The organism is Paenibacillus sp. FSL H3-0302, assembly GCF_037982245.1.
In the GTDB taxonomy this organism is placed as follows: domain Bacteria; phylum Bacillota; class Bacilli; order Paenibacillales; family Paenibacillaceae; genus Paenibacillus_AQ; species Paenibacillus_AQ odorifer.
Window position 1 is genome coordinate 5,017,414 of record NZ_CP150284.1, and the last position, 115,343, is coordinate 5,132,756.

Below are 115,343 nucleotides of genomic sequence, written 5' to 3' on the forward strand. Positions count from 1 at the left end.
TTGGTCAACTCCAGTGTGGCACGCATAATCTTCTCTTTTGTTTCCAACTTTTTGTCTGTCTCCATACGCAACCTCCAAGTATATTTTCTTTGATTTAAATGACATTTAAAATAACGTTTAAATTTAGTATAGCAATCTTTTTCCTTTTTGCAACTTTTATTTATCCGGAATCAAACCAAGTTTAAATGAAAAAGCAGCCGGTTGTTTGAGCGGCTGCTTACATGTTTTTATTAAATTAACGTTTCCTGTTAGCTTAATTGATTACCTTTGAAAAGTAGTCTGTATTTGATATATATCCATAAATGAAAAATGTATTATTTTCTTCTCTATACGGAATTCTTAATTCATGTAAAATCGAAAGAAATTCTTTACTTATGTCAATTAATTCAGGAGGAAGCAGATTCCCCTTGTGCTTCTGATACCTTGGTCTAACCCGTATCCATTCTACAGAAAAAAAAGGTGAAAGTCCTTCTATCCAATCCCCTAAATACCAGACGTCGTTTTCGAAGTTCTCTGGATAAAGTATATCGTCTAAGACATACTTAGCTTGATATGGAGGGGTAAAAGGTAGTTTATTTAGTACATCACTTTGTAAGTTTCCCCACTTAGTGTCATTCATAACTGAACATAGTTGTTTCTGTTTAATAACTTCATGTACCCTTTTTTTAAAATCCTGTTCATAACCCACAATCAAAAATCCTCCTGAATAAACAACATAAATCCCACGCTGACCTGCCTGTGTGTCATTATTGAGTTATCGTTTCCCGGTAAATTAATTCAAAATTAGTCAAGTTTAATAATCTTATCAAAGCAGTATGAATCTTTGTCATAGCCATTATGCACATAGAAAGCATGGGCGTCGGTTCGCTTAAATCCGCTACATAAAATAATACTTGATATTCCCATTTCTTTAGCATAATTCTCAGTGTGTCTTAGTAGTTCTGTACCTATCCCACTATGCTGTAATTCCTTTTTAACGGCAAGCCCTTGAATATGTAGATAACCATTCGAAGACCCTACGGATAACGCCTGAACTATAGTGACAAAACCAACCACTTCATTTTCAAATAATGCAACGAATGTTTTATAATTCCCAGCCTTATTCATGTTTTCCATAGTAACTCGAAAATTTTCAATATTAACATTGCGAACACCAAGTACATCATTCCATAAAAAAACAACTTCAGCATAATCATTTGCTACAACTTCTCGTATCTTAATTTCCATCCCCTCCTTTATAGAAATATTCAAGCAAAGGATTCGACAGTGGATGAAGCAATCCTGCCCGTTACTTCAACAAATAAAAAAGGAGCATTGCCATGGCAATGCACCTCAGCTATCGTTTCCCGTAAGCTTTATAGATTGCCTCTTTTTCAGCCTGCAATCCCTAGAATCCAATCTCTCATTAGTTTGTTGATTTATAATATTCTGATAAAATGCCCTCTAAAACTTGCTTATAATCGTTTTTATTATAAGAAGAGTTATCAACTTTTATCTTGGTAATGTTTAATCTGTTAAAAATCTCTTCTTCTAATTCCCTTCTTACTTTAAGAACCTGCAGTGTTCCATCTAACCCTTTATAATTTTGTATTTTTCCATACCCCTGGTTCGTGTAATATTCAATAAATCCCTCTGACCATTCCTGAGATCTTTCCTTTACAGCCTTTCTGAAAGAATGATCAAGATCATTCTGCTGTACGTATATCAACAATGGATTCAGCCGCTCTACAATTGTTGCCAGTTCAATAACATAACTCATAACGTCTTCCTTCTTCGCACCATGTTTAATCATGCCTATAGTTACAGGGTTTTGTATAAAACAACAATCAAAAACAAAGGTGTCTACGCCATACAAAACACGATCCGCAAACTTCGTCCATCGTTCTGTTATCAGTTTCCTATTCTGATCTAGCGGCAATTCATAAATATCATGTTTAAAAACTGCGCGATGCAATTCATCTGGAAAACTTGACCAGACTTCACTTTTTATTTTCCGATATTCTAGGAAGTAATCGTTATCTTGTTGAATCATTAGATTACTCAACAAATCTTTAAACTTTTTATGGGTATTCAATAATTCATCCCATTCAGTTTTCTTAAAGAAAGCGACTCCATCATAATCAGCAGGATGTTCCAAATTACCTTCTAAAAATAGCTGGGATGTAATGTTCACTTCCGTAAAAATTTCATGAACGAGCTGAGCAGTTGTCGTTTTACCAGATCCTGGCATTCCCTCAATCAAGACTAATTTCGATCGCATAATAAAGTTCCTCCACTCGCTAGTAGAAGGATAAACAGGTAGGAATCAATAGAGATGCGTTTCCCACGAATAAAAGCGAATACCATCAGGTATCCGCAGGATGGGTATATGATACACTTTTCCCTGCACACCCTGTAAGATTAAAGAAAAGCACACCTAATAAAATAGTGTAGTCACTATTTCAGGCATTCCTTCAAATTGTTAATCTTTACAGAGTATTCCACATGATAAGGTTTATGCTCCTTTGTTAGCATCTCTATTGTTTAGATTAACAGTAAGCATAGGTAAATACAATCAGGGACTTTCTAAACAATCCTGCCCGTTAGCTTAACGGAACTTCGATATTATTAGCTCTAATTATGCACTTTCTCTGGTTTAGCCCCTCCATGCTGCTCCTTATTCCGAGAGGCTATAATCTGCAATATCTTGCTACATTGCTACATTAATAATATGAATCGGAAGTTCATATGAGAGCAATGCAAGAATTCTTATAAAATCTCACGAATATGCAGTGCTTCGCATATGCAAAAAACGCTCGAGGGCTGTCCCGCTATCATAGATAGCGAAACAGTCCTGAGCGTAATATCTGTGTTCGTTTAATTCATCATACTGGCAGCAATACGGATGACCTCATCCCTGGTCAACTCAGATTTCTCCTGGCGAACCGACACATTATAGATGATCTGCGCTTCCGGGTCAGACCAGACTAGTCTATACTTATACCCCAGGTCAATCTTTTCGTTGCTGGAAGGTTCGAGATAAATGAGCTGCTTGCCGCCAATATCAATATTCTCCACCTTTGTCGTTTTGGTCCACATCAGGCTTTCTACCGGTGTAGCTTTTTCATCAACACGTGAGGCACTGATTCTCACCTGAATCTTCCCCTTCTTGTACACAAGTGTAGAAGAATCATAGGCAATATTCTCCGCCTTCTCCCGTTTCCAAGTCATCCGGAAGTTGTCTCCTAGGTCTATCTCGCTTTCACCTTTAAACTGCTTGTCATCTTCGACCTTTATAAAAGAAGGCTTGATAAACGCCTCGTCCAAGGTATACCCGTCCGGCATATATCCCGGTTGCTTCACTTCGGGAGCGTGGTGCTTCTCAACACTAGTCTTATAAGTGGAATAGTCCTTGACTATGATCGGCGGGCAGTATAACCCAAGATGAGATTCTTCTTTCCCGTCTTCACGTTTGATAACATAGGTGGCATACTCTCCAGGAAGCAGCAACTTCTCAATGGCATTGTAGCCCTTTGCATATTTCATCTTGTAGAGTTCATCCTCTTTGCTCAGCTGCGCTTTGGTCGGCCAGGGAATCAAGGGTTCATTCGGCTTCTCTATCATTCCACCTGATTTCGTTGCCAGAAGTGGCTTATAGGGCAGCACCTTGTACTGAATTTGGGCCCCCTGCCGGAGTTCACCGGAATACTGGGTATAACCGCCGCCCAACAAGACCATTACAAGTAGTGCCGCCACCCAGCCCTGCACCGGAATCCGCAGGATTCTCCTCCGGCTCCGCCCCGTTCCGGCTTCTGTCTTTAGCCTGCGCATAACGTTAGGAGCCCCTTCGTTTGGCGGGAGTGTCTGCAGAGGGGTCTGCTCTTCTGCAGCAGGTAAGATCCCGCCAAGCCCGAGCGCTGTCATTACCTGTTCATGAACATCAACGGGGATGAAATTGGCGGACCGGTCTCCGTGCTTCAGAAACCGCTCCTCCGAGGTTAATTCACTCTTGTCCATAGTTGTTTCTCCTTTCTCTCCAACACCTTTTTAAGCTTGCCTTTGGTCCGTTCATATCTTTTGCGTACGGTAGCCGTACTGACACCCAGAATTTCGCCGATTTCCGCAAACGATTTATCTTCATAAATACGCAGAATCAACAAATTCCGGTCTTCCACATTCAGCTTCCCCAGGGCGGTCGAGACTGGCTCGCTGAACAGGCGGTCCTCGACCATTTGTTCGGCACTGTTCACCGCAACCTCCTGCCAGAGCAGCTTGCGCAATTGAAACTGAAATTTCTGCCGCCGCAACTGATTCAGACAATGGTGGTACGCGATCTTGTAGAGCCATGATACGAAATCCGCCTGCGGCTTGTATTGCCCGATATTCTGATAGGCCTTAATCAGGACATCCTGCACCGCATCCTCCGCCTCTTCCCTGCTGTTCAGCATCCGGAAGCAGTAGAGGTATATCCGCTGCTGGTACAGCTTGATTACATCTGAGAACAGGCGGGCATCTCCGGCCTGTATTCTCCTAATCTTCTCTTCCATAGAATCCACGTTGGTCTCCTTTCTTCTATTTCTTCTGTTTCTATAGATATAACACTTGAGTAGCCTCAGGCGTGACATTTATTTCTTCCGGCTGCACAGCAAATGAGACCTACAGATGAATCCCGGTTGGTGATCCGCTTGAACATTTGCATCACCTTCTCAGCCAGGTTTCTGTTTTTCCAGTATTGGACTGCATCGGCATGGACCTTAATCAGAATTACATCCGGGTCATCATAGCCGGTCTTCAGGAGCGCCCCGCAAATAAAGGCAGGGCCAACATTGGTGGGGGTTGGCGGCAGTGACTTTCTCTCGATGGACTTTCCTAGGGATCGGTAACGTAAATGGAGTTACACTTAGCTTAGCTGGCAGCTGACAGCAGCCTGACTCCACGATGTAGAATCCGGTACTTTTACTACAAGCTAGCCGCTCTGGGCACCCTTGAACCCCTCGCGGACAAGAACACCAAAATACTTTTGGCCGACAAACTTCTCGCCATGAACTATCCAATAGTAACGATAGCACGTATCGTGATCCATTTTTCTCGTCCTAAGTATGCCAATCTGGTCGTAATAACGCAGTGTCATCTCCTATCTACAACATAATGTGAGTATACAGTTTCCCGTGCTGAGAAACGTCAATGATGCTTTTATTCATTCGAGAAATTACTCTTAGATGAACAAAAGCAGCCGATCGTGTTGATCGGCTGCCTTCTTGTTTTTATTAAGATATCGTTTCACTCTAGCTTAAAGTTCAGGTAATGAATCGACATGTGATTCGACTTCAATAATAAATTCTTCGAGGTTATCGCTTCTAATATCTGACAGTAATCAAATAAACACTCAACATCAGCTCTGTCCATTAAATTGGAATGCTGATACTCAGTCCCAGATGGCTCTGGAAAAATTCGGCGATAAAGTTCTCTTTGTCGTTCTCCAATCCATTTCTTATTTAAACCATAGTAGTTTTAGTCCTACTGCTCATTTTTTTAAATAGTAAGCTAGCAAGAAGTAAAGCTATGCATACAGCGGCAAAACCCAGCCAATTCAAATATAGGACAGAGGTACGACTGATGACTAACCCGCCTAATCCAGATCCCAGTGCAAAGCCAAATTGGATGAACGAAGTATTTACACTAAGAGCAATGTCCGGATTTCGAGGCGCCAGAGTAACCAGATATAGTTGCTGGGCCGGGGAAATACTCCACGTTGCTAACATAAAAATCATTAAAACCAAGATTAAAACCAACAGATTGACTCCGGCTAGAGCGAATAAAAGCAGTGTCGTCCCTTGTAACAGGAGCCCGAGACAAATGGTGAATTTCGATCCCTTTGCATCTGCCAGTTGTCCGCCCAGCTTTGATCCGACAAAGCTGCAAATGCCTGCCAGGAACAGAACACCGCTAATTTCGGTCATGGAAAGAGAGGACGTGGCTTGCAAGAAAGGCGTAATATAAGTAAACAGTGTAGAATAGCCGCCGACATAAAATAACGTAATAACCAAGGCCATCAGAATGGTTGGATTTTTTAAAATAGAGAGCTGCATTCTGAGGGTAACCTTTTCCTCTTCTTTGATTGCCGGAACCTTTTTATAGATGATAAGTAATGGAAGAATACTTAATAATCCGATTAAAACAAATAGCACTCTCCATCCAAACATCTCACTAAAAAATGTGCCCACAGGAACACCAAGCACTAGTGAACTGCTAAGCCCCATCAAAATGATACCGATGGCATTGCCCCTTTTTTCTTTTTCAACGAGTCGGGTCGCTATTGCCATGGCTACAACGGTAGCGACTCCTCCGCTAGCCCCTTGGATAATACGTATCCATAGTACTGTTTCATAAGCAAGATCTACAAACATAAGTCCATTGCTGGAAATAAACACACCTAGGGTGATCATTAGTAGTTTCTTGCGATCTGCATTGATCGTTAATGCAATCAAAACCGGAGCGACAATGGCTGCAGAGAGGGCAAACACAGTCACCAATAATCCAACTTCAGAAGTAGATACTCCCAAGTCCACAGCAATCATCTCAATAACTCCTGTAATAATATATTCAATGGTTCCAATCAGAAAAACAGCCAGTGCCAGAATATAAATGATCCGTTTATTTTTCAATTTCCCCCACTCCACTTCTTCTGTTATCTATTTATAATGGGAATTTGTATTTCTATGAATTGTGCATCTTGTTCTGGAGATAACGGTAAATATAACTCCCTGCCCGGTTCGTTCTCCTTGATCTGATAGTTGTTTTTCTCAATCCATTTAGCTAAATGAACACAGGCCGCACAATCAAAACTAGTATTTGAATGAAAAGCCATTGTGGCCATCATCGGTTCAGGAGGAAGAGTCCGTAGCTGAAACGGTTCTGGAAATGATCGCAGCTCACAGGTTAAAAAATACCCGACTTCAAACTCAAACTCATCCTCTTTTCCTTCGACTTCTTTCCACAAAACAACCTGAGGGCCTTGAATGAATTGACGATTTTCCGTCGTTATAAACTGATCAAATTGACGAAGCAAATCCGGAATGTCCTCTTCTTTCCCGCATGCTTTCTGATAAAGAAACAATTGAGCACCCTCTGCTTTGACTCTGATTTCTTGACCCGTTTCGAATTGCCCCTCTTTTTCTATAAGCTGCATACGTTCCTCAATCCTGACGAGTTTAGCTTGTTCCGTATCGATGATATGCTGGATTTCGCTTCTTTTCAGCTTAAACATGCCTTGAATGTTTTCTAATGAAATATTTTCCTGAAGCAGCTGTTTAATTTGAGGCAATGTAAAACCCAATTCCTTATAGATTAAAATTCGGTTGAGCTCAAGGAGCTGATCTGCGGAATAGTAACGGTAGCACGTATCCTGATCCACTTTTTTCGGCCTTAGTATGCCAATCTGGTCGTAATAACGCAGTGTTTTTAAGGATACCTTGCTTAGCCTAGAAAATGCACTAATTTTGAACAAAATATCATCTCCAATCTATAACATAAGGTGAGTATACAGTTTCCCGTGCAGGGGAAAGTCAAGGATGCTTTTATTTATTTGAGAAATTACTCTTAGATGAACAAAAGCAGCTGATCGTGTTGATCGGCTGCCTTCTTGTTTATATTAAGCTTCTTTCCAAGGTTTAATTGGTGCGTTATAAGCCAATAAACGTTTTCACCTTTGCCCATCCTTCAATTATCGCACGGAGTAGCTAGCTTGAGCTATAGGTAGCTAATTCCACGCACGGTGTAGATAGCTTAAGCTGTAGGTAGCTAATTCCGCGAACGGTGCAGCTAGGTTGAGCTATAGGTAGCTAATTCCGCGCACAGTGTAGATAGCTCGAGCTGTAGGTAGCTAATTCCACGCACGGTGTAGATAGCTTGAGCTATAGACGGCTAGTTTAAACACTGGGTAGCACGTTTAGGAGCAAATTTGGCAGGCGGCGTTCTTTTCACCAACTGTTCGGACTCAGTTGCTCTTATTTCCACAATTCAGCTCGTTTTGCCACACTATCGGACTCAGTTGCAGCTATTCGCTCAAATGTACTTCTTTTCTACGCAAATCAAGGGCAATAAGAGCTATACAGTCCGAAACCTTCGCAATATGAACCCATATGCTGAAATAGCTGCAATACGGTCCGATACGATCAAGATCGCGCAAAGGGCAGCTAGTTTCGAGACATAGGCGGCTAGTTTGAGCAACAGGTAACAAATTCTGCGCACGGTGTAGATAGCTTGAGCTGTAGTTAGCTAATTCTGCGCACGGAGTAGCTAGGTTGGGCTATAGGTAGCTAATTCCGCGCACGGAGTAGCTAGCTTGAGCTATAGGTAGCTAATTCCACGCACGGTGTAGATAGCTTGAGCTATAGACGGCTAGTTTAAACACTGGGTAGCACGTTTAGGAGCAAATTTGGCAGGCGGCGTTCTTTTCACCAACTGTTCGGACTCAGTTGCTCTTATTTCCATAATTCAGCTCGTTTTGCCACAATATTGGACTCAGTTGCAGCTATTCGCTCAAATGTACTTCTTTTCTACGCAAATCAAGGGCAATAAGAGCTATACAGTCCGAAATCTTCGTAATATGAACCCATATGCTGAAATAGCTGCAATACAGTCCGATACGATCAAGATCGCGCAAAGGGCAGCTAGTTTCGAGACATAGGCGGCTAGTTTGAGCAACAGGTAACAAATTCTGCGCACGGAGTAGCTAGGTTGGGCTATAGGTAGCTAATTCCGCGCACGGTGTAGATAGCTTGAGCTATAGACGGCTAGTTTAAACACTGGGTAGCACGTTTAGGAGCAAATTTGGCAGGCGGCGTTCTTTTCACCAACTGTTCGGACTCAGTTGCTCTTATTTCCACAATTCAGCTCGTTTTGCCAAACTATCGGACTCAGTTGCAGCTATCCCCTCAAATGTACTTCTTTTCTACGCAAATCAAGGGCAATAAGAGCTATACAGTCCGAAACCTTCGCAATATGAACCCATATGCTGGAATAGCTGCGATACGGTCCGATACGATCAAGATCGCGCAAAGGGCAGCTGATCACGCAGCTGGCTAATCGTGATTTGAGCCAACGTTTCCCGTTAGTGGAACAAACTACTCCCAGTAAGGAGTCCCACTAAAAAGAAATTTTTCTTTATTTACATATAACTTAAATTCCCGACTTGATAATCTACTAATATGACTGGGTAACCACTCATTAGATTCAGGCAACCCAAGCCAAAAATTCATTGTTTCGAGTTGGGCAGCTACAAAGAAGCCTTCTAACTGTTGAACATAGTTATGAGGCAGGTCGAATTGTTTGGCGTATGATTCTAGCAACTGGCTTCTGAACGCTGGGTGGATATAAGAAAGTGCCCAACCTAAATCGAATAAATAATATCCGAACCCGCAAGCTCCAAAATCAATGGCTCTAGCTTCTTGTTTATGAAACACATAATTACTTGGAATCAAGTCTGCGTGAATTATCCCCCAGTTGCCAGGCGTTCTTTCTATATCGTTCATCATTAAAATTGCACGCTCACCGGCCAATTGCAGAATTCCCACATCATTTTTATTGAGCTCACCACCGTCGGCAAGCTGTTTGAGCTTTTCTAATGATTGCGAAATTCTAGTATTATCAAAGGATGGTCTAGTAAATGATTGCGGAACCTTCCAAATAGATGATTGTTTATGAAGCTTTCCGATCAATTCACCTACGCACTCGGCATCATTGACTGTTGGAACAAATTGTTTTTGTTCACCCTCTACCCATTTTACCAATGTACAGTTCATGTCAGCTATCTTAGTAACATATTCACCAATGTTATTTTTTATAGGTGACGGTAACACCAGATCAGTATCATTTATTAATGATTGCAGCCAAATCATTTCTGAATGAATGACTTTTTCCTCAGACCAAATACTTTCCATCGAATCATTTTTTGATAGATGTATCCGCAAACTATAGCAGTTACTTTCCTTATCTGTCACTTTATAGATGGTGTTTGCATTTTGGCCAATATGAGCTATTGATTGATAAGTAATCGAATAACAAGTTAATGCTTCTATTGCAACATCATGAGTATTTAACATGTTCTCCTCACTCCCCCTGAAACAACCGAATAAGGACATCGTACCATGACTTTTTCTAATAGTTCGGGAGAGAACTCTTATATTTATATTTTATCCACCACTTAGTTTATTAAGGTAACTTGCCCGTTAGTTGAATAAAGGCAGCCGATCACATTTACTGACGGGCTGCCTTTATCGTGTTTATGGAACTAGCGTTTCCCGTTAGCTTAATGCCATTGCCTATGCATCACCAATCTCCGATATACGTGTCTACTTTACTTTATTTAATAAGTTTGTCACCATTCTACTCAATGTCCCTTGATCGACGAAAGGAGCAAGGCTTGCCAGCAGATCTGGGCTAAGATGTTCAGCTTCGACTCCACTAATTAACTTCTCGAGATTTTCCCTGTCCAGAAAAGGTGCGAGGCTTATGATCCGGTTAGCATCAATAGTGCCATCTGCAACCCGGTCTACCAAGCGGCTTAACGTTTCTCTGCTAATAAAGGGTGCCAGCCCTTGAACGAAATGCCAGCTCAAGCTACCCTCTTCTGCTTGTTGAACCAACCGATCTACATGTTCTCTTTCAAGAAACGGGGCAATTCCAACAAGATTGTGCACTTCTAAGGAACCGTCAATCGATTTATCTACCAGTCGGCTTAATGTGTCGCTGCTGACGAACGGAGCGAGTCCAGTAATGGCATTCCACATAATTTCGCCCTCTTCTGCCTGACGAACCAGTTCATCCAATGTATCTGTTCCAAGGAACGGAGCCAGCCGCATGATCACGTCTAACTTAAGGACGCTGCTGTCTAATCGTTCTGTAACCTTATGCAGAGCGCTTGCTTTTACAAACGGTGCTACTTCTACAAGCTCTTCCACCTTCATCTCACCGGTATTGACCATCTCTGCAACTTGGTCCGGCCTGTTCTCTGCGATCTCCTCAACGATCGTTCCTAGGTGCTGGTGCTCCCGATTTTCTGAGTTGTCTCCTGCATTTAAAATGTCGTCTACCGTTTTGCCGAATAACCTCGCAAACTGCGGAAGCGTTCCGATATCCGGTAGCGAGTCGCCCCGTTCCCATTTCGATACCGCTTGATGACTTACATTCAGTTGATCGGCAAGTTCCAATTGGGTCAAATCCTGGTCTTTGCGAAGCTTCGAAATATAAGCTCCAATTTTACGCAAGTCGAGCATTGTATACCTCCAATAAAACAAAATGTACAGTGCGCACTGTCGAAAACAGCATAGCATTTCCTCAAACGCAATCCTATCAAGCGGTGGTTGAATTTTCATAGGCGCTTTATTCAACTGTCGGTAGAATTCTCCACTTTTGTCACTTTCATTTATAGGTTTTTTTCTACAGTTCATTTCCATTATCCTGCCTGCTAGTTGAATTACACCACGTACGTTCATAGGTCCATGCAAGCACAACTTCACTAATTGATCAACATGAAGTATCACACGAAACCTTTAATGGAGACGAGAAATGGATGGAGAACTTTTTTTATTTCCTATAGCCATTTGAACGATAATCTGAAGCACGATGATTACAGACAAACCATAGAATGCTTGAACGAAGCTGCCTGTTGCATCGTGGAGCCAGCCAATCGCTAGCGGCCCAAGCGCTCCGAGAATGTAGCCACCAGATTGGGTCATTGCGGACCAGCTACTAGCTTCTTGAGCATTACTTGTTTCATCAATGGGCAACATCAGTGCAATCGGGAACAGCCCACCCGCTCCAATACCGAGTGGAATCGCCGCAAGCCAGGGGCTAACGGATAGGTTCAGCATCAAGACACCCGTCAACTCTAATATTGCACACCCGACAAGCCAGAATACACGTCTTTGGTAACGATGTACAAGCATCGGAATGAACAAAGTAGAGGGCAGCGATATCAAGGTAAATAAAGTTTGGATTTTGCCGGCAGTCTCTTGGCTATACCCCTGGCTTTGGATTGCTGGCGCAAGCCAAGCGGTCAACGAATAGAAGATCGCTGCCATCAGCCCGAAGAATAATGTCAGCACCCAGGCACGTCTATTGTTCACCGGAAGTGGTGCATTAAGTACACTCGAGATTTTACCGGATTGTCGATCTGTGCGCGCAGACCAGGCTAATCTCAACCAAATCGGCAATGCAATGACTGCCAGTAATGCCCATACAGCCAACGAGCCTCTCCACGAACCACCCAATGTATACTGTAGCGGAACCGATAGTCCCACACTAATGCTGGCCCCCATCACCATCGCTGTAGAGTAAATACCCACCATGGATGCCACTCGGTCAGGGAAATACTGCTTAATGAAGCTGGACAACAGCGGCCCTGCCAATGCAATTCCTACACCGGAAAGAAAAGAAGTGAACATCATCAAAGGAGTTGTACCAACAAACCATCGTAATCCCGTACCTACCCCAATGAGGATTAAAGCCAGAACAATTGCGCCCTCATTTCCCCACCTTCTGCTTAATCGTACAGAGAACGGAGCAAATATGCCCATGCATAATACCGGAAGTGCGGTTAACAAACTGGCGGTAATCCCGCTTATACCCAAATCATTCTGAATGATGCTCATTAGAGGAGAAATGGATGTAATGGGTGGTCGTAAATTCAGTGAAGCCAGGATAAGCGCCAAGACGATATAAAAAAGTTTCATTATGAATCACCTCATGGTAGTAGTATCGATGCATTCTCCCATGATCCTATTTGTTAATAGCAGATCTTTGGGAGGGCACGATTAAGTATAGAATCATTAGAATGATTGAACAATACTATAGTTTCTATTAAAATGATTACTAAAACCAATGATTAGAGGTCATTCATATGGAGATTCGTCAGATGGAAAACTTCATTGCTGTGTGTGAGGAGCTTCATTTTACACGAGCAGCTGAGAAGCTTGGCATATCTCAGCCTACGTTGAGTCAACAAATACGCGCGCTTGAGGATGAACTCGGAGTTCCCTTATTTGACCGAGTCGGCAAAAAGATTGTGATGACTCAAGCAGGAAATCTGTTTTTGGAGCACTGTGTACAGATGATTCGGCATTTACAGAATACCCAGGATGCGTTAGCTGAATTACGCAATGATCAACGAGGTCGGTTGGTAATTGGTGTTCTCCCTTCCGATCTGGACTATCGGCTCACCCCATTGCTCGTAAATTTTCATACGCGATTCCCCAAGGTGCAGCTGAAGCTTATCTCTTCGATCTACGTCTTGAATCAAGTACTGGATAATGAAGTAGACATCGGGATCGAGATCACCTCTGCTCCAGATGATCGGCTTGTACGCATTCCCTTGTGCAGTGAAGAATATGTACTTGTCGTTTCTGAGAATCATGATTGGGCTGAACGAAGCACGATTGTAATCCAGGAACTGCGTAATATCCAAACTGTGATGTTCCCCGAAGGATTTACAGGCAGAGAATTGGTTGATGGCTATTGCCGAAAATATGGATTCAGCTTAAATACGATCATGGAGACCAGTTCGGCAACTTCCATTATTAGCTTGGTGAAAGCCAACGTCGGAGGAACATTGCTGCCTTACCGTTTGATCCAAGCAATGAATGAACCAACACTACGCTGCATCCGAATTACAGACGATCCGCCATATCGTCACTTTGAGATCATTCATCGGTCCGACCGTTTTCTGACAAAATCGGCCAAGGCATTTATTGAGAAAACTATCGAGTATTTCAACTAAAGGTGAGATGCGAAAGAGATCGCTTCTGCTGCCAGAAGTAGAGTATAGTAGGAATGAAAATATATTAGGAGGCTACAGCCATGTCACAGGAGATTTGGATTAACCTGCCAGTCAAAGATGTTGAGAGGTCAACTGCCTTTTTCAATGAGATTGGATTCCAAGCGGTGAGTGTTGGTAACGAGAGAGCTAAGCTTGTTATAGGTCAAACAACAATTCTGCTGTTCCCGGATGCGGCGTTTGAGAAATTTACTGGTTCAAAAACCGCAGATACTTCCCATAGCGCTGAAGTAATCTTCTCCATTGGTGCTGAAAGCAGAGAAGAAGTAGATGCCTTTGTCCAAAAAGTAGAGGCTGCTGGAGGAAACATCTTTGGCAAGCCAAGTGAGACTGACGGCTGGATGTACGGCGCAGGATTTGCCGACCTGGACGGTCACCGCTGGAATCTGCTGTACATGGATGAGAGCAAAATGCCAAAACGCGAAATTTGAAGCGAAAAGCCAACACCAACAAATCCAAGATATGGTGTAATGATTCGGGCTTATACGTGGATGAAAAGAGCTGGGGAACGGAATGAATAAAGAAAATAGGGACTTCGCTGAACAAGTTCTTAAACATCTTTGTATTGGGGCAAAAATTGATGGTCTTAGATTTGGAGTATCAAGTGGTGCTACTCAAGTTTATTTAACTAAGTATGAAGGCTTCGATGATTTAGCTGGTCAACTGTACCTGAACATTGAATCAAAGTGGACTATATTGGATTCAGTTCCCTCTCAATACCCTAGTAATGAAAGTCAAATTGCAGATGTTTCTGAGGAAGAAAAATACAGTCAGATCATAAAGATGAGACGTGAAAAGATTATAGATATACAATTGGGAGACAGCACTCCACATTTAATTATAAGCTTTGAATCAGGTAGCATACTATTTGTTATTGGTTTTCATGAGAAGTATGAATGTTGGCAGGTGGGAGTAGAATCTGATAACTGGCTAGTTGTTGCATGTCCAATGAATGGAATTGCTACATGGACTTCAAATAAATTTGAATAATAATAAAACACTCCATTGTCAGGAGTGTTTTTTCTTTTATATACAGATATACATTTAATGGTCAAACTGTACTTTGTGTTTGGAAGCATTGAGGTGAAGCGTATTATATATAATCAATGAATTCATTAGTTTTGTTATATCCATAAATTATGATGGAGTCGGTAGTTACTTCACCTGGAACATGTATTTTTTTCAAGATTTGAATTAAATCAGCATTTATCGAGTCATTTTCAGCATGAATTTCTAACCACTCAATAAATTTGTAACCACCATCTGAAAAATGGTAATACCAATCTCCATCCCAAAGGCTGATATAGCCAGTATCAATGTCTTTAATCCTCCATTTGGTTGGAAAGGCATAGTTGAGCATTGCTTGTCTTATTTCTTCCCATTTTGTGTTGTTCATTAAAGGTTTTAGTTCATTTGAATCCATATATTCACCTTTTTCATCCATCAGTACTGAACGTGTTTATTCCACTTCATCATTTTCTCTTGTACAAAACTTCCCGGTAGTTGAATGAAGGCAGCTGATCGCATTGACTGACGGGCTGCCTTATCATGTTTATTGAACTAACGTGTCCCGTTAGCGTAATGCAATCAGTAAAAAACTTACCCATACCTACGGTTCACCACTTTGGTTGAAGCGGTGAATTTTGGAGCCACTCTTATATCAACCGAGCACTCATTTTCGGCACGTGACAATTTTCCCAATTAGCTTTTATGAACGCCCGATGCATGAGCAAGCGTGTTGTACTTGAGATAATCATCATATTACTGATCGTCACTCTGCTGTGAATTGTTGTGTTGAGTTCACACCCTCCACAACTTGGCCGCTAGACAGATAGTAATCTCTTTGCACTGAACCGTCTGTTTTGGTGCTGTTGACCACAAAGACCTGGCCTACTTCTATCGGCATCAGATAGTTATCGTAAGGAAGATAATTGTCCACCAGTGGAAGGTCTTGGATATCTTCATAGGCGTCCTCCAATCGCCAAAATTCTCGATAGGCGTAATCCTTGAACCCGTTCAAATCCTGCTTACCAAAATAAGATGCTGCATATTCCTTGCCCTGTAAGGAGATGTAATCTACTCTGGATGGCTCAATATCTTTAGCAATCCAACTTAGGTTCTCAGAATAAATGTTATCGCCATAATGCTCCTGTAATTGATTGCCCATACAAGGGATGGATTGGGTCTTATAGTCCATTTCATCAAGCCCGGTATGCGCTGAGCCGTAAATGCCCATAACGCTCTCATTGCCCAACTTCTCAAATTCGCGAATAAAGTTTTCCGTCATCGTGTCTTCCCGATATACGCCGTCTTCTTTGCTGTAAAAAACACGGCCTTGCCGGATCGCTTCCATTGTTAAAGTATACTTCTCCGATTCTCCCAGATCGTTTGCCACAAGATAAGATAAATAGCGGCTCCCGGTAGTTTCATATTGATGCCCGATGTCTGTGCCGTGGAAAATCGTCTCCGGACACTCGCTCTTTATTTTTTTGTAGAACTCTTTGACATCAGGGTTGTGACTACGTGTCCGTTCCCAATCATCATAAATCTCCTCTAAAATATCATCATTGTCCGACTGCATCCATAGATTCAAGTATTCGGCGGTAAAATAGGGCAGCTCGACGAATAAGTGCCTCATGCCCTCGTTATGGTAGTATTGAGACCACAATTTATATTCCTTGTCCAATATCTTGGCTACGCCGTGTGCTTCACCGTACAGATAAATGCTGCCCGATGCTTGCGCTACCACAGGTGTCACTATAGTCGGCTGCGCAGATTTACTTGCTGTCTTGCCTGCGGTGGAATTATCGCAGGCAGTAAGGCTACTGACCACAAGTATAACGATCAGGGTAAGCAGCAGAGGTTGTACAAGCATCATTTTCGCTTTTGCTACGAAGATGAGATTACGGTCATTCATAAACTAAGATCAACCTTTCATATACATTTATAAATCCATAATTTGGTATTCCCTAGCTGTTGCAAGATTTCCTGCTATCTCATCTTCAATTCTATATAGATTAAGGGAAAATGTGTCCTTTAGCGCAACGAAGGTAGCCGTTCATATAGACCAGCTACCTTCGTTTTAGATTAAGCTATTGTTTCCCGTTAGTTCAATAGAATCAACAGTTTCAGTCCGATGGTATCCTCTTGTCTATGATTCAAGCCACCACTTTTAATCCCATGATAAAATACTTATAAATCCCACTATAGCCAAACGGCCAAAGCGGATATAATCTTACTCTAAATTACTGGAGGTAGCGCTCCATACTCGGCCCACTGCTCTTTTGTCGGGCCGTAAAGATCCGGCACACGAAGGCCTGCCTGACGCATCAGTACTGTCATCTGACCACGATGATGAATCTCATGCTTTACGAGAATTTCCAGCATTAAGCCGTTTGGCCATTGATCACCATACATATCGCTCATGATAAGCAGATTCTCATCTTTCCAACTGGACTGTATAGCATCAAGGAGCGCTTGTGAGGTCCTCTTATAGACTGACGCGATGTCTGCTGCCGAAGCTGGCACCGGCATATCTTCGCCCGGTCCTTCGAAAGACAGTCCCGTCCGAGATGGCATTTCGTGCAACGTCTGTACAAGGTGCCATGCAACACGTCCAAGCGTTCTATGATCGCTTGTTATCTGTTGGCCAAGAGACTCGTCCGTCAGCATCTCCAGTGTCCGCATTGTTGCTTCCGTTTCATTCTGCCAAGTTGCGGCAAAATCTTTAATGTGTTTATACATATCCAACATCTCCTTTTTGTAATGGAATCAAGTTTATTGTATCGAACATTAGTTCGCAAGTAAATATTTACATTTACTTGAACTACCCCCGTTAACCAAACGAAGCTGCCGAAAATCATTGTGCTAATCCCGAAATGTAATTAACTACGTATGGTTAATACTTTTGATCATTTTGTTTACGCTAGTCTGCCTATTAGCTTAATAAAAAGAGCAGGATACCGAAGCACTTGTTTATCAATGTAATGTATTATTCAACTATCGTATCCCGTTAGCTCAACCGTTATTTATGATACGGCTCACCGTAGTATATCTAAGCATAAATTAGAGTTTGACCAAACTTTACACATTCATGTATAAAGCGAAAACCACTCCTTTACTATGGAGTGGTTTCTTAGAACCTCGCTTTTTCGCACTATCATTCTCAATGGAGTCGACTACGCATTTGTATCCAACATTGCTGGAATATTTATTTCTTTTACACAAGAGGCTTTGGAAAGGTTCATTAAGCATTTAACTAAAGAAACAATATCTTGAAGAGGAATCTGTGTACCGCCATACGCAGACAAGACTTTCTCAATTCCATCTTCCAATGGAATTTGGGTTGCAATTTCACCAGGATTTATACAAGTCACACCGATCCCATACTTTTTTACATGCTCCCTTATAGAATTTCCAATACCACGCAAACCGAACTTAGAAGCTACAAATGAAACTTGCGTAAAATCATTATGTTCAAGACCTGCCGTAGAACCAATTAAGAAAATTTTTGCGTTATCTGACTTTTTTAGATTCGGTAAAAGCTTCTGTATGCAGGTAATAGCTGAAGTAACATTTACATTAATGATGTTGACGATTTCAGCTGGGTCATCTTTTTCAAAATCATAGTCATCCCTGAAGCCTTTGCTCTCCCATATCCCTACATTATATATTAATACGTCTATTGTAACGTCATTTACTGTATTCGCAATCAGCTTGCTTGCATCAGATTTCGCTAAATCAGCCTCAATCCAATATTTCTGTACACCATCTTCAAGATTTAAATTGTTAGGATAAGTTCTAGAAACCACCCAAACACGATCACCTTTTTCTGGCAATCCTTTGAAGAATGCCTCACCTAATCCTTTACTTGCTCCGAAGATAATAAAATTTCTCATAAGTTATCCTTTCGATATGATTTATCTCTGCATTTAATCATTAAATTCACAGTGAATGCTGAAAATCATTCAATATAAGAATCACCAAGAACATTGAATTTTTATATGACGCTTCCCTCACCAATGAATTTATACTTACTTATAATACGGTTATGCATGATTATGTTCAACTATCCTGCCCGTTAGTTGAATAAAGACAGCCGATCCACTGATCGGCTGCCTTATGTCATCATTTAGCTATCGCTATTCGATAGTTTAACAATCAAGATTTCTGCACGCTGTGACCACTCTTCTAATGTCTATGCTCAAGGATGTTGATAAGTTTGCCAAACGGGTCGCGGACATAGAATCGCCGAACACCCCAAGGCTCATCAACAAGCCCATATTCTATCGGAAATCCAGCTTTCTTCATGCTTTCAAATGTAGCATCGACATCATCGACTTCAATTGATAGATCAGGCGTAGGCGTTTCTGAGCCACCCTGTGAGGCAAAACTAATCTGAATGCTCATCTCCTCGTCTAAACCATAAGTTCTAATCCAACCATGATCCATCATTAAATCAAGACCGAGCACATCCTCGTAGAAGCATTTAGCTGCCGTGAGATCCTTCGTGTTTATATTGGCGACGATTCGTTTGACCTTCATTTCAAACCTCCCAGACAGAAGTAGATTATCCTTGAATATAGAATGCATTCAACATATAACAGTTAATTCTAGCCTCGACGTTCCTGACCTTTATTTATCCATATTTAGCTGCGGAGGCTCACCGAGCAGAAAACACCCGAAGAACTGGCATTAAGTCTGGTTACGAAATCTCCGTACTAACCACCTCAACACAAGAAGCACCACGATTCCGCAAATGGTATAACTGATTGGGCGAATAAATTGCTCAACGATACCCCAGTTGTCACCTAAGCGGTATCCCAGATAGATCAAAGCTAAGTTCCACGGGATACAGCCGAGTGCTGTAAATGTTATGAATCTCCAAGCTTTCATTCCAGCAACCCCTGCGGGCAGTGAGATAAAAGTACGAATAAAGGGCAACATACGAGTAAAAAATACGGTACTCTCGCCATAACGCTCGAACCAACGCTCCGATTGCTCCAAATGATGCTCATTCAGGAGAATATATTTTCCGTATTTCTCTAATAACCGGCGTCCACCAGCCTTACCAATATAATAGGCAATGATGGAACCCAGTAGGTTTCCGAATATCCCAGCAACAGCAACTTCCATAAAAGTAAGCGAGCCTTGCGCAATCAGCCAGCCACCGCTGAGCATAATCACCTCACTGGGAATGGGGATACAGGCACTCTCTAGAATCATCCCTAACCAGATGCCCCAAATACCCATAGAATTAACAAGGTGAAGCGCGGATTCAGATATCCACGTAAATAGTTGATGCATGAGTGTTCACTCCGCTTCATAAATTTTACTATTCCTTAAGAAAGTCTCGTTATAATTGAACAAAAAACGGGGGGAAAACAAAATAATGATGAAATTCAATATACACAAATTTTTGTATGGCATATTCGTTATAGCCGCTATCTTGCTGATGTTCCCTAAATTTTCTTACAATGATCCCGATACCTTCTGGCATATAGAGCTAGGACAATATATGATCGGGCACGGACAAGTTCTACATCATGCCATACATACTTTTTACGGAGATAAGCTGCCCTACGTCCCTCATGAATTCGGATTCCAGCTGCTCGTTGCCCCGCTTTATGCAGCTTTTGGATGGCCGGGTGTGTATATTTTGACCGCTGTATGCTTGTTCTTTTTAGTGCTCGGATTGCTTCGGCTGGGTAAGGTTTCACGCAAAGAACTGGGACTTCAAGAAGACCATGTACTCCTGCTCCCTTTTGTGCTGCTAATTTCTTGCTGGATTTATTATAATTATTTCAAAGGCCGTCCACAGATGATCTCTTCGTTTATGATTGTCTGGTTTTTCGTATATTTACGTGAATATCAAATGAGTTCTCAAAAGAAATATGCCGCTGCGATGATTGCTCTTTCTATTGCCATTGCCAATTTCCATGCAGGAGTATGGCTTGTAATTGCTGTATTTACAGGGATGGCTCTGCTTGAATCCTTGATCCAAAAAACGCTGAATGGGCGTAAAATCATAGTCTTCAGTCTCGTCTGGTTCGTTGGCATTCTAAATCCAGGCGGCGTAAAAAGTCTCTTGTTTATTTTGACAGTTACGAAAAAGAACTTTAACCTGCTGATCAATGAATGGCAGCCGATTCGGTTCAATAGCTTGGAGAACTTGCCCATCTTACTATTGCTTTTGTTCTTTGCCTGCACACTTCCTTTTGCACTCCAGCGTAAACCGTTCCGTTTTTTTCTTATGCTTGGGATTCTATACCTCGGTGTATCAAACTTCAAGCAAAACCTGTTTATGTGGCTGTTCATCCCCTATTTTGCGGCTGTATTTTTTGATGCGCTTCCTGAGTTCACCAAAACAGGTATTCTAGTCCGACAAAGTACATTACGAGGGTTACTGGCAGTTGGCCTGCTGCTAAACATTGCTTATCTATTCCTTGTACCACCAGTTATTGACGCCAAAAAATATCCTATAGATGAAATGGACTATATTCTGCAGCATACATCTGAAGGTACACGTCCGAAAGTTCTCGCACACTACGGTTCATCCGGCTATGTCATGTTTCGAGGGGGAGATGTGTTATGTGATGGCAGACAAGATCCCTTCGTGACAAAAGATTCTCTTGGCGTATTGGGTTGGACTGCTTTTGAACGCTCGATGCACGGATTCTCTGAATACCTTCCCGAGATCGTTAATTACGATCAGCCCGATTATGTAATTACGAGCAAAAAGGTCTCCTATAAACTACTCAAGGAATGGACACAAAAATTCGGTCAGCCCGTATTTACAGGGACCTATGGCAGTGTCTTCTCGTTTATCCCAGAGTGATGATCCGGCTCGTTAATTCCTCACTCTGTAGAACGCAAAAAAACGCTGACCTGAGGCAATCTAGCCAATAGTCACCATCCGCAATTAAGTATTCTGATTAATAACATCCGTATGGTAAGGATATACATAATTACGACAAATAAGAAAAATAAGTTAGTAAAATATCAAATCTAGCGTTGATTGTTCCTAAATTGTATAGTATTTTATGGAAGAAAGGTAATTTAAAAGAAGGGAGGAATTAAAAATGGACAAGATGTGTATGGAAATGATGATGAACATGTGTATGGATGATATGATGTCTAAGATGAACTGTATGAAGATGGGCATGGAAAAAATGTCTGAAATGGGCATGATGGATATGAACATGGATATGATGATGAAAAAAATGCAGGACTGCGATGAAATGATGACTATGTGTATGACAATGATGCGCGAAGGAATGCAAATGTCTAAGTAGCCTATAGACCATCGTAAGTTTGGCAGAGCAGACTAACTGCATGCCTTTTTTTATTTTCTATTTATTATTACAATGTGAGCTTAAATTATATCCTGATATATCTACTCTGAATCTTCTTCGATAGATTAATCCGTTCCTGCTTTAACTCCCAGATTTTCTCTTTCCACCGGTACTGCTCTACTGGATCCCCACTTTCCCTCAGCTTATTAAATAAATCCATTAATATTGCATTTATATCGTCGAATTGAATCCACAGCTCTTTCACACTTTGTTCTGTTGTCTCAGCATGAGAAGCCTTGCTCAGCTTATTCAAACGGTCTATGATGTCAGCTTGCCACTGTCCATCGTTAATTGCTTTGGCGTAGTTTAAAAGATCCAGATAATCATCGACAGACATTTTCACCGACTCCTTATTCTGTGTATACCCAGTATTATACTCGGCATTATAGAAATTGCAATAGTCTATCTGTAGAAAAGGCATCTTCTCAGATGCCCCCGCAATGTTATTCCCAATCCGTTACTGGATTTTCCCGCCTTCAACGACAAGCTCATCAGTATATCCTTCACCGTAAATTTCATTTAAGGTTTCTTTGTAGGCTTGATGGATAAATTGTTCTTTACCAAGGGTATCAAGTTCTGTATTAATCCAGTCCAGCAATTCCTTATTCCCCTTTGCCACTGCTGGAGCTATTGTATCCTGACCCCCGAAAGCAGGAATGCTGACCGTAAATCCAGGATTTGATTTAGCCCAAGCAATGAGTTCTGTATTATCGTTAGCGATTGCCGCCCCCCGACCATCTTTAAGCGCTGCAAAAATCTCGGTGTACTGATCGAATTTGAGCAATTCAATATCCGGATATTCTTTGGTAAAATAGGTTTCCGCTGTCGTACCTTTAGCTACAATGAGCTTTTGCTTGTTCCCTTTTAATTGATCAATGGAAGTGATTGGAGCACTGTCTGGGGATACGATCCCAAAGGATAATTTCATGTACGGATTAGCAAAATCCACTTTTTCTTTTCTTTCCTCGGTGACCGTAAAGTTAGCCATAATGATATCAACCTTACCGGATTCAAGATAAGCCACGCGGCTGGCAGCATCAACTAACACAAATTCAACCTTCGAGTCATCCCCTAGCAGATCCTTGGCAAAGCGTTTGGCAATATACACATCAAATCCTTGGTTTTTACCCTCAGCGTCCACATAACCAAAAGGTGGTTTGTCTGCAAATACACCGATCTTAATCTTCCCTTTCTTCTTTAGCTGTTCAATAGAAGTGAATTTAGAAGATGCTGAGTTTCCGTTGTTATCCGAACTATTTCCGCAAGCAGCCAATCCCATCAATAATATACTTACACCTACCAGCATCGTTAGCCATTTCAAACTTTTCTTCATTTCTCTTCCTCTCCTATTTCTATAATTTTTCGTACTGAAATATATCCAGAAAATGCTGGGCACGTTCTGTCGCAGGGTGGGTAAAAAATTGTTGCGGGGCAGCGATCTCACATATCTTGCCTTGATCCATAAACACGATCCGATCCCCAACCGATTTGGCAAACCCCATTTCATGAGTCACGATGATCATCGTCATTCCTTGCTGAGCAAGCCCTAAGATCACATCAAGCACTTCCCGAACCATTTCCGGATCCAAGGATGCTGTCACTTCATCAAATAACATAATCTCCGGATTCATACATAAAGCTCTTACTATAGCTATTCTCTGCTTTTGTCCACCGGAAAGCTGGCGTGGATAGTCCAGTTTACGCTCAAGCAGCCCTACCCGCTCTAAGAGCTGTTCCGCTTGCTGCGTTGCTTCTTTAAGCTCTCTCTTTTGTACTTTCAGAGGGCCTAGAAGAATGTTATCCATAACCGTCATATGCGGGAATAACTCATAATTTTGAAAGACCATTCCGATATGCTGCCTAACTTCACGCCAATCTACAGCAGCCCCCGCGAGGTTCTGCCCACGATATTGTATCGCCCCTTCCTGAACCGGTTCCAAACCGTTAAGACAACGCAGGAACGTACTTTTTCCACAGCCAGAGGGACCGAGAATAACGATTACTTCTCCTTTTTCGACCTGCAATTCAATGCTGTCCAGAACCTTTCGCTCTCCAAAATATTTGTGTAATTGTGTAACCTCCAGCAGGAGTTCTCCGGAATCTGCCATTACAACCGTTCCTTCCTAAGCCTTAATTTTGCCATCTGCTTTCAACTTTTTTCGAAAGTCTGGATAACGGAAAACATACAGAAAAATATAATATAAAGATAAAGCCGTATACCCAGAATGAAGCGGTGGGCGCTTTTATCACGCCGAGTTCAATGATCTGCTGCCCGATCTTTACCACCTCAATCACTCCAATCAGCACCACCAGTGATGTTGTCTTGATCATTCGTGTGGCAAGATTAATCATTCCCGGCAGCATTCTGCGTACAGCCTGCGGGATCAAAATATGCCGATAAAGTTGACTGCTGCTCAGACCTAGCGCCCTGGCAGATTCCACCTGATGTTTTGGCATAGATTGCAAAGCTCCACGAACAAGATCCCCAATCTCCGCAGCTCCCCATAAGCTGAACACCAATATAGAGGTAACCTCCCCGCTGATATCGATATGAAGTAATGGAGAGAAACTGAAATGTACTACATACAGCCACACTAGAATCGGAATAATTCTAAAGGTCTCCAAATAAAGACGTAATATAAACCTTAATGGCCTCGATCCCAGCGTCCGGAGCAATCCCATAACGATCCCTAATAACGTACCGATTCCAATAGAGAGAAATGAAATTTCAATCGTTACAAGTAAGCCCCCTAATAATCGTTCGAAATTAGAACCTTCAAAAAGCACCTCAATCCCCGAATTCTGCATATCTCACCTTCCTTTCCACCCAAGTCAATAAAAGCGATAAGGGCAGGACTAACACCAAATAGGCGAGTACCAGAAGGAGCAGAGACTCCGCTGTTTTGTAATGCATGCCGATCAAGTCTTTTGCCACATTCATCAAATCCATTAAAGCAATGGCACCTACAATAGAGGTCTCCTTCAGCAGAAAGATCGCATTTGCCCCTAAAGAAGGAATACTTATCGCAAAGGCTTGGGGAAAAATAACATATCTGACCAGCTGCAGCTTAGACAGTCCAATGCTCTGACCTGATTCAATCTGCGATTGGCTAACTGCCTCGAACCCACTTCGAAAAGCCTCCGTCATATAGCTCCCGCCCAAAAATGTCATGCCTACAATCGCACAGGTCATTTCACTAAAGTGAATTCCGATCTTAGGTAAGCCATAGTAAAGAAAAAAGAGCTGCACAAGTAAAGGGGTGTTCCGTGAAAGCTCAATGTAGATCTTAATAACATCACTGACGATTTTGACCTTATAGTACAAGACGATACTGAACAGTAATCCAATAAGGAGTGAGAATACAATAGCTAACAACGCTAGCTTCACTGTCAGCCACATCGCCTCACCATAAAGCGGCAAACTCTCGTAGATAAACTCCCAGTCTAAATTCATATCTGAGTAACCCGATCCCCTTTTCTTAATTTCTAATAATTATCAAAATCTTACATTAAACCTTACGCGTGGTGATATGATTTTATTCATACTATTCCAAGTAAATAACTACGTTTTAAAACTCTTGTATAATAGTCCACACAAAAAAAACCGCTAAGAGATTAGTCTTAGCAGTTTCCTTCTTCTATAGGATAAACCTTGCCCCACCCTAACATCCCACTACCAATAGCCTCGGATGCCGGTCTGCAAGCGGATCAGCGCTTCCATATAATAATAATCTCCCCAAATCATATGACCATCAGGCACACGTCCACCTCTCACATGATAAGAACCATGCTTTAGAAGTCCCTCTGCTTCCGGATTTCCAGATGTCGCATAATCTTCCACTAGGGATTTCATACTACGGTGTAAAGCAACTTCATAAATGGCCCGGTCCGGATCGTCTACGCCTAGGTGATCGAGCAGTTCCAAAAGACCGGCTGCAGCAATCGCCGAAGCCGAGCTGTCGCGAGGGGTATCCGCTCCCACTGGCACATCGAAATCCCAATAAGCCACACTATCCTCCGGTAGATGGCTGATAAAATAATCCGCTAGGCTCTTAGAAGTCTTAAGAAAATCCTCATTCTGCGTATAGCGATACGCCAGAGCAAAACCGTATATTCCCCAAGCTTGACCACGTGTCCAGGTCGATCCGTCCTCATAACCTTGATGTGTTCCTCCACGAATTGCATTTCCGGTAGCCGGATCAAAATAAAAAGTATGGTAAGAGGAGGCATCCCCACGCACAAGAAATTTCCGGCTCTTAAACGCATGTTCGAGCGCTATTTCATAATAGCGCTTATCTCCTGTTTCCTCCGCTGCCCAGAATAATAGAGGTAAATTCATCAAGCAGTCAATAATGATACGTCCCGCATTCTCCGGGTCACACTCCAGTCCCCAGGCCTGAAGAATCCCTGCTGGTTCACGCCAGCGCTTGCACAGCGTGTCCGCAGCTTGCAGACCGACAGCTCGCGCCGCTTCGCTGCCCGTTATTTTCCACTCCGCTACTGCGGTCAGTGTATACAAGAAACCAATGTCATGATGGTCCAGGGCGATGTGCTGATCCAGACGATGCTTGAAGTCCCCTAACCAAGAGGCTGCCGCCTCCTTATAGCATGAATCCTTACTATATTCATAAGCAAGCCACATCATCCCAACATAGAAACCTTCTATCCAGTCGTCGTTGTCTCCCCATTCGTACTGTTGCCCCTCAGCGATATGAGGCAGTTTGCCCGGATGGTTAGCCATATTGCTCCCAACTTTGTGAATCGCATCCTCAATAGCCTTATTCCACATCTTTGTTTCTCCCTTCCCTTAAATCAACAGTATGCAAAAGTGTATCGTTACTAGGTTCGTATACAGCAACCCTTCCGTCCGAGTGCCATTGAATAAGCGGCGGTGAAGCAAGACTTGCCTGGTTCTCCGGAGTATTCGTCGCTCCGAAGACAGCAGATATCAATACTTGATCTCCCGGTTCCAGTCTGGAGTACAAGCTCGGAAGAAGTGTCCGCGGCTTCAGCAGATTGGTATTTGGCTCGGGATATACGCACTCTCCCCGATCAAAGCCGCTTAGCCTATGTATGGCACTGATTCCCCAGGGCAGCTGCACCGAAACAGCAGTGTTCGATACCTTAATGATTTCCCGTTCACTGTGCGAGAAGCCAGCTGACTGGCCAATGGCAAATCCACCCTCCGCTACATCCAGCCGCCGGGCAGTATGAATGCTGTGAACACGAACATGCCATAGACCTGCCGGAATAATCCATGTCTCCACATGTACATCACTCCAGGGATGCCAGCGGGAATATACATAGCTGTCCCCGATTTCCCAGGTCTCGCAGAATCTGCGTACCCGATAGTGTTCATCACATTCGCATAGTGCGAGTGTAGAATCGTAAGCGCCTTGAACCAACCCGTAACCCGCTTTCGGGACACTAAAACCAAACAGAGTGGAATATGCAAATTTAGAATATTTGGCTGCACTATGGGCCATATCAAAGTTAGCCATCTGGCCAGAGGTATAGGCAATAACATGCCTGTTTCCTTCCGGACGACTCACAAGCATTCGCGCCTCTTGGAGAGCCCGTACCTCTTTCAAAATAGGCAACGGCTCTTCCTCCGCCTGCCAAAAAGGATGATCATCTGGCAAGGCAAGAATAAGCATAGCTTTAAAGGCCCAATACGGAGATCCGGGGGCGTTGTAGTTCTCTGTCATGACTAGATTCGGATAAGCATATCCGATGCTAAGCAGTCCGTCTAATCCCATAATAGGTTGTTCAAACCACCAACGAAAATGGCGCATAATGATTCCTTTAAGAACGCCATATGAAAAAGGAACCATATCTGCATACACCAGCGCACTCCAGAATGAAACCTGTGCAAAACGATAGGTCAGGCTACGACCAAAAGGAAGTGCGCTTCCGTCCTCAGCGAACCAATAAATGAAATCCTCGGCAAATCGTGCGGATCTTTCCCGATAAACAGCAGCTCTCTGAGGATCATCATCCGCCATCAGCTTAGCGTATATCAGCGTATAATAATGCATAGCAAAAGCAATATAATAGTCCCTCTGATCGGTCAATCCATCGGAATACCAACCGTCACCAAGATAGTAATTATCGATCTGCGCTAGATAATCATCCATTATGCTCTGATCATAAGGTAATCCGACTTTCTTGAAGCCCACATTCACAAGAACCGTGAACATCAGCCAGTTATTCGGATTGGAACGATCCACATGATTAATCTGATTTAGCCAGTTATATACATTTATTTTCTGCGTGTCACTCAGCGGCTCCCACATTTTATGTGGTGCAAGAGCAAGCCCCAGTCCCAACACGGCCTGCTCTACCATACGCTGATCTTTGGTAGTAAATTGCCCCCAATATTCTTCATGCTCCGGGTCTGTTCCGTTGATGATCCCTTCCAGAAACATCGGCCAGAGTGCACTTTCCCCTCCACCGCTGGCATGGGGAACAAGGCCCCATAGAGGACGGGCGAAAGCTTCCATAAGCGCTGTAGCTTCATTGTATATCGATCCTGTAGCGCCCATATTAATTCCTGCACAACCAGAGGTAAATCTGCGCTCCAGTGGAGTATATAGTTCATTTAGGAACATCTGTAATTCATTTTTAGTGCCCTTTATTCCCACAGCAATGTTTCCTCCTGTCCACACTCAATGCCAAGTGGCATATTCACTAGGCCTCATGCCCATTTCCCGTTTAAACAGCTTGATGAAATAACTTTTGTTGGCATATCCCAGATACTCGGAGATCTCTTCCACTGTCTTTTCAGATTGGTTAAGCAGCTCCTTTGCCTTCTGAAGCTTTAGCATATTTACATATTCGATGAAGTTCTGGTTTGTTTCCCGTTTGAATAAGCGGCTGAAATAACTGGCATTTAAGTTAAGGCGGCCTGCCATGTCCTCCAGCGTTATTTTCTCCGTCACATGACTAATCACGAACTGCTGGGCTTTGATGACCTCACTCCGTTTAGACTTGATGGAGAACATACTTATTTTCCGCGCTAATTCCTCCAAGTACTGCACCAGCCATTGTTCCAAATGCTCCAGAGTTTCAATGTCACCAACCACGCTAAATAGCTTTTCTTCGGTTATAGGCAATGGAGATTGCAGAAGCTGTTTCGTCTTCATCTGCAAGTCCATCAGCAAGCGAAGCACACATTCCTTGACTTCATTCGGATGGAATTTTTGCGAGGCCACCCATTCCCTCCATTCCTTTACATGAACGCGAAGCTCCGTGTTCCTGTTCAAGGCAATATCATCATTGATAACAGCGTACAAGGTTCCATATTCAGCATAAATATCTTCTCCGGAAAAGCAGACTTCTTCAAAACGGTGGATTCCCGCCGCAGGGAGATAAAAGCGCTGTATTTTCTCCCTCAGCATCCGCTGCAATGTTCCGCGAATTTCCTCAGGACTGCGCGCCTCAGCGCCAAATAAGCAAGAGACAGAGAGTTTAAGATATTTTTGAACCGCAGAGGCTGCATTTTGAATGGAGTGATAGATAGCCTGGTGATCTTTGGAAGGCTGGTCGCTGCAAAAAAGAATGACAATCTCCTTATGGCTGTATCTCGAAATAAACAGACTGTGATCAGCCTCAAGCACTTCCTGCATAATATTCTCAACCGCAAAAGAAATCGTATATTCACTCATCCGGCGCACCCTTGAAGCTTCCTCTGGACGATCAATTACAATAACCAGCGGGATATAGTTTTTGGCATGGATCATAATTCCGTTTGATCGGGCCTGCTCGATCCAAGCCCCCTTATCCCAGGATTGATACAAGGTATCTTTTAGAAACTTTTCCTTCAGCGCGGCGCGATTTTGAGACTGCTTTTGCTTATAAACCAGCATCTCTGTATGCTGCTGCCTATTCAGTCCCACTTCCGCCACAAGGGTGCTAATCGCTTGCTGTAACTGCTCAATATCCAGTGATTCTTTTAAAATATATTCTCCTACGTTTAATTTCAGCGCTTGCTGGGCGTATTTGAATTCGTTGTGGCAGGAGAGAATAATCGCACGGATTCCGGGCTGCACAGCTCTGAATAGCTCCAGCATCTCCAGCCCGTTCATCTTGGGCATGCCAATATCGGTAATAATAAGATCTGGTGGACTCTGCTGTGCTTTTTCCCAAGCCTCGAGACCGCTATAATAACATCCGATGAGTTCAATACCGAGCTCACTCCAAGGTACGGCCTGCGACAAATAACGGATAACCGGATAGTCATCATCCACCAATATTGCCGTCAGCATTCTCCACACCCACCTTTCCGTAATCCAGAGGAAACTCCAGACAAATCTCTGTGCCCACATCAGGTTCACTTTGAATATTCAGCTTAAAAGAAGCGCCATAAATCATACTGAGGCGTTGGGCCACATTGCGTAAACCTATGCCAGAGAACCCTTTTCTGTCCTCCTCTGTAATTTTTTCGCTGCTGTATGCGGTTTCACGAAGTCTTGTTAAAGTTTCCGGCGACATCCCGATCCCATTATCCTTAATGGTGATAACCAAGCTTCCCGTAGTTGCAACAATACGAGCTTCAATAAAAATCTCGCCACCAAACTGCTCGAAGCCATGGATGATGGCATTCTCGATCATGGGTTGAATCATAAATCGAGGCACCAGTGCTTCAGCGCTACCGTCCGCTAAATTCATTTCCAGCCTGACCTGATTGGCATGGCGGAAATTCATTAAAGTGACATAATGCGATATCGTATCTGTCTCCTCACGAAGCGGGATAAACTCATTGTCTCTGTTAAAGGTCATCCGGAGCAAAGACGACAGTGAACCAATCAACTCAGCATTCTCCCGATCGCCTTGCATCAGGATATTTAAGCGAATCGAATTCAGCAGATTAAACATAAAATGTGGATTGATCTGCGCTTGCAGCATCTCTAGTTCGGCTTTTCTTTTTCCCGTCTGTTCATAAGTGATTTGTTCAATCATAGACTCGATCCGATCCAGCATCTGGTCAATGGTGCGGGCGAGCTGTGCTGCCTCATTATTCCCTCGAATGAACGAACGTTCATCCAACTGACCACGACCTATTCGCTTTACAAAAGCGCTTAATTTTACGATTGGCTGAGTCAGCTTTGAGATTAGAACAGTTAAGAGAACGGAAAACAAGGTAAAAAAAAGAATCTGCACCGCCAGGCTGATGAATAAAATCTGCTTATTTTTGGACAAGGCTGCCTTCAGCGGGATAATGCTGACCATCCGCCATTTGTTACTGCTCAGCTCCTGATCAACATATAAAAACTTCTCTCCGTCGATTTCCACAGTGTCAAGCTCGCCATCCATTTTCAACCACGTCATCGTCTCTCCGATTCGGGTCTTGTCAGCATGGGAAACTACAGTTCCCTTGTCATCCAAAAGCATCATCTCTTTATCATTATCGTTATTTAGATAAGGACGGAGCTTACGCTCATTGATATTAATAATTAAATATCCGATGGTACTGCTGGAGGTCGATTGAATCGGCCTCGCAATGGTTACCCAATCAGCTGAGCCTTTATCAGAATAATTGTAGTACGTATCGTGCTCCGCTCTCCAATAAGTCGAAATGGGTTGAATTTGTTTCAGCAACGATGTCCAATTTTTGTTGTAGAAATTTTTCGGGTTAAAGTCACTGTAAGGATAGCTGGTATAAATCAAACCATTTTTTCCGATTAACGTCACCTTCAAATATTCTGTTAAAACAAACATATCATCCAGCATCCGCGACATACGGTTATACTGAATGATCTGCTTTGGTGCACGGAGCGACTCTGAATCGGCAGACATCATCTGCCTGATCTCGCTGTTCTGGAGCACAAAGTTGGACTGTTCCAGTGTCTGTTCAAATATGGCATTCATATTGGCGCTGGCTGCATTTAAAGATTCTCTTGCGCTACCAACCGCTTTCTCCAGAATGAGATCCCGGGTCAAATAATCAGTAACCATGTAAATGCAGACAAGCGGGATCAGCACGCAGATCAGCGATGACCAGACAAGTTTCTTACGGAGGGATTGATGCTTTCTAAACACGGATTACAGGCCCCACATCTGTTTGAATTTGGAGCAGGAGGCAGAAATGCTTTCCTGCCCCCACATTATAAGCCCCCTTTTAAAAGCGTACAATCAGCCTCCGCTTACTTTCCGCTATTGTTCTGAACAACTTCCGTTATTTTTTTATCGATATTGGCAATTGTGACATCCAGATCCTGTTGGCCAAGGAGATACATCTCCGCTTCTGGAATAACGTTGTTCTTAGCTTCATCCGCATATTTAGCCGGAACCTGCGTTGCACCAGGTGTCGAGTTCTCCATCGTATATTTCAGAGAATCTACATCAATCTTAGAGGAATCCTTAGAACCACTCACAATTGTATCCACTAATTTATTCGTATCCGATTTGGCCCAGCCAGAGAAAACGCGTCCACCGATTTCCAGTCCTTCTGAGGTATACCAGCGCACAAAGGTATAGGCAGCCTCCTTATGCTTGGATTTAGCGGCTATTCCCATGTAGGTCGGCTGTACGGGTGAGTAATGTTTGCTCTCACTGTCAAGACGGGGGATTGGCGCAAACGCGGTAACAAAGGTTGCCGGAATGGCATCCGTTCCACCCGATTCCGCAACCATCCAGTCGCCCATCGGAAGCATCGCTGCTAAACCGTTAAAATACTGATTCCGGTAGGCTAGTTTTTGCGAAATAATATCCTCATAAGGAGTGGCACTCTTATCTTCGTACATCATTTTCTTCATCATCTGCAGGTTAGCCTTAAATTGCGGGTCAAGTGCATTGGAGGTTCCATCAGCTTTTAGAAAAGTATTATCCGTAGACTTGCTCATCAGCTGGAGCTGGAAATAATCCGGCCAATTATGCAAATACGCACCAAAACGTTTCGTTGCGCCCTCACCCTTGGTCAATTTCTTGGCATACTCTTCGAAATCCGCCCATGTCCAGTCGGTCGGAACCGGAAGGCCCGCCTCATCTAACATTTCTTTGTTAAGGAGCACGAACCAGCGCTGCATGGAAGACGGTAATGCATAGATTTTGCCATTGACCGTAGTGTCCACCAGATATTCATCTGCGAGTTTATAACCTTCCTTCTGAATATAGTCATCCATCGGTTCCAACAAACCGATATCTGCACGCTGTGAATAGTTGGTATAAGGCAGTTCGACAATATCCAGCGGATCGCTCGCAGCCGCCATCAAATCCAGCTTCTGCATAGAGGCAACCGAATCACCTTTTTCGTTCAGCAAATCTACTTCCACATGAATACCGGGATGCGTCTTCTCAAACTCCGCGATAATCGTGCTCCATTTCGCTTTGGCTTCTGTCTGCCAGGTGCTCAGCTTCAGGGTAACCTTCTCTGCTGCAGGCTTTGAATTTCCACCAGCATCGGGTGCATTAGTCGCTCCTGCATTATTGGTTTTCGCATTTCCGCCGCAAGCGGCCAATGATAACGCCATCGATGTGATGATGAATGCAGATAATAATTTCTTTTTCATATAGACCCTCCTATAAATGTGTTGGGCATCACTTGCTTAACAACCAGTGACTATGTAACTGCTTACAAGAACATCCTAACATGCAGGATTGACGAGGAAAGTTCTCATATTCTACCGAAGAGAAACTATTTTGACTTTTATTATCCTTTCACACCTCCGAGGGCAATTCCCTCAATAACCTGCTTCTGTCCGAGTGCAAAAATGATCAGCAACGGCAGAATTGCAGATACCGCACCAGCCATCATGAGTGAATAGACATCACCGTATTGGTCCCCGAACAACCGGATCCCCAGCTGAATCGTAAACAGCTCCTTGGATTTCAAAAAAATGAGTGGATATTGATAGTCGTTCCAGGTCCAAATAAAGCGCAAAATAGCATAAGTAGCTACAGCGGGACGGATCAGCGGAAAGGCAATCTGTAGAAAAGAGCGAAAATGCCCTGCTCCATCCATCCGCGCCGATTCAAGATACTCGTTGTTTACCCCCATAAAAAATTGCTTGAGCATAAACGCTCCAATAATACTAAAGCTGTTAATCAGGATTAATCCCAAATGTGTGTCAATCAAATTCAGCCAGTTAAACAGTAGAAACTGTGGAACCAACGATGCCTGCGGAGGAACCATATAAAGTGCCAATACAACTATAAACATCGCATCCCTGCCCGGAAAACGTAGCTTGGAGAACCCATAAGCAGCAAGTGCGCATATCAGCACATTAATTATAGTCGTAGCCAGCGTAATATAAATGGAATTTCCATAATAGCGAGCAAAGTCACCCGACCACACCTGTTTATAATTTTCAATGAGGTTCCACTGCTGTGGCAACCATTGAATCGGAAAGTTAAACACATCTTTCTCCAGCTTAAAGGAAGTGGATAACATCCATAGGAACGGTAAAAGAAATGCGATACCTAGCAGTCCCATGGCAATGGTCCAGAAGGTTCTGGATAAAAGCTCTTTTTTCACTGTAATTTCTCCTTTCCGCCTTTAATAGTTGACCCATTTTTTTTGCGCCAACATCTGCAAGGCTGTAATGATCAGGCAAATAAGGAACAGAACGAGTGCCATGCTAGAGGCGTAACCCGTCTTCAGCTGATTGAAGGCTGTATCATATAACTCGTAGACGATAACGGTCGTGGAGTTAGCCGGTCCACCCTGGGTCAATACTTGTATCAGATCAAAGATTTTAAATGAGCCGATAACCCCTGTTACCAGCAGGAAAAAGGTAGTTGGCGAAATGCAGGGAACCGTGATGTTGCGGAATTTGCGCCAGACGTTGGCACCATCAATATCAGCCGCTTCATAAAGATCCTTAGGAATACTCTGTAAACCTGCAATAAAAATAATAATGTTGTAACCGAGCTGAATCCAGACTTGAATCAACATCAGCGACGGCAGAGCATAATGGATATCCGCTAACCATTTGGGTGGGTTGTTCCACCCCAGTGACATCAGGAATTGATTGACGGGTCCCAGTGAAGGGTGAAACATAACCTGCCAAACCATAGCGATGGCAACTACACTGGAAATGTACGGAAGGAAATAAATCACTTTAAACAAATCCTTCAGAAAAACCTGTTTATCAATCAGGATAGCCAGCAGCAGGGCAACGATGATCGTAACCGGTACTGTGATAATAAAGAGCAAATTGTTCAGCAAGCTTTTCATAAAAGCATCATCATGAAACAGTCTGATGAAATTATCTACGCCCGCGAACTTAATCCCCCCTAACCCAGCCACAAAGTTCCAGTCCGTGAAGCTTAACAGCAGTGAGCCCAGCACCGGGATCAACGTCAAGATGATCAGCCCAAGCATAAGCGGAGCAACGAATAAATATCCCGCCATCGCTTCGCGTGTGTCCATGTTAAGATGAAGCCTTTTTTTGCGTATCATAGTTCTCCTCCTTTACTTATCCATAATTGTAGAAAAAGTAAGCAGTCTTCATAAGAACTAGAATTGTTCATTTTGGAACGAATTTTACCGATCCAGCAGTTTTATATTCCTTTTGCACAACGCAAAAAAAGCGCGAGCCAAGCTCCCGCAGTAAACAAAATCCATATTGAGTTTTACATAAAGCAATCGCGTTATACCGGCGTAACCTCTACAGCACCTTTTCCATCAACGCCCGCACTATTCAGCTTTTTCCGAAAAATCATAAACAAAACCATACCCATCACACTCGTTATTACCTCAGTCACAGTCATCGACCAAATCACACCATGCAGGCCAAAAATAGAATGCAATACGATAATCATCGGTATAAATAATACACCTTGGCTTATCGCCATAATAGTAGTGGGTGTGCCTTGCCCTGTTGCTTGAAAAATGCTCATAAATAATCCGGTAAATCCATTAAATAAAGCGGAGATCAGCATCGCTGCCAAAATATAAGTTCCCATGCTTAACACAGAAGGATCGCCTGAGAACCAATGAAGAATCGTTCCTCTAAACACATATACTAGACTTACAAAAACAACTGCAATGCTGCCTATATATGCAAAAGCGTATTTGATGCTGGATTTAAGTCTCTCCGTATTTTTACTAGCAAAGTTAAAAGCAAATAGCGGAATCAATCCCAAAAATAAACCCATCGATAAAAATTCTGGAATCTGCACAATTCTTAAAGCCACACCAAATCCGGCGACCACACTCTCCCCATATTGAATGGAATAGTTATTTAACAAAAGCGTGCTGACAATTAAAAAACTGGCTTGCAATAGCTCGGCTGTACCTATTTTATAAACCTCAAGCTGATCTCGTACAGATATCTTGAAATGCTTCAAAAATCCTCTTAAATGCTCACTTTTCGTTTCCAAAAAGTAAATATAATAAATGGCAGAGCCCAAATTTGCTAAAACCATAGCCAAAGCAGCTCCGGCAACATGCCAATTCAGCACGAGAATAAATAAAGGATCAAAAATCAAACTTAAAGCCGTACTGATAAAAATACCATACATCGATTCCTTCGAGGCACCTTCCGAACGGACCAGTTGTTCCAAAGCAAAATTAAGCACAACAGCAAATCCGCCTGCAAAAAGAGTGAGCACATAAGACTTCGTAAAGTCTAAGGTAGCAGCATCTGCACCAAGCATTCGCGTGATCGGATTAATAGCTAACCAAGCGATGAGCGCGATAAGAAGCCCCACTACAATACTCCCGTAAAAAGTATATCCGGCAACCTTTTTCCCTTTTTCCGTCTCTTTTTGCCCCGCCAAGCGAGTTATAAATGTTCCTCCGCCTACCCCCAGCACATTTCCAAAAGCCATTAAAACGGTGAAAATAGGCAGGCCCAGCGTGATTGCGGTCAGCATACTGGTATTGTGTAATAAGCCGATGAAGTAAGCATTGATTACATTATAAATAGTACCCACAGACATCCCAATCATCATGGGAATCGATAAATGAGCGATCGCTTTTTTCATGGGCGCCGACTCTAAATAATATTGATTTGAGAACTCATTTGTCATAAGTGAACCTCCGAACGTTTATAAACTTGAACTAACTTTTTGAAGTAACGACTTTAGGGTTGCAGTTTCTTCCGGACTAAGCGCCTTAGTAATGCTTGCTTCTACCTCAGAGAAAATCTCATTGAACTCTTCCACTAAAAGAGCACCTTTTTCCAATACAAAAATACTCTTTTGACGTTCATCATTTTCAGGAGTGACACGCTGGATATACCCTTTCTTCTCCAACCCCTGAAGCATACTGGTAATGCTCGCCCCCTTCCTGTTAAAGACCTCCGCTAAATCCTTCTGAATAACCCCTTCTGCTTGATTCTCAAAAATATAGCCGATCATGCGGCCTTGTTGTGAGTTCAGACCTAACTCATTTAACCTGGTGTCAGCTGTACCTTTTATTTTTATCCCAATCTCTCGTATTAAATTAGAAAATGGTGTGTCTACCACGGGTTTGTTCATTGTTATTTCCTCCTCTTGCGGATTAGTTAGAACTCTAAGTAACATCATTATCATAATAGATAGAACTCTAACTGTCAAGATTCTAACTAAATACAAAAAACTCCTCTCCAGCACTTGTCGAGTAGACAGGTACAAAAGAGGAGTTTATAGAGAGAATTACATCACAAGTTCTTCTAGGTTTCCAAATAAGACTTTTGTTGATTTCAGCTTGGATTCATTGCCGACAACTGTGAAATAATTTTGTTCCGTCACAGCCTTAAGCAAATCGGCATACTGTCTGATGTCTTCCGGTGTGGTCGACAAGATTTCATCCCGTTCCTGCTGCAGCTCGGCACCGGTCACCTGTTCAAAATAATGCCGGTCCGCCCGCCGTCCCTGAGCGCTTGGGCTCAGCGGCTGGTCCAACATGGACAGGGTGCCGATAATTGCTTTGGTCATCTCGTCGGCATCCGCTTCATATCCTTCGGTGAATCGGTACGCCTGATCATAAACCTCCAGCGTCTCCTGCAAATTGGGATCACGGTAGGAAGTGAACATCAATATCCCATCTCTGCGCAGCATCAGGCTGCCGCCATAAGCTCCGCCCTTCACGCGCACGGCATTCCACAGATAGGTGAGGCTCATGATTTTTTTGAGCACCTGCATTTTGCCGGAATACGTAAATCCTAGCTTGTTGAAGTCGTAGCCTTTAACCACATATTGCACCTGGCTGGAAGACATAAAACCTTCATTATCCGCATGCCCCTGCGCCGTAATCTTAGGTTTATTCACCACTGGCCGATCCTGAATATCCAGCTTCGCTACATTAGCGGCGAATTCTTCATACAAATCAGGGGTACCCGTCACGCTGATGATTAAATTCTGTTTATTGAATAAAACCGTACAGATATCCTTCAGCGTGTCTGCCACCTCAGCTCCCTGCTGATCGATCTTCTCGGCAAGCTCACGGATAAAGCGGTAATAGGCCACGCCACCCTGTTGTTCCTGATACGCTCCCATGTCCGAAAAATAAGACATCAGGCGGCTGGCCGCGATTTCATTACCTTTTTGATTCAGGACGGATTCCATCTGTGAGGCTTCCCGCCGGACGATTTCCTGTAGCTTCGTCAAGCTATCGAGCGCGCTGGTATAGAGCATCTCACGCAGCAGATCCAGCGATTCGCCAATATGCCCCGCCATCACCTTAACCTGCGCAGTGAATTTAGGCTGATAACTGGCCCCAGTATCTTTTGCAGCGCCAAAGATCTCATTTTTGAAATGAATGCCTCCGGTTTTGATCCCAATTTCACTAGTGAGCTCTTCAATGCTGTAAGAAGCTGTCTCCATTTGGCCCAATACCTCTGCCAGCAGCACAAGATAAGGAATTTGCTCAGGAGCCACAACACTCGTATCCCAATAAAACTTGCAGTACGCAATCTTTTGAGTAGATACGTCATGGTGGATCAGCTTTAGACCCTCAAGGTTATATTCATGGGATGGCACCTGAGGTTCAGCACTGCGGTTAATGTCCTGTAGAGATAAACTTGGCAGCTTCTGCAAATCCTCGGCTGCATCTGCACGACCTTGCCGCGCCAGAAGATGCTGTGTACTCTGCACAAGCTGCTCCAGCTGGTCTGGTTGCTGTGATGATTTGTATTCACTTAATTGACGCTGGGTGCTCGCTTCCTTGTCGGCTGCAATCGTCTTGGACGGGTTCAGCACCACCAGACTGCAATGATCACTGTTCAGTAAGTAGACCTCAATCAGCTTCTCAAAATAACGATCCGTTATCTTTTCCCGAATGGTAGTGAATACCTCTTCATAAAGCATATGAGTAGACGGCTGACCGTCATAGAGCCAGGACTTCATCACTTCGATATTGTAAGTAAGTCCCTTTGGATATCGGCTAAAGTCCGCTTCCCGCAGCTCAAATTCTTTGCTGTTGACCGCCGCCAGCACCAGCTTCTCATCCAGCCCGTTCTTAACCAAACTGCTTAATGTGGTCTTCACCAGCTCCACGAAGGCATCTTTGGCGGAAGCGTTCGAATGTGTCAGAGTAATGCCAAGCAGCGGCTGAACCATACTGTCGGAATAAAAAGCAAAGGCATCTTTGCCCAGACCGCTTTCCAGCAGGGCTTGCTTAAGCGGAGCTGCATTGCTGTCCATCAGCATGCTTTTCAAAATATCAAAAGCCAGATTCAGTTCCCGATCCGTAGAGGTTCCAATTACATAGTTCAGACTCAAATAAGTTTTGTCGTCGGCCGTTTCTGCTTCCAGAATCGGATAATCCGCTACCAGCTCCGTCATTCCGGTAGGCTGTTGTAGGGGAATGGAGGTATCAAAGCTGTTTTTTTCATAACGGCTAAGGTATTCCTGGTCTATAAATTGCAGCTTCTCTTCAATAGAGACGTCTCCGTACAGATAAAAATAACTGTTGGACGGATGATAATAATTGCTGTGCGCCTCAAGGAATTGCTCATACGTAAGCGCAGGAATCTCCTGCGGATCTCCACCTGAAGAATGACGATAAATCGTGTCTGGATACAACGACTTTTTGATCCTGTCCATCAGTACCGTAAACGGCGAGGAATAGGAACCCTTCATCTCGTTGTAAACCACGCCTTTATAGATCAGCTCAGCTTCTGTTTGCTGAAGCTCGTAATGCCAGCCCTCTTGCTCAAAAATCTCCTTTTGCTTATAAATATTCGGCTGAAAAACACTATCCAGGTAGACCTCCATCAGATTGGAGAAATCCTGCTCATTCCGGCTTGCCACCGGATACATCGTCTTATCCCCAAACGTAAATGCATTCAGGAATGTCTGCATCGAACCCTTTAGCAATTCTACAAAAGGTTCCTTCACCGGATATTTCTCCGAACCACACAATACGGAATGCTCCAAAATATGAAAGACCCCTGTACTATCTTCAGGCGGGGTCCTGAAGCTCACACTGAATACCTTGTTGTCATCCTGATTCTGCACGAAAAGCAGCCTGGCGCCGCTCTTCAGATGTTCCATCGTGAATACGGCGGAATCGATCTCCCGGATAAATTCCTCATTAACGACCTGAAATCCATAATATATGTTGCCTGTGATCAAGCGGCTCATAGATTTGCCTCCTCTGCACTGGATGTGATAACTCTATCTGAAGCTTATCATATCCCTGGACGTTTATTCCATTAATAGAAGGCTTCCGGGATTAATTTCTGCAGTCTGACTAAAATTGCCGCTGCCTGCTCACGCACCAGAATCTGCTTAGGATCGAAACGGCCCCCGCTGCCGGTCATTACTTCATGTTCATTCACGGCCTGAATCGCCTGGCGGCTCGCCTCTGACAAACTGGAAGTATCGGCAAACTTCACACGATCCGGGCTGCCGTACGTAGACAACCGGGCAGCTTTGGTTACCATAACCGCCGCTTCTTCCCGCGTAATACCGCGGTCCGGCTCGAACTTACCGGTTGGAGAGCTGATAATGCCCAGCTCCTCAGCCTTGGCGATGGTACGGCTGTACCATTTGTCCGCCGGAACATCCTTAAAGCTAGAAGTGGCCTTGGCAGCGGGGAACTCATGCAATAGCCGCAGCAGCAGGGTCAGAAATTCAGCCCGGGTCAGCTTCTGCTTAGGAGCCAGCACATTTCCGCTGGCACTTACGCCCTGAATATATCCGCTGCTGAGCGCTGTTGCGATATCCAAACGTGCCCAAGCTGCGACTTTATTGGCATCCGTAAAGCTGGCCAATTCCGGGGAAGAGACATGCAGCGCAAACGTCCGTTTGGAAAGTGCTGGAGCGGCATCTTTACGGTATTTGGTGACTTGCACGGGATAGACACCGGGCTTCATGCCGGCAAATGACACCTTTCCCGTGCTGTCAGCCACTACGCTTTTTCCTTGAAGTGTCACAGTAGCGCCGAAAGCCGGAAGACCGCCCAGCTGACCGTTTGACTTGGTGATATGGAGGGAAAACGGCATATTGGCGCTTGCGTATCCACCCATTTCCTGGCCGTTTTTATCTTTCCATTTCACTTCCATCCGGTCAAGCAGTTCTGTATCGTCCGCGTAGTAAACAAGCAGCTGATCCCCATTGCCTATCGTCAGTCTGTACGGGCTATTCTCAGGATACATCCATGCACTGCCCCCGCTGAATACAGCAATCTTCCATTCTCCGCGTCCATTGTATCGCCCGTTCTGAATCCCCTCGATAGCTGTGAAGGCCGGTTTAGCTGCATCCGCATTCAGCTTATACGCCAGACCCTTCGCCTGTAAAAAAGCTGCCGCTGCCTTCACAGCATCTCCGCCAACAATATGCCCCCCGGCAACGGTGCCACCGGGTCCTTCGACCTGAATCGTTGCCCGGTCAAGTCCAGCATGATGCAGTCCGCTATACAGCATGCCAGCCTGCTTGGACAGCAGCTTATAGGAAGTCAGGGCAAGATAGGCTTGCACAGTTGCGGGACTATCGTTCCCTCCGCCTGCTGTCTGTGTAAAGCCGCCACCCGGAAGCTTCCGCGCCAGCAAATGGTCCAGCAGCGAGGCTCCGCCTTCCTTGGTGAAATCTGCTGCATCGACCCCCTGCGAGGATAAAGCAACAATCACCTGCGCTGTCGTCGCAGTTTTACCATCGAACCCTCCGTCTAGCTGCTGCTTGCTCTTAAGCCACTGCAAAGCCTTCTCGATCGGCTGCGCTGTTTGTTCTGAACTCACTTCCGAAGCAAGTGCGGTTAGTACCCAGGCAGTAGCTACCAGATCTCCTTGCTTCTGCCCGGCCAGCGGCCAACTACCATCCGCTAGCTGCATATCAAGCAACTGATAAAACAGCAAATCGGGGTAACGGTTTGTCCGCTCCAATGAATTTGAAATGGAATTCTTCGAGGTAATATAGGCGGCTGCTACCGCTGCTGCCCCTTCCGAATCAATTCCGGCATGATTCATCAGGAATGGATAAAGATCAATACCAGCGATGTTGTTGATGTTGCCCCCCGCAGCACTGTAAGCCAGCGCCGTTCGAGTTAGCTCTGCCACCTTGGTGAACTTGCCCCGCTGTTCCAGAATCTTATCGGCAGTCTGTTCCAGATATCCCTTGGGCAGATTGCGCCCATTCTTGAAGAAACCTACGGCTGCTTCGTCCGGGAATGGCTGTATCGTCAGCAGCACATTCTGTGCCCCTTCCAAGGCACTCTGCATCTCCGCTGTGAATACCGCGGTTGTCTTTTGTGCCGGAGACGGCTCCGCCATTACCCTGCCACTCAGCAATACAAGCAAAATACATAATGCGGTAAGTGTAACCTTCCTTATAGTCCGGTTTATGGGTGTAGCTCTCATATTCATTCTCCTCCAATGTAGTTTGCTAGAACTATATAAGTTAGACGCAGCAAACTGGGATTTAGTTCCTGAATATGTTGTAATATGTAGCTTCATCCAGCTATGAATTAAAAAAAGACCGCACTGCTACCCGCTTACACGATAGCCCTACGATCTTTTCAAAACTCTTATTCTACCTGAGCAAACCCCAGCTCACGGTATAATGTCCGCTCCAGATAATCGTGAAGATAGAAGCGGGATTTCACAAAATGCTCCGCCATATCGGATGGCTGGTAACGCTCCAAAGCCGCTTTCATGCGAGGCAAAACGTTCTCACGTCCGCGGCGATTTCGCATGTAATTGTTCAGCAGCGAGTGCCTTTCCGCTTCGTCTCCCGGATAGAGCTCCCAGCGGTAGACATATTTGTGGATCGCCCGCGAACGGTCCGTCGCCGCTTCAAAATCATGCATAATGGCAATCAGCTCTGCTTCATCCTTATGATCCTTCACCTTGTCCAACAGCTTCCAGATAACATCATAATAATCTTCCAGCTGATAATCCCCGAGCTGAGCGTGACCTGTTCTAGGACCGATGCCATGAAACTGCTCCATGAATCGATCGATAAATGTTGCTGAGTCCGCTTTACGGTTCCAGGCCAAATCGGCGTGCAGCAGCATCGGATACCAGGTCGTCTCAAAGATCCCATAAGGAACACCAAGGCTGAACGGCCCTGTCCAGTTCGTGGCGACGATGCAACCGAGGTCCAGCTTATCCGCTGTCTCCGCCCATTGGAGCAGATTATCCGTCCGGTTCAATAGTACCGGATAATTCTGATGTTCAGCCCAGTCAAAGCTGCGAACCGCCGGTGCTCCCATAACCTCGATGCCTAGTGACCTGAATTTATCCGTAAGAGAAGAAACCTCAGCTTCAATATTACGTCCGTTGTATATCCAGATCATCGCCGCACTCCGCTTATCCAGCTTTGCCAGTTCCTCCGGCGGGCATTTGTCCAGCATGTCATGCCAGAAAATCGCTTTTTTACCACGGCTGGCTGTATATTCAATCAAAGTGTTCAAAAAAGCGATAAACGCCCGCTCCCGTACCCCTCCGAACAACGTTTTACAGCGTTCGCATTCACATAAGCTGTATACCTCGTCACAGCCGAGGTGGATGTAGCGGGAATCCGGATGGGCATCCATCATCTCCTGTAACAGATCGGTAATCAGCTCGAAGGATTCCGGATGCGACGGGCAGATCTCCCCGAGGGATAACTCCGTTTCGCGCAAGTGCCGCCAAGCGTCGTGGCGGAGTACATACTCCAGATGCCCGAAACTCTGCTGCAGCGGAATGATCTCAATAAAATATTCTTGGGCTGTGCGTTTCAGTTCCTCTAGCTGTGTGAGGCTTAACGAATGCTGAGGATGCACGAATTCCGGGTACTTCTGGAACGGGAATTTATCTTCGTATTCAATCAGAACCGCATTCGTTTTATACCGGGCAAAATCCGCCAAATACGATAGCAGCAGCTCTGGCTTGGAAAATGTCTGGCGAAGATCAAAGTTCATCGCCCGCAAGGTAGTGTCAGGCCAGTCCGTGATAGACACAGCAGGAACTTCCCCTACTGACTTACGCAGTTGTAGTAACGTTTGTAGCCCGTAAAACAGACCCGGCGCATCCAGTGCACGGATTACCACCCGCCGCTCCGACACCTCCAGCCTGTACCCTTCCGCCCGGCCGTTAAGCAATTTCAGATCCACTTCATCTGGCTGTGCTCCTTTCGTTTCTGGCTGCGAGAGACTCTGAAGAATAAGTGAATATCCTTTTCCCGAGATAACATGTGTACATTCCAGCTCCGGAAACGAGCGGCGGCAATGAACCACCAGTCTCGGATCATGCTGCTCCATGTAGAGGCTCAGGCTTACATCCTCGCTGAACTGAAAAGCTTCGCCCTCTTTCACTTGGATCTGCTTCGGTTGCGGTATCAAGCTCTGCATCGTTCTCCTCCTAATCTTTGCTGTAATTAATTACTGCAAGCCCTGCTATGACCCTTTTTCCAGCATTCCAGCACGGTAAGTGTCTTGTCTTCATAGCAGAAGCTCACGAGATCGGCAGGTGCTCCAGCCCTAAGCCCTGCCGCCTGCTCCAGCCCCAGCAAAGTAGCCGGATGAGCAGAAGCACAATCCCAGGCTTCATCCAGCCGGGCTAATCCAGCCTCCGCAAGATAGGCCACCTGATCTGGAAGCATCATGGCGGAACCTGCAAGCAGCTGCTGATTGCCAGCCAGATGCAGCCGCCCTTCTGCTGTTAATACAACCTCTCCACCAATGTGCAGGTGATAAGTTCCCGGCGGCATTCCGCTCAGTGATACAGCATCGCTGACCAAGATGGTGCGGCTGCGCTTCATCCGTAGGATTACTTTCAACAGAGCGGGTGGTAAATGTTGGCCATCTGCAATCATACAGCCGTATAGTTCATCCGCCGCCAGCTGCTCCCACAAATAGTTGGGATGACGGGGCAGCGTCAGATGTGTGCCATTGCCGAGATGCGTAGACATCACCGCTCCTGCGGCAACCGCCTCCCTAATCTGCTCGGGGGAAGCTGCTGTATGCCCTATGGAAACAAGGATGCCTGATTCACTGCACCGGTCGATAAATGCAGCGGCGTTTGGCCATTCCGGGGAGACGGTGAGGATACGGATAAGCCCTTCAGCCGCTTCTTGCCAGCGGCATAACCTATCCCAATCCGGCGGGCCAATATGTTCCCTTGGATGGGCGCCGCGTGGACCCTCTTCTGGTGACAGAAAGGGACCTTCCAAATGAATTCCTACAATCCCCCCAGCATCTTCCGGATACAGCGAAGCGGCTTCCGCAATGGCGGAGACCGCTTGAGCCAGTGCTTCTTTGCCATTAGTAATCAGAGTTGGACAATAGCTGGTTACCCCGTTTCCTAGCAAAAGTCCGGATAGTTCCAATACCGTGGCAGGCTGTAAAGGCAGCGTGTTGAGATCCAGCCCCCAGCCCCCGTTCACTTGCAGATCCACCAACCCGGGTGCCAGCCAGGGCCAATCGGCCCTGGCTGGACTCTCCGCAAGTTCGGTGACCGAAGTGATTCGCCCCTGCTCGACACTAACCTCAACCGGCCGCCCAGTTTTATAGTGCTTTCCCTTAATTGGCGCGTTCATAGGCCGAAGGCAGCCCGATCCGTGAACATCGTGATCTCCGGATGGGTGCGCAGAATAGTAGCTGGACATGCCGTGCTGATCGAATCATGAAGTGCCGCGTGTAAAGCCTTGCGTTTGGACACTCCCGGTACAATTCCGTACAGGTGACGGCCAGCCAGCAAGGCTGGTACCGTAAGCGTCAGCGCATGGGTTGGCACCTCGTCCAGCGAGGTAAAACAACCGTCATTCACCTGCTGGCGGCGGCAGGCTTCCTCCAGTTCGACCGCTTTGACCAGCTGCGGGTCGGTAAAATTAGCGACTGGCGGATCATTAAACGCGATATGCCCGTTTTCCCCGATCCCGAGGCAAACGATATCAATAGGCGCCTCGCTCAACAAAGCCGAATATCTCTGGCATTCCTGCACCACATCAGCGGCGAGACCATCCAGCAGTTCTACCCGGCCAGGGTTAACCCGACTGTATAGCCGATCTGTCAAAAAACGGCCGAAACGCTGGGGATCCGAAGCCGCAAGGCCAATGTATTCATCCATATGAAAAGCATTGACCCGGGACCAATCCATCCCCTGCTCCCGCACCAGCCCCTCGTACAGTTCATTTTGCGAAGGTGCGGCAGCAAACACAATTCGGACCTGACGCGCAGAATCTTGAAGCAAAGCTCTAATTTTCTGCGCAACCTGCGATGCCGCCGCAGCGCCCATCAGGTTACGATCTTCATAAACCTGAACGGAAATCTGCTCCACTCTGTGTGTCTCTAAAGGCTTAATGATGTCATTCATCCCGCTCATCCTTTCCGGGCACCTATTGTCCTTGGCACCAGACAGATTAATTCCCGTTTAACTGAATGTTCTGAACACGGTCGTAAGCTTCCCTATAAGTAGCCAGCAGCTTATCCACGCCGAGATTGTTCATCTCCTCCACATATTTGTCCCAGTCGGCCAGCTTTCGGGAGCCGGTAACAAACTTGGCAAAGCTTTCATCGCGGTGTTTTTGGATCGCCTGGCCGGTAATCGCAATAATTTCATTCTCTTTCTCCGTAAATGCAGGCCGTGGCTGCATCATGGACGGATCATATTTCGTCGCTTCTTCAAAGGCGTACTTCAAATTGTCTGAGAACAACGACAGATGTGCACCAAAGTCGATCCAGGTGTACGTTCCGCTAGTCTGAAGTCCTGTCTGTTTCCGCATTTCGATCACATCGTTGTACTCTGGTTTGAACTTGATCGTGTCGCCTTCCTTCACATATGTCTCACCCTCCACGCCCCAGCTGCTGAGCGTACGTCCCTCTTCGGAATAGAAAAAGTCCATATAACTCATCACATCATCGATGTTCTTCGAGGTTGAAGCCACGGTTAGGCCACCTTCCATATAATGAAAATACGGGTTCAGTTGCTTGCCGCCGGCAATGCCCGCTGGAGGAGCCATGAACTGCATGTTGAACTCCGGATTTTCCTGCTGCATCGCATTGTTAAAAAAATCGATCCGGCTGATGTAATCAATGGTCACAAACGATTTGCCCGTGGACACCATGTCCTGCCATTGCTTAGTTTGCAGAGATAGAAAGTCGGGCGGAATCAGCCCTTCGTCATAAAATATTTTCCACATACCAACCATTTCCTTGTAACTATCTTCCGTGGGTCCAAAAAGCCACTCTTTTTTATCAAAATCATAATAAGCCCCTTCACCCGTCCCGTAATTCACTGTCATATTGGCATTCATTTCATCGGGAATTTGTCCGTAGCGGATCGAAAGCGGATAGCTGTCCGGATATTTCGCCTTCAAGGTTTTTAGAGCTGTATGCAGCTCCTCATATGTGGCTGGTGCCTGGATTCCTTCTTTGTCAAAAATGTCTTTACGGTATAACCAGATCATGCGGTTCGTCTCGCCAAAGCCCTGATTCGGGAACATATACATTTTGCCATCAGCAGACAGTGCAGCCTTCGCTTCCTGTGGATACTGCTTTACCCAGGCGGTCAGATTCGGCATTTTGTCCATATACTCCATCAAATCCACCAACGCACCCTGTTGCCCGAATTTATTCGATTCTTTGCGGTTAGGCATATACATCAGATCCGGCATTGCCTTCGAGGCAATCGCCAGGTTCAAGCTCTCTTCAAGCTTTCCGGAAGGGGTCTGTACCTCGAGTGTGACACCGGTTTTCTCCTTCAGCCAGCTCCAAATAGGCCAGCTTTTCGAATAAGGGAACGTAGCATTGTTGTCTAAGAGCGCAGTGAAGGTTTTTTCCGTTTTGGACGAATCAGCAGGTGAAGCGGTACTGCTGCCCTGAGTATTACTCTGCGGCGAGGTGTCATTGCCCCCTCCGCTGCAGCCAGTTACTACGGTTGCTGCAATCATCAGTGGCAGCAGTACAGATTTCCATTTATTCATTACGATCTCTCCCTTATTCTGAATTTGTGACGGTTCCACCCGCCTCAGCCTTTAACCGCGCCAATCATGGCCCCCTTAACGAAGTACTTCTGCACAAATGGATACACAATTAGAATCGGAAGCGTCGAGACCATAATCGTCGCGTACTTCAGCGATTCTTCTATCACCATGTTGTCACCTCCAATGCTAGTAACATCCCCTGAGCTAGCACTGCCAGCCAGCACCAGATTGCGCAGCAGTACTTGCAGCGGGAACAAATCCGGTGAGCGCAGGTAGAGCAGCGGGTAAATAAAGTTATTCCACATGCCAACCGCGTAAAAGAGCGCTATGGTGGCGAAGGAAGCTTTGGAAAGCGGAACAATAATACGAATAAATATGCCGATATCATTCAGTCCGTCGATGCGGCCTGACTCCTCCAGCTCTTTAGGAATGCCGGAGAAAAAGGTCCGCATCAGAATCAGATTCCAAGTGCTAACCGCACCCGGCAGCACCATGCCCCATACGGTATCGACCATATCCAGGGAGCGAACCACGAGGAACGTGGGAATCATTCCTCCGCTGAAAAACATCGTCACCACAATCAACAGGGTGAAGCTCTTGCGCAGCGCCATATCACTGCGTGAGAGTGCATAGGCACCCGTGGAGGTGACTACCAGCGAGATAAGGGTGCCAAGCACGGTGTAAATGAGTGTATTTTTGTAAGCCACCCAGATTTGCGAATCTCCGAGTACAAGCTTATACATATTCAGGTTAAATCCCTTAGGCCAAAAAGAAACGGTATTCTTCATGACATGCACATCACTACTGAGAGAGACAGCGAGCATATGCAGGAACGGATAAAGCGTGACCACCACAACCACGAGAAGGATAAAAGTGCTCACGACATTAAACCAGGATAAACGGGGTGATCTCATCACCACACCTCTTTTCTACCATAAACTTGTCTCGCTTACACGACGGCTGATGTAATTTGCTGTATAGATGAAGATCAAGCTAATCACGCCCATAAAAAGATCAATAGAAGCGCCATAGCTGAAGTTCCCCTGCACCATACCCACCCTATAGACATAAGTACTGATAATATCCGCTGTGTCGTAGATCGCCGGGTTCTGCATCAGGAACACCTTCTCGAAGCCAATCTCGAGCACTTTACCGATATTAAGAATCAAGGTGATCACGATGGCGGGTGAAATGCCGGGCAAGGTGACATGCCATATTTTACGCATGCGGCTGGCTCCGTCCATATCAGCAGCTTCATACAGCTGCGGGTCGATAGCGGTCAACGCGGCCAAGTAGATAATAGTCTCCCAGCCGATATGCTGCCAGATCTCCGACAGGACATAAATACCGCGGAACAATCCAGGTTCATTCATGAAATTGATCGGTCCAATCCCTATGGCACCAAGCAGATTATTAATCAGCCCTCCGGTTGGGGATAAAAACATGATCACCATACTGGCTACAATGACATTTGAGATAAAATGTGGAAGATAGCTGACGGTCTGCACAACTCGTTTGAAAGCAGCCTTGCGCACCTCATTAAGCAGAATCGCCAGTAGAATGGGTGCCGGGAAGCCAAAAAACAGCTTATATAAACCAAGCAGAAAAGTGTTTTTCATCAGCGGCCAAAAATCGGGATTCTCTATAAACATCCTGTAATATTTGAGTCCCACCCAATCACTGGCCCAAATCCCTTTAAAAAGATTGTAATCCTTGAAAGTGATAACTAATCCAAACATCGGTGCATAGCGGAAGATCAAATAATACAACAGGCACGGCAGGAACAGCAGCCAGAGCGCCTTGTTTTTATTCCAAGTTCGAAGGATTCCCGCTTTGTGGCGTTGAGGTCGTTGGGGTCGCCGGTGCACTTTCTTTCGCATTTTGTCCTGCACTACGCTAGCTTGAGCCATATGCATGTCTCCTCTTGTTAAAATGATCATAAATCATATAGATGTCAGATTACTTCCCCCTTTTTCCTGGGATTTGTCTCCGAATTATAGCTGCATTTCTTTGGAAAGCGCTATCTACATGTTATATAACATTTCGCCTTAACTGCGGATTTCCATAGAATAGCGTACAAATCAGCAAAATTGCATATTGTTGGTGTTAGCTTTTTGCCGCTATGATAGAATTAATCCAATTCATTTACGGGTGCATCCAAAGGGGGATACATATGAAGGGATCCGTTACAGGCAAATTTGCGCTGAATGCCCTGTTCGTTAAGCTGATGCTAAGCTTCCTCAGTGTCATCTTGATTTTGGCATCATTTAATCTGTTCTCCCATCTGTATTTAAGCGGCAAAATCTATAAGGAGATGATCCGGCAAAATGAGCTAGGCCTCGCACAAACGGTCGAAGGCTACGAAAATCATTTCCGGTTGACTCAGAACATGATTCTTGCCCTCACCCAATCCGATTCATGGACTGCCAATCTGGGCATTCTAAGCCACCTCAAAGAGAACCGACGATATGATATCCCGGCAGAAGTGATATCGGATCTCTCAACGCTGTATGCTAATCCTTTTCTGCATATCGAAAATTTCATTCTTTATTTTAAAAAGGAAAATTATGTACTGGAGAGGGAGGGCCTAAGCAGCGCCGCAGATATGTTCGGTAAATACTACTTCAGTGCAGAATACCCTCCGGAGTACTGGAGCCGGCAAACGATGGACAATCAATTTTTAAAAGTCATGCCCGCCGTAACCTTTACCGAGAAAACCATACATTCCACCCGTACGCTCGGAAGGTTAATGCCAGTGCTGGTCAAAGCGATTCCTTATGAGGAAGTGTACGGCATTGTCATGCTGAATCCGCAGCTGATGCAGGCCGCCTACGGAGATGCCGGCAATACCCCGTTCTATATCCTGGATGCGCAGAAGAATCTATTGTTCTCTACATCAGAGGGTAAACTGCAAACAAGCCAGCTTCCGGAAAGTGGCAATGCCCATGAGCGGGTCGGAGACCAATATTACTTCTATGAAAAAGGTAAACAGACTGGATTCACCTATATCCGAGTGACCCAGGTGGCGGCTATTGCTGCGGAAATGCGGGGGATGCAGCTATTGCTGGCTGTATTGCTCTCTGCCGCAGTACTGATCAGTGTTCTCTCATCCCTAATCTTCAGCCACCGGCTTAACCAACCGCTCCAGCGCCTGATTGCCGCCTTGGACCGTAAGGCAGGCAGCCGGCCTGAAAAATTGAGCAGTGTGAAGGAATTCGCCATTATCGGCGACCGCCTGAGCTCCATTTTGGAGAGTAACCGCTTCATCCAGACCGATCTTGATCATAAGAACTCACTGGTGCGCCAATATGCCTATACTCATAAAGTGAAAAATATCCCGCTGAGTAAAAGCCTCGCGGAGCTTGAAGATGTAAGGCAATCCGAACAGCCCTATGCCTCCATTCTGTTCAAGGTCAGCTTCAAAACCTTACCGGACGAATTGGAGAAACACACACTGATGTTATGGAAGCTGGTTCAAAACTTGATCACTGGTGGTGAAAGCGAAAGCGTCGCACTCCAGCCGGAACATGATCAGCTCATGCTGCTCCTGTTCAATCCCGGACCGCAGAGCAGTTTTCTGCAGGCTCTTGATACCCTTAAGGAGCTGCTGGATTCGGAGACATCCTTATATCTGACTATTGCTGTAAGTCCGGTATATTCAGGCGAAACCTCATTTACCGATGCCTACAATAATCTATCAATGTTGTTAAATGAGCGTAGATTGAACGGGGAAACACAAATTATCGTAGAACCTAGAGCCTCATCCGCCAAATCCTTTCATTTAAAGGTGACACACGGAGAGGAGCTGCACAATCTGCTGCAGTCTGCCAATGAGGAGGCTGTATTCGCTTGGTTGGATCGTCAGCTGGAGCAGCTGCAGCACAAGGACGCAGCGGCGGCGGATTTTCGGGCATTTGCCTTGGGAGCAGCGGAACAGACGAGCAAAACGGTGACGAGGCTGAATCTGCCCCAAGCGGAGCGTCTCTTACCACCCCCACTAGAGCCATTTAACGCTTTCCACTCAATGGATCAATACAAGGAATGGCTGCGTGATCTGGTTCGTCCTGTGCTCGTGGTCATCAGTAGCCGCTCGGAGTCGCGCGACCCCATTATCAGCTTTGTGCTGGATTACTTAGACAAACATTACGGCGAGGACATCAACCTCAACCTAGTAGCAGACAAGTTAAATTTAACTCCAGGTTACCTGTCCAGCATTTTTAAAGAGAAAACAAACATCAACTTCAGTGAATATCTGAACAATCTGCGGATTGAGCAGGCCAAAGAGCTGCTAATGAATCTGGAACTGCGGATTCAGGATATCGCGCTTCAGGTCGGTTATCAGAACGTAAATTCCTTCATCCGTATGTTCAAACGTTGTGCCGGAATAACTCCGGGCGAATACCGCAAGCGCTATTCCCGTGATGATTCACTCCCCTCCTCCGGCCTTGGCTTGTAAAGAGGCTACATTGCAGAGGAGAGGACAAAAAAGGCCCCCCCATTGGCTGGGGGCCTTTTTGTTGTAAAGATTTGCAATCAGAATCCCGTTTTCGGAATCTCCATTGGCACAATATTATAGGGCGCTGTCATACCCGTCCGCACCTGATACATCTGGTCATGGGCCTTTCTCGCTGCTTGCACGAAAGGTTCATATGGACGGTTGCAGACATCCACTACACCGATTTGATAGTTTTCTCCGTCATAACGTCCGAGCACAGGCTGATCATTCCATTGAAAATAATGAACTCCGATGAGCTGCGGGATGGCTGCCCCCTGCTCCACATAATAACGGTAAGCCTCACCGCGCTCCTTCTGGGTTGCCACCGCACGGATCCCATAAGCCAACATGCCGCCTTCAGCCGCACCAAAATGATATTCCCCAATCATGACTGGTTTGTTCAGTCGTCCGCTGATCTGGGCGATCTGTTCCTTGTCAGGACTGAACTGATAGCAGTTCATAGAGAATACATCAAACCATTCGCAGCCCTCCAGCACCTCATCACTGCCAACCCAGGCATAACGCATTCCCAAATTCAGATGATTCGGATCCGTCTGCTTGCAAAGACGGGCTGGCACTTCTACATACCGCCGGATCATGATCCGGTTGAACAGGTTATAATCTACTTCTCGGGCAGAAGTGAGATTATCCCCGGTTACATTCACATTCGATACATCGTATAAATCCTCGAATTCTTCAAAAACGCTATCCCACGCCATGTTTAATCGTTCCACTGTTTTGTACTTTTCTGCAAGCCAGCGAATGAATTCCTTCTTACTGGCATAACGGACCGGAGATTTCAGCATCTGCCCGGTCAAATTCAACCCATCCACGAATGCCCAATGCGGCTCATTACGCATGAAATAACCGACCATTCTCTGGTCTTCCCTTAATGGAAGAAGCTGCTCCGCAAAGCTCCCGGCATTCCGCTCATACTCCGGGCTAAACACATCGGGGAAATCCCGGAAAATAGTCTGCTCCGTCATAGGAAAGTCCACTAGAGGATAAACATACGGAAGCTGGGATTCGTTGATAAATCTATCATTAGACCAGTTACCGATGGTGTTGAATCCCCATTGTTGTAAGCGAAAATCCGTCATAGCCACCCAGTTAGAGCGCCACTCCGCCCCAAAAGCAGTGATCAGATTAGCAATCTCGAAGCTGAATTCCTCGCCATCCTGTGACCAAGCTTCTTGATAGATTCCTTCCCGCTCCGGCAATGAGGGTATCAAGTGTTCCATGCCAGTTACATGCATAGAACAAGCTGGACCCACACAGTCCATCCCCGTACTGAACAGGGCATAACCCTCTGGATCAACGAACCACCAGCGGCTGCCGTCAAACTCCGTGCGGAAATATCCAGTTGCCGCGAATCTCAGCGCCTTCCAACCTCCGTACCTGCTGAGGTCACCTCCATTGTGATCAGCTTGTGCCGCAAGTTGCTGCTCTGTGCGCAGCCGATCCGTCAACGCTTCTGCATCAACCGTTTTCCCTGGCCAACCCCTTCCCTTTAATTGGCCCAGATCATCTATATATGGTTGCTGTTCATACTCAAAGACGGGCTCAGTTAGACTTAGAGCCAAGTCACTAATTTGCACAGCTCTACTTGTTGTTGAAGGGAGAGTAGCGATAGAGAATCGGGTGATATGCTTGCGATCGATGCCTGCATCTCCCCTCAGTACTGTCTGCATCACACCCGGATAACGGGGAAGGAACAGCTTCTCACCATTTAAATGAATCAAGGGTAAACAAATTTCCGTGCGCACACCGGGTAAAATTCCTACATGATAAGTAATGACGCGATGATCCCGATCATAAAAACTGAATAACAGCACCAGAACGTCATGGCTTTCATGGTAAACCTTTGCATTAACGAAACCATAATCGCACCAAGCGGCGGATTCCAGCTGCCCTGGCTGAAGCTCAAATCCACCACCTTCTGGTGTAGTAATGAACTGAAACGTCTCAGAGGAAGTCGCAGTAAGTTGTGTATGGGGGTCACTTTTAAACCATTCCATAGGGAAGGAGACAGATAAACTCATCGGTATACCTCTTTTCTCTAAACTGTTTACCTTACTGAAATCAGTTGAAAAAGCTGCGGGTCTGCACCTAGACGGGGATCATGGCAGCGTGTGGATTCAAGAAACACACAACCCCAGCCCCCACGCTGTTCTCCTGCTACGGTAAGAACTCTTCCGTCATTGCTCCCAATAGTCAGTGAACCTGCTTCTGTCTCTGTAAGCAACCATATAAACTGATCTTCGTTGTCACGAATAGGCTCCAGCAGCAAGGAATTCAACGGGCCAATAGATAAGGCCTTTTCACTGTTTCGAATTCTCGCCCTACCCTTCTCCCCGTATTCAACCGTCCATCTCTGCTGCTGATCTTCATACGAAAGCGTCCGGACTTCGACGTTCAGGGTCTCCTCATGTTCAATGGATTGATTTCCCGCCGCCAGATAAAGCCCCATTCCTAAGCTTTTCAATCTGAACAGACCACTACCAGAGCCGCATTCCACAGCTACGATTCCCTTCCTAAGGTCAATCACCGTTCGCTCTGCCCAGTCAAGCTTCATTTCCCGGTCAGAAGGAAAGCTGAGCGGCAGAAATACATAGGAAGAGGCATAATAATCCGCAGGGTCCCAGCGATCCCCAACATACAGGTAAGAGCACTGGTCATTGTCTGTTCCTACAATAGGAACTATAAAAGCAGGCTGGCTGTCGTATGTAGTGATGTCGCCCAAAGGCAGCAAGGGTGACCAACGATCAAATAATTCCTCAGACCAGGCATAGGTTCCTTGGTTAGGCAACCAGCCCGTACAGGCGGACGAGATGAGGAAGTATACACCCTGACGTTTCATTAATGCAGGTGCTTCACGCGCTTGTCCGGGCCACAAGGTCTTGACCTGTTCTTCTATGCTGAGGTAATCAGGTGACAGACGATACATAATAAGATCAGCATTTTCCCTTGCCGCGGAGATAAAATATGCCGTCCCATCGTCATCCTGGAACAAGGTGCAGTCCCGAGACATGTTACCTATCGGATTAAAGCTGCCCCGGTAAACATAATCCCCATCTACCGTCCCGCAATCAGCGATCGCGCAGCGCGCATCAGAGTAGTCGCGTCCATTTTCCCAATGCATCCACATAACAAATCTCCCTGTAAGTTTGTTGTAGAGTACTTTTGGGCGCTCAATTACCGCACCCGTTGGGCGCCCCTCCCTGTCCAAGGGTTCAAGCTCTAATGTGGTGCGATGATAAATCGGCTGTACCGGTGAATCGAGTGTGAGCACATCATTGCGCCATTCCCAATTCACTAGATCCACAGATCGGTAGCAGCTCACTCTCCGCCGATCCATCCGGTTCTCACCAAACCAGTAATAATATCCATCCGTATAGAGCATATGTCCACCATGTGCATGTACAGGATTTCCGCTCATATCCAGAAGTGGAGCGCTATTTAGTAGGGTGACTGTACTCGCATTTTCGTCCATGATTAACCTCCAGAGGATCAGATTTTTAGACAAAAAAGCAGGTCCGGCCAAGGATGACCTTAACTGAACCTGCTGTTCTTGCGAACTTATTTCAATCCCATCTGAGACATCACATCCACCTTGCTAGCATTGTTATACCATTCGTTGATTTCTTCGGAAATTTTCGTACCGCCTTTGTCATGCCATTGCTTCACGAAGTCATCGTACGCAGTTAGCGGCTCTTTGCTGTAAATAATTTTGGTGAAGGTTTCCTTTTCCATCGTATTCAGTTGCTCCCAAGTTGTCTGCATGGTCTTGGTAGGTGGACCGTTAAATGCATTTGGAAGCAGTGACTCTCTATTCTCATAAGAAATCACATATCCCTCTTTGGCTGTTTCATCATTTGATGCCGATCTGATCAAGACCCCATTCTCTGCTTTTGCACCTTTGGAAAGATCATAAAAAGATTTACCTGGACCATCAACACTAGGTGTATTTTTGGTAAAAGCCATTTTACCTACACCTTGAGCGGCATCCAAAGGCGTATTGAATTTTTTGGAATCGAATACCACTTCATCGCCTACGATGTCATAATCATATCCCTGAGCATAACCATATTTGAAATCTCCGGTACCAAATGCTGCATCGTAAAGCTTGTCATAATACAAGAAGAAAGCTTCCATATTGTTAAAGTCTTTATTAAACATAAAGACACCATCGTTCTGTTGACCGGATTGGTAGGTTCGATCCCCACTTACACCATTAATTGTTGGGTAAGCTTTGATTTTAGCCCCTTTTACGTTAGTTTCCACATCTTTAACACTGCCGTACAGCCAAGGACGGCCAATAATAATCCCTGCTTTACCTTCAGTGAAATCCGCCAGTGCATCCCATGCACCCTGTGTAGCCAGCTCCTTATTTAAATACCCTTTGGAGTACCAATCGCGAAGTTTAGCTAACGCATCCTTTGTCCCATCAGCGACGGAACCGTAAGTGAGTTTACCATTGTCGTTATACCATTGGCCGGGGAGACTCTTCCCTGTATAAGCACTAAAAATCATTACAGAGTCGCTTACCCAGCCCGTGTTGTAAGAATCTTTTCCCGAGAAATCAAATCCATAAGTATCATTTTTTCCGTTACCGTCCGGGTCATCATTCGTAAAAGCAGCGATTACCTGTTCAAATTCATCTATATTTGTTGGCGCTTTTAAATTTAATGTATCTAACCAATCTTGACGGATAAGCATGACCTCACCTTCAGTGAGATTGGGCGAGATCGCCATCCCATAAACCTTGCCGTCCTGGATAACCGGGTTGAACGTTGTTGGATATTGTTTATATATTTCTTTCAGACGCTCAGGCATATATTTGTTAATGTCCTCCGCAATATCTTTTACAAGTCCAGATTGAATCAGATCATTTTCTAATGAGGTATCATACACTGGCAAAACATCCGGAAGCTTCTCGGAACCAGTGAGCGCTAAACGAAGTTTCGTATTATATTGGGAGGCATCACCGCCCAAAAGAGTAGTTTGGATGTTAATCCCTAGATTCTCGACACCCCAGCGGGTCAACACATTATCATTTAAGCTCTCCCCGTTGATATATTTACCGGCATTCTCATCTTGTTGCTTGGCGATGTTGATAGTAATAGGAGGATCGTATTTGCCGTCTTTGAGAACCGCTTCTGCCGCAGTAGATTCTTTACCGTTTGAGCCGCAGCCCGCTAGCAATCCTGCCATCAATACAGTAGTCGTTAGTAAGGCCCCTGTTTTTTTCATCAATAAGCTCCTTTGAATTAAAGTTTTATATGTTGGTCACGTTATTCTTTTACAGCACCCAGAACGATGCCTTTGACAAAATACTTCTGTAGAAAAGGGTACACAAGGATAATGGGCAGTGTGCTAATAAAAATTTGCGCAGCTTTGATACTCTGTTCTGACAACGCGGCTGCTTCTGATTGACTAAGTGCCATACTCTGCGCTGAACCTTGCACCACTACAGTCTGTAAGAATGAAGCTAACGGATAGTCCGTTGTATTCGACATATACAAAATCCCATCAAACCATGCGTTCCAGCTCCCCACCATGATAAACAATCCAACGGTTGCCAGACCGGGAAGGGAAAGCGGAAGATAGATTTTCCGGAAAATGACGAAGAACGAAGCCCCATCGATAAATGCCGCCTCTTCAAGCGCCTTAGGGATTGTTTTAAAGAAATTCATAATCAGAATCAAATTATAAGCTCCGAAGGCACCGGGAAGCACGAGCGACCAGATCGTGTCCTTGAGCCCAAGTTTCGTAACCAATATATAAGAAGGAATCAATCCACCGGAAAACAACATCGTGAATATAAAAATCCACATTAAAGCATTACGCCCACGGAAATCTTTGGACAAGGCATACCCCGCCGTTGTAATAATGAACATGCTGATTAACGTCCCCAGTACCGTCCGGACCACTGAGATTCTCATGGAGCCTGTAAAATTCGTGTTTTTAAAAGTTTTCACATAGGCTTCGATATTAAAGTCCACCGGCCAAAAGGATACCAAATTCCCATTTACCGCTGTCTTACTACTAAATGATTGTGCTAGCAAATGAAGCATAGGCAATAAACACGATAAGGCTACTAGAATCAGGAGGATATGATTGAAAATCGAAAATATCCTATATCCCTTGGATTTATAATACACTCCCATTCCTCCTAACAGTTTTGTAAGCTTAACAACTTCGACTTAAAATATTTTATAGTTAGCTACCTTGTAAGCAATTCGATAGGAAATTACGATTAATATGAAGCTGATGCCGGATTTAAACAATCCAACAGCGGTACCAAAACCGTATTGTCCATTCAATAAGGATGACCGGTAAACATAAGTATCGATGATATCTCCCGTACTATATACGAGTGGATTGTATAAGTTAAAGATTTGGTCAAATCCTGCATCCAGGATATTTCCAAGGCTTAACGTTGCAATTACGATGATCATCGGCATCATACTCGGTAAGGTAACATGGCGTATTTGTTGGCGGCGTGAAGCGCCGTCGATCTCAGCTGCCTCATAATAAGAAGGGTCGATCCCTGTAATCACCGCTAAGTAGACAATCATGCCAAATCCGAAGTTTTTCCATAAATCACTGATGATGATCGTCGGTCTGAACAGCGTAGGATCGCCCAGAAAGAAAATCGGTTTCAGTCCGAGGAAATTCGTAAGAAAATGATTTATGCCCCCATCCAGACCTAAGATATCAATCATGATTCCGGCAACGGTTACCCAAGAGAGAAAATGCGGTAAATAGACCAAGGTTTGAATACTCTTTTTAATCCCCATGTTTCTAATCTCGCTTAGCAGAATCGCCATAAAGATAGGAACAATAATTCCGACTATAATTTTGATTACAGCAATAATAAGGGTGTTGATAATGGATTGTGTTGCCTCTTTATATTGAAAGATTCTTGCGAAGTTATCCCAACCAATCCAAGTTGAACCTGTAATTCCAAGCCAGGGCTTGTAATCCTGAAAGGCCATCACTAATCCGACCATAGGACCGTAGGCAAAAATTAGAACGAATACCAAAGCTGGGATACATAAAACATACAACGGCCAATTTTTTTTGATTTCCTTTTTCCAAGGATTCTTTCTGCTTTTTTTAACGTTGGCTTTCTCACTCCATTTGAGCTGGGTATTCATTATCTGTGCTATTGTGCTTACCCCCTTTTACATTCTTGGCTGCTAATTTCTTTCTGGTTTAATGTTAACAAAAGCGCTTTCATTCGAAAATGTCTCAAATTAAATATCATAACCACTCGCTAAACATCTTTATAAACGCTTTCATTTTGCGAGAGCTCTTCTCTTTTTCTTTTGGAATATATGGCTTATGATGAATTCACACGAGTCCTAGCGACAGGAGTAATGCTTATGATTAAAAAAGTAAATATGAAACGATTCATATATTTTTTCGTTTTTTTCCTTTTACTTACCTTAAGTTTGTTTTTCGTAATGAACTCCCTAGGTTCCAAAACCATTCAAGAGAGCTTGGTTAACTCCTCCAAAAATCAGCTAGCCTATACGGAAAGCATTCTGGATGGCATCATCTCTGAGGCAAGTTTGTATGGCATCCAATATACAGCCGACACCTCCGTACGTTTCTATCAAAGCAAAATACAAGAGATGAACAATTACGATGCCCAGATGAAAAAAAACGATATCTATGACCGCATATCAGCACCACTTCTCTCCAGTCAGGCGATTGAATCTATCGGTATCTACTGGAAATCGGATGGCACTTTTATTTTTACGGGTCATGATTCGCTTGCCAAACAGCCCTTTCAGAAGGTCACGCAGCGAGGCTGGCAGATTGTTAATAACAATTTGTATTATTTTTCAATCTATCCTTATATTCATGAACCTAAGAATCCTGCCAATATTCAGTACATCGTGGGCGTTAAGCTGAAAAAGGAGTATTTAACAAGTCTTTTAGAGAAAGCAGTGAGTGGCGGCGAGAGCTCCAATGCCTTTTTACTTGTGAACAAGAGTTTAATGATTAGCAATAAAGCGGTGGATATTCGAATCGAGGAAAAAGCCAAGGAGACGATAACACCCAATGCACATGAAATTTTAAAGTTTGACTATCATATCAACGATGACGATTATTATGTTTTATCGAAGTATATTGAGCCGATTGATACGTATCTTGTTACCTATACGCGAATGAGTGATTTTTTGAATCCGCTTAACCGGAATAAACAGGTGTTTTTTGTCAGCATCTTAATGATCTTGATCATTGGCCTTATCGTGATTTTTATGTTCTATCGAAACTATTATCGTAATGTATATTTGCTCGACAAGAAATTCTACCAAGTGGAACAAGGGAATTACAGCACCAGAATTAGTGAGAACCCGGACAATCAATTTTATAGTCTATTTAAAAGCTTTAACCACATGGTCGCCAAAATACAGGCTTTATTCGCTTCATTAAAAATAGAAACCGAGCTGCGCAGAAACGCCGAAGTGAAACAGCTACAGGCTCAGATCAATCCACATTTTCTTTACAATAATCTGTTTTTTATTATGGCAGTGGCAAAAACTTCACCGGAAGCCGTAATGCAGATGAGCAAGCATTTAGCAGAGTACTATCGTTATTTAACAAAAATGAATTCAGATAATGTTACGTTGGCTTCTGAATTGCAGCTTGCCGATCATTTTTTATCCATCATGTCACTTTCCAAAAAAATAAATTATGAAATCAACCTGCCTCCTGAACTGGGAGAGCATCTGATTATGCCACTGATTATCCAGCCTATGGTCGAGAACGCAATCCAGCATGGGATTGAAGAACAGCAAGGGGCTCATCGCGTTACTATAGATGTAAAAGAACTTGATACTGGAGCATTAATTATTGTTGCCGATGACGGTAAGGGGCTTACTGCTGAGGAAATACACCAGCTAATGGCCAGACTTGAGAATGAATCCCCACCTGAAGGATCAAGAGGAATTGGTCTTTGGAACATTCATCATCGCCTCAAAAATGCGTATGGTGAATTAAGCGGACTGCGGTTCTTCATCAATGACTGGGGTGGTTTATCCGTGCTGGCATTCATAGATTTCTCGCTGGATGAAGGAGGACAATATGCGATTATTGATAGTTGATGACGGACATTACATCGTTGAATATTTAAAACACCTGCTGGATTGGAGCAAATTTGGAATTGAGCATATTGAGACGACAACAAATTCGATTGAAGCCAAGGAGCTATTGAATCAGAATCATATAGATATCCTTATTACAGATATTCGTATGCCCGAGGTATCCGGCATTGATTTACTGCATCATGTTCATGAGAAAAAGCTCAATACCAAGGTAATTTTCCTTTCCGGTTATTCTCAATTTGATTATGCACAACAAGCCATTCGTTTGGGTGCACTCGATTATTTACTCAAGCCGGTTGATAAAGAGGATATGGAAAAAGCCATGAGTCAAGTTATTAAGAGTATCGCTGAGAAACCCCCAAAAACCCCAGTGGCAGAGAAAAACATAGATGGGCTAGGTTACTTGCTTTCTGTTATTAGCGGACCTTCCCCACTACGTTATGATCACAGCACACTCGATACTGCTTTACGGAATGAGCACTTTTGCTTTTTTCACGTCTCAGGGGCTAGAGGGAAAGATGAAATGATGTTAAAAGATCATAATGGTGGACGGGACTTTATTTGGATCGCTCCATCAGCCATTACTGGAATTATTCCAGAATCCAATACCGAAACTGTGGCAAGCAGCGTCGATTCCATTTCTTTTTCCGAGCCGTTTGAATTTTCTCAAAAGCATGCTGTTCGGCATATTTTTTATCATTTCTTTTTTAATGAAAATATTGGGGCCAGAGACTTTACTATGCTGAGTGCCTCTAGTGCTCTCCCTAAATTAGAGCTTGGAGAATGGGAACAAACCAGAAAAAACATTTTAAAAAACTTTGCCAAGCTCACTGTCAAAAAACAAAAGCTCCTCTACCTGCTCGAATTCATTAATTTGCTGTATTCCACAACCGATAAAATCCAATCAGCTGAGGTCGCAGACTGGATTTTCAATCAATTATCAGAGCCAAATACGGCTCTTCAATCCATCTTGCAGAGCCTCACCCAATTAGATAGAAGCGCTAAATTTTCCAATCAAAACATTGTTCATACCATTCAAGCCTATATCTCCAATCATATTAGTGATTGCTTGAGCCTGGAGGACTTAGGGAAAATTGTTCACCTACATCCTGTTTACCTGTCTAAATTTTATAAGCAGGAGACGGGCGAAAATTTATCGAGCTACATTTCTTCTAAACGCTTGGAAAAGGCCTCCAAGTTATTAATCGATTCCAACTTACATGTGCTCGATATTTCACATCTAGTCGGCTACAAAAAGCCACAATATTTCATTAAGCTGTTCAAAGATCAGTATGGCATTACGCCTTATCAATATCGAAGACAGCAGATTAAATGAAACAAAAATTGAACAGATCAACAAAAAAGTTTACACTTTGAATGAAGTAACGAACCACGGAAAGGAAACCTGCTAATGTTGCGCTCCTCCTACACCATTCGCTCGGAAGAACAAGCTTCTATGCTTCTGTTTGATTCTATTGGCTGGGAACAAGCCGAGACTCCGGCATATTCATTCAACGGCCAGAACCGGACGGAGAGAAGTTGTGTTATTTTTCAGTACACCTTATCTGGAGAGGGTAGAATTGAAATAGACGGGGTTGTTCACCCATTAACGAAGGGCAAAGCTTTCCTAGTGACTGTCCCCAGTATACACAGATATTATTATCCGGAGGAAGGTACAGAGCCCTGGGAATTCATTTGGCTGAATGTACGAGGACCTCTAGCTATTTCACTCTGGAACCAGCTGATCGCACATGGCGGTCCCATTATAGAACTCCCTCAGGAATCGGTTCCGATGGATTTATTGTGGAGTATGTTCAAGGACATCCAGGTTGATGAAGAAAGAGATTTGCATTTTCTAACGGGGAAAGCCTTTCAGTGGATATTGTCCATGGAGAAATACCTCAAGAAACCAAGTTTGTTAACCACCTATATAAAAAATGACAAACTCCATGCCGCTATACAATTCATGAAAAATGATCTGCACAATAATAACCTTAGCTTAGACGATGTCGCCGCACATGTTGGAATTTCTAAACATCATCTTTGCAGGCTATTTCAAAAAAACATCAATCTCTCGCCCTTTGAGTATTTAAGAAGGAGACGGATCGAGCTGGCAGCATCTATGCTGAAAACAACAGATCAGACGATCTACCAGATCGCTGTGGACACCGGGTTTGACAATGCCAGCTATTTCGGCAAAGTTTTTCGTTCCTACTTTGGAGTTAGCCCCTCCACTTACCGCGAGCAGGACCTAGAGTTCCTGTCCAAACATGTGTTTTTTGAAAATTGATGTTGCTAGGCATATCTATTCGGCTTCGATAGAGCTGAGTGGCAGGCGTGGCAGGTGTGGCAGGTGTGGCAGGCGTGGCAGGCGTGGCGTGCGTGGGGTGCTAATTCGGGGCCGGTGGATGCAAGTAGTAACCATTCAGATCTGGGGGTGCCAACTCACAATTGCAAGGCGTACCAACTCGCGTACGGCAGCCCCCGCCTAGGTAAACATCCTGCTAAACACCCTAATTCGCATACAGCAGCACCGCGGGATAACCACCCTCCGCCGCTTTCGGACCCAGATGACGCTATTTGCCAATTTTTCGTCTTTTGAGCACAGTTTCGGACTCCAGTGCAGCTATTCCTTCGAAAGAGGTGCTTATTAGGTACTTTTCGAGCCAATAGCGACTATACGGTCCGATAAAACTCTAAATGTGTGAAAAGACTATGTTTAGCGGCATCTGAGTCCGATAGCACTGTGTTGGACGGGTAAGTAACTTGCAAGGCGTACTAATTGGCGTCCAGCGGCCCACGGCTAAGGAAGCAACTTGCTAAACACCCAAATTCGCATACGAAAGCACCGTGTCACCCCCTCTACCGCCGCTTTCGGACTCAGATGACGCTATTTGCCAATTTTTCGTCTTTTGAGCACAGTTTCGGACTCCAGTGCAGCTATTCCTTCGAAAGAGATGCATATTAGGTACTTTTAGAGTCAATAGCGACTATGCGGTCCGATAAAACTCCAAATGTGTGAAAAGACTGCGATTAGCGGCATTTGAGTCCGATAGCACTGTGTTGGTTTGGTAAGCAACTTGCATGTCGTACTAATTGGCGGCCCACGGCTAAGGAAGCAACTTGATAAACACCCTAATTCGCGTACAGCAGCACCGAGTGATAACCATCCACCGCCGCTTTCGGACCCCAATGACGCTATTTGCTAATTTTTCGTCTTTTGAGTACTGTTTCGGACTCCAGTGCAGCTATTCCTTCGAAAAAGGTGCATATTAGGTACTTTTCGAGCCAATAGCGACTATGCGGTCCGATAAAACTCCAAATGTGTGAAAAGACTGCGATTAGCGGCCACTGAGTCCGATAGCACTGTGTTGGCTGAGTAAGTAACTTGCATGGTGCACCAATTTGAGCCCGCCGACTTCGAGTTATAAACACTCAACTCCAGTGGCGTCAGGCTACTTGCAAGGCGCACTAATTCGCGTACGGCAGCACCTGGCTAGCAAAGCATCTTGCTAAACACCCTTATTCGAGCCCGCTATCCGCGGCTAAGGCTAGGTAAACATTCTGCTAAACACCCCATCCAATAACAGCTTCGGGCGCGCAGCTAGTCACAAAAGAACTCAAAAAAGGAGAAAAAAAGGAAGGTGCTCAGCAGCCAATGGCTTTTGGGGCACCCTCCTTTTTTGATTAAACTTCTCTAAGCACGAAAAGTAGGCTTCTGAAATCGCCCTCAAGCTGTGGAAGCGTGAGTCCGAAGTGCATCAGCTCATCCCCTCTGTATACTCCGCCGTTAAGCTCAAGCTTATACGATTTCGCAGGGTCGAGTCCTTTCAGACGCAATCTGCGCAACGGTGGATTAGGCCCGGCCAAAACTTGGAAGTAGGTGGCGAAGGCTTCTTTTTTATCAGCAGAAACAAACATCCATGCCGTCTCGTTTCCTTCAAAAGGACTAAGCAGTCGATAGAAATCACCGTACTGAATCAGCATTCTCAGTTCCTTGTACTCTGAAACCTGCTTGCGGATATCCTCGCGCTCAGCTTCAGTAAGCTTGGTCAAATCCAGCTCGTAGCCGAAATTACCCGACATCGCGACATGACCACGTGTCTCCAAAGGTGTAATACGATGTACCTGATGGTTAGGAACAGCCGACACATGGGCACCCATTGAACTCGCAGGATACACCATACTTGTTCCGTATTGGATCTTCAATCTTTCCACTGCATCCGTATCATCGCTAGTCCAGGTCTGTGGCATATAATACAGCATTCCCGGGTCAAATCGTCCGCCACCGCCGGAGCAGCTTTCGAACAAAATATGAGGGAAACGGGAAACGATACGTTCCAGCACATCATAAAGTCCAAGGATATAACGGTGTGCCGTTTCACGTTGACGTTCGGCTGGAAGAAGCGCTGATCCAATCTCCGTCATATTCCGGTTCATATCCCATTTCACATAAGTAATCGGAGCGGATGATAATACCGAGCTAACTGACTCGACGATATAATCACATACATCCTTACGGGATAAATCCAGCACTAGCTGCTGGCGGGCTAAGGAACTTTTATGCCCAGGTACATGGAGACACCAGTCTGGATGTTCACGGTAAAGATCACTTTCAGGCGATACCATTTCTGGCTCGAACCATAATCCGAATTCCATGCCCATTGCCGTGATATCTTCGCCTAGCTTTCCAAGACCTTCAGGCAGCTTGCGACGATCCTCTACCCAATCTCCCAGGGAGCTGTCGTCGTTATCACGTTTGCCGAACCAGCCGTCATCCAGCACGAACAGCTCCAGGCCTAGCTCTTTGCCTGCTTTAGCAATTTCTTTGATTTTATCCGCGTTAAAATTAAAATAAGTCGCTTCCCAGTTGTTGATCAGAATAGGACGCTTGCTATCGCGGAATTCACCTCTGCATAACCGGGTCCGATACAGACGGTGATAGGTTCTCGATAAACCGCCAAGCCCTTCACTGGATCTTACTAATACTGCTTCAGGTGCCTGAAAGGATTCGCCCGGTTCAAGCAACCACTGAAAGTTAAAAGGTTGAATACCGATCCCTACTCTGGAAATTCCGTACTGATCCACTTCTGCTTGGGCGAGGAAACTCCCGCTATACACAAGGCTGAATCCATAAACTTCGCCATGGTCCTCTGTCGCATCTTTTGCAAGCAAGGCCATAAAAGGATTCTGCTGATGGCTACTGGAGCCGCGTTTGCTGTCAATCCGTTGGATGCCAGGAACGAGTGGTCTTTTGTGAATATGGCGTTCTCTAGTCCAAGTACCGGATAATTGCAGCATGTCATAGTCAGAATCATGGAAGTCAACATTCGCGCTTAATACTCTTTTCAAAACCAGATTGTCCTTACCCAGATTCTCAATCCGCACGGAACGTGTTATAACATCCTGATCGTTAAATACGGTATAGCTCAAGGCAGCGATCAATCCTGTTTTATCATCTTGCAGTATAATTTCCAAGGTCTCTGCTTCTTCATCACTTTCAACATAAGTAGCAGGCAGACCTTTGAGTGCAGGTTTTCCTTTATTAATGGTGTAGCTCTTATAACGGAAATCCGTTACGGTCGTGCCATCTACTAGGTGAACCTCCAGTGCCGGTTCGCGGAAATCCCCGTTTCCATAGGAAGGGAATTCGCTTGGCAAGGTGTCGAGGGAGATATTTTTATCCTCTTGCAAATAAGTTGGACTAAAAGAGCAACGTTCCACCAAATTCAACGGGTGTTGAAATTCTCTCCCTGCCAATTGTGGGCCCCAGTAGACATGCGCTGGAATAACACCTTTGATCATTTCAATAATATAGCTGGATTTCTCTGACTGTAAATGAAACACCTTGCGGTTGTCGTCATAATAAATACCCATAATATGTTTGCACTCTCCTTAAGGTAGCTCAATAGAACGTTTATTGTTTGTAGTTAATGCTTCTTCGAAGTCTATTTTAGAGTGAAATGGAAGGGGATACAATCTTAATATCTATACCTATTATAGTAAAATATTGATCTATCTATACACAGGATCTAAACCACTAGAATATATATCATCAAACTGTCATTTGGAGATTGGTAGCCTAAGATATAGTAGGAAAATAACCTTTTGCTTAAATATCAAAGACGGAACGTACAGTAAGCTGGGCACGCAGTTCCTCAGCTGTAGCTGGTTTATCGAGATCTTTTTTGGCAACCGTAACGATTCTTGAAACGCCAGCTGACAGGTCGAAATAGCTATCACTGAAGATCGCATCTCTTTCCTTGAAATCAAGTCCAACGAAACGGGCATATGCTTTTGACTTCACAGTATTTTGAAAATTATTAATAAAGACCCTTTTGACCTTATGTAACGTGATGGAAATCACATGATTTAATGTAAAATAAATGAATAATTTAGAAATGAAATACAATTATCTTAATCGATGCATGATATGCTCTAGAAAGGGAGATAGGATTGAAGTTGGATTTGGAAGAGTTGAATGTGGATTCCTTGATTCAGATGCTTAAGGCATCATTTTCATTTGAGAATTGGGATGCCATGATTGAAATTGCAGACAAGCTACATGAACAAATTTCCATCATATATGAAAACAATAGTAACCTCATAAGAGGTCCTAAACTGAAGCGGAGTATCCCCTATTATTTTGGATATAGCTCCTGCGCAAAAGGTATAGCACTACAAAAGTCCGGTAAGTATGACGAGGCAAAACTATGTATTCAGAAGTATGCTGACCTGGGCTGGATAGTAGGTTTAGATGAAGAGGCCATTTATGAAGTCGAATATTACCGCAATATAGCAAAAGCCAATTCATACGTTATCGATCTGCTGGAAGGCAAAATGGGAATGCTACATAAATACGTTGAGTTTATTAGAAAAAGTGATGATGAAGAATTATTGCCGGGACTCATTACAATCTTAGAATCTTCGATAATACATGATTATTCCGTTGATTGGATTCTGAAGGAATTCAAAATCAATGTTGATGACATAGGAGAACATGAGACTATTGTGAATATCAAATACCATGAGGATTACATTTATTTGCTGGCGATGTATTACTATAAACAAGAGAATATGTACGATACAATCAACACTATTCTAGAAATCTTGTTATTAAGCATCAAGCTAGACGATGATACAGGCTTCAAAAAATCAGCAGCGCTCTTTGAACTCCTTAGAGACCACGCCGATCAATCACAACTCAAAGTGCATCACAACATCATGAAAACAATAATCGAAAAAGAGTTTACCAGGTCCTTCAGCTCGCGAATCGAGTTCAGCAAAATACACAGTTAAGCATCACGGAGGTCGTCGTTGATCGGATTATAAAGTTGGTTATAAAAAGGAGTGGTTCTCCGGTTAATGGGGGGAATCACTCCTTTAGGGTGTATTGGTCCCGGTCCATACGGTGCATTCTGCGGGATTTATACCGTAGATTTCCCCGTATTCGCTCGATCAGCTGCATTCTGCGGGATTTATCCCGTTCATTTCACCGTATATGCTCGATCTGGTGACATTCGCTCGATCCGCCATATTCTAGGGCATTTATGCCTCTCTTTTCTCCACATTCGCTCGATTCGCCACATTCTAGGGCATTTTTGCCTCTCTTTTCCCTGCATTCGCTCGATCCGCCACATTCTAAGGCATTTATGCCTCTCTTTTCACCACATTCGCCCGATCCGCCACATGCTAGGGCATTTATGCCTCTCTTTTCGCTGCTTCCACTCCATCCTCCACTTTCTAGGGTATTTATGCCTCTCTTTTCGCCACCTTCACTCGATCCGGTACATTCTGCGGGATTTATACTGTAGATTTCTCCGTATTCGCCCGATCAGCTGCATTCTGCGGGATTTATACCGTTCTTTTCGCCACATTCGCTCGATCAGCTACATTCTGCGGGATTTATACCGTAGATTTCTCCGTATTCGCCCGATCAGCTGCATTCTGCGGGATTTATACCGTTCATTTCACCACATTTGCCCGATCAGCCGCATTCTGCGGGATTTATACCGTTCATTTCACCACATTTGCCCGATCAGCCGCATTCTGCGGGATTTATACCGTTCTTTTCTCCGTATTCGCCCGATCAGCTGCATTCTGCGGGATTTATACCGTTCTTTTCTCCGTATTCGCCCGATCAGCTGCATTCTGCGGGATTTATACCGTTCTTTTCGCCACTTCCACTCCATCCACCTCATTCTAAGGCATTTTTGCCTCTCTTTTTGCCACATTCGCTCCATCCGCCACAATCTAAGGCATTTATGCCTCTCTTTTCACCACATCCACTCCATCCGCCACATTCTAAGGCATTTATGCCTCTCTTTTCACCACTTCCGCTCGATCCGCCACATTCTAAGGCATTTTTGCCTCTCTTTTCGCCACTCCCACTCCATCCACCTCATTCTAAGACATTTTTGCCTCTCTTTTCGCCACTTCCGCTCCATCCGCCACATTCTACGGTACAACTCCCGCTCCCTTTTCGCCGCTTCCACTCCAGCCGAGGTCTATCTGCCCGCCCCAGCATAAAGGTTTTTCACTCCCCCTCAGAACCTCGCTTAATAAAATCACTTAATAAACTTGAACCCATTAAGATTCAATAAATATCCGCTAGAGCCGGTAAATTTTAGATATACATTATGCGTGCCGGTGGCGCCGCTGATTGCACATGTTTTAGTCACCCAGGTCTGCCAGCCGCCTGTTCCCGCTACCGGACAAGTTCCAACCAGAGTTCCAGTTGAGCTGTCCAGTCTAATTTCGATAGTTCCTCCAGATGTACCGCTCGCTACTCTTGCTTCGAAACTTGTGGGTCCGACGCTTCCAAAGTTAACATTATTAAACGCGATATAATCGCCATTCTCTATATAGCCGACATTCTGACCGCCTTCGGAACTCGCTTCATTTTTCACACCAGACATGCTGGTATAACGTTCTGCTTCGATCGTCGAATAGGCATCATAATAATTTGTTTTTAACCACTCCGCAGTGTTCCAAGAAACTTTTGAGACCCCGGCATATTGATTTACTGTGGAGACAACGCCAGATAGAGGAACTGTTTTATAAGCATAAGGCAATTGCTCGTTATACCCATAAGTGAATGTAAAAGGCGTAGATGGCGGGTTTGATTTACTCATATTTTCAATTCCGACTATTGATGATGACCAAGCCCACTGGCCAATGGTTGCTTTGTTATTCCAATTCATTCCGTTAGTAAAGGCATTAACGCCATTATTATCCCAGCTGCTGCCTGTATAGGTTGTTCCGCTACTAGTTGTTACTGTAGAATTTACAATTAAACTATGGTTCATCGCATCCTTAAACAATACGTCAAAAGGTGCATTCATATTAGCGGTATCATCCCCTTGACGCTCCGCACCAATCAGCGGTTCATTAAAAGCATTATAGACATTGGTGTCCCCCGCTATAGAAGCTCCATTTCTGGCGTTCATTCCACGCGATAATTTATCATGGCCATATTTGGAGATTGCAGTAACGCTGTCGAGTACATTCTGATGTGTAGAGTTATCAAAAGAATTATTAAATAGATGCCCGACTCCTTGACGAATCATTGGCAGACGCGATCCAACATTTGTATAACGATTGTATGCTAAAGTTAAGCGAAGTCTTTGATTTCCATCTTTAATTTCCACACCGTTAGAACCCACATAATTCGTATAATCCTTGTCACCCGATCCTACCAAATGAACTTTGGAGTGATAGGCGGCATAAGCCATAATTTGATTTTTGGTAGCCCCTTCGTTACGCATTTTATAATAAAGGCTGGTGGAGGAGTTCAGTGATCCTGTTGCATATTTTTGCTCCATATATTCAATTGACTTATAAATAGAGCTACTAGTCGCTGGATTTTGAGCTGCCGCTAGACCAAATTCGTTCCAAGAATAAGTTACATTCGTTGAACCATTTTCCATATCAATCATTCCATCCGCGGCTATCGAAAACTTACAGTGGTCTATCCATACATTGTTTGCGCCATTTACCTTGATAAAAGTCCAGCCTACCTCTTTGTGCTCACCTGTATCATCCCATTGCCACATTTCATCAAAATTGAGATTTCTAATGACAATATCATTCACTGAGCTCTGCAATTTTAATTCTGCGTGTTTAATAGTTTTACCTGAAGCTGAAAAAATCGTTAATCCATCAATATTGGCTATGTTTAATTTGGATACACCGGAGGTTATTAAGAGTGGGTTCGTGAATCCGTTTGATGGATCAGGATATTTTGTAACAAAGCTATATTTTGAAATTTCAGTAGAATTTAGTGCTAATTCAGTCCACCCTAAGTTTAGATTATCTGTAACTTCAATAACTTTTACAGCACCACTGCCTGCATCCAAGATTGCTTGTAAAAACTCTCGGCCACTGCTGACCGTTCGATAATATGAGGTACCTGCATAACTGCTTCTATCTTTTACACCTAATGATGCAAAACCAGGAACTGATAAAAAACTGCTGTCATAACCCTGCTCAACCTTAGACGCGTTAGGAATTGTATTTACCGCTGCCGCCTCTGCTTTGCCTGCTAGATTAGAACAAGTTAAAGTCATCAATAAACTTCCCAGCATTAAACTACGTAGCACTTTTTTAATCATTTGATCCGATCCCTCCTACTTATTTTAGTGAAACGACCCTACCTGAATGATCACCCCCTTTAATGAAAGCGCATCCAATTATGATATAAAAAGATCCCCTCCGATTGACTGTGATTAGACTCATCTACCATGAGGTCTGTTTCCACTGCCTACCTGAGGGGAATCCTACAAAACCATTCCTTGTTGCCATACAATTCTATCTATACTAAATTTGGATCGATCATTCGCAGCGTTCCGTCCGCATTATACTTTAATTCAGTAACCTTCACACAGCGCTTATGGCTCACACCGTCCGACAAAGAACTATCATGATAAAATAGATACCATTTGTCCCGAAAGTTCACGATGGAATGATGCGTTGTCCATCCGATCACCGGGGTCAGAAGTGTGCCTTGAAACGTAAAGGGTCCCAGCGGATTGTCTCCAATGGCGTAGACGATTTTATGTGTGTTCCCTGTAGAATAACTGAGGTAGTATTTCCCCTCGTATTTATGCATCCAAGGACCTTCAAAAAATCTTCTTTCTTCATCGCCTGCCAGAATAGGACGTCCTTCAGTATCAATGATGGAGATTTCCATTAATTTGTCCTGAAAGGACAACATATCCTTGCTTAGCTTTGCCACGCGAGGTCCCAATGCAGGTTCGTGTGGAGCCGGCCCTGTGCCATCAGGCATGTAGGTATCCGTACTCCACTTCTCCAGCTGCCCCCCGCGAAGCCCTCCTAAGATCAGATAAACCTCGTCGTCATCGTCGTTGAATACGGCCGGATCAATGCTGAAGCTTCCCTCCATGTAATCCGCCTCCGGCGTAAAAGGTCCCGCCGGTGAATCCGCTGTCGCCACACCAATCCGAAACACCCCGCTGAGATCCCGCGCCGGAAAATAAAGATAATATTTGCCGTTTCGGAAGCCAGCGTCTGGAGCCCACATTTGCTTGGATACCCACGGGACATCCTTCATATGGAGTATTTCACCATCGTCTACGAATTCTGCTGACCTATCATCCATAGTTAGAACATGGTAATCCTCCATAGCATAATGATCTCCATCTAAGTTGTTGGGAACGCTGATTTCAAGATCGTGAGACACATAAATATATAGTTTATCCTCAAAAACATGAGCCGACGGATCAGCAGTATAAATATGTTTTACCAGAGGCTCATTTCGCTTCGAAACATTCAGCATAAGCTTCTCCTTTGTTTTGGGGTTATTCGGTTACTTGGTTATTCACTTACTTGGTGATTCGGAACCAATCGATATCAAGATATCCTCCATTGCCGGAACCTACGGCAAATAGACCTGTCTTAGCTCCCACCCAATGTCCTTCTATAGCTTGAAATGACTCTACAGGTACGGAAGTGAAGTCTGTACCCTCCAAGCTGTAGCCGAAATGGCAAGTCGCATCCTCTAATACCTCGACCCGCAAGAAGAGATTATCCGTGTCTATCAAAGGATATGACCACATTTCTGTCTCTCCCGTATCATCTCCTTGCATAAGCGATAGGGCTAGCGTCCCCTTCAGTTCTTGATCCTCTAATCTTCGTACCACCAAGCAACAATAACGATAACCAAAAATCATCAAACCTCCGGACTCCCCTATTCCCAAGCCCGAAGGGTCAACCTTGCAGGCTGCTGTAAACGAAAGTGCTGGGAATTTCTGCAGCAAGAGCTGCGGACTATGGTATAGCCCTTTGTTGTCTACGGGTTTATGTTCAGCATTTAACCGAAGATAGCTCTCTCTTGCCTCGAGACTATACCAAGACGATTTGGGGTTAGACTGCCACTGCCACTGCAATCCAAGCGTTGAAGACTCGAAATCGTCAGAAGTTGCAGGCACTGACACTGCGTATGCCTTCCCGACCTCAGGCTTTCGGTAACGTATCACTGGCACTCCAGCTCCATCGCTTGCTTGAAGCTCTCCCATCAAAGGCCAGTCATCTACCCAACTGACCGGCTGCAAATGAACGACCCGGCCATAAGGTCCTTTATCCTGGAAATGGATAAACCACGATTCGCCCGAATCCAGCTCCACTAGTCCGCCTTGATGCGGGCCGTTTACTGAGGTCTGCCCTTGTTGCAGAACGATTCGGTCCTCGTAAGGGCCCCAGATGTTTCGGGAACGGAACACTGTCTGCCATCCGGTTGCCACGCCCCCTGCCGGAGCAAGGATATAATAATATCCGTTGCGCTGGTATAACTTTGGTCCTTCCAGAGTCGGATGATTTTCGGTTCCATCATAGATAATCCGGCCTTCGTCCAGCAGCCCTTTACCGTCAGCGGACATTCGGCACAGCCGCAGCTTGTGCTTAATGCCGCTGCGGCTCTTCGCATAGGCATGAATCAAATACGCCTGTCCGTCCTCATCCCAGAAGGGACAAGCATCAATTAAGCCTTTGCCTGCCTGAACCAGATGCAGTGGCGTCCATTCTCCGGCAGGGTCCACCGCCGAAGTCATCATGATGCCGACATCTGGATCGCCATAGAAGATCCAGAACTTCCCACTATGGAATCTTAGGCTAGGTGCCCAGATGCCATTGCCATGCTGCGGACGGTCATACCCCTCCAAGTTCATCTCCAGCACAGCATGATTGATGATTGCCCAATTGACTAAGTCCTTCGAATGCAGGATCGGCAATCCGGGAATGTGCCCGAAGCTAGAAGCGGTCATATAAAAGTCATCACCGACGCGAATTACGTCCGGGTCCGAATAGTCCGCATGCAGGATTGGATTGATATAAGTTCCGTCTCCCTGATCTGAAATCCAAGGCTCTGCGTATTCTCCAAGATTCATGTAGTAATCCTCCCCACGTCCTTTTCCTTTTTATCCTTTGACCGAACCGCCTGTCAGACCTTGAATCAGATAACGCTGAATAAACATAAAGAGCACAATAGGCGGTATCAATCCAATAATGCTGCCTGCTGCGAGCGATCCATACTCTACACTGTACTGGCCGATTAAATATTTCAGTCCGATTGGGATCGTAAATTTGGACGCATCTGTCAGGAATGAGAAAGCAACCAAGAACTCATTCCAGCAGCCGATAAAGGCGAACAGAGCAGTCGCTACGATCCCCGGTAGAATCACTGGCGTAATGATCGTGAACAAGACCCGGAATCTTCCTGCTCCGTCGACCATAGCCGCTTCGTCAATTTCCTTCGGAATACCAGATACAAATCCTTGCATCAACAGCGAGTTGAACGCAACCTGTGAAACGATATAGAACAATATGATCGCAAAAGGCGTATTCATAATCCCCATGCTCTTAAAAATCAGGAACAACGGGATGACGAATAAGATTACCGGAAGCATCTGAGTGCCCAGCATCATAAGCATAAAAGCATTTTTTCCAACAAATTTAAATCTGCTCAAAGCATAGCCGTTGAAAATCGACAGCAATGTAATAAAAATCACCGACACCGTACAGATGAAAAGACTGTTTACAAAAAATCTCGAAAAATTGTTGACACTCCACACCTTTATGAAATTATCAAACGTAATTGGATGCGGAAGGTAACGAATCGTGGAGCTGATAATATCATTCTCATGTTTAAGGGAAGTTGAGATGTCCCAAAGAAAAGGCAGTAGGACAAACAACAACGTAACAGTCATAGGAATATAGAACAAACACAAAGTGGTTAAAAAACGTTTAAGCTTACTCATTTTGGCCACCTCTGCTTAATTTCATATAGACGACCACGAAAATCATTAGAACAGCGAAGGAAAGGACCCCCATAGCCGAACTATAGCCATAATTCCCGTTCAAAATTGCCGTCTGGAACATATAAATCGGGAGAGTGGTTGTCATATTCATTGGACCGCCGTTTGTCATCGTGAAGATCATATCGATAGAGTTGAACTCCCAGATGGCTCTTAGCATCGTAGTGAAAATAATACTTTCCTTAAGATAAGGCAGGGTAATGGAAAATAACTTTCTTGCCTTTCCGCAACCGTCGACTTCGCAGGACTCGTAGACTTCTTTCGGAATAGACTGCAAGGAAGCAAGCAGTGCGACTGCAAAGAACGGGATCCCTCTCCACAACTCGGCCAGTACAACCGAACCGAATACGGTATGGGTGTTCGACAGCCAAGCGATATTCTCGTGAATAATCCCTAACCTCTTCAAAAGATCGTTAATGACTCCGATATGCTGGTTGTACATGAGCGACCACAGCATTGTCGTAAGAACGCCTGATACCGCCCAAGGAATCAGCACGAGCGAACGTATAACGCCTCTAAACCGGAAGGCCTGATTAAGCAGCAGGGCCACACCTAAGCCGAACACGAGCTGAAGAACGACTTCAATAACCACCCACTTGATGGTTATCCATAGCGAGCTTGGGAACAGATCGTCATGGAATAAAATCTGCTTAAAGTTACTCCACCCGGCAAAACCGTCATCCATCGGCCGAGTCAAGTCATAGTTCTGAAAGCTTAGTTGGAAGACTTGTAAAATAGGGTAGAACATAATGACCGCCATGAGAACGACAGTCGGGATGATCAGAACGTAAGGAAATATCCTGTCGCTGCCGATCATCTTGTTTTTTCTCTTGGACGTTCCCGTCACTTGTCCTGTTGCTAATTGTTGTTTCACCTTCATGAAATAATCACCTCAATAAGAATAATAGGCTATGCATGAAGCTAGCTAAATAATATATCTTGCAAAGTTTGTTTGTTTTTTTGAAAATAAAAAATAGCAGCAAAAAAACAACCTCACCCCAATCACTGACTGGAATAAGGTTGTTTGTGAACGCTTTCCAACTATTACGAGCTATGCTGCTGTCTATACTCCATCGGGGTAAACCCTGTATGCCGCTTGAACAAAACACTAAAATACTGGGTATTCACATACCCAATTTTCTCAGCAACCTCATATACCTTTAAATCGGTATGCACAAGCAGTTCAGTAGCTTTATCTATTCGCACTTGGACAATATACTCACAAAAATTAACATCCGTATACTTTTTAAACAAAGTACTGACGTACGATGGTGTAATGTGGACCGTCTCCGCTACTTCTTTTAAGTCCAGATTCTCATTCTGATAATGATTTGCGATATAATCCATAATTGTGCGAAGAATAGCTTGATGCGAATTGCTTGAATATTTGACCTGATCATAGAAAATAATCGATTGATCCATCCGGACATCCTTCATCTGTGTCGCAATCAATGCTTCCTCATAGGAGACGCCAATATGTTTAAACCCTTCACCAATGCTGCCTATACCGATCTTGGCGTGAACTTTGAGATATTGCTCAATCATCACTGTTAAGCGGCGGGCAATAAGCTCGGTATCCTGCTTCAGCTTCTCCGCACCCTCGTTTCGGTAGTTGAACAACAGATTGATCCGGTGGTTATATTGAATCGCATACACCTGAACCCCGTCGCAAATTGCAGATTCTAGCACCTCATTGCAAAGGTTTTTGAGAGTGAACAATAATAGCTCCAGATCGACGGGTTTATTGGGTTTAAGAAACCTTCCGACACCATCCAAGCTCAGAACAGCCATCACGAACACCGAGCCGCAAAACGTTAAATCGAGCAGCTTCGCCTCCCTATCAATCGCTTCCTCATTCCCCGACCCAGAGATCAACTCGCTAAAAAATTGGTTCACGATAAGACCATGGCTTTTTATATCCTTCTCACGTTTTCTCCGCTCTTCCTCCAGTGCCTCAGACGCATTCATGATTGTCCGCAGGATTTTATCGTTATCTTCATACTTTAATATGTAATCAAACGCTTGAAGCTGTAGCGCCTCCTTAGCATAAGAAAAATCATCATACCCCGTTAAGAAGACAATCTTCAAATCTAAGCCATTCTCCTTCACTTGGGCGGCAAGCTTCAGTCCATCCATAAAAGGCATGCGAATATCCGAGAGCAGTAGATCCGGCTTCTCCCTTTGGATAAGTTCCCAAGCTTCCTTCCCGTCCACTGCAACTCCTGCCACCTGAATGTTTCCCTGATCCCAATGAATATTCCTGCGAAGCCCTTCCCTAATCCATTCATCATCGTCTGCAATGACCAGCTTATGCACGATTCGTCACCTCATTTTTCGTATATGGAATCCTTACAGTAACTATGGTATAAACCCCTTCTTCACTATCCAGCCGAATCCCGAACCCGTAGCCGAATTGCAGCGCCAGCCGTCGGTGAACATTACGCAGCCCGAATGTCACTGGAGCCTCTTGAACATTCTGCGCTTGAATAGAAGTATTCATCTCCTGTACCTTCTCTACATCCATCCCTGCACCATCGTCGAAGACTTCAATTATCGCTGCATCCCCGCTTGGCCTTCCTGTTATTCTGATGATCCCTTTTCCCTTCTTGTTTTTGATGCCATGATAGATGGCGTTCTCGACAATTGGCTGCAAGGTCAGTTTCATGATAGGAAGATGCATAATGCTCTCTTCAACTTGAATCTCAAATTCAAAATCTTTCTGGTAACGGATATTTTGAATTTGCAAGTAGCTTTGAACATGCTCGATCTCTTCTCTAAGCGTTATGACCTCCCGCCCTCTGCTAATGCCGATCCGAAAAAAGTGGGCCAGCGCACTAACCATAGTCGATGCCTTTTCCTTCTCACCCAAATCAATCATATGTTTGATAGATCCGAGAGTGTTGTATAGAAAATGTGGTTGAATTTGCGACTGCAATGCTAATAACTCCATTTGCCGCTTCTGTTCCTGTTCATCCTTAACTTGCTCCAGCAATTGGCGAACCGAATCGACCAAATTCTCCAACCCACTGGCTAATACACCAATTTCATTTTGCTCTTTCAGCTGAAAGTTAACATTTAGGTTCCCTTGTCTAAAACTCTTCACTTGTTTGGACAAATAACGGATGGGATTCGTCAGGCTGCTGGCAAAATAGGTTGCCATGATAATAAAAACTACGAGAATAACAGCTACGATTGTAAGCGTTATCGATTTAATCTGGCTTGCCTTGGCTAAGATATCGCTTTCAGGAACGATGGCGGCGAGCTTCCACCCGTTCAGCGATAACGTTGTAAAGTGAATCATCATACGTTGGTCCGACTTGCTGGCCGCCCTTAAATCTCCCTGGTGATTAGCGTTATTACGGATATCGTTCACGATCTCATCGCCGATAGCGTACTCTTTGGATAACGGCTTGGAATACATCACCCCATCTGGACTGATCAGAGCCAGCGAGCCATTGGGACTAATATTGACATTCTGTAAAATGTCGAGCAGATAGGATTCCTTCATATTAATGAGAGCCATGCCACTAACTTCGGAATCAAGATTTCCGATAATTTTAAATACGCTTACAACATTACGTTTCGTGACAGTAGTAAACACTTGATCCTCATGCGTATTCAACCAGTAATAACTGCTTTCTGCATCCTTTTGGTTGTATCGGGCCAGCCATTCATTAAGATTCACACCGACATGCCGGGGAATAAAGTCCTTCTGTATGTTGAAGGTCCGGCCATTATTAAACGTGACAAAAATTGAATCGATGACTTGCAAATGATTCCGGTAGGCTTCCTCGAACTGTTTATGAAGATCGATGATATCATCGTAGCGATGTTCTCCTTCGTCTTGTCCATTATCTAATAAAATATATTGAAAAGCCGAATTGTTCTCGATTGACACTAGCTGTTCGAAGATCGTATAAAGCTTATCGTTAAGAAAAAAGCCCGTTTGCTCGGTCGTATCGCTTAGCAAATAATAAGCGTTTTGTTCGAGCTGCTTAACGGCAGTGAAATAGGAAAAAAAACCGGTAAGCGCAACGGATGACACAAGAATAGGCAAAAAATAGATAAGCAGCTTAATTTTGATTGGGCTTCTAGAAAGATACGAGATCATGTATTTCCCCCAAATGAAGTCGTTTCGGATTCTCCTCTTATAATAACTCCTAGCTCGAAGAGATGGGTTTGTTTTTTATCAGACCTTGTTTGTTTTTATTCAATTTCTCAAAAAAAGAAGACGAGCCCCTGATTGGGACTCGTCTGTGGCTACTTTATGGATGTAGAATAAGCTGGGCTAACGCCGCAAGATCCACAATATCCAAAAGACCATCTTTATTCAGATCATAAATCTGATATCGGATCCAATCCGTATGTGCGGAGCTTATACCGTAATGAGTGGACAGAATAGCCAAATCACCGATACTTGCTGGATTGGCCGAGCTCAAGAAAGTTGCCAGCGCTGCATCCAGATCAATGATTGCCTGCTCCACAGAAACCTTAGCTGCGTTCGGATTATTCACGACCTGCATAGCTTTACCGATTGCATTATTAAGCTCATTCACTACCGTCTTCGTATATTGCCCCCATTTACTGCCAATAGTGGCGTAATCGGATGTTGCTTGTGCTATAGCAATCTTTAATGCCAGAGCCGATTTGTCCGAGGCGCCGTCTAACCCATCCATAGCCAACTGCAAGTTCGAGGCAGCTGCATTCACCTGATTCTGTGTAGCTTGCGATCCAGCAAGAATCACTTTCGCAGAGGTTAGATAGGTTTGCAAGATTAACCAAGTGGATGGATTGTATTGATCTGCCGTAAGGCTCTTCGCTACATCAACCCTGCTGGCCAGGACCGTTTTGTCTATCATGATCTTCATGCCATAGATCGTATTAGATAGCTTTGATACCGTTTCGCTCCCATCGGCAATCAAAACGGGGTGCAAATGAAGATAGGCCGTCGTATCGCCGGCATAGTTCAGGTTTGATGAATGCCAGAGCATTTTGAGCATGTCTCCGCTTGGAAGGATACCAGCTCCAGTGCTTGCGAGCTTGATTGTGATTTTTCCATTCACCTCATCCTTATCGACGGATTCCACTCCCCATTCATCCGCTAAGCATTCTACCGAATCGTAAAGAATTAGGTCCGGGTCATATTCAAACATCAACTCTTGACCATAAACAACAGTGCTGACACTTTCTGTAACGTAATCATTATTTAAGCCATAAACCAAACCAAATTGTTGGCCGGCAAACGTTGTTCCTTCTCCCATAACCGTAGCATAGGGAAGACTTAAGGACGGAGCATTTACAATCGCGCTGACCTCGTTAGAGTTATCGCTCTCACCTCCAACATTAACTGCCGTAATCACATAATAATAATTACCAGCAGTAAGATCGGCATTGTCCAAATAAGTGCTGTCCGTGACATTGGAGGCAATGGTTACATACCCCTCTGAGCTATTTACGCTTCGCTTCACTGCATAATAATCAGCTCCGGCAACCTCATCCCAGCGTAGCAAGATTTCGGCCCTGCCCGTAGTTGCACTTACGTTTGCGGGTGCTTTAGGAATCTGAATGGAACCCGGATTAGAGACCGTAATAACTGAAGGACTTATGCCTGAATCCAAGTGAAACGGTATCCCCGCCTGCGAAAAATCCGTATCCTGCAATAGGATATTACTCGCGAATCCCTTCAAATGGATAAAGGTGCTTGTGCCAGGCGGACAAAGAACGTCATTCAATAAAATATCGGCTGCATTGTTCATGGTATAGAGGGTTCCGTTCGCCGGAACGATCTGAACATGATTGAAATGAATATCAGTCGTATTACTGGACACGAATCCAGTTTGAGTCGACATTTTTACATTGGTCAACTCCACATTACGCAAAGGCACATTGGCCAGTGCATCGATGGACACTGCTTCCGAAGCTCCGTCCACCGTAACGTTACGAATGTGGATATTTTTAACCTCTGGAACCCGGTTATCGACTCCCAGCTGCGCATTATCCACTGCTTCGCTGTGCCCCGTATAGAAATCATTAATGGATAATGCCGTATAACCAATATTCTGCATATGGAGACCATCGATATAGATATTCTCGATAGGACCACCACCACCAACAAAACTTTTAATATTGATCCCATTATCCGTTCCGATATATTGATTGTTGCGAACCGCAAGGTTATGAATGCCTCCGGATGTGTTACTTCCGATAGACAATCCGCCATGGCCACGAAAAACAATGTTGTCGGCAATTACGACTTCGGACAAAGCGTTTGTCGGACTCGGGTCATAGCTGGCCTTCATCCCGATTCCATCATCTCCGGCATTCACCGTGTTGTGATATAAAACAACATTCTGCGAAGAAGTGACATCAAGACCGTCTCCGTTCTGGTACCAAGCGTCGTTATTGACCGTTGAATTACGGATCACCAGATTCCGAATCTTCGTAAAGCTAGTCGCAAATTGTGGTGAATTCATAAAGGTAGGTCCATCAACTAACACATTGCTGCTATTATAGATGTCGACCATGATAGGACGATATACCCCAACAGCTTGTTGAGACGGATACCAAACACTGCCGTTATCGGTCAACACTCCGCCCAAGGACAACAGATAATTCCACTGCGTGGTTGTGACCTTGCCCTTCTTCACATAACGCCAATATTGCCCATTGCCATCGATAACACCTTTTCCTGTGATCGCGATGTTGCTGAGCCCCGATGCCGCCAGCATCGGTTGATATTTTGCATTCACCAAATTGTAGTCATCATAGTCGGGACTAAATTGAATGAGTGCACCAGCCTCTACATGCAGATCAATATTACTTGCCATTTGGATACTTCCTGTCAGCCATACACCAGCAGGTACGACGACACGCCCTCCACCTGCCAGTGTAGCCGCCTCAATTGCCTTTGCGAATGCCGCCGTATTTTTGGTTATACCATCTCCAACAGCGCCATAATCTTCAATATTAAAATCTACGTTTGGAAATGTTGGAAGCGTAATCGCTGGCATATCGAATGGCAGATCTTTTTGATACGTTTGCAAGTCATCCCCGCCCGTTACAACCCCCACGGAATCCGCGGATTTGACGCTAACCTTCGCAGTCGCCTTTACATCGGTGCCCGTTACAGTTCCCTGCACAGTAAAGTTCCCCACAGATGCATACTTAGCTGGATCGATTGAACTCCACACGACAGCCAATGCTTTCTCCGATCCATCCGTAAATTGAACGGGAACGATGCTTGGCAAAAATGGAGCTACCCCCTCAAGGCTATAAAGCTCCAGTGCCGGTATGTTCGATAGGGTCTGTCCCGGCAGCATGGTGGAATTCACAACTTCTATGGCTAACAGAATTTTAGTACCGGAAGCGAAAGTGAAAGTTAGTGTATTTTTTCCAATCGGCAACTGAGACAAGAAGACATCACGAAGAGTATAAATACTTCCATTGGCAGTGTAATCGGTCCCCTTATTCAGTGCATGGGTTCCGAGCATAATTCCCGTCATTGTGTCTCCCGAGCGTTTAACAGATACAGTCAGATCCGCTTGATTCTCATGATTACGATCAAATTTCACCGGAGCTGAAGACAAAGATACTTCAGTTGAATAGACGCTCTCTCCATTCGCATTCACAGCAGTTACTACATAATAAAAAGGAGCTCCTGTGTTCACAACCATATCCGAATATTGAACCTTATCTTTCACTCCCTCCGTCAAGCGGAGCCAGTTCAAGTTGTAGCTCCCCGTTACGGAATAAAGGCGTAAAGTTTGATTCCCAGCGGGAAGATTGACATTCACACTGACCGTTGTCCAGCTCTGCCAATCACCGGTTTGCGGAATATCTACGGTGCTCAGCACGCTGCCATTCCCACTCTTTAATTGAAGCTGTTTACCGCTGTCCGGAGCAGAGACGCGCAGATCCAAGGTGTAGAATCCACCCGCAGGAACCTGTATCGCGTAATCCATCCAATCTCCCGGATCGATATAACTGACATTTAGACCTCCGCCTTCATCACTCGTATTCTGAGTTTTGACACCGTACATCGCTGTCCAATCCTCACCTTGGATCGTTGCCAGCGGGGAAGTGGATGACGGAATCAGATCGGATGCAATCGGCAAGTAAGGACCACCCGCTTCGCTTCCGCGATAGACACGATAAGAACTTGCTCCTTCAACCGTGTTCCACGACAGAGCTACGGGAGAATCGCCTAATGTCGCATCAACACCGCTCGGGAAAGTCACACTCAGTCCGGTTGGAGAAGCAGGTTGCTGTTCATTCTGTTCATGCCCAGGAAGCGTGCCGAACAGCGTAGGATCCCACCCATCCGCTCCTTTCAGCACATTCTGAACGGTGTATTGATTGGCTTCGTCAGATGTCAATTGGCTCGACCAGCGATAGCGGCCCTTCGCATTGGCACCTGGTCCCGAAGAGTTGTATTCACCATACCGCGCCGTCGATTCGTTAGAAGGATTTCCCCAATTATCCCAACCTACTGCTTTGATATGCGCATCCATCCAGGTATTAATGTACTTCACGTTGGCGTTAGCTCTCCAAGGTCTACCCAGATCTAGCAAACCGTTAGTAGCAGCCAGCTTAGTGTCGATATCCCATTCCGGTCTCCAAGGATCATGAGTCACCGATTCCTTCAAAGAAGAAGTACCGCGGGTCAATCGCGAGTTCATGAAAACATAGCCAAACTCAGCTTTCTCATCCGTAGAGGCTGCCGTCATATGACCGCCAAAGCCACCAACGAACTTAATCTCCGAATCGTAGAAATAAGCCGCAGCATTCCCAAAGATCCAGTCGACGTCCCCTTCAATTATGCATCGGTTAAAGTACTGTCGCCCGCCGTTTGCGTACAAGGTATCTTGGAACCCTGCCAGATAAACGTTCGTAAAAATTGCTCTGTCGCCCGTTACGTTAAGTGCGACTGCGGGACCTACATTTCCTCTCTCAAACGAAGTATTGCGAATCGTCATATTTTCTGCCGTAAAGTCGCTGGCAGAAACTAACAACGTGTGGCTGTTTCCAGTACCTATTCCGGAATTAGCATAATCGTCATAGGTCAAAATCGTTCCGTCTCTGCTTTCACCAACTAAACTAACTAATGGCTTAGAATTCGGCACGGCTACCTTTTCATGATAGATACCGTCTTGGATATAGATCACCCGCCGGGTCGAATTCCCAGTTGGAATCGAATTCAGAGCATCCGTAACGGTCGTATAATCTCCCGTTCCATCCTTCGCAACTACAATTACTTTAGCTGGAGTGGCGATTTGGATCAGGCTATCTGCTCCCGAGCCCCTCGCATTAACAGCAGATACAACATAATAATAGGTCAGACCGTTTGTTATGCTGTTGTCCAGATAGTTTGTTTGGGTTACGCTAGCGATCGTTGTAAAGGGTCCCGCCAACGAAGCCGCCCGTTTAACGAGGTATGAATCAGCCTCAGCAACCTCGGTCCACTGCAAGTTAACCTTGCTAACTCCCGCTTGTGCTGTTACTTCATTTGGCGAAGAAGGTACCCCCTGCTGGAAATGAACCGGAGATACGCGTGCTTGATCGGAATTCATACTTTCCGTCTGAGCACTTAAGGCAGATACAACATAATAATAATTCGTTCCGTTGTGTACGGTGCTATCAGTAAATTCCGGAGCGGTCAGGTTGCTAGCCACGACCGAATACGTTCTCCCCGATATTACACTTCGCTTCACTGAGTACGAGGAGGCTCCCGGCACAGGGTTCCATGTTATATCCACGCGGGCATCACCAGGAACAGCAATCAATCCAGCTGGTTTCGCTAAAGGGGTAACTGGAGAAATCTTAGCGGAGACCGAATTTTCGCTTAAGCCACCCGCATTTTGAGCTTGAACGGTGTATTCATATACCATTCCGTCAGTCAATCCGGCGTCGTTATATTGGGTTGCCGTCAAATCCGACGCGATGACCGAATACTTAGCCCCTCCGTCATCCCTTCTGAGCAAATGGTATTGCTCCGCACCTTCGACAGACTCCCATTTCAGGGTCACTTGGCTGTCCCTTGCTATTCCCGTCAACCCTGTCGGAGCAGCTGGTATGTCGGGTAGCAGAATTGGCGTGATGCCTACTTCCATGGAATTTGGGCTTTCGCCGGAATCGGTTACTGCACTGACGACATAATAATAGGTTTTATCGTTCATCAATTTGCTATCTACATACCGGTTGGAATCCATGTTCTTAATCAGCTCGTAGGGCCCGCCAGTTGTTTCACTACGCTTCACATTATACGAAATCGCTCCGGTAACCGCCGGCCAATTAAGCATCGCTTGTGTATCACCAGCCTTGCCGGTTACTCCTGTCGGGGTCGAGGCTGATAATACATCAGTGAACATCATCCAGTTAATATTGAAGTTGCCGGTATTCGTCGTGATGCGCAGGGTTTGCGGACCCGCACTCAGATTTGCCGACACACTTACGGTCGTCCATTTTTGCCAACCGGTCGTATTTGGCACATAAACCGCTGCCAGAACAGTTCCTCTGCTATCTTGCAATTGAAGCTCCTTATCTGAATACTTCGTAGCAAGACGAAAATCTACGGTGTAGATTCCTGCGGAAGCCACATTTACCTTGTATTCCAGCCAATCTCCGGCTTCAATATTGCCCACATCTAAACCGGCTCCAGTATCCGTGGTTGCCTCGTTCTGAACCCCTTGCATGCTGTCCCAGTTCTCGGCTTCAAGCTTGCCCGGAATCGGCTTGCCATTCTTCGCCCAATACGCCACCGCAATTGAAGGTTTCAGCCCTTCCTCCGAGGTGTGTGCTTGTATACACTGATATTCCAGATCATTATAGATGACCCAATCGTTGATCGTATAAGTGGTATTCGCCTGCCAGCTGGCAGCAGCGGCCGCAGCGGTTCGCGGAGAATAACCATATAAAAGACTCATTATCATCGCCACGATTATGGCTATAGCCGTTACTTTTCGGCTTATGGTGTCTTCTTGCCCCCAGGGTGCGGTCCTGTTCATATCTTCTTCCTCCTTAGAATAGAAGTGCACGAATACTATCAGAGGTTATATATGTTGTACATTAACACAGCTGCTTCCGCTCGTGTCGTCGTAGACTTAGGCTCGATTTGGCGGCCATTCCCGTGAATCAAACCCGCTTTCACTAGACTTGCGACAGATTCAGACGCATAGGCAGAAATCTTCGCAACATCGCTGAACGGTTGAAGCACGGATGTATCTCCACCTGTAACCTGTTGACCTGACGCCTTCAAGGCTCTGGCGGTTAGGACCATCATGTCCTCACGGGTGATTGGCTCAAGCGGTTTGAACAAGTTGTCTCCTGAGCCTTCCGCAATGCCAAGTGCCCGAGCAATGCCAACGGCCTCGTAATAATAAGCTTGGGATGGGACGTCCGCGAAGGTATCTCCAGCTTTTCCGCTCAGTTCTAGCGTCCTAACGAGCAATACCAAAAAGTCGGCTCTAGTAACAGCTTGAGATGGGCGGAATTCTGTATCGGACACACCACTAATAATTCCCTTGGAAGCCATAACCTCGATCGGATTTTTAGCCCAAGCCACAGACTCAAGATCCTTAAAGGATTTATTCGTATAACCAATTGCATACATGCTGAAATGTGTAGTCTTAAAGCTGACGCGACCGGACTTCGCATCATATCTACCACTAGGAACCGAAGTAAGTTTCCCTTGACTGTCTACATACCACACAACGATATGCTCTGGATTAAGCAGCTCTTGTGCAGTAGGAACGTAGGGGATGCTGACTGTGACCGGAGCTTGGCGATTATCCCAGGTTATGATCTTGCCACCCGACGTTAAAGTTACTTGAATGACGGGATGGTTGCCGATTTGGTTTTGCACGGACGGCTGCAAGGATTTAGGATCAACACTTGTGATATGAAGACTTATTTGTTCATTGGAGGTAACCCCAGCTTGCAGCATATTATCAGGGAGAGTGAGGTTAGCCAGTGGTGTTACAATTTCAATTTCCGCCTTTTTGACATCATTGGATATAGCCGAAGTTGGAATCGTCTGAACGTACTCTTTTGCCCCGGGCTTCGACTCGACTTCAATGATTACTTTTTTTACTCCTTTGTCGTTGGCGGTAGTTTGGTTAAGAGCTTTCTGCAGTGATTCTAGATCCACGGTTGATTGTAACGATTGTGCAGCTGCGTCATAACGAATCACCGGTTTGATCGTAGAACCGTTGACATTACTCGGAGTTGTAGGCTGGATCGAACTGCCGTTTCCTTCCGCTCCGTTGTTACTGTTGTTTCCATTATTACCGTTATTACCGTTATTGCCGTTGTTTCCGTTGTTTCCGTTGTTGTCATCGATACTAACAATATGCGCGATCGCCGATGCATCAGGGGTATAGTTAACCGCAGACAGTTGCGAATCTACTAACTTCACACGGGATAGAACGATTTTGACATCGCCACTCTCAAGCGCTTTGAAAGTAACTGTGGCCAGTTTTAGATCTCCGTTCTTGCCAGATTTCTTCTCAAGCTCTGTATGCGCTAGCCGCACGCCGTTATTCGTCAATAGGGCGTCAATGTTGAAGCCGCCCTCGCCTGCTGTGTAACTCACGAACTCCAGCTTTGAGCGATCATAGGTCAGATTCAACTCGTACGCGTACAAATCCGTCATTAGGTTCGCTGCAATCTCAACAGTAAAGGTACTGTTGAGGATAGGACTTTCTTTTGATAACACAGTTTGGAAGTTGGGTTCACTACTAGCCTGCGTTACCACAGGTCTCGCTAGAAAAAAGACAAGGAGCATAAGCACCGCGATTCTGAGTTTAGCCATTTCGATTCATCCACCCTTTCAATAGCAAGATAGGAGAGAGCGCCGCTGCCGTTGAGTCAGCGCCCTCCAGATTTAGCAAACTTAATTTGAAGTGATTTTACGGGCCATTCCAGCCAGATCGACGATGTCGATCTGCTGGTCTTTATTCAGATCATACCTACTTACCTCACTCCAACCGTTATCACTTGAAGTGATGCCATATTTGGAGCTCAGAAGAAGAAGATCATCCATGCCGGCCTCGAGATTCATCGCTGTAGCGAGCTTTTGAAGTGCAGTAGACAAATCTTGAGCCGCTAGATTCACTTCCTCTTGTGTAGCATCGCTGTCGTTTAAGACAACGGTTGCGTTCGCAATGGCATCCTTAAAGATAGCAATAGCTGACTGCGAATATTGCCCCCAAAGTGTACCCATCGATGCCGACGCCAAAGTGCTGGCGGCTTCGTGAAGGATAGACTGGAGTGCTGTTCTAATGACATCTCCCGAACCTGTATCAGTCACAGTAATGTTAACCTGATAAGCAGTGCCTTCCACAGAAGATTCATTACCTTCGCCATCGCTCATAATAATGCGGGTCGCTTCTAATGAAGCAACCGTCGCTTCCGTTACATCTTTTGCAGTGAAGTGAAGTTGAAGAATTCTCGGCAAATCGCCGCTCATGCCAACCCCTGGGGTTGTGCTTGCCATGAGAATCCGTGTTTGTCCCTCATTATCAAAGGAATCGATGACACGAATTCCATCCAGCAAGGATTCCGCTGCCACGAACTGAATTTGCTCAGGATCGTAGTTCAGCGTCAAATCCAAGCCATATACATCACTTGTAACACGAGACATGCCATATACGACTTCAAAGGACTGCCCCTTCTCCACAGAGCCCGGTCCGGTTAAAAAACTTCCCGATCGAACAGTAACTTTGGCTTCGGCCTTTAACTCCGTGCCATAGACAGCGCCCGTAACTGTAAATCGCCCTTCTACCGCATATAACTCAGGGTTGATAGCTTCCCAAACGACAGGCACTTGCTTCACTGTTTCATCTGCATAAACAGCGCCTACAACTGTTGGCAAAATAGGAGCCACACCTACTGGTGTCTCAACATGAACTGGCAGAAGCGATTCGATTGGATTGTCGGAAGCGAGCTGGGTAGGATCCCAATCCTCTTTCCCGTTGATCGCACTCGTTGCGCTGAAAATACTGTGCAATGTATACGCTTCGGCTTCCATGTCCGTTAATTGATGGGTCCAGTTCATTCTAGCCTGCGGATTTGCTCCCGGACCAAAGCTTTGATATTCACCGTAATATGCGGTTGCTTCGTTTTTTGAATTGCCGAAGTTGTTCCAGCCACTTGGAGCAATGTGATCTCCCATATAGCTGTTCAGATATACAGTCTTCGCATATGAACGCCATGGTCTTCCCAAATCAACAGCGGATATAGACGAAAGCAACGCTTCGCCGGTCACTTTGCTGTTCAGGAATACATAGCCATACTCCTGTCCCTCAGGAGTGGAAGCTGCCGTCACATGCCCAGCCAATCTGGAATGAATCTCGCTGTTATCAAAAACAGCAATACCCGGACCAAAGATAAAGTCTACCGAACCCGAGATGAAACAATCCTTGAAGTAGGAACGATAGGATTGAATGGTTGCATTATTGGCATAGTTGTTAGGATCCGCGTTATCGGTCAGATTGCGGGTTAACAGTGTATCCTGATAACCGATGATGTTGCAATTTTCGAAAAAAGCTTTATCCGCATATACGTCGACGGCAACGGATTGACCTGCTCCGGAGCCCGAGGAATTAATGACCGTTAGATCCTTGGCATAGAAATCATGGCCTTTAATCATGAGCGTATAATCCGTATAAGTGCCCAAACCTAACGAGGTACCATCCGGGGCCGTTTTTTTCGGATTATCATCGTAGGTGAGAATCGTTCCATCCTTGCTCTCACCCATTAAAGAGATGTAAGGCTTGGTATCTGGAATAAGAACTTTCTCATAATACAAGCCGTTTTTCACAAAAATAATGATGCGATTGCGGTTCTGGTCCGGGACTGCATCGACAGCAGCTTGGATACTTTTATAATCTCCGCTTCCATCTGCGGCAACGACGATAACCTTCGCGTCTGGAGCGATATCAGACAGAACATATACATGAGCAGTAACCGGTAGGTCCGACCCTTGTACCGTACCCATAACCTTGAACCCGTCAATATTTGTATCCGCATACAAGTCTGGAGAGATGGGTTCCCAGGACACTGGCAAAGATTTGGTCATTTGATCATTGAAGATCGCCGTTACGTGATCTGGCAAACTCGGTGCGATGCCCTTCGCAGTTGTCGCGATGACAGGCCGATAACCGGTCATGCCAGCCGAAACCACTTCCACTTGAATTTCAGCTCTTGCTGAATATCCCGTTACTGTACCCTGTAAAGTGAATGCTCCTATCTGCTGATATTCAGACGCCGGAACTAAATCCCAGATTACCGGAGCATAACTTACCGCTCCATCCTCTCTCAAAATCGGCATCTGATTCGGCAGATTAGGCTTCGTGCCTAATGCGGTCGTTACCTGTAAGGACTTATAGCCAACAACTGTTTCTTGTCCTGTTATGGTGATTGGCATCAAACCGATAATCGCTGTTCCGTCATTCATCGTCGCTGCGACGATGACTTTACCATTGCTATTAGCGGTCAGTACTCCATTATCGTCGATTGTAGCCACATCTGTAGGGGTCAGATCACTATTATAGACAGCCCATGTAACCTGCGAAGTTTCTCCCGTAGTTTTGGTGGCACTAAAGGTTAAACGCCCTCCTTTATCGGAGATTGAATTCGTCGAACCTGAGTGTGTTAGCTGGATTCCATAACCGCTGGTAGCTTCCTCAGAAGCACTAATGTACAGATTATCCAAGTAAACTTGAGATGCCACTGTCGTATTATTATTAGGCCCTATGGATTTGAAGGTGCTAATATCCGCCATCGCCAGGGTTGAATCATAGAATGGCTGTTTGCTTAACACCTTCGTTCCGTTGTAATAAACATCCACAAGCTTGTTTGGAAAATCTACCACAGTCTTGACTGTAAACCACTTATCAAGCGGGATCGCAGGAATGATGATAGGAGATGTTTTTCCGTTGATGACATAACTTAATGCTCCCGAATTCTCAGTGTTTAACCAGACGGCTACTTTACCATTCGATCCGAGCAGCTGAAATACCCGATTATTCGAGGTAGGTTTGTTCGCATAAGTACCGTTCGGCACACCGTTCGTTAAGTTGGGAGGGGCCGGGAACTTCAGATGCACTTCTGCCGATAAGGTTCCCGTCTGCGAACCAAAACCACGGGATACACTTACATAACCGCTATCCTGGTCATTAAGGAAAATACTGTTCGGATTCAAATCTCCGTCCGCCGTAATAGTGATCAGACCCGGGGCATAGCTCGAAGCACTCCAATATCCGCCCGGCGTATCCCCGGCTTTATATTCAGTGAAATCCTCGTGAACCGGGAAGGCTTTATCAGTTACGACCACACCATCCTGAACGATATTCGCACTGTTCGTAGCGCTAATTCCTTTGGGCAAGCTGCTATTGGTGAAAAAGATATTCTCCGTGTAGGCTAATTGAGCTTTAGCAAAAGCACAATTAATGAACTGCAAATTCTTCAAAGCGTTATCAGCTGTTGAAGTGGAGGCTGCCCCTGTCAACGAAATAATGTTATCCGTTCCAGAGATATCGTTGTTCCGCAGGTTGGTAAACCGGAAATTACTCATGTCCGGTGGGTAAATATCAGGAACAGGAAGCTTGTCATAGTTGGAATTCAGATCAATCTTGTTGATAAGCGAATCCCTCACTTGAATGTTCCGAATGTAGCCGCCCCGGGATGTGCTTGTTTTGATCTTAAAGCCCGGTGCCACAGTGTTCGACTTGACGTCGAGGGGAATCAGATTGCAGTCTTCCACGTAGATATCGCTTATTCCGCCAGACATCTCGCTTCCGATAACGACCCCGCCGTGTCCACCACTAAAGGTATCTCCGCGATAATAAATAAATCTGGAGGGTCTGCCGATATCCCGGCCTTCTTGATTGATCCCGGATTTAATTGCACTGCCGTCGTCCCCGGTTTGAAAGGTAGAATTCAAAATGTAAACGCTCTCGGAAGAATTCGGATTAAAGCCGTCTCCATTATGTTGCGTGGTGTTAATATCGAGGTTATAGGCGGTGATGTCTTTGCTGTATACAGGTACTACGGTCCACATCATTCCATTGCGGATTTTCAATCCATCGATATAGACATTGTGTGCGTTATTAAAAGATAGCAGATGTCCACCACCGTAGGTTGTTCCAACTTCAACCTTGTCGTTATCGTATTCCTCACGCAGCTTCAAGCCGCTCTCCTCGTCACCAATTGTTCCGGGTCCAAGGAATGTAATATCAGTTACACTATAATCATCGTACTTGTCATGATCCATAACTCCGGCGTTAAATAAACTTTGATAAGCCTCGGGTTCCTCAATACTGTGTCTGGCCGTTACGAACGGCAAGAAGTCAGCCTTGTGTGAACTAGGGATCACTTGAGCCCCTGCATCTACAAATACAGTCATATTGCTGTGCAGGAACAATCCGCCAGTCACATACTTCCCGGGTGGAAAGTATAAAGTGTCTCCTGGAGTAACCGCGTCAATCGCGGTTTGAATTGCCACGGTATCCAATGTGTTGCCATCTCCGGATGCTCCATAATCCTTAACATTAAACCTGATGCCCGTCTTTTTAGTTGTGATTTGGACCGTATTGCTATCTAAAGATTCGTTGCCAGATGTATCCTGGGCTCGTACCGTGTAGGTATATGTCCTCTCTGGAGTTAATCCTAAAAACTTATAGTAAGTTTTGTCCGTCGAACCAACCCGGGTTCCATCACTGTCATAAATATTGTACTTAGTAATGTTGGAATAAAATAGCGGTTTCTCCCATGCTAACACTACGGTTGTATCCGTATTAGAGGCAGGTGCCATTCGTAAATCCGTCGGGGAGTAAATATTAGCCGATAAGGAATCATTAATGTTCGCAGCGGCATAAGCCGTGTTGGTCTCTCCGGCAAAGGCGATTTCAGGTACGATCGGGATGAGCAATAAAGCGCATAATGCAATAAGGACACTCTTAATTCTTTTCATAACTTACCTCCTGTTCATTTGCAGGTGATGAAAACGCTGTCAATTAGTGGCATTAATCATTAGGGAGTTGTCATTCAAAAGACAGGCGGCCCAAGTATCGTCAAGAGCCCGCCTGCTGAGATTATTTATTGTTCGGGGATATTAACTGTTTTATTTCGAAGAGTCAAAACTTGCTTTTTCTTTTTCAAGCTGCTTTGCCCATTCATCCAATAGTTCTTTGGCACTCATCTTTTTGGCCATTACCTTCTGGATCATAGGCTCCATATTCGTCTGAACCTTGTTATAGCCCGGCAGATAAACGGGATTATCGGTAAACTTCGTGTCCGGTGAGCTCATCAGGTCTGCGCCCGTCTTCACGTAAGGCACGTTTACAATCCAATCAGCATCCAAAGCATCAAGATAAGTCGGAATTTCGCCATAGAGCTCTCCGTACTCACTATCATTGTGCGTTACGAAATACGTCATGAATTCCCATGCTGCTTCCTTATTCTCGGAGTTCTTTGTCATCATCATCACCGATGGTGTAACGCCGGGGTGAACGCGATAGCCTTTGGCACCCATAGGGAATGGAACAGCTGTAAACTTGGTTAAATCGTCATTGAATGCTTTACTGTGAGCGCTTGCGGAACCAAGGTTATGGAAAATCATACCTACCTTGCCGGACTGAAACGAAGCAGCCAATTCCGTCCAACCTTTGTTCAAGTCATCTTCAGGTGTATTGACATTATAACCGCTCAAGTATTTCTCCAGAAACTCTACATTCAGTGGATCGTTGATCGTGGCTTTGCCTTCTGGCGTGAAATAGTTCGTAATTCCCGAGTATGAATACATAAGATATTCCAGCGAGGTTGCACTTCCGGCTCCACCCCGTATAGAGTATCCGTAACGATCCTTGGACTTGTCAGTCAACTTCTGTGCGTTGTCAAAGAATTGATCCCATGTGTCCGGATTCGGTAGATTTGATTCCTTCAGCCAATCCGAACGAATCCATTCCATCCAAGGCAGAACGCCATAAGGCAATCCATATAACTTCTTGTCAACCGGATCCGCTGCTCTCATAGAGGTAACCGAACCCGTTGTGATCTTGTCCTTTCCTTCCCAGCTATCGAAATAAGAATCGATTGGCTCAAGCACATCGCGTGCAATAAAGTCGGACGTAAAGTTATTGATCAGGTCCGGCCCTTGTCCAGCAGCAATAGCGACATTCAGCTTTTGTATATAACCGTTCAAATCTCCAGGCACGCCCAAGTATTCGATTTTAATATTCGGATGCTCAGCCATGAACTCCTTCGTAACTTTTTGCCAGAATACATCACGGTCCGGTGTAGTAGCCGCAGCCCAGAACGTAAGCGTTGTCTTCTTGCCGGAATCTTTCGTTTCAGTACCACTGTCGCTAGTCGAGCTGCTTGGCTGGGGACTGGCATTCGACGAGTTGTTGTTATTGTTACTGCTTCCGCAACCACTTAACACGCCTCCAGCCAACATGACCGAAGCCATGACAAGTGCCCAGCTTTTTTTTCTTTTGAACATGGTGTTGAACCCCCTCAAAATTCGTCGCTCAGTTGACGAACACCGGTTATTCGTCATGTGTTTAGTTTAACTTTCGTCCTTCTCATTTTACATAAGATTCTTTTCACACTTTGTTTGGATTTTTTAAAATCATACAAAAAAAAGCCACGATTGATTGCCTCGGGACTTTTTTCGCTTTATTTTCTTCTATATTAATTCAAATCTACTTAACTGCCTAGCTTTCACTTTAAATAGTGCTCTAATGTTCTCCGTACCGCTCCTGGGCCTGCCATCATTTCTTGGAACATAATCTCAATCTTATCACCTAGACCAATCTCGTACAACGGAACCCCAAAAAGTCGCTCATCTTCAAGAATGGGGCGTACACTTGCGGTTTGGTCTCCAAGCGAAACTCCCTGCAGGTAACCTTGCAGTGTTTCTAGTAACGGATCTGAACTCAATGTGAAGACCTCTCCAGCATCATTCACTCCAAGTAAGTAACGACACCACACAGCGATAGCCAGTGGAATCGCCGTTAGCTGCGCTGGATCGAGCTCCTCCCGTCGAATATAGGATTTAATAGTTTCACCGAACCGTATACCCACCTTCTGCGAAGTATCTGTAGCAATCCGCTGCGGAGTATCGGGGATAAATGGATTGGCAAAACGCTCCGTAAGGACTTCGTCCAGGAACTGCTTTGGACTGAGAATCCCCGGGTCCACTACGACGGGCAGGCCTTCTTTGTAACCGATTATCTCCACAAACCTCCGCAAAGTATCGTCCTTCATCTCATCCGCGATCAAGGTGTAGCCAAGCAGACAACCGGAAACAGCAAGCGCCGTATGCAGCGGATTAAGGCAGGTCGTTACTTTCATCGTCTCCACCTTGTTGACTGTCTCCCGGTCCGTAAAAATAATTCCGGCTTCCTCTAGTGGTGGACGTCCGTTCGTAAAGTTATCCTCCACTACAAGATATTCGCTGATCTCAGCATTTACGAAAGGAGCGGTATATGTGTTTTTGGAGGTAATGATCACATCCATATCACCAATTCCCTGTTCCAGAAGCGCTGCCTGTACACTCTCCGAAGGGCGTGGTGTGATTTTATCGATCATGGACAATGGAAAGGTTATTACTCGTTCATCTTCCAGATAACGCACGAAGTCTTCTATAACAAGTCCTCTTTGGGCCCATTCCTTAGCGATGGACACAACTCCGTTCTTCAGCTTGTCGCCATTGTGTGAGCAGTTGTCCATGCTGACAAAGGTCATCGGATATTGGCCTTTCAGATATCTTCGATAAGCAAGCGAAGCAACAATGCTCATGACATGAACAGGATGCTCCGGTCCGCTCACAATATCCTTTTCCACAATGCCAAGATATTTATCGTGCGGATCCGTCAACGAGTATCCCTTCTCCGTGATGGTGAAGCTAGCCATTTGCAGGCTGGGATTCTCGAACACCTCGATCAATCTACGGTACTCCGCTTCGCGGTTTTTGTCCGCTGCGATTCCCTCCACAATACTACTGACTACTCTTTTCTGGAAATCACCACGAGCATTCATCAGCACTAAAAGGGTCAGATTGTCGTAGGGCTTGTAGACTTTATCAATCATTTCGAAATCAAAGGTTTCCACCGCAATAATACCTGTATCCGACTTCCTGCCATCCAGCAGCTTCTGATGAGCATTTGCCACGAATCCTCTGAAAATATTACCTGCACCGAAATGAATCCATTCCGGTTTAAGCTGTGTATTGTTTGCTATCTGCTCATAGTCGAACTGCGGAAGCTCCACTCCAGCAGCTTTCCAAGCTGCTTTTTCCCCTTGGATACTGCTTCTGGTCAGATGCAGCATTTATTTTGCCTCCTTGACATTATCCAAGCTATCCCAGACACCAAGCAAATACATGATGCCCATAGCTCTATCATACAAGCCATAACCCGGTCGGCAGTTCTTCTCTTCCCCCCACAGATGCCGCCCGTGATCCGGACGCACATAACCAATGTATCCGTTCTCATGATAGGCTTTGACCACCTCGGCCACATCAACGCTTCCGTCACGCCCACGGTGCGACACCTCAATGAAATCACCGTTCTCAAATACCTTCACATTGCGGATATGGGCAAAATGAATACGATCATGGAACTCGCGGATCATCGCTGGCAGATCGTTATCCGGATTCGTGCCGAGTGACCCTGTGCAGAACGTCAAACCGTTGTACGGGCTGTCCACCAAATCCAGAAAGCGGCGGATCATATCCCGATTGCGGATAATACGCGGCAGTCCAAAGATCGGCCAAGCCGGATCATCCGGATGGATAGCCATCTTGATGTCCACTTCCTCGCATACTGGAATAATGCGTTCCAGGAAATACTGGAGGTTGTCGAACAATTTATCTTCCGTCACATCCGCATAAGCCGCAAACAGCTCATCCAGCTTTGCCAGCCGCTCCGGCTCCCAGCCCGGCATCGTGAACTTTCCAGCTCCTTTCAGAATCCGGTCCACCATCTCACGCGGATTATCGGTAATGGCAGCCTTTTCATAAAAGAGAGCATTCGAGCCATCAGGCAACTCTTTATACAGCTCTGTGCGGGTCCAATCGAAAACAGGCATAAAATTATAGCAGATCACCTTAACGCCAACCTTGGCGAGTTTACGAATGGTGTCGATATAAATATCGATATATTTATCACGGGTCGGCAAACCGATTTTGATATCATCATGAACGTTGACGCTTTCTACTACAGCCGTGCTGAAACCCTTGCTGGTGATTTGATCCGCCACTTCTTGGATCCGTTCCATTTCCCACACTTCTCCGGCTACTTTCTCATGCAAAGACCAGACAATCCCCATAACACCCGGAATCTGCCGAATATGATCCAGCGTGATATTGTCATTGCCCTCGCCATACCATCTCCACGTCATGTTCATTGATAAACCCTCCTGTGAATTCGTTTTCAACTATCTTGTATACAAGATTTACTTGATCATAGAATAAGAACAATTCTTTGTCAATCACAATTTGATCAGGAATTTTATCCTGAAATCAAGGAATATCCACCCTATTTTCATCCCAATGATTTTAATGAACGAACTTATCATGTATACTAGTACTGTATCTGTCATTAACAATTGAAAGCAGGAACAGAAATGTCAATTAAAGCTGAAATTCTAAACACACTGAAGCAAGAAATCCTCACGCTGGCGTTAAAGCCAGGCACCATTCTGAGTGAAACAGCCTTGTCTGAGCGGTTTCAGATTTCACGTACGCCGTTGCGTGATGTTCTCAAACAGCTTGCACTGGAATCTTATACCGATATCTATCCGAAAAAAGGTAATATTGTCTCCTTTATTGATCTTGAATCTGTTGAACAAATCACATACTTGCGTTGCACACTGGAAAAGGAGATCCTCAAGGATCTTTCTGCACAGCTTTTACTACCAGGAGTGCACGAGCTTAAAGAAATTCTTAAGAAACAGAAAGAGATCATCGGGCAGGAGAATGCTGTAGATTCTTTCCTTAATTTAGATGACGAGTTTCACCGGGCCTTGTACAGGCTTGCTGGACGTGAGTATCTGTGGACTCTGATCCAGCAGTCGAATGTGCATTATCTCAGGTACCGCAGACTGCACATGCTTAAGACCGACAAGCTGGAAGAAATCTGGAACGAACACCAATCCATTCTTGAGCTTATGGTGCAAAAAGAAACCGCCAAAATCGGCCCGCTAATCCACCACCATCTCCGGGAAGATATTCATTCACTGGATTTTCAGGAGAATTTCTCGGAATTTTTAAAGAAATAGTCAGCCATAAGACGGCTTACTGCCTTAAAACAAACAAAGAGACATCGTATGGAATTCTCCGTGATGTCTCTTGTTCAATTTACATAACGTTCTCTAAATCCAATTATCTCTTAATCCGATACAGAATGACTCTCTTTTTGAGCCAGCCAATCAATATGGCATCCATGAAACCCATACCGCCACGATTGATTTCCCCATATTTAGAGTTTCCGTGTTTCCTCGCTTGATGGGTTACCGTAACTTCAATAACTGAAAAGCCGTTCATCTTAGCCACCGTGGGCAAAAAGCGGTGCATTCCATTATATAAATAGAAACTGTCAGCTACCTCCCTTTTGAAGAGCTTCATAGGACAGCCTATATCATAAATTGAACCTCCAATAATCCAATTACGGATTTTTTTCGCGAAACCTGAAGAAACTTTCTTAAACCACGTATCTTTATGATCTGCCCATTTTCCATTTACAAAATCTCTTTTCTTGATGAAAGGCATTAATCTAAAGATGTTCCGTGGATCTGTCTGTAGCGCTGCATCCATAAGGGCGATCAGTTCGCCCTGGGAATTTTTCATCCCCGCCCAAATGGCTGCCGTTTGCCCGTAGTTTTTTTCAAAATGAATGACCTTTACCGCTTGATCCATCTGTGCGATTTCATTTAACAGCACGGCACTACGATCCCTACTTCCATCATTCACCAGTACGATTTCGTAATGCTCAATTCTCCCTCTTAATGCTTCAGTAATACTTAAGTAAAGATCGTATATATTTTCCTCTTCATTAAAAATAGGTACGACCACGGAAAGGTGAGTCATCGAGCAACACCTCACTATCCACTTATTTTAGGAGTTCAGTAGAGAGGTTGGTTTTAGGATCCCTCACTAGTCTTAATTGTTTTTTCTCAACCGCCTTCATCACTTCCTCACCTTCTACATCCAGGTTAGGAAGCAAGCGATCGAGCCACTTCGGCAAATACCACGCTGATTTTCCCAGCAAAGTCATTACACCGGGAACGATGAGCATCCGGACAACAAAAGCATCGAACAAAACCCCAAAGAGAAGTGCAAAGCTCATCACCCTGATGTTCGGATCTTCTGCCAGCATGAATCCCGTGAAAACAGAGATCATGATCAGTCCTGCAGCTGTAACTACCCCGCCGCTGTGATGAATACCGGCCAGAACGGACTTTTTGGCATCCCCACTTTTCTTAAATTCTTCCCGCATTCTACTGACGAGGAAAACTTCGTAGTCCATGGCAAGTCCGAACAAAATGCCGACGACCATGATTGGGAGAAAATTGAGTATGGGAGCTTGCCCATTAAAATGGAACACATTTTGCAAATGTCCATCCTGTATGACGAAGGTAATGAAACCTAATGTAGCCCCCAAAGAAAGAATAAATCCCAGGACCGCTTTGATGGGAACCAGGATGGACCGGAATACCATCACTAGAAGAACAAAAGCCAAGCCAACGATGATGATACAGAATTCAGGCAGCGCCTCGTTCAGCTTCTGAGAGATATCGATATTTACGGCTGTGCTCCCGGTTACTTTCAGTTTCACATGATTTTGACTCTCGATTTCTGCTGCTTGACTGCGAATTTGTTTAACCAGATCTACCGTTTTATTATCTGCAGGACCGGTAGCCGGAATCACATGAATCAAAGAAATCTTTCCGGAAGGACCAGGAACAGCAGGAGCAATCGTACCAATGTTAGGATAGGTTCTAAGTTGTTCCAGCGCCCCAGACAGATTGGCTGCAGCATCTTGTCCACCATCAGTTTCGGCTAGGATAACGAGCGGACTATGATACCCAACACCGTATGCCTCTGTCATCAGATCGTATGCCCGCCGCTCAGTTAATTCCGGCGATTTTTGCGCATCATCCATGGTGCCTGTCTCCATGTTGAAGAAAGGTATTGCAATAGTGCCCAGCAATGCTACACCAAGGATCACAGCCAACCATGGGCGCCCGGTAACAAAACTCCCCCATAAATTACCTCGAGTCTCGTTCTTTTTGTTGCGGGTTGAACCTTTGGATCTTTTTTTCGATTTGGCTTTGATCAAGCCTCCCATCGCTTCGAGGATAGCAGGAACCATAAAAATAGCGATGAGAACAGCCACGAAAATGCAAAGCGCAGCGGCTAAACCCATTGCGGTAAGAAAAGGAATACCAATCACCGACATTCCCGCAAGACCGATAATAACCGTTATGCCTGCAAAAACAACCGCACTCCCTGCCGTGCCGTTCGCAATCGCAATTGCTTCTTTTCTCTCATAACCTTCGGCAAGCTGTTGCCGATATCTTGAGATAATAAACAACGCGTAATCGATCCCCACTGCCAGACCAATCATGCTGGCCAGGGATAGAGCAAAAGAAGGGGTGTCGAAGAAATTCGAGCCGATGATGATCAACATCACGCCGGTACCAAGACCAATGACTGCCGTAAGAATCGGTAAGATCCCCGTCAGAACGGATCCAAAAGCAACGGTGAGAACAAGAAGCGCAATGAGCACCCCTATCCCTTCTGTAACGCCGCCGATCTCCATTTTCACATAACCAGAGCCAGTTAATTCAGCTTGTAAGCCGGCATCACGCAAAATACCTGCCACATCAAGCACACGTTCCTTTGATGTTTCTGTAACATCACTACCTGGAGTATTGTATGAGATGGTGGCATAGCCAATTTTGCCATCTGCACTTACCGAATGATTGTCATAAGGACTTACTACTGCTGTGACCGCCGGATCCTTAGCCACTTCCTCTAACTGTGCACCAATTAATTGCTTAGTTGTTTCTGAGGATAAGGTTTCATCCGTTAGTGATTTCATCACCAACTGAATTTTGCCGCTGTTATCCACCATGGAGGGAAATTCCTGATACATCTGTTCCATCGTTTTTATGGACTCCAGTCCAGGGATAGTAGTTCCCTCATGAAGCTTAGGCCCCATCGAAAGAGCTACGATTGCCGAGATCAGCAGGATGGCAATGCTTCCTAGAATGACTTTAATGCGGTTGCTCGCCGACCAGAACCCAAGCCGGTACAATAATTTGGCCATTTCAGTATCGTCTCCTCTATACTAATGTTTTTCTCTATGCCTTTATCTTATAGAAGAGAAGTCTTGCTAACATCGTCCAAAGGGGCGGACACGCTCTGCCCTTTCGGGCAGCCCATTAGTCCGCAAAAAAAACATGCGAAAGATTTCTTTCGCATGTTCAAAATTACATATGTAAAATCCCCCGTTCCAAAGCGGCCGCCACTGCCTGCGATCGCGAATCTACCCCTAGCTTGTTGTAAACATTCGTCAGATGAGCTTTTACAGTACGTTCTGAGATTCCCAAATCAAAGGCGATTTCTTTACTTTTGAAGCCCTGCGCTACACTTTGCAGAATTTGAGTTTCTTTATCAGATAACAAGGATACTTCTTTATGAATCGGAGCCGAAGCCTTCTGCTGCTCGCGAGCAGAAATCACTCTCTCCATGATTTCTGCTGAGAGCAAGGTTTCTCCTCTTATCGCCGATTCAATATTCCTGAACAAATTTTCCCGGTTCGTATCCTTTAATAAGTAACCTCTCGCACCCAAGGCCAGTCCATTAATCATTAATTCATCTTCGTTGTAAGTCGTCAAAATAATAACTGGAACGGAGTTGTTCTTCTCCCTCAATACCTTCATGGCTTCCAGTCCGCTCATGACCGGCATATTCAAATCCATCAGGATCACATCCGGTTGCACTTCATCTATAAGGGTTATAGCTTCCTGCCCGTTTACCGCTTCTCCAACAATTTGAAACTGTTCATCCGTCTCCAGGATCAGCTTCAAGCCTTCCCGAACAACAAAATGATCATCTACGATCAGAATTTTCACTTGCGTCATGTAGGGTCTCCCTCACTAAATGATGTCTCAACCTGAATGCTTGTTCCAGCCGAACTGCTGCGCACCTTCAATTCTCCTCCAATCAGCCTTACCCGCTCCTGAATCCCGAGTAAACCGTAGTGTCCGGCATCCTGGCCGATGGCGTCTGTGTTAAATCCCAAACCATTGTCTCTGATTTCTATAAAAAGCCGCTCATTTTGATCGGACAGGGTAATCCACACCTTGTCAGCCCGGGCATGACGGGCGATATTGGTCAGACCTTCTTTTATAATGTGTAAACTATGTTCCATCATTACTCTAGACAACCGTCTGGTAAGCTTAAAATCCATGGTTACAACGATACCTGTAGCTTCACCGAAATGCTGTGTTTCATAATCGACCGCTTCCCTAAAATCAATCTCTGAAGCTGATTTCGCCCGCAAATTGTCAATTGCTCTACGAGCTTCGGCTAAGGTTGTGCGAGCCTGCTTCATAGACTGTCTGACAATTTCTTGAGAACGCTCTGTGTTACCCTTGGTCATATGGGCATCCGCGGCTTCGAGCTGCATAATTAATCCAGCCACTCCCTGCGCCAACGTATCATGCAGATCCCGAGCCATTCGTTGGCGTTCATTGGCCAGTGTCAGCTCCTCTACCTTTTTATGGGCCTCTTTTAGATCATGCAAAAAATTCTGAATTCTGAGACGCTCGCGAACCTGTTGAAAAAACAATAATGTATACGCTAAAACGATCACAAGCATCAGAACAAATAATGGCATAAATACAATCAATTCATCGGTATCGCCCACGGTAAGCGATGAATCAAAAAACAAAATTATACTAATAAGGGCAACGAAGACGATTCTTTTTATCCGAAATGAAAAACCAAGGCTTTGGGCAATCAGGACCGGAAGCAATCCCATCAACACTGCTTGGTACCCCTGCGGCATCAAAATTGCACAAAGATAAATTAAAATTGCTTGTGCCGAAAAATAAAACCAAAATTGCTTATTAGTGATTCGATAGGAGTTCCAGTGCAGCAAAATATGGACCGTGAATAAGCCTGTAAATATCGAACTGGATAATATTTGAGGGTCCTTAAGAAACTGCAGCAACATAGTGCCAATATATACAATGGATACCCAGATCAAAAGCGGCAATCTGGACGCAAACAATTCATCGATGAACAATAGTCCGGCTTTTTTTTCTTTCACTTGGCTGACCCTCCTTCTCCTCTATTATAAAGATTTAACCTACATGTTGGTAATGTACGAAAGTACATGTACGTTTGGGCAATCGAGATCGCCTTGTCTTGTAATGCCTTTCCTAATAAAACTTCGTTATAAGAAGAAGCACACACGATCTCTATTCCCTATTAAAAAAACAAAAAAACCTTGATTTCTCAAGGTTTTCGTAAAAAATGAACAAGAACTATAACCCCGCACTAATAGCTTAAATCTGCACCGTTAGAGGTTATGACCTTTTTGTACCAGTAAAAGCTGTCCTTACGCAGACGCAGCAGCGTTCCATTGCCTGCATCATCCTGATCAACATAAATGAAGCCGTACCGCTTGCGCATCTCTGAGGTGGAAGCCGAGATCAGATCAATACAGCCCCAGCTGGTGTAGCCCATCAGCTCCACGCCATCGGCAATGGCTTCCGCCATCTGCTCAATATGCTGTGCCAGATACTCTATCCGGTATGGATCACGGATCGTGCCATCCAGTTCGAGCACATCTGCAGCACCCAGACCATTCTCTACTACGAACAAAGGAAGCTGGTAGCGGTCATGCATCTCCTTGAGCACAAACCGCAGCCCCTTTGGATCGATCTGCCAGCCCCAATCGGAAGTTTTCAGGAAGGGATTCTTCAGCCCCGAGGACAGGTTACCTTCCGTGGTGGCCGTGATATTCTCATCTACACTGACTACTGAGGACATGTAATAACTAAAGGAAAGAAAATCCACAAGATTGTCCCGCAGCAAAGCTTCGTCTCCCGGCAACATGGTTATTGTCACTCCATGCTGCTCCAAATGCCGGCGGATATAAGAAGGATAATAGCCTCTAACCTGAACATCGGAGCAGAACATTGCCATTTGGTTCTCAGCTTGTGCTTTCAGCACATCACCGGGATGACAGGAATATGGGTAGAGCAGCTTGCGGGCCAGCATGCAGCCGATCTGGAACTGCGGATTGATCTCCCGGCCCCGCTTAATCGCAAGCGCACTGGCTACGAACTGGTGATGCAAAGCCTGAAAAGCAACCTGCTTCTCATTTGACTTGCCATCCAGAATAATCCCTGCGCCCAGAAACGGCGCTTTGAGCGTACAGTTGATTTCGTTGAAAGTCAGCCAATACTTCACCTTATCCCGGTAACGGGTGAACACAGTCTCCGCATAACGGACGAACAGTTCAACCAGTTCTCTGGATTCCCAGCCGTTGTATTTGGTGACTAGGTGCACCGGCATTTCATAATGGGAAATGGTGACCAACGGCTCGATATTATATTTGCGCAACTCATCAAAAACATCGTCGTAGAAACGCAATCCTGCCTCGTTAGGTACCTGCTCATCGCCATTCGGATAAATACGTGGCCAGGAGATGGACATACGGAATACCTTAAAACCCATCTCAGCGAACAAGGCGATATCTTCTTTGTAGCGGTGGTAGAAATCAATCCCTCTGCGTTTGGGGTAATTCCCCTGATTATCATCCTGTATGGCCTCTTCTAGCTGTGGGCCGGACATGGACAATAGCTGTTCCAGGCTCTGCCGTTCCTTAGGAGGACAATATTTGACTACATCAGCAGTGGACAAACCCTTCCCGCCCTCATTATACGCGCCTTCGACCTGATTGGCGGCTACCGCACCGCCCCACAGGAAGTTTTCCGGAAATGGATAAGTCATCGGTTGAGCCTCCTTTTATTAATGGGTGGCAGCGGTTGCTGCCGCTTTAGCTTCAGCCTGCTGCTCTTGCTCCAGCGCTTCGGCATCGGCTTTTTTGAAGAATGGATAGTAGATCATGAAGCTTGCGCCAATCATAACCAGCTGAAACGCACTTACGCGCCAGCCCCCGTTCATCCAGCCATTGACCAGCACCGGAATGCCCAGCGGTACCTGAATCCCGTGCAACACAGGAAGGATACCCAGCGTCGTCAGAAGAATCGCCAGACCACTACTCACCAGCGGAGTCAGGATAAACGGAATCATAAACCGAACATTCAGCACCAATGGCATCCCGAAAATCACCGGCTCATTGACACCGATCAGACTTGGGATAATTGCCAGTTTACCAAGTGTCTTATAACGTGTAGATTTGGCGAACAACATCGCAATAATGAGACCTAACGTTGCCCCTGCACCACCGATCAGTACATAAACCGGGAAGAACGGCGAACCAATGATATGCGTACCTTCCACACCTCTTTGGTAAGCGTCCAGATTCTCAAGTCCCAAAGCCACCCAAATCGGGCCGACAACGGAATAGACTACCAAGGTGCCGTGAACTCCAAAGAACCACAGCAGGTGAATTACGAAGATGCAGATCAGCATCGCCCACCAGGTACCCCCCAGACTAGTCAGTGGCAGTTGGATGATCGAGAAGACAAACTCGTGCATATTGCCATATTTCGTTGCGGCGAAAATCGCCGTCAGCACCAGCATCAGAACCGCTACGATAAAACCAGGCGTAAGCGCGGCAAAAGATTTCTCAACCGTGGGCGGAACACCCTTCGGCATTTTGATATAGAATTTCTTTTCCAATACAAAGGTATAGATCTTACCTACCAGCAGTGCCAGGATGATTGCCACGAACAATCCTTTGGCGCCCAACCAGGAGTAACCAAATGCTTTGGTCACACCGTCATCCAGCAGTCCTTTTGGTGTAACTAGCAAGAAACTCATCAGCGCCAAAATCCCTGCCGAAAAGCCTTGCTGCTTATGTTGGGTAGCGAAATTGTAAGCGATGGAGAACACCGCGTAGAGTGCGATCAAATCGGTGGTTACAGTTGCCGGAATCGAAGTATAAGTTTTGAGTCCAGTGCTTTCCAGGAAATTCTGATAAGGATCAAGCTTGAGTGCATTAATCAGGGAAAAAATAGCGCCCAGAATCAAAATTGGCATCAAGGCCATCAGACCGTTGGAAATAGCGCTGATATAGGTATTTTTTTGGATTTTCGTGCTGACTTTCTGGATCTTGGCTCTCCATTCTGCGCCGCCTGCCATGACTTAAGCCCCCTTCTCCATCAGTTCAAGTGCTGTAGCCAGCACCTTGTCCCCATCCATCATGCCATAGTCCATCATATCGATCGTAGTTACTGGAATGTTCGGATATTCTGCGGCCAGATCGCCTTCGGCATGTCCCATTTGTGGTCCAAGCATAATGATGTCAAAAGGCTTTTGATCGGCGATGTCACTCTCCGCCACCGCATCAATAACCACTTCAACCCCTTGTGTCCGTGCCGATTCTTTCATCCGTTCCACCAGCATACTTGTCGAGAATCCGCCTGCACAGGCGAGCAATATTTTTTTCATCTTAGTTCACCGATCCTTTCAATTCTAGTTCGAGCGCTTTGCGTTCTTTGATTTCTTCGATCAGTTCCACAGCCAGTTCTCTAACCGTCAGGGCATTCATCAAATGATCCTGCGCGTGAATCATCAGCAGCGTAATTTCTGTCTTTTCGCCCCGGCCTTCAGCCTGGATCAGCCCCGTTTGTACTTTATGTGCTTTGGTCAAGCTGGTCTTGGCGTTCTTAATCATCTCGCCCGCTTCTTCCAGGTTTCCGGCGCGCGCGGTTCTTACCGCTTTTAAGCTAAGGCTTCTTGCCTCTCCGCTGCTGGCAATAATCTGCATAATCGTTTGTTCATAATCCATGGGTTCTCCACTCCGTATCGTCATTTTATTTATAGTAGGTTCTCTATCTCATTCATAAATTGCTCATAACTATTCGTGTTTAGCAGCCGATTGCGACTGTCTTCCTTCTCCATTAGAACCAGTAGCAGCTTGCTGATCTCTTTGTGCAGGAACAACTGCCCCGGACCCAGATTGATCAGAAAAATCAACTGGACCGGCTTCCCCTCATAGATCAGCGGTTTCTTCAACACGGTTACACTGATACAGTCGCGGATCGCGCTCATCCGCATCGGATGCGGGCCGGCCACCCCATTTTTGTAAATGGTGGTGAATTTCTGCTCTCTGAGCAGCACTTGTTCGGGAAAATCGTCAGCTGCATAATGATTGCCCACGATCTCCCGGCAGCGCTGCTTTAACAGCTCCATGTAATCTTCGTCCGAACCAGACAGATGAAACAGCTCCCTGCGGAACAAATCCTTGAAATCCATCAGCTTGTAGGACGGTTCTGTGCGATTAATCTGCAAAGACAATATTTCTTTGATCCGCTGAATCTCTTGATCATCCAGCAGCTGTTTGATATGGATCACCGGTTTTTCCTTAATCTCTGTTGCCAGCGGTACAGTAGAGAGAATCAGATCCACAGGCTTGCTGCTGATCTCCTCCACCTCCGTGATGGAGGCTGTGATCACCGACGCTTTGGGGAATACCGCTTCCAGCTTCAGCCGGATTAACTGGGCACTGCCCCCTCCTGTCGAGCAGATCACGGCAATCCGCTTGAACTTCTCCAGATTGCGCTGCTGCATCCGTTCCAGATGGGTGGCAAAATGCAACGCGACATACCCTGCCTCATCGCGCGACATCCGAAACCCGTACTGCTCCTCTACAATCTCAGCGAAGCGGAAGGAAATGACGAACACATTGGCATACTGGCTGTAAACATCCTCCACCAATGGGTTGCCGAGCTGAAGATTGTAATACAACCGGTTCAGCAGCGGGAACATATGCAATAGCAGTGCTTCGCGCAGCTCTTGATCTTGAGTGAATCCAGTAAGGAACTCGCGGTCCAAGCGCTCCAGAATAGCCGTGATTCCCTCCCGCAGATGCGATTTGGTCTCTTCCGACATCCGTTCCATAATGGTCTTGCCAGAAATGTGCAGCGCCAAATAATCAATCTCATCCGCCGGAAGCTTAATCTGGTATTGAGAGGAGATGAAATCTGCAATACTCCCGGCAATATCCTGATACAGCGGCTCAGGTGTTCCCTGCAAGGCTTGTCCAGCCACAATGAAATTGTGCTTGGAAACTCTGTAAAGAAGAATGAACAGATGGGTCAAGATATTATCCAGAAACACATCCGAGATCTTCAGTTCTTTTTCCTTGAGGATTTGCAGTAGAAATCCCTTAAGCTGCTCAGCATCGAAGTCCTGACTAAAAGCATGAAAATCCTCCGTATGCTGCAGCGTATGACCCGATTGCAAGATAAAGTAAGAAAAGGCTTTACGGAAGTCTTGCTCTTCCCCCTCGATTTTCATGCCATAATGAGCCCGGCGTTTCAAGCTAAGCCGGAAAGCGGCAAGTCGCTGCTCTACTTCCTTCAGATCGGAAATAATAGTAGAACGGCTAACGCCGATTTCTTCCGCCATGTTATCCATAGACTGATAGCTATCGTTCTGCAAGAGATAGAATAGTAAATACTGCTGGCGTGATTGCTTATTATCGAGATCCACCTGATCCAGCTGCAGCATTCCTTTTTCCTGGTAGCTACTGAATTTGGCTTCATCGCCAATCTCCAGTAGATAACCCTGGCCGCGGATCATACGGATACCGAAACCATTCGCCTCTCCTGTTTTGTCGAGTGCACGGATCACGTCACGGAGAGTCCGTTCGGACAACCCCACTTCGGCAATCAGCTCACTCATGCGCACAGGACTCTTGCGGGTATATAAAATATTAACAATCGTATATTCTCTCACCTTAAATTCCCTCATTTGTGATACTAGTATCGGATGAAGCACTCAGCTGGTTATGAATACATCATACGTGGAAGCGTTATCTTCTGAACAGTTTGTATTCTGCTGTTTGGAACGGCAGAAACTGACGGATAGGTAAATAACGGATTAAATTCTTAGCATACATTATTTGTGGCCACAAATCAGGAGGAAATATACAACAAAGAGGAGAGTGTGATGTGAGGGTAATAGGATCAATATGTAGAGTCAAAAATCCCAAGGTCAGTATGACCTTGGGATTTTGATTATCTTCTGCGGGAAATCCCGCATGGCTTTGCAATATGTTATCCACTACATGCCCACAGCTGAGGAAACTGCAGCAAAGATTGCCGCCACCAGCCAAAGAATCGGAAACAGCTTGAGTATTACCTTTAACCATTGTCCAAAATTGATCCGGGCGATGGCCAAACCTGCCAGCAGCACACCGCCTGTTGGCGAAATGAGATTCGTTAATCCATTTCCAAATTGGTATGCGGTTACTACCGCTTCGCGATTAACACCCACAAGATCGCCTAATGGTGCAAGCACAGGCATCGTCAAGGCCGCCTCTCCGGATGAAGAAGGAACCAAGAACGTAATAATATTATGCACGACCAGCATGATGGTGGTGAACAAGTAATTCGGCAAACCCTTAAGCATAGTAGCCAGGCCATTCAAAATGGTATCGATAATCATCCCGTTCTCTGCAACGACGAGGATCCCCCGGGCCAAACCGATGATCACAGCAGCGTAGATAAATTCTCCGCAACCTTTAACAAAATTCTCGGCAATTTCCTTTTGACTCATCCTGGTTACAATCCCCGAAAAAATACCAAGTGCAAAGAAAAGCGCTCCGATCTCGGTCATATACCAGCCTTTGCTCAGTATTCCCCAGACAATAAGCCCCAAAGTAAAGATGAAGCCGCCAATAATTAATTTATCCCGATTCGAGAAACTTACTTCTATCCCATCGTTCTCCTTGATGAAGTGTTGGCGGTTTAGAATATCATTTTGGAATACCGCTGATTTCTCCGGATTCTTCTTCACCCGTTGCGCATACCACATCGTAAAACCGATCGATATCGCAGTAAAAACAACCCATTCAATAAATCTCAGCCATAGCTGTGGATTTCCCTGCACCCCTGCTACGCCTTGCGCAATCAATACAGAGAAAGGATTAACGGTTGATCCGACATAGCCGATCTGTGTTCCGAGAAATAAAATTAGAATCGCCGTCATGGAGTCAAAGCCCAAAGCAAACATTAAGGGTATAAAAATGGCATAAAGCGGAATAATTTCTTCACTCATCCCAAAGGTGGAACCCCCCAGGCTGAAAATCACCATGGCTATCGGAATCAGTAATATCCCTTTACTTTTGAGTCTTCCGGCTAAAGCCATCAGTGCCCGGTCAATCGCCCCAGTCTGTAGAATAACTCCAAAAGCTCCCCCTACAATCAGGACGAAGGCGACGACATCAGCAGCATTGATGATTCCTTCTAACGGCGCACTGGCAATTTGGGCAAATCCTTGTCGCAAATCCCCTTGCTCACTGATTTTGGGAACGGTATGATAGGTTCCCGGGATGATGGCTGTTCTGGAGGAACCATCCACCAGAACTTCCTGGCGGTCAAATTGGCCGCTCGGGACAATCCAGGTTAATCCGGCAATAGCCACGATAATCAGAAAAATCAATGTATAACTATGAGGAAGGGACCATTTTATTTTACGTTTAACCGTTTCCATTTCTACCCCTCGTTCCTGGCAGCATCATAGGTGATTTGACCGGCAGTAATTGTTAAAATCACACGTGCATCTCTAATCTCGGTTGCAGCTGTATCCAGAAGATTACGGTCAAATACAGCGATATCAGCAGCTTTTCCAACTTCCAAGGTTCCTGTACTTTCCATACCGCAATGTCTGGCCCCGTTTATCGTCCAGGCCTTTAAGACTTCTAATGCCGGCATCCCCTGCTCGAAATTCCAGCCTCCCGGAGGGGATCCATCAGGGAACAGCCGAAAAGAAGCCGCATAGAGCGAATCAGGAACACTGGTAAGGAAAAGCGGCAAATCTGTACCCATCGTAATCGGAACATTGGCCTCAAGCATGGACTTGTAATTATAAAACCGGCTTTCATTTTCTTTTCCGGCCACAGCAGCCATATAAGCATCCTCATAAGAAGGATTCAAGAGCAAGATCTGGGCATATACCTCGGCAAAAATCCCATTCTCCCCCATCCTCTGAATGTCATCGGGATGTGGATATTCCAAATCGCTGATTGAATGCCTAATCCGCTGTGCTCCCCGGTTACGATTGCAATCTTCGATCATGTCTACTGCCTTACGAATTGCCGCATCCCCCTCAGCTGTTAGACAACATTTCATTCCATGGCTGTCTGCTGCCCGAAATGCCTCTTCAATAGCTTCGTAATCAACTGACTGCAAGTTTGTAACACCTGGCATATCCGCATAAGGCTCCAGCATATCTCCCGTATGATCAGCTACCACACCATCCAACATCAGCTTATATCCCTGAAACCGAAGAAATTCTCCTTGATAACGCCCTTTGTACTGCAAACCCGTGGAAATATCAATCGGCTGCAATACAGGTTCAAGCGCAAAATGGACCCGCAACGGCAGCTCTCCCGCTGCTTCCAGCTCTTCAAGAACCGGCAGCAAACCGCTATGCCTGTCAAAACCTATATCTTTTATCGAAGTGACACCCCGCTTAGCAAGCATTCGGGCAAAGTCCAAAAACTCTTGTCTGACTAATTCCTGATCCTGCATCATGTCATGAAGGAGACGGGCGCGTGATTCCGCGCTGCATTGGTTAGGGAGAAACTGATACTTATCCTGGGCAAGCTTGTTCATCCAACAATAGCTTTTCATCAAATTAATGGCGATTACAGCCCTTTCAGTAAAAGCTTCGTCTAATAAGCTTTGCCCCGGAAGCGCGCCCCAACACTCTTCACTCCACCCGTAAGCGTATACATTTTGCTTTAAGGGTGTTTTTTCTGCCTCTTGTTTTAGCAACTCTAAAGCCTCTTGGATTGTAGCGACATTCGTCAGATTCACTCCACGGTGCATGGACATGTAACCGGTAAAAAAGACATGGTTATCATGTACACCAGGCATAATGAACGCATCCTTCAGATGATGAACAAATGTTGCCGGTCCTATCCATTCCTCTGCTTCTGCCGGGTGACCAACCGCGACGATACGCTCCCCTTGCAGGGCAATAAATGCTGGTGAAACGCCATCTTCTATTCCTGTAAATACTGCATTAGACAATAGTACCCGATCTGCAAAACCATGTTTAACTGCTTCCATGATTTCAACGCCTTTCTGCCGATTAATAATACGACTTATAACGTTATATCGAAGCTTCTGCTTCCCGCTTACCGCAAGAAGCAGAATGAATTATAAAGTAAATTGATAACGGTCACCGATAATGTACTGCTTGCCTACATGAACCGGCTGACTGTCCTGATCATAAATAATAGTGTTCATATAGAATAAAGGGTCACCAATGGGAATCTCCAGTAACTTCGCTTGCTGTTCATCAGCCAAGGTGATTTGCAATATTGATTCGCCTGGCTGATTGGGATCAATATGATAGCGGTTCCGCAGCAGCTCATATACCGATCCTTCAAGCTGTTCATCCATTAAGAAAGAAAAACGGTCATACGGATAATAGTTATTTTCCAGCATTAGGGGTCTCTCCCCGGCATATCTTTTACGTTGAATATATAACACCGGTTCCCCCTGCTGTATTTGCAGCCGCTCCGCGGTTTCCTGATCAGCTTTAAGCTTAATTCTCTCTGTAACGATGCTGTGCGATGAAACTCCATTGGCTTTGCAGGCCGCCGTAAAACTGATGATATGCTCAATTTTGCGGCCGATCTTTTGTGCATTGACAAAAGTGCCCTTGCCCTGGCGTTTCGTCAGATATCCCTCATTCACCAATTCCTCTATAGCTTTTCTAACAGTAATTCGGCTAACATTATAGGTTTCACTAAGCTCAATTTCAGTAGGAATTTTATCTCCTGAATTAAAGGTACCGTTCGCAATGGCGGATTGGACCGCTTTTTTCAATTGAATATATAATGGCTCTGCCTGCTCTGAATTTAACATGATTTACCCTCACTTGTTATATAACGTTATATTACTCTATTGTTAGAGTAACAAACGATCCTCTTTTTCACAAGCAAAGATAAGTACGCATCCGTTGTTAATAAGAAGCCCCGAATCCAAAGGAACCTTCCACCATACAGCTCTTGGCCGCTAATCTGGAGCCTTCCCGCATAGCAGCTTGAATATCACCATCCTTAATCATACTCATTAAAAAGGCAGTAATATAAGAGTCGCCTGCTCCCATCGTATCAACAGCCTCAATAAGCTCCGGGGTCTGATAATAAAAGCTTGTTCCATCATAGGCTATGGATCTGTCTCCCCCGCGTGTTGCCACCAATACTTGGCCTTCTCTTCTGCGTTTAGTCTCAATAAAATTCTGCGTCTCTTCATCCGTCATATGGCTGCAGGAAAAGAAAGCAAAATCCGCATTGCCAATATACCGTTCTACCTGCACATCCTCGAAGTCATCGGAGAAATCAAAAGAGAGGGGAATCCCCAGTTCATTCAGCTCCGCCAGCAAATGTCCGGTGTGACTATAAAGCCCTGTATGGATGATATCAAACCCGCGGATATATTCTCTGTCAGCTTCACTCAACGCTATTGGATTCAGTCTGGTAACCCCGCCTTCGTTGCTGCCCAGAAATACCCGTTCCCCATTCTCTAAGGTTACCCGTGCACATCCGTTCTCTCCGCTATGATGTCTGCAATGTGAGATATCGATTTCCAGCTGCTGCAGCGTATTTTCCACAAGACGTGCCTCGTCATCATCGCCGAAAACACCGAGGAAAGCCGCGTCAGCTCCTTCACCTTTGGCGAAAACACTAAAGTTGAGCGCATTGCCGCCGGGATACATCGTAC

At 45.2% G+C, this 115,343-nt stretch carries 84 protein-coding genes (2 of these 84 only partly in view); 11 read left to right on the top strand and 73 right to left on the bottom strand.

Annotated features, from left to right (window positions below):
• The 11 genes from MHH50_RS22365 to MHH50_RS22415 form a co-directional block, all read right to left on the bottom strand.
• A protein-coding gene (locus MHH50_RS22365; RefSeq protein WP_076184227.1) for a TetR/AcrR family transcriptional regulator crosses the window boundary here: on the bottom strand, positions 1-65 show its 5' end (the start). The gene continues 517 nt to the left of window position 1, outside the view; only the first 65 of its 582 coding nucleotides appear in the window; it begins with the start codon at positions 63-65; the stop codon falls past the left edge of the window.
• 188 nt (positions 66-253) lie between these two features.
• Positions 254-688: a DUF6678 family protein gene (locus tag MHH50_RS22370; protein ID WP_339188022.1), complete on the bottom strand. Its 435-nt coding sequence runs from the start codon at positions 686-688 to the stop codon at positions 254-256.
• Positions 689-783: 95 nt separating this feature from the next.
• Positions 784-1,227 (bottom strand): GNAT family N-acetyltransferase, encoded by a 444-nt coding sequence (locus MHH50_RS22375; protein ID WP_076279211.1) that lies wholly within the window; start codon positions 1,225-1,227, stop codon positions 784-786.
• Between the two features lie 178 nt (positions 1,228-1,405).
• Positions 1,406-2,260: a hypothetical protein gene (locus MHH50_RS22380; protein ID WP_340033407.1), complete on the bottom strand. Its 855-nt coding sequence runs from the start codon at positions 2,258-2,260 to the stop codon at positions 1,406-1,408.
• 596 nt (positions 2,261-2,856) lie between these two features.
• Entirely contained in the window at positions 2,857-3,996 is a 1,140-nt protein-coding gene (locus MHH50_RS22385; RefSeq protein WP_076308969.1) for a DUF4367 domain-containing protein, read from the bottom strand.
• Positions 3,978-4,526, bottom strand: coding sequence for an RNA polymerase sigma factor (locus MHH50_RS22390; RefSeq protein WP_076279283.1), 549 nt, complete (start codon positions 4,524-4,526; stop codon positions 3,978-3,980). The genes MHH50_RS22385 and MHH50_RS22390 overlap by 19 nt, the downstream gene beginning before the upstream one ends.
• 948 nt (positions 4,527-5,474) lie before the next feature.
• Positions 5,475-6,644: an MFS transporter gene (locus MHH50_RS22395; RefSeq protein WP_340033408.1), complete on the bottom strand. Its 1,170-nt coding sequence runs from the start codon at positions 6,642-6,644 to the stop codon at positions 5,475-5,477.
• Positions 6,645-6,667: 23 nt separating this feature from the next.
• On the bottom strand, positions 6,668-7,486 hold the full coding sequence (locus MHH50_RS22400) for a helix-turn-helix domain-containing protein (protein WP_340033409.1): 819 nt from the start codon (positions 7,484-7,486) through the stop codon (positions 6,668-6,670).
• 1,618 nt (positions 7,487-9,104) lie between these two features.
• Positions 9,105-10,082 carry a phosphotransferase gene (locus MHH50_RS22405; protein ID WP_340033410.1) on the bottom strand — a complete coding sequence of 326 codons (978 nt, stop codon included), beginning with the start codon at positions 10,080-10,082 and terminating at the stop codon, positions 9,105-9,107.
• 249 nt (positions 10,083-10,331) lie between these two features.
• The gene (locus MHH50_RS22410; protein WP_076130257.1) at positions 10,332-11,255 is read right to left on the bottom strand and encodes a helix-turn-helix transcriptional regulator; all 924 of its coding nucleotides are present in this window, start codon (positions 11,253-11,255) and stop codon (positions 10,332-10,334) included.
• Between the two features lie 276 nt (positions 11,256-11,531).
• Complete coding sequence (locus tag MHH50_RS22415; protein WP_340033411.1) at positions 11,532-12,713, bottom strand: MFS transporter; 1,182 nt, start codon at positions 12,711-12,713, stop codon at positions 11,532-11,534.
• 182 nt (positions 12,714-12,895) lie between these two features.
• Here MHH50_RS22415 and MHH50_RS22420 point away from each other — a divergent pair, with 182 nt between their 5' ends.
• The 3 genes from MHH50_RS22420 (at position 12,896) to MHH50_RS22430 (ending at position 14,803) form a co-directional block, all read left to right on the top strand.
• The gene (locus MHH50_RS22420; protein ID WP_248548368.1) at positions 12,896-13,756 is read left to right on the top strand and encodes a LysR family transcriptional regulator; all 861 of its coding nucleotides are present in this window, start codon (positions 12,896-12,898) and stop codon (positions 13,754-13,756) included.
• An 80-nt stretch (positions 13,757-13,836) separates the two neighbouring features.
• Positions 13,837-14,244 carry a VOC family protein gene (locus MHH50_RS22425; RefSeq protein ID WP_076130260.1) on the top strand — a complete coding sequence of 136 codons (408 nt, stop codon included), beginning with the start codon at positions 13,837-13,839 and terminating at the stop codon, positions 14,242-14,244.
• Positions 14,245-14,326: 82 nt separating this feature from the next.
• Positions 14,327-14,803: a hypothetical protein gene (locus tag MHH50_RS22430; protein WP_340033412.1), complete on the top strand. Its 477-nt coding sequence runs from the start codon at positions 14,327-14,329 to the stop codon at positions 14,801-14,803.
• 103 nt (positions 14,804-14,906) lie between these two features.
• On the opposite strand, the gene MHH50_RS22435 is transcribed toward MHH50_RS22430, so the two are convergent.
• The 6 genes from MHH50_RS22435 to MHH50_RS22460 all read right to left on the bottom strand — a co-directional run bounded on the left by MHH50_RS22435 (position 14,907) and on the right by MHH50_RS22460 (position 20,119).
• The gene (locus MHH50_RS22435) at positions 14,907-15,257 is read right to left on the bottom strand and encodes a DUF6678 family protein (protein ID WP_218640935.1); all 351 of its coding nucleotides are present in this window, start codon (positions 15,255-15,257) and stop codon (positions 14,907-14,909) included.
• Between the two features lie 327 nt (positions 15,258-15,584).
• A complete protein-coding gene (locus MHH50_RS22440; RefSeq protein ID WP_340033414.1) occupies positions 15,585-16,730 on the bottom strand; it encodes a hypothetical protein in 1,146 nt (381 codons plus the stop codon).
• A 323-nt stretch (positions 16,731-17,053) separates the two neighbouring features.
• Positions 17,054-17,557, bottom strand: coding sequence for a DinB family protein (locus tag MHH50_RS22445; RefSeq protein WP_076218439.1), 504 nt, complete (start codon positions 17,555-17,557; stop codon positions 17,054-17,056).
• 434 nt (positions 17,558-17,991) lie between these two features.
• Complete coding sequence (locus MHH50_RS22450) at positions 17,992-18,711, bottom strand: SDR family NAD(P)-dependent oxidoreductase (RefSeq protein ID WP_076130262.1); 720 nt, start codon at positions 18,709-18,711, stop codon at positions 17,992-17,994.
• Between the two features lie 292 nt (positions 18,712-19,003).
• Complete coding sequence (locus MHH50_RS22455; protein WP_076186911.1) at positions 19,004-19,357, bottom strand: VOC family protein; 354 nt, start codon at positions 19,355-19,357, stop codon at positions 19,004-19,006.
• 150 nt (positions 19,358-19,507) lie between these two features.
• Positions 19,508-20,119, bottom strand: a complete 612-nt coding sequence (locus MHH50_RS22460; protein ID WP_076130264.1) for a DedA family protein — start codon at positions 20,117-20,119, stop codon at positions 19,508-19,510.
• 85 nt (positions 20,120-20,204) lie between these two features.
• Here MHH50_RS22460 and MHH50_RS22465 point away from each other — a divergent pair, with 85 nt between their 5' ends.
• Both MHH50_RS22465 and MHH50_RS22470 read left to right on the top strand, forming a co-directional pair.
• A complete protein-coding gene (locus tag MHH50_RS22465) occupies positions 20,205-21,650 on the top strand; it encodes a hypothetical protein (protein ID WP_076218438.1) in 1,446 nt (481 codons plus the stop codon).
• A gap of 244 nt (positions 21,651-21,894) precedes the next feature.
• Positions 21,895-22,107 carry a hypothetical protein gene (locus MHH50_RS22470; protein WP_038572647.1) on the top strand — a complete coding sequence of 71 codons (213 nt, stop codon included), beginning with the start codon at positions 21,895-21,897 and terminating at the stop codon, positions 22,105-22,107.
• An 85-nt stretch (positions 22,108-22,192) separates the two neighbouring features.
• On the opposite strand, the gene MHH50_RS22475 is transcribed toward MHH50_RS22470, so the two are convergent.
• The 22 genes from MHH50_RS22475 to MHH50_RS22580 all read right to left on the bottom strand — a co-directional run bounded on the left by MHH50_RS22475 (position 22,193) and on the right by MHH50_RS22580 (position 50,318).
• The gene (locus MHH50_RS22475; protein WP_076277430.1) at positions 22,193-22,504 is read right to left on the bottom strand and encodes a hypothetical protein; all 312 of its coding nucleotides are present in this window, start codon (positions 22,502-22,504) and stop codon (positions 22,193-22,195) included.
• A gap of 120 nt (positions 22,505-22,624) precedes the next feature.
• Positions 22,625-23,500 (bottom strand): cysteine ABC transporter substrate-binding protein, encoded by an 876-nt coding sequence (locus tag MHH50_RS22480; RefSeq protein ID WP_076130267.1) that lies wholly within the window; start codon positions 23,498-23,500, stop codon positions 22,625-22,627.
• Positions 23,501-23,519: 19 nt separating this feature from the next.
• The gene (locus tag MHH50_RS22485) at positions 23,520-24,275 is read right to left on the bottom strand and encodes an amino acid ABC transporter ATP-binding protein (RefSeq protein ID WP_076130268.1); all 756 of its coding nucleotides are present in this window, start codon (positions 24,273-24,275) and stop codon (positions 23,520-23,522) included.
• Between the two features lie 22 nt (positions 24,276-24,297).
• Positions 24,298-24,975 (bottom strand): amino acid ABC transporter permease, encoded by a 678-nt coding sequence (locus tag MHH50_RS22490; RefSeq protein WP_340033415.1) that lies wholly within the window; start codon positions 24,973-24,975, stop codon positions 24,298-24,300.
• A complete protein-coding gene (locus tag MHH50_RS22495; RefSeq protein ID WP_076186917.1) occupies positions 24,956-25,621 on the bottom strand; it encodes an amino acid ABC transporter permease in 666 nt (221 codons plus the stop codon). The genes MHH50_RS22490 and MHH50_RS22495 overlap by 20 nt, the downstream gene beginning before the upstream one ends.
• 219 nt (positions 25,622-25,840) lie before the next feature.
• Positions 25,841-26,956: a glycoside hydrolase family 88 protein gene (locus MHH50_RS22500; RefSeq protein WP_340033416.1), complete on the bottom strand. Its 1,116-nt coding sequence runs from the start codon at positions 26,954-26,956 to the stop codon at positions 25,841-25,843.
• The gene (locus MHH50_RS22505) at positions 26,946-28,811 is read right to left on the bottom strand and encodes a DUF2264 domain-containing protein (protein ID WP_340033417.1); all 1,866 of its coding nucleotides are present in this window, start codon (positions 28,809-28,811) and stop codon (positions 26,946-26,948) included. The genes MHH50_RS22500 and MHH50_RS22505 overlap by 11 nt, the downstream gene beginning before the upstream one ends.
• A 24-nt stretch (positions 28,812-28,835) precedes the next feature.
• Positions 28,836-30,434 (bottom strand): helix-turn-helix domain-containing protein, encoded by a 1,599-nt coding sequence (locus tag MHH50_RS22510; RefSeq protein ID WP_076130272.1) that lies wholly within the window; start codon positions 30,432-30,434, stop codon positions 28,836-28,838.
• Entirely contained in the window at positions 30,409-32,208 is a 1,800-nt protein-coding gene (locus tag MHH50_RS22515; RefSeq protein ID WP_339188046.1) for a sensor histidine kinase, read from the bottom strand. Before MHH50_RS22515 ends, MHH50_RS22510 begins: the two co-directional genes overlap by 26 nt.
• A 104-nt stretch (positions 32,209-32,312) precedes the next feature.
• Entirely contained in the window at positions 32,313-33,677 is a 1,365-nt protein-coding gene (locus MHH50_RS22520; RefSeq protein ID WP_340033418.1) for an extracellular solute-binding protein, read from the bottom strand.
• Positions 33,678-33,817: 140 nt separating this feature from the next.
• On the bottom strand, positions 33,818-34,600 hold the full coding sequence (locus MHH50_RS22525) for a carbohydrate ABC transporter permease (protein ID WP_052097522.1): 783 nt from the start codon (positions 34,598-34,600) through the stop codon (positions 33,818-33,820).
• A 63-nt stretch (positions 34,601-34,663) separates the two neighbouring features.
• Positions 34,664-35,569 (bottom strand): sugar ABC transporter permease, encoded by a 906-nt coding sequence (locus MHH50_RS22530; RefSeq protein ID WP_076302668.1) that lies wholly within the window; start codon positions 35,567-35,569, stop codon positions 34,664-34,666.
• Positions 35,570-35,760: 191 nt separating this feature from the next.
• Positions 35,761-37,143: an MATE family efflux transporter gene (locus MHH50_RS22535; protein ID WP_076302667.1), complete on the bottom strand. Its 1,383-nt coding sequence runs from the start codon at positions 37,141-37,143 to the stop codon at positions 35,761-35,763.
• Positions 37,144-37,161: 18 nt separating this feature from the next.
• Positions 37,162-37,593 (bottom strand): MarR family transcriptional regulator, encoded by a 432-nt coding sequence (locus MHH50_RS22540; protein ID WP_036683144.1) that lies wholly within the window; start codon positions 37,591-37,593, stop codon positions 37,162-37,164.
• 156 nt (positions 37,594-37,749) lie between these two features.
• Positions 37,750-40,680, bottom strand: coding sequence for an insulinase family protein (locus MHH50_RS22545; RefSeq protein ID WP_340033419.1), 2,931 nt, complete (start codon positions 40,678-40,680; stop codon positions 37,750-37,752).
• Positions 40,681-40,751: 71 nt separating this feature from the next.
• Positions 40,752-42,893, bottom strand: a complete 2,142-nt coding sequence (locus MHH50_RS22550) for an S-layer homology domain-containing protein (protein ID WP_076310139.1) — start codon at positions 42,891-42,893, stop codon at positions 40,752-40,754.
• 167 nt (positions 42,894-43,060) lie between these two features.
• Entirely contained in the window at positions 43,061-44,866 is a 1,806-nt protein-coding gene (locus MHH50_RS22555) for a DUF4838 domain-containing protein (protein ID WP_340033420.1), read from the bottom strand.
• Between the two features lie 26 nt (positions 44,867-44,892).
• On the bottom strand, positions 44,893-46,053 hold the full coding sequence (locus MHH50_RS22560) for an amidohydrolase family protein (RefSeq protein WP_340033421.1): 1,161 nt from the start codon (positions 46,051-46,053) through the stop codon (positions 44,893-44,895).
• Complete coding sequence (locus MHH50_RS22565) at positions 46,050-46,829, bottom strand: glucosamine-6-phosphate deaminase (protein ID WP_340033422.1); 780 nt, start codon at positions 46,827-46,829, stop codon at positions 46,050-46,052. Before MHH50_RS22565 ends, MHH50_RS22560 begins: the two co-directional genes overlap by 4 nt.
• Before the next feature lie 46 nt (positions 46,830-46,875).
• Positions 46,876-48,438 (bottom strand): extracellular solute-binding protein, encoded by a 1,563-nt coding sequence (locus MHH50_RS22570; RefSeq protein ID WP_076279230.1) that lies wholly within the window; start codon positions 48,436-48,438, stop codon positions 46,876-46,878.
• Between the two features lie 44 nt (positions 48,439-48,482).
• Entirely contained in the window at positions 48,483-49,352 is an 870-nt protein-coding gene (locus tag MHH50_RS22575; RefSeq protein WP_076147925.1) for a carbohydrate ABC transporter permease, read from the bottom strand.
• 15 nt (positions 49,353-49,367) lie between these two features.
• Entirely contained in the window at positions 49,368-50,318 is a 951-nt protein-coding gene (locus MHH50_RS22580; RefSeq protein ID WP_051491278.1) for an ABC transporter permease subunit, read from the bottom strand.
• Between the two features lie 293 nt (positions 50,319-50,611).
• Here MHH50_RS22580 and MHH50_RS22585 point away from each other — a divergent pair, with 293 nt between their 5' ends.
• On the top strand, positions 50,612-52,894 hold the full coding sequence (locus MHH50_RS22585) for an AraC family transcriptional regulator (protein WP_076281328.1): 2,283 nt from the start codon (positions 50,612-50,614) through the stop codon (positions 52,892-52,894).
• Between the two features lie 77 nt (positions 52,895-52,971).
• On the opposite strand, the gene MHH50_RS22590 is transcribed toward MHH50_RS22585, so the two are convergent.
• The 5 genes from MHH50_RS22590 to MHH50_RS22610 form a co-directional block, all read right to left on the bottom strand.
• Positions 52,972-54,951, bottom strand: a complete 1,980-nt coding sequence (locus MHH50_RS22590) for a beta-galactosidase (RefSeq protein ID WP_340033423.1) — start codon at positions 54,949-54,951, stop codon at positions 52,972-52,974.
• A 50-nt stretch (positions 54,952-55,001) separates the two neighbouring features.
• Positions 55,002-56,426: a family 43 glycosylhydrolase gene (locus tag MHH50_RS22595; RefSeq protein WP_340033424.1), complete on the bottom strand. Its 1,425-nt coding sequence runs from the start codon at positions 56,424-56,426 to the stop codon at positions 55,002-55,004.
• A gap of 86 nt (positions 56,427-56,512) precedes the next feature.
• A complete protein-coding gene (locus tag MHH50_RS22600; RefSeq protein ID WP_340033425.1) occupies positions 56,513-58,186 on the bottom strand; it encodes a hypothetical protein in 1,674 nt (557 codons plus the stop codon).
• A 41-nt stretch (positions 58,187-58,227) separates the two neighbouring features.
• The gene (locus MHH50_RS22605; RefSeq protein WP_036683169.1) at positions 58,228-59,103 is read right to left on the bottom strand and encodes a carbohydrate ABC transporter permease; all 876 of its coding nucleotides are present in this window, start codon (positions 59,101-59,103) and stop codon (positions 58,228-58,230) included.
• Between the two features lie 36 nt (positions 59,104-59,139).
• Positions 59,140-60,096: an ABC transporter permease subunit gene (locus tag MHH50_RS22610; protein ID WP_081382600.1), complete on the bottom strand. Its 957-nt coding sequence runs from the start codon at positions 60,094-60,096 to the stop codon at positions 59,140-59,142.
• A 228-nt stretch (positions 60,097-60,324) separates the two neighbouring features.
• Between MHH50_RS22610 and MHH50_RS22615 the strand changes: the two genes are divergently transcribed.
• The 3 genes from MHH50_RS22615 to MHH50_RS22625 all read left to right on the top strand — a co-directional run bounded on the left by MHH50_RS22615 (position 60,325) and on the right by MHH50_RS22625 (position 64,345).
• Positions 60,325-62,055 (top strand): histidine kinase, encoded by a 1,731-nt coding sequence (locus MHH50_RS22615; protein WP_076130287.1) that lies wholly within the window; start codon positions 60,325-60,327, stop codon positions 62,053-62,055.
• Positions 62,036-63,391 carry a response regulator gene (locus MHH50_RS22620; protein ID WP_340033426.1) on the top strand — a complete coding sequence of 452 codons (1,356 nt, stop codon included), beginning with the start codon at positions 62,036-62,038 and terminating at the stop codon, positions 63,389-63,391. The genes MHH50_RS22615 and MHH50_RS22620 overlap by 20 nt, the downstream gene beginning before the upstream one ends.
• A 75-nt stretch (positions 63,392-63,466) precedes the next feature.
• Positions 63,467-64,345 (top strand): AraC family transcriptional regulator, encoded by an 879-nt coding sequence (locus MHH50_RS22625; RefSeq protein ID WP_076130289.1) that lies wholly within the window; start codon positions 63,467-63,469, stop codon positions 64,343-64,345.
• 1,397 nt (positions 64,346-65,742) lie between these two features.
• On the opposite strand, the gene MHH50_RS22630 is transcribed toward MHH50_RS22625, so the two are convergent.
• Both MHH50_RS22630 and MHH50_RS22635 read right to left on the bottom strand, forming a co-directional pair.
• Positions 65,743-67,932: an alpha-galactosidase gene (locus MHH50_RS22630; protein ID WP_076279238.1), complete on the bottom strand. Its 2,190-nt coding sequence runs from the start codon at positions 67,930-67,932 to the stop codon at positions 65,743-65,745.
• Positions 67,933-68,167: 235 nt separating this feature from the next.
• Complete coding sequence (locus MHH50_RS22635; protein WP_256717514.1) at positions 68,168-68,422, bottom strand: glycoside hydrolase family 2 protein; 255 nt, start codon at positions 68,420-68,422, stop codon at positions 68,168-68,170.
• 89 nt (positions 68,423-68,511) lie between these two features.
• On the opposite strand from MHH50_RS22635, the gene MHH50_RS22640 reads away from it, so the two are divergent.
• Positions 68,512-69,354, top strand: a complete 843-nt coding sequence (locus MHH50_RS22640) for a DNA-binding protein (protein WP_143759934.1) — start codon at positions 68,512-68,514, stop codon at positions 69,352-69,354.
• Positions 69,355-70,076: 722 nt separating this feature from the next.
• Here the strand turns inward: MHH50_RS22640 and MHH50_RS22645 are convergent.
• The 14 genes from MHH50_RS22645 to uxuA all read right to left on the bottom strand — a co-directional run bounded on the left by MHH50_RS22645 (position 70,077) and on the right by uxuA (position 98,795).
• Positions 70,077-70,256 carry a hypothetical protein gene (locus tag MHH50_RS22645; RefSeq protein ID WP_340033427.1) on the bottom strand — a complete coding sequence of 60 codons (180 nt, stop codon included), beginning with the start codon at positions 70,254-70,256 and terminating at the stop codon, positions 70,077-70,079.
• Between the two features lie 366 nt (positions 70,257-70,622).
• Entirely contained in the window at positions 70,623-72,668 is a 2,046-nt protein-coding gene (locus tag MHH50_RS22650) for a carbohydrate-binding protein (protein WP_340033428.1), read from the bottom strand.
• 200 nt (positions 72,669-72,868) lie between these two features.
• The gene (locus MHH50_RS22655; protein WP_076276793.1) at positions 72,869-73,852 is read right to left on the bottom strand and encodes a glycoside hydrolase family 43 protein; all 984 of its coding nucleotides are present in this window, start codon (positions 73,850-73,852) and stop codon (positions 72,869-72,871) included.
• Positions 73,853-73,898: 46 nt separating this feature from the next.
• The gene (locus tag MHH50_RS22660; RefSeq protein WP_340033429.1) at positions 73,899-75,458 is read right to left on the bottom strand and encodes a glycoside hydrolase 43 family protein; all 1,560 of its coding nucleotides are present in this window, start codon (positions 75,456-75,458) and stop codon (positions 73,899-73,901) included.
• A 30-nt stretch (positions 75,459-75,488) separates the two neighbouring features.
• A complete protein-coding gene (locus MHH50_RS22665; RefSeq protein WP_076128910.1) occupies positions 75,489-76,328 on the bottom strand; it encodes a carbohydrate ABC transporter permease in 840 nt (279 codons plus the stop codon).
• Positions 76,321-77,265 carry a sugar ABC transporter permease gene (locus tag MHH50_RS22670; protein ID WP_076128908.1) on the bottom strand — a complete coding sequence of 315 codons (945 nt, stop codon included), beginning with the start codon at positions 77,263-77,265 and terminating at the stop codon, positions 76,321-76,323. The genes MHH50_RS22665 and MHH50_RS22670 overlap by 8 nt, the downstream gene beginning before the upstream one ends.
• A 164-nt stretch (positions 77,266-77,429) precedes the next feature.
• Positions 77,430-78,701 carry a response regulator gene (locus MHH50_RS22675; RefSeq protein WP_076310150.1) on the bottom strand — a complete coding sequence of 424 codons (1,272 nt, stop codon included), beginning with the start codon at positions 78,699-78,701 and terminating at the stop codon, positions 77,430-77,432.
• Positions 78,694-80,496 (bottom strand): histidine kinase, encoded by a 1,803-nt coding sequence (locus tag MHH50_RS22680; RefSeq protein WP_076308200.1) that lies wholly within the window; start codon positions 80,494-80,496, stop codon positions 78,694-78,696. Before MHH50_RS22680 ends, MHH50_RS22675 begins: the two co-directional genes overlap by 8 nt.
• 154 nt (positions 80,497-80,650) lie before the next feature.
• Complete coding sequence (locus MHH50_RS22685) at positions 80,651-87,388, bottom strand: pectinesterase family protein (RefSeq protein WP_340033430.1); 6,738 nt, start codon at positions 87,386-87,388, stop codon at positions 80,651-80,653.
• A 38-nt stretch (positions 87,389-87,426) separates the two neighbouring features.
• Entirely contained in the window at positions 87,427-89,193 is a 1,767-nt protein-coding gene (locus MHH50_RS22690; RefSeq protein ID WP_340033431.1) for an S-layer homology domain-containing protein, read from the bottom strand.
• Positions 89,194-89,274: 81 nt separating this feature from the next.
• Complete coding sequence (locus MHH50_RS22695) at positions 89,275-94,356, bottom strand: pectinesterase family protein (protein WP_340033432.1); 5,082 nt, start codon at positions 94,354-94,356, stop codon at positions 89,275-89,277.
• A 150-nt stretch (positions 94,357-94,506) separates the two neighbouring features.
• Complete coding sequence (locus MHH50_RS22700) at positions 94,507-95,886, bottom strand: sugar ABC transporter substrate-binding protein (RefSeq protein ID WP_076128897.1); 1,380 nt, start codon at positions 95,884-95,886, stop codon at positions 94,507-94,509.
• A gap of 221 nt (positions 95,887-96,107) precedes the next feature.
• Complete coding sequence (locus MHH50_RS22705; RefSeq protein ID WP_312149110.1) at positions 96,108-97,718, bottom strand: mannitol dehydrogenase family protein; 1,611 nt, start codon at positions 97,716-97,718, stop codon at positions 96,108-96,110.
• The gene (gene uxuA / locus MHH50_RS22710) at positions 97,719-98,795 is read right to left on the bottom strand and encodes a mannonate dehydratase (RefSeq protein WP_076128893.1); all 1,077 of its coding nucleotides are present in this window, start codon (positions 98,793-98,795) and stop codon (positions 97,719-97,721) included.
• A 219-nt stretch (positions 98,796-99,014) separates the two neighbouring features.
• Here uxuA and MHH50_RS22715 point away from each other — a divergent pair, with 219 nt between their 5' ends.
• Complete coding sequence (locus MHH50_RS22715) at positions 99,015-99,668, top strand: GntR family transcriptional regulator (protein ID WP_076279252.1); 654 nt, start codon at positions 99,015-99,017, stop codon at positions 99,666-99,668.
• A gap of 103 nt (positions 99,669-99,771) precedes the next feature.
• Here MHH50_RS22715 and MHH50_RS22720 read toward each other — a convergent pair whose 3' ends face one another.
• The 13 genes from MHH50_RS22720 to MHH50_RS22780 all read right to left on the bottom strand — a co-directional run.
• On the bottom strand, positions 99,772-100,476 hold the full coding sequence (locus tag MHH50_RS22720; RefSeq protein WP_076276787.1) for a glycosyltransferase family 2 protein: 705 nt from the start codon (positions 100,474-100,476) through the stop codon (positions 99,772-99,774).
• 22 nt (positions 100,477-100,498) lie between these two features.
• Complete coding sequence (locus MHH50_RS22725; protein WP_076279253.1) at positions 100,499-102,721, bottom strand: MMPL family transporter; 2,223 nt, start codon at positions 102,719-102,721, stop codon at positions 100,499-100,501.
• Positions 102,722-102,884: 163 nt separating this feature from the next.
• Positions 102,885-103,538 (bottom strand): response regulator transcription factor, encoded by a 654-nt coding sequence (locus MHH50_RS22730; RefSeq protein ID WP_340033433.1) that lies wholly within the window; start codon positions 103,536-103,538, stop codon positions 102,885-102,887.
• The gene (locus MHH50_RS22735; RefSeq protein ID WP_340033434.1) at positions 103,535-104,731 is read right to left on the bottom strand and encodes a sensor histidine kinase; all 1,197 of its coding nucleotides are present in this window, start codon (positions 104,729-104,731) and stop codon (positions 103,535-103,537) included. The genes MHH50_RS22730 and MHH50_RS22735 overlap by 4 nt, the downstream gene beginning before the upstream one ends.
• Positions 104,732-104,961: 230 nt before the next feature.
• Positions 104,962-106,422 (bottom strand): 6-phospho-beta-glucosidase, encoded by a 1,461-nt coding sequence (gene ascB, locus MHH50_RS22740; protein WP_339188104.1) that lies wholly within the window; start codon positions 106,420-106,422, stop codon positions 104,962-104,964.
• 18 nt (positions 106,423-106,440) lie between these two features.
• Positions 106,441-107,739 carry a PTS transporter subunit EIIC gene (locus MHH50_RS22745; RefSeq protein ID WP_076128887.1) on the bottom strand — a complete coding sequence of 433 codons (1,299 nt, stop codon included), beginning with the start codon at positions 107,737-107,739 and terminating at the stop codon, positions 106,441-106,443.
• A 3-nt stretch (positions 107,740-107,742) separates the two neighbouring features.
• The gene (locus tag MHH50_RS22750; protein WP_036683292.1) at positions 107,743-108,048 is read right to left on the bottom strand and encodes a PTS sugar transporter subunit IIB; all 306 of its coding nucleotides are present in this window, start codon (positions 108,046-108,048) and stop codon (positions 107,743-107,745) included.
• Between the two features lies 1 nt (position 108,049).
• A complete protein-coding gene (locus tag MHH50_RS22755) occupies positions 108,050-108,388 on the bottom strand; it encodes a PTS lactose/cellobiose transporter subunit IIA (protein WP_038572728.1) in 339 nt (112 codons plus the stop codon).
• A gap of 29 nt (positions 108,389-108,417) precedes the next feature.
• Positions 108,418-110,340, bottom strand: a complete 1,923-nt coding sequence (locus MHH50_RS22760; RefSeq protein ID WP_076191835.1) for a BglG family transcription antiterminator — start codon at positions 110,338-110,340, stop codon at positions 108,418-108,420.
• A gap of 327 nt (positions 110,341-110,667) precedes the next feature.
• Positions 110,668-112,098, bottom strand: a complete 1,431-nt coding sequence (locus tag MHH50_RS22765; protein WP_340033435.1) for a YfcC family protein — start codon at positions 112,096-112,098, stop codon at positions 110,668-110,670.
• A gap of 2 nt (positions 112,099-112,100) precedes the next feature.
• Positions 112,101-113,681, bottom strand: a complete 1,581-nt coding sequence (locus MHH50_RS22770) for an amidohydrolase family protein (protein WP_340033437.1) — start codon at positions 113,679-113,681, stop codon at positions 112,101-112,103.
• A 90-nt stretch (positions 113,682-113,771) separates the two neighbouring features.
• Positions 113,772-114,485 (bottom strand): GntR family transcriptional regulator, encoded by a 714-nt coding sequence (locus MHH50_RS22775; RefSeq protein ID WP_340033438.1) that lies wholly within the window; start codon positions 114,483-114,485, stop codon positions 113,772-113,774.
• Positions 114,486-114,582: 97 nt separating this feature from the next.
• Positions 114,583-115,343: the 3' portion of a fructoselysine 6-kinase gene (locus MHH50_RS22780; protein ID WP_076276782.1), read on the bottom strand. 52 nt of this gene lie beyond the right edge of the window; the window shows 761 of its 813 coding nt (coding positions 53-813); the start codon falls outside the window, past its right edge; the stop codon is at positions 114,583-114,585.

Excerpts from the sequence above, each read along its gene's own strand:
- MHH50_RS22750 (WP_036683292.1), bottom strand. The coding sequence starts at position 108,048 with ATGAAAAAAATATTGCTCGCCTGTGCAGGCGGATTCTCGACAAGTATG.
- MHH50_RS22485 (WP_076130268.1), bottom strand. The coding sequence starts at position 24,275 with ATGGCAGATTCCGGAGAACTCCTGCTGGAGGTTACACAATTACACAAA.
- MHH50_RS22420 (WP_248548368.1), top strand. The coding sequence starts at position 12,896 with ATGGAAAACTTCATTGCTGTGTGTGAGGAGCTTCATTTTACACGAGCA.
- MHH50_RS22590 (WP_340033423.1), bottom strand. The coding sequence starts at position 54,951 with ATGGAATGGTTTAAAAGTGACCCCCATACACAACTTACTGCGACTTCC.
- MHH50_RS22440 (WP_340033414.1), bottom strand. The coding sequence starts at position 16,730 with ATGAATGACCGTAATCTCATCTTCGTAGCAAAAGCGAAAATGATGCTT.
- MHH50_RS22765 (WP_340033435.1), bottom strand. The coding sequence starts at position 112,098 with ATGGAAACGGTTAAACGTAAAATAAAATGGTCCCTTCCTCATAGTTAT.
- MHH50_RS22775 (WP_340033438.1), bottom strand. The coding sequence starts at position 114,485 with ATGTTAAATTCAGAGCAGGCAGAGCCATTATATATTCAATTGAAAAAA.
- MHH50_RS22475 (WP_076277430.1), bottom strand. The coding sequence starts at position 22,504 with ATGTCTGTCGATGATTATCTGGATCTTTTAAACTACGCCAAAGCAATT.
- MHH50_RS22725 (WP_076279253.1), bottom strand. The coding sequence starts at position 102,721 with ATGGCCAAATTATTGTACCGGCTTGGGTTCTGGTCGGCGAGCAACCGC.
- MHH50_RS22745 (WP_076128887.1), bottom strand. The coding sequence starts at position 107,739 with ATGGCAGGCGGCGCAGAATGGAGAGCCAAGATCCAGAAAGTCAGCACG.
- MHH50_RS22730 (WP_340033433.1), bottom strand. The coding sequence starts at position 103,538 with ATGACGCAAGTGAAAATTCTGATCGTAGATGATCATTTTGTTGTTCGG.
- MHH50_RS22530 (WP_076302668.1), bottom strand. The coding sequence starts at position 35,569 with ATGATACGCAAAAAAAGGCTTCATCTTAACATGGACACACGCGAAGCG.
- MHH50_RS22565 (WP_340033422.1), bottom strand. The coding sequence starts at position 46,829 with ATGAATGACATCATTAAGCCTTTAGAGACACACAGAGTGGAGCAGATT.
- MHH50_RS22380 (WP_340033407.1), bottom strand. The coding sequence starts at position 2,260 with ATGCGATCGAAATTAGTCTTGATTGAGGGAATGCCAGGATCTGGTAAA.
- MHH50_RS22555 (WP_340033420.1), bottom strand. The coding sequence starts at position 44,866 with ATGCAGAGCTTGATACCGCAACCGAAGCAGATCCAAGTGAAAGAGGGC.
- MHH50_RS22375 (WP_076279211.1), bottom strand. The coding sequence starts at position 1,227 with ATGGAAATTAAGATACGAGAAGTTGTAGCAAATGATTATGCTGAAGTT.
- MHH50_RS22690 (WP_340033431.1), bottom strand. The coding sequence starts at position 89,193 with ATGGCTAAACTCAGAATCGCGGTGCTTATGCTCCTTGTCTTTTTTCTA.
- MHH50_RS22575 (WP_076147925.1), bottom strand. The coding sequence starts at position 49,352 with ATGAGATCACCCCGTTTATCCTGGTTTAATGTCGTGAGCACTTTTATC.
- MHH50_RS22600 (WP_340033425.1), bottom strand. The coding sequence starts at position 58,186 with ATGAAAAAAACAGGGGCCTTACTAACGACTACTGTATTGATGGCAGGA.
- MHH50_RS22390 (WP_076279283.1), bottom strand. The coding sequence starts at position 4,526 with ATGGAAGAGAAGATTAGGAGAATACAGGCCGGAGATGCCCGCCTGTTC.
- MHH50_RS22660 (WP_340033429.1), bottom strand. The coding sequence starts at position 75,458 with ATGAATCTTGGAGAATACGCAGAGCCTTGGATTTCAGATCAGGGAGAC.
- MHH50_RS22755 (WP_038572728.1), bottom strand. The coding sequence starts at position 108,388 with ATGGATTATGAACAAACGATTATGCAGATTATTGCCAGCAGCGGAGAG.
- MHH50_RS22695 (WP_340033432.1), bottom strand. The coding sequence starts at position 94,356 with ATGAAAAGAATTAAGAGTGTCCTTATTGCATTATGCGCTTTATTGCTC.
- MHH50_RS22455 (WP_076186911.1), bottom strand. The coding sequence starts at position 19,357 with ATGAAGGTCAAACGAATCGTCGCCAATATAAACACGAAGGATCTCACG.
- MHH50_RS22520 (WP_340033418.1), bottom strand. The coding sequence starts at position 33,677 with ATGAAAAAGAAATTATTATCTGCATTCATCATCACATCGATGGCGTTA.
- MHH50_RS22535 (WP_076302667.1), bottom strand. The coding sequence starts at position 37,143 with ATGACAAATGAGTTCTCAAATCAATATTATTTAGAGTCGGCGCCCATG.
- MHH50_RS22460 (WP_076130264.1), bottom strand. The coding sequence starts at position 20,119 with ATGCATCAACTATTTACGTGGATATCTGAATCCGCGCTTCACCTTGTT.
- uxuA (WP_076128893.1), bottom strand. The coding sequence starts at position 98,795 with ATGAACATGACGTGGAGATGGTATGGCGAGGGCAATGACAATATCACG.
- MHH50_RS22670 (WP_076128908.1), bottom strand. The coding sequence starts at position 77,265 with ATGAAGGTGAAACAACAATTAGCAACAGGACAAGTGACGGGAACGTCC.
- MHH50_RS22655 (WP_076276793.1), bottom strand. The coding sequence starts at position 73,852 with ATGCTGAATGTTTCGAAGCGAAATGAGCCTCTGGTAAAACATATTTAT.
- MHH50_RS22425 (WP_076130260.1), top strand. The coding sequence starts at position 13,837 with ATGTCACAGGAGATTTGGATTAACCTGCCAGTCAAAGATGTTGAGAGG.
- MHH50_RS22700 (WP_076128897.1), bottom strand. The coding sequence starts at position 95,886 with ATGTTCAAAAGAAAAAAAAGCTGGGCACTTGTCATGGCTTCGGTCATG.
- MHH50_RS22770 (WP_340033437.1), bottom strand. The coding sequence starts at position 113,681 with ATGGAAGCAGTTAAACATGGTTTTGCAGATCGGGTACTATTGTCTAAT.
- MHH50_RS22680 (WP_076308200.1), bottom strand. The coding sequence starts at position 80,496 with ATGATCTCGTATCTTTCTAGAAGCCCAATCAAAATTAAGCTGCTTATC.
- MHH50_RS22605 (WP_036683169.1), bottom strand. The coding sequence starts at position 59,103 with ATGGGAGTGTATTATAAATCCAAGGGATATAGGATATTTTCGATTTTC.
- MHH50_RS22480 (WP_076130267.1), bottom strand. The coding sequence starts at position 23,500 with ATGAAGAAAAGTTTGAAATGGCTAACGATGCTGGTAGGTGTAAGTATA.
- MHH50_RS22510 (WP_076130272.1), bottom strand. The coding sequence starts at position 30,434 with ATGCTGACGGCAATATTGGTGGATGATGACTATCCGGTTATCCGTTAT.
- MHH50_RS22545 (WP_340033419.1), bottom strand. The coding sequence starts at position 40,680 with ATGAGCCGCTTGATCACAGGCAACATATATTATGGATTTCAGGTCGTT.
- MHH50_RS22525 (WP_052097522.1), bottom strand. The coding sequence starts at position 34,600 with ATGGGACTGCTAGGTATCGCATTTCTTTTACCGTTCCTATGGATGTTA.
- MHH50_RS22415 (WP_340033411.1), bottom strand. The coding sequence starts at position 12,713 with ATGAAACTTTTTTATATCGTCTTGGCGCTTATCCTGGCTTCACTGAAT.
- MHH50_RS22540 (WP_036683144.1), bottom strand. The coding sequence starts at position 37,593 with ATGAACAAACCCGTGGTAGACACACCATTTTCTAATTTAATACGAGAG.
- MHH50_RS22620 (WP_340033426.1), top strand. The coding sequence starts at position 62,036 with ATGCGATTATTGATAGTTGATGACGGACATTACATCGTTGAATATTTA.
- MHH50_RS22615 (WP_076130287.1), top strand. The coding sequence starts at position 60,325 with ATGATTAAAAAAGTAAATATGAAACGATTCATATATTTTTTCGTTTTT.
- MHH50_RS22465 (WP_076218438.1), top strand. The coding sequence starts at position 20,205 with ATGATGAAATTCAATATACACAAATTTTTGTATGGCATATTCGTTATA.
- MHH50_RS22490 (WP_340033415.1), bottom strand. The coding sequence starts at position 24,975 with ATGCAGAATTCGGGGATTGAGGTGCTTTTTGAAGGTTCTAATTTCGAA.
- MHH50_RS22430 (WP_340033412.1), top strand. The coding sequence starts at position 14,327 with ATGAATAAAGAAAATAGGGACTTCGCTGAACAAGTTCTTAAACATCTT.
- MHH50_RS22550 (WP_076310139.1), bottom strand. The coding sequence starts at position 42,893 with ATGAGAGCTACACCCATAAACCGGACTATAAGGAAGGTTACACTTACC.
- MHH50_RS22585 (WP_076281328.1), top strand. The coding sequence starts at position 50,612 with ATGAAGGGATCCGTTACAGGCAAATTTGCGCTGAATGCCCTGTTCGTT.
- MHH50_RS22450 (WP_076130262.1), bottom strand. The coding sequence starts at position 18,711 with ATGAGAAATTTTATTATCTTCGGAGCAAGTAAAGGATTAGGTGAGGCA.
- MHH50_RS22385 (WP_076308969.1), bottom strand. The coding sequence starts at position 3,996 with ATGGACAAGAGTGAATTAACCTCGGAGGAGCGGTTTCTGAAGCACGGA.
- MHH50_RS22705 (WP_312149110.1), bottom strand. The coding sequence starts at position 97,718 with ATGCTGCATCTGACCAGAAGCAGTATCCAAGGGGAAAAAGCAGCTTGG.
- MHH50_RS22625 (WP_076130289.1), top strand. The coding sequence starts at position 63,467 with ATGTTGCGCTCCTCCTACACCATTCGCTCGGAAGAACAAGCTTCTATG.
- MHH50_RS22470 (WP_038572647.1), top strand. The coding sequence starts at position 21,895 with ATGGACAAGATGTGTATGGAAATGATGATGAACATGTGTATGGATGAT.
- MHH50_RS22650 (WP_340033428.1), bottom strand. The coding sequence starts at position 72,668 with ATGATTAAAAAAGTGCTACGTAGTTTAATGCTGGGAAGTTTATTGATG.
- MHH50_RS22665 (WP_076128910.1), bottom strand. The coding sequence starts at position 76,328 with ATGAGTAAGCTTAAACGTTTTTTAACCACTTTGTGTTTGTTCTATATT.
- MHH50_RS22610 (WP_081382600.1), bottom strand. The coding sequence starts at position 60,096 with ATGAATACCCAGCTCAAATGGAGTGAGAAAGCCAACGTTAAAAAAAGC.
- MHH50_RS22570 (WP_076279230.1), bottom strand. The coding sequence starts at position 48,438 with ATGAATAAATGGAAATCTGTACTGCTGCCACTGATGATTGCAGCAACC.
- MHH50_RS22405 (WP_340033410.1), bottom strand. The coding sequence starts at position 10,082 with ATGTTAAATACTCATGATGTTGCAATAGAAGCATTAACTTGTTATTCG.
- MHH50_RS22445 (WP_076218439.1), bottom strand. The coding sequence starts at position 17,557 with ATGTATAAACACATTAAAGATTTTGCCGCAACTTGGCAGAATGAAACG.
- MHH50_RS22410 (WP_076130257.1), bottom strand. The coding sequence starts at position 11,255 with ATGCTCGACTTGCGTAAAATTGGAGCTTATATTTCGAAGCTTCGCAAA.
- MHH50_RS22495 (WP_076186917.1), bottom strand. The coding sequence starts at position 25,621 with ATGAATTTAGACTGGGAGTTTATCTACGAGAGTTTGCCGCTTTATGGT.
- MHH50_RS22720 (WP_076276787.1), bottom strand. The coding sequence starts at position 100,476 with ATGACTCACCTTTCCGTGGTCGTACCTATTTTTAATGAAGAGGAAAAT.
- MHH50_RS22685 (WP_340033430.1), bottom strand. The coding sequence starts at position 87,388 with ATGAACAGGACCGCACCCTGGGGGCAAGAAGACACCATAAGCCGAAAA.
- MHH50_RS22560 (WP_340033421.1), bottom strand. The coding sequence starts at position 46,053 with ATGAACGCGCCAATTAAGGGAAAGCACTATAAAACTGGGCGGCCGGTT.
- MHH50_RS22645 (WP_340033427.1), bottom strand. The coding sequence starts at position 70,256 with ATGAGGTGGATGGAGTGGAAGTGGCGAAAAGAACGGTATAAATCCCGC.
- MHH50_RS22500 (WP_340033416.1), bottom strand. The coding sequence starts at position 26,956 with ATGTGGAATAAGGCTATTGAGGATGCGATTCACAAAGTTGGGAGCAAT.
- MHH50_RS22580 (WP_051491278.1), bottom strand. The coding sequence starts at position 50,318 with ATGCGAAAGAAAGTGCACCGGCGACCCCAACGACCTCAACGCCACAAA.
- MHH50_RS22435 (WP_218640935.1), bottom strand. The coding sequence starts at position 15,257 with ATGGATGAAAAAGGTGAATATATGGATTCAAATGAACTAAAACCTTTA.
- MHH50_RS22715 (WP_076279252.1), top strand. The coding sequence starts at position 99,015 with ATGTCAATTAAAGCTGAAATTCTAAACACACTGAAGCAAGAAATCCTC.
- MHH50_RS22630 (WP_076279238.1), bottom strand. The coding sequence starts at position 67,932 with ATGGGTATTTATTATGACGACAACCGCAAGGTGTTTCATTTACAGTCA.
- ascB (WP_339188104.1), bottom strand. The coding sequence starts at position 106,422 with ATGACTTATCCATTTCCGGAAAACTTCCTGTGGGGCGGTGCGGTAGCC.
- MHH50_RS22595 (WP_340033424.1), bottom strand. The coding sequence starts at position 56,426 with ATGGACGAAAATGCGAGTACAGTCACCCTACTAAATAGCGCTCCACTT.